This is a genomic window from Massilia sp. Root418, from assembly GCF_001425265.1.
Lineage (GTDB): Bacteria > Pseudomonadota > Gammaproteobacteria > Burkholderiales > Burkholderiaceae_D > Rugamonas.
In genome coordinates this window covers 115344-230686 of the sequence record NZ_LMEC01000001.1, presented here as the reverse complement: position 1 = coordinate 230686, position 115343 = coordinate 115344, and the positions used below count along the sequence as shown (strand labels likewise).

93 protein-coding genes and 1 tRNA gene (2 of these 94 cut by a window edge) are annotated in these 115343 nt (G+C 66.2%); 39 read left to right on the top strand and 55 right to left on the bottom strand.

Annotated elements, in window-relative coordinates; translation table 11 throughout:
- Both ASC94_RS00920 and ASC94_RS00915 read left to right on the top strand, forming a co-directional pair.
- Nucleotides 1–697 carry the 3' portion of an HAF repeat-containing PEP-CTERM protein gene (locus ASC94_RS00920; RefSeq protein ID WP_162251378.1) on the top strand. Its footprint begins 377 nt before the window's first position, so 697 of the gene's 1074 nt are visible here — the last part of the coding sequence; its start codon lies off the left edge, out of view; the stop codon is at nucleotides 695–697.
- 108 nt (nucleotides 698–805) lie between these two features.
- Nucleotides 806–1483, top strand: a complete 678-nt coding sequence (locus ASC94_RS00915; RefSeq protein ID WP_056389402.1) for a PEP-CTERM sorting domain-containing protein — start codon at nucleotides 806–808, stop codon at nucleotides 1481–1483.
- Between the two features lie 105 nt (nucleotides 1484–1588).
- On the opposite strand, the gene ASC94_RS00910 is transcribed toward ASC94_RS00915, so the two are convergent.
- From ASC94_RS00910 to ASC94_RS00895, 4 genes are all read right to left on the bottom strand, one after another.
- Nucleotides 1589–1663: transfer RNA gene (locus ASC94_RS00910), tRNA-Val, on the bottom strand.
- Nucleotides 1664–1723: 60 nt separating this feature from the next.
- A complete protein-coding gene (gene dnaQ / locus ASC94_RS00905; RefSeq protein ID WP_056389400.1) occupies nucleotides 1724–2437 on the bottom strand; it encodes a DNA polymerase III subunit epsilon in 714 nt (237 codons plus the stop codon).
- A 79-nt stretch (nucleotides 2438–2516) separates the two neighbouring features.
- Nucleotides 2517–2954 (bottom strand): ribonuclease HI, encoded by a 438-nt coding sequence (gene rnhA / locus ASC94_RS00900; RefSeq protein ID WP_056389394.1) that lies wholly within the window; start codon nucleotides 2952–2954, stop codon nucleotides 2517–2519.
- Nucleotides 2947–3735 carry a class I SAM-dependent methyltransferase gene (locus tag ASC94_RS00895; RefSeq protein WP_056389390.1) on the bottom strand — a complete coding sequence of 263 codons (789 nt, stop codon included), beginning with the start codon at nucleotides 3733–3735 and terminating at the stop codon, nucleotides 2947–2949. Before ASC94_RS00895 ends, rnhA begins: the two co-directional genes overlap by 8 nt.
- Before the next feature lie 14 nt (nucleotides 3736–3749).
- On the opposite strand from ASC94_RS00895, the gene gloB reads away from it, so the two are divergent.
- Together gloB and ASC94_RS00885 are read left to right on the top strand one after the other, a co-directional pair.
- Nucleotides 3750–4541 (top strand): hydroxyacylglutathione hydrolase, encoded by a 792-nt coding sequence (gloB, locus tag ASC94_RS00890; RefSeq protein ID WP_056389387.1) that lies wholly within the window; start codon nucleotides 3750–3752, stop codon nucleotides 4539–4541.
- A 10-nt stretch (nucleotides 4542–4551) separates the two neighbouring features.
- A complete protein-coding gene (locus ASC94_RS00885; protein ID WP_056389384.1) occupies nucleotides 4552–5202 on the top strand; it encodes a 2-hydroxychromene-2-carboxylate isomerase in 651 nt (216 codons plus the stop codon).
- Nucleotides 5203–5360: 158 nt separating this feature from the next.
- Here ASC94_RS00885 and aceB read toward each other — a convergent pair whose 3' ends face one another.
- Nucleotides 5361–6959, bottom strand: coding sequence for a malate synthase A (aceB, locus tag ASC94_RS00880; RefSeq protein ID WP_056389380.1), 1599 nt, complete (start codon nucleotides 6957–6959; stop codon nucleotides 5361–5363).
- A 149-nt stretch (nucleotides 6960–7108) separates the two neighbouring features.
- Between aceB and ASC94_RS00875 the strand changes: the two genes are divergently transcribed.
- Nucleotides 7109–8026, top strand: a complete 918-nt coding sequence (locus tag ASC94_RS00875; protein WP_056389377.1) for a LysR family transcriptional regulator — start codon at nucleotides 7109–7111, stop codon at nucleotides 8024–8026.
- Nucleotides 8027–8322: 296 nt separating this feature from the next.
- Here the strand turns inward: ASC94_RS00875 and ASC94_RS00870 are convergent, their stop codons facing one another.
- From ASC94_RS00870 to upp, 3 genes are all read right to left on the bottom strand, one after another.
- Nucleotides 8323–8526 (bottom strand): cold-shock protein, encoded by a 204-nt coding sequence (locus ASC94_RS00870; protein ID WP_008448165.1) that lies wholly within the window; start codon nucleotides 8524–8526, stop codon nucleotides 8323–8325.
- Nucleotides 8527–8814: 288 nt separating this feature from the next.
- Nucleotides 8815–9177, bottom strand: coding sequence for an Hpt domain-containing protein (locus ASC94_RS00865; RefSeq protein WP_082615989.1), 363 nt, complete (start codon nucleotides 9175–9177; stop codon nucleotides 8815–8817).
- A 13-nt stretch (nucleotides 9178–9190) separates the two neighbouring features.
- Nucleotides 9191–9841, bottom strand: a complete 651-nt coding sequence (upp, locus tag ASC94_RS00860) for a uracil phosphoribosyltransferase (protein ID WP_056389371.1) — start codon at nucleotides 9839–9841, stop codon at nucleotides 9191–9193.
- Nucleotides 9842–10116: 275 nt separating this feature from the next.
- On the opposite strand from upp, the gene ASC94_RS00855 reads away from it, so the two are divergent.
- A complete protein-coding gene (locus ASC94_RS00855; RefSeq protein ID WP_056389368.1) occupies nucleotides 10117–11865 on the top strand; it encodes a bifunctional diguanylate cyclase/phosphodiesterase in 1749 nt (582 codons plus the stop codon).
- A 20-nt stretch (nucleotides 11866–11885) separates the two neighbouring features.
- The gene (locus ASC94_RS00850; protein WP_056391965.1) at nucleotides 11886–13400 is read left to right on the top strand and encodes an HDOD domain-containing protein; all 1515 of its coding nucleotides are present in this window, start codon (nucleotides 11886–11888) and stop codon (nucleotides 13398–13400) included.
- Here the strand turns inward: ASC94_RS00850 and ASC94_RS00845 are convergent.
- Both ASC94_RS00845 and aroC read right to left on the bottom strand, forming a co-directional pair.
- Entirely contained in the window at nucleotides 13397–14572 is a 1176-nt protein-coding gene (locus ASC94_RS00845) for an MFS transporter (RefSeq protein ID WP_056389365.1), read from the bottom strand. The two genes, ASC94_RS00850 and ASC94_RS00845, sit on opposite strands and share 4 nt — an antisense overlap.
- 45 nt (nucleotides 14573–14617) lie before the next feature.
- Nucleotides 14618–15721 (bottom strand): chorismate synthase, encoded by a 1104-nt coding sequence (gene aroC, locus ASC94_RS00840; RefSeq protein WP_056389362.1) that lies wholly within the window; start codon nucleotides 15719–15721, stop codon nucleotides 14618–14620.
- Between the two features lie 235 nt (nucleotides 15722–15956).
- Between aroC and ASC94_RS00835 the strand changes: the two genes are divergently transcribed.
- Nucleotides 15957–18218: an EAL domain-containing protein gene (locus ASC94_RS00835; protein ID WP_056389359.1), complete on the top strand. Its 2262-nt coding sequence runs from the start codon at nucleotides 15957–15959 to the stop codon at nucleotides 18216–18218.
- A gap of 315 nt (nucleotides 18219–18533) precedes the next feature.
- On the opposite strand, the gene ASC94_RS00830 is transcribed toward ASC94_RS00835, so the two are convergent.
- Entirely contained in the window at nucleotides 18534–18989 is a 456-nt protein-coding gene (locus ASC94_RS00830; RefSeq protein WP_056389356.1) for a CBS domain-containing protein, read from the bottom strand.
- Between the two features lie 185 nt (nucleotides 18990–19174).
- On the opposite strand from ASC94_RS00830, the gene ASC94_RS00825 reads away from it, so the two are divergent.
- Together ASC94_RS00825 and ASC94_RS00820 are read left to right on the top strand one after the other, a co-directional pair.
- Nucleotides 19175–20485, top strand: coding sequence for an O-acetylhomoserine aminocarboxypropyltransferase (locus ASC94_RS00825; RefSeq protein ID WP_056389353.1), 1311 nt, complete (start codon nucleotides 19175–19177; stop codon nucleotides 20483–20485).
- Nucleotide 20486: 1 nt separating this feature from the next.
- Nucleotides 20487–21287 carry an alpha/beta fold hydrolase gene (locus ASC94_RS00820; RefSeq protein ID WP_056389351.1) on the top strand — a complete coding sequence of 267 codons (801 nt, stop codon included), beginning with the start codon at nucleotides 20487–20489 and terminating at the stop codon, nucleotides 21285–21287.
- Here ASC94_RS00820 and ASC94_RS00815 read toward each other — a convergent pair whose 3' ends face one another.
- Together ASC94_RS00815 and ASC94_RS00810 are read right to left on the bottom strand one after the other, a co-directional pair.
- On the bottom strand, nucleotides 21288–22337 hold the full coding sequence (locus tag ASC94_RS00815; protein ID WP_200955521.1) for an alpha/beta hydrolase: 1050 nt from the start codon (nucleotides 22335–22337) through the stop codon (nucleotides 21288–21290).
- A gap of 16 nt (nucleotides 22338–22353) precedes the next feature.
- A complete protein-coding gene (locus ASC94_RS00810; RefSeq protein WP_056389347.1) occupies nucleotides 22354–24414 on the bottom strand; it encodes a bifunctional 2',3'-cyclic-nucleotide 2'-phosphodiesterase/3'-nucleotidase in 2061 nt (686 codons plus the stop codon).
- 262 nt (nucleotides 24415–24676) lie between these two features.
- Here ASC94_RS00810 and prfB point away from each other — a divergent pair.
- The 4 genes from prfB to ASC94_RS00785 all read left to right on the top strand — a co-directional run bounded on the left by prfB (nucleotide 24677) and on the right by ASC94_RS00785 (nucleotide 28684).
- A protein-coding gene (prfB, locus tag ASC94_RS00800; protein ID WP_157201230.1) for a peptide chain release factor 2 occupies nucleotides 24677–25781 on the top strand; the annotation gives its coding sequence in 2 pieces (ribosomal slippage) (nucleotides 24677–24757 and nucleotides 24759–25781; 1104 coding nt in all).
- On the top strand, nucleotides 25781–26476 hold the full coding sequence (locus ASC94_RS00795; RefSeq protein ID WP_056389345.1) for an HAD family phosphatase: 696 nt from the start codon (nucleotides 25781–25783) through the stop codon (nucleotides 26474–26476). The genes prfB and ASC94_RS00795 overlap by 1 nt, the downstream gene beginning before the upstream one ends.
- An 18-nt stretch (nucleotides 26477–26494) precedes the next feature.
- Entirely contained in the window at nucleotides 26495–28024 is a 1530-nt protein-coding gene (gene lysS, locus ASC94_RS00790; protein WP_056389342.1) for a lysine--tRNA ligase, read from the top strand.
- Between the two features lie 138 nt (nucleotides 28025–28162).
- Nucleotides 28163–28684, top strand: a complete 522-nt coding sequence (locus tag ASC94_RS00785; RefSeq protein ID WP_157201229.1) for a hypothetical protein — start codon at nucleotides 28163–28165, stop codon at nucleotides 28682–28684.
- Between the two features lies 1 nt (nucleotide 28685).
- Here ASC94_RS00785 and ppnN read toward each other — a convergent pair whose 3' ends face one another.
- Nucleotides 28686–30056, bottom strand: a complete 1371-nt coding sequence (gene ppnN / locus ASC94_RS00780) for a nucleotide 5'-monophosphate nucleosidase PpnN (protein WP_056391955.1) — start codon at nucleotides 30054–30056, stop codon at nucleotides 28686–28688.
- A 299-nt stretch (nucleotides 30057–30355) separates the two neighbouring features.
- Here ppnN and ASC94_RS00775 point away from each other — a divergent pair, with 299 nt between their 5' ends.
- Nucleotides 30356–31861, top strand: coding sequence for a peptide MFS transporter (locus ASC94_RS00775; RefSeq protein ID WP_056389336.1), 1506 nt, complete (start codon nucleotides 30356–30358; stop codon nucleotides 31859–31861).
- 152 nt (nucleotides 31862–32013) lie between these two features.
- Here the strand turns inward: ASC94_RS00775 and glpD are convergent, their stop codons facing one another.
- Together glpD and ASC94_RS00765 are read right to left on the bottom strand one after the other, a co-directional pair.
- Entirely contained in the window at nucleotides 32014–33558 is a 1545-nt protein-coding gene (gene glpD, locus ASC94_RS00770; protein WP_056389333.1) for a glycerol-3-phosphate dehydrogenase, read from the bottom strand.
- 67 nt (nucleotides 33559–33625) lie between these two features.
- The gene (locus ASC94_RS00765) at nucleotides 33626–34552 is read right to left on the bottom strand and encodes a LysR substrate-binding domain-containing protein (RefSeq protein ID WP_056389330.1); all 927 of its coding nucleotides are present in this window, start codon (nucleotides 34550–34552) and stop codon (nucleotides 33626–33628) included.
- Nucleotides 34553–34657: 105 nt separating this feature from the next.
- Here ASC94_RS00765 and ASC94_RS00760 point away from each other — a divergent pair, with 105 nt between their 5' ends.
- Nucleotides 34658–35683 carry an NAD-dependent epimerase/dehydratase family protein gene (locus ASC94_RS00760; protein ID WP_082615987.1) on the top strand — a complete coding sequence of 342 codons (1026 nt, stop codon included), beginning with the start codon at nucleotides 34658–34660 and terminating at the stop codon, nucleotides 35681–35683.
- A gap of 22 nt (nucleotides 35684–35705) precedes the next feature.
- Here ASC94_RS00760 and ASC94_RS00755 read toward each other — a convergent pair whose 3' ends face one another.
- Nucleotides 35706–36992 (bottom strand): amidohydrolase family protein, encoded by a 1287-nt coding sequence (locus tag ASC94_RS00755; RefSeq protein ID WP_056389327.1) that lies wholly within the window; start codon nucleotides 36990–36992, stop codon nucleotides 35706–35708.
- A 130-nt stretch (nucleotides 36993–37122) separates the two neighbouring features.
- Here ASC94_RS00755 and ASC94_RS00750 point away from each other — a divergent pair, with 130 nt between their 5' ends.
- The 7 genes from ASC94_RS00750 (at nucleotide 37123) to ASC94_RS00720 (ending at nucleotide 46096) form a co-directional block, all read left to right on the top strand.
- Complete coding sequence (locus ASC94_RS00750; RefSeq protein WP_056389324.1) at nucleotides 37123–39462, top strand: penicillin-binding protein 1A; 2340 nt, start codon at nucleotides 37123–37125, stop codon at nucleotides 39460–39462.
- A gap of 208 nt (nucleotides 39463–39670) precedes the next feature.
- Nucleotides 39671–40585, top strand: a complete 915-nt coding sequence (locus ASC94_RS00745) for a triacylglycerol lipase (RefSeq protein WP_056389321.1) — start codon at nucleotides 39671–39673, stop codon at nucleotides 40583–40585.
- 9 nt (nucleotides 40586–40594) lie between these two features.
- On the top strand, nucleotides 40595–41509 hold the full coding sequence (locus ASC94_RS00740) for a lipase secretion chaperone (RefSeq protein WP_056389318.1): 915 nt from the start codon (nucleotides 40595–40597) through the stop codon (nucleotides 41507–41509).
- 99 nt (nucleotides 41510–41608) lie between these two features.
- Nucleotides 41609–42292: a hypothetical protein gene (locus tag ASC94_RS00735; RefSeq protein ID WP_056389315.1), complete on the top strand. Its 684-nt coding sequence runs from the start codon at nucleotides 41609–41611 to the stop codon at nucleotides 42290–42292.
- A complete protein-coding gene (locus ASC94_RS00730; RefSeq protein WP_056389313.1) occupies nucleotides 42289–44379 on the top strand; it encodes an MFS transporter in 2091 nt (696 codons plus the stop codon). The genes ASC94_RS00735 and ASC94_RS00730 overlap by 4 nt, the downstream gene beginning before the upstream one ends.
- The gene (locus ASC94_RS00725) at nucleotides 44376–45404 is read left to right on the top strand and encodes an ABC transporter substrate-binding protein (protein ID WP_056389310.1); all 1029 of its coding nucleotides are present in this window, start codon (nucleotides 44376–44378) and stop codon (nucleotides 45402–45404) included. The genes ASC94_RS00730 and ASC94_RS00725 overlap by 4 nt, the downstream gene beginning before the upstream one ends.
- Entirely contained in the window at nucleotides 45401–46096 is a 696-nt protein-coding gene (locus tag ASC94_RS00720) for a hypothetical protein (RefSeq protein ID WP_056389307.1), read from the top strand. The genes ASC94_RS00725 and ASC94_RS00720 overlap by 4 nt, the downstream gene beginning before the upstream one ends.
- 51 nt (nucleotides 46097–46147) lie before the next feature.
- Here the strand turns inward: ASC94_RS00720 and ASC94_RS00715 are convergent, their stop codons facing one another.
- Nucleotides 46148–47674, bottom strand: coding sequence for an FAD-binding oxidoreductase (locus ASC94_RS00715; RefSeq protein ID WP_229417121.1), 1527 nt, complete (start codon nucleotides 47672–47674; stop codon nucleotides 46148–46150).
- Nucleotides 47664–50396 (bottom strand): cache domain-containing protein, encoded by a 2733-nt coding sequence (locus ASC94_RS00710; RefSeq protein WP_056389301.1) that lies wholly within the window; start codon nucleotides 50394–50396, stop codon nucleotides 47664–47666. Before ASC94_RS00710 ends, ASC94_RS00715 begins: the two co-directional genes overlap by 11 nt.
- Nucleotides 50397–50524: 128 nt before the next feature.
- Here ASC94_RS00710 and ASC94_RS00705 point away from each other — a divergent pair, with 128 nt between their 5' ends.
- Nucleotides 50525–51406 (top strand): PP2C family serine/threonine-protein phosphatase, encoded by an 882-nt coding sequence (locus ASC94_RS00705; protein ID WP_056389298.1) that lies wholly within the window; start codon nucleotides 50525–50527, stop codon nucleotides 51404–51406.
- A gap of 61 nt (nucleotides 51407–51467) precedes the next feature.
- On the opposite strand, the gene tagF is transcribed toward ASC94_RS00705, so the two are convergent.
- From tagF to ASC94_RS00670, 7 genes are all read right to left on the bottom strand, one after another.
- Nucleotides 51468–52151 (bottom strand): type VI secretion system-associated protein TagF, encoded by a 684-nt coding sequence (gene tagF / locus ASC94_RS00700; RefSeq protein ID WP_056389295.1) that lies wholly within the window; start codon nucleotides 52149–52151, stop codon nucleotides 51468–51470.
- Nucleotides 52151–55747, bottom strand: a complete 3597-nt coding sequence (gene tssM, locus ASC94_RS00695; protein ID WP_056389292.1) for a type VI secretion system membrane subunit TssM — start codon at nucleotides 55745–55747, stop codon at nucleotides 52151–52153. The genes tagF and tssM overlap by 1 nt, the downstream gene beginning before the upstream one ends.
- Entirely contained in the window at nucleotides 55744–57210 is a 1467-nt protein-coding gene (gene icmH / locus ASC94_RS00690; RefSeq protein WP_056389289.1) for a type IVB secretion system protein IcmH/DotU, read from the bottom strand. The genes tssM and icmH overlap by 4 nt, the downstream gene beginning before the upstream one ends.
- 6 nt (nucleotides 57211–57216) lie before the next feature.
- Nucleotides 57217–58548 (bottom strand): type VI secretion system baseplate subunit TssK, encoded by a 1332-nt coding sequence (gene tssK, locus ASC94_RS00685; protein WP_056389286.1) that lies wholly within the window; start codon nucleotides 58546–58548, stop codon nucleotides 57217–57219.
- Between the two features lie 20 nt (nucleotides 58549–58568).
- Entirely contained in the window at nucleotides 58569–60125 is a 1557-nt protein-coding gene (gene tagH, locus ASC94_RS00680; protein ID WP_162251377.1) for a type VI secretion system-associated FHA domain protein TagH, read from the bottom strand.
- Nucleotides 60126–60265: 140 nt separating this feature from the next.
- Nucleotides 60266–62284, bottom strand: coding sequence for a type VI secretion system Vgr family protein (locus ASC94_RS00675; RefSeq protein ID WP_056389276.1), 2019 nt, complete (start codon nucleotides 62282–62284; stop codon nucleotides 60266–60268).
- A 12-nt stretch (nucleotides 62285–62296) separates the two neighbouring features.
- On the bottom strand, nucleotides 62297–62686 hold the full coding sequence (locus ASC94_RS00670) for a DUF4280 domain-containing protein (protein WP_056389274.1): 390 nt from the start codon (nucleotides 62684–62686) through the stop codon (nucleotides 62297–62299).
- Between the two features lie 119 nt (nucleotides 62687–62805).
- Between ASC94_RS00670 and ASC94_RS00665 the strand changes: the two genes are divergently transcribed.
- Both ASC94_RS00665 and ASC94_RS00660 read left to right on the top strand, forming a co-directional pair.
- A complete protein-coding gene (locus ASC94_RS00665; RefSeq protein WP_056389271.1) occupies nucleotides 62806–64323 on the top strand; it encodes a type VI secretion system contractile sheath domain-containing protein in 1518 nt (505 codons plus the stop codon).
- A 6-nt stretch (nucleotides 64324–64329) separates the two neighbouring features.
- Nucleotides 64330–65670: a tetratricopeptide repeat protein gene (locus ASC94_RS00660; RefSeq protein WP_056389268.1), complete on the top strand. Its 1341-nt coding sequence runs from the start codon at nucleotides 64330–64332 to the stop codon at nucleotides 65668–65670.
- A gap of 7 nt (nucleotides 65671–65677) precedes the next feature.
- Here the strand turns inward: ASC94_RS00660 and ASC94_RS00655 are convergent, their stop codons facing one another.
- The 12 genes from ASC94_RS00655 to ASC94_RS00600 form a co-directional block, all read right to left on the bottom strand.
- Nucleotides 65678–66511, bottom strand: a complete 834-nt coding sequence (locus ASC94_RS00655) for a hypothetical protein (RefSeq protein ID WP_056389265.1) — start codon at nucleotides 66509–66511, stop codon at nucleotides 65678–65680.
- 7 nt (nucleotides 66512–66518) lie between these two features.
- Complete coding sequence (locus tag ASC94_RS00650) at nucleotides 66519–67388, bottom strand: hypothetical protein (RefSeq protein WP_157201228.1); 870 nt, start codon at nucleotides 67386–67388, stop codon at nucleotides 66519–66521.
- A 15-nt stretch (nucleotides 67389–67403) separates the two neighbouring features.
- Nucleotides 67404–70151 carry a type VI secretion system ATPase TssH gene (gene tssH / locus ASC94_RS00645; RefSeq protein WP_056389259.1) on the bottom strand — a complete coding sequence of 916 codons (2748 nt, stop codon included), beginning with the start codon at nucleotides 70149–70151 and terminating at the stop codon, nucleotides 67404–67406.
- Between the two features lie 11 nt (nucleotides 70152–70162).
- Entirely contained in the window at nucleotides 70163–71209 is a 1047-nt protein-coding gene (gene tssG / locus ASC94_RS00640; protein WP_082615980.1) for a type VI secretion system baseplate subunit TssG, read from the bottom strand.
- Complete coding sequence (gene tssF, locus ASC94_RS00635) at nucleotides 71194–73080, bottom strand: type VI secretion system baseplate subunit TssF (RefSeq protein ID WP_056389256.1); 1887 nt, start codon at nucleotides 73078–73080, stop codon at nucleotides 71194–71196. Before tssF ends, tssG begins: the two co-directional genes overlap by 16 nt.
- Nucleotides 73077–73592 (bottom strand): type VI secretion system baseplate subunit TssE, encoded by a 516-nt coding sequence (tssE, locus tag ASC94_RS00630; RefSeq protein WP_056389252.1) that lies wholly within the window; start codon nucleotides 73590–73592, stop codon nucleotides 73077–73079. The genes tssF and tssE overlap by 4 nt, the downstream gene beginning before the upstream one ends.
- Nucleotides 73585–74400, bottom strand: coding sequence for a type VI secretion system accessory protein TagJ (locus ASC94_RS00625; RefSeq protein ID WP_056389250.1), 816 nt, complete (start codon nucleotides 74398–74400; stop codon nucleotides 73585–73587). The genes tssE and ASC94_RS00625 overlap by 8 nt, the downstream gene beginning before the upstream one ends.
- A 71-nt stretch (nucleotides 74401–74471) precedes the next feature.
- A complete protein-coding gene (locus ASC94_RS00620) occupies nucleotides 74472–74963 on the bottom strand; it encodes a type VI secretion system tube protein Hcp (RefSeq protein ID WP_056389246.1) in 492 nt (163 codons plus the stop codon).
- Nucleotides 74964–75018: 55 nt separating this feature from the next.
- Complete coding sequence (gene tssC / locus ASC94_RS00615) at nucleotides 75019–76509, bottom strand: type VI secretion system contractile sheath large subunit (protein WP_056389242.1); 1491 nt, start codon at nucleotides 76507–76509, stop codon at nucleotides 75019–75021.
- Between the two features lie 15 nt (nucleotides 76510–76524).
- Nucleotides 76525–77025: a type VI secretion system contractile sheath small subunit gene (gene tssB, locus ASC94_RS00610; protein ID WP_056389239.1), complete on the bottom strand. Its 501-nt coding sequence runs from the start codon at nucleotides 77023–77025 to the stop codon at nucleotides 76525–76527.
- A 57-nt stretch (nucleotides 77026–77082) separates the two neighbouring features.
- A complete protein-coding gene (gene tssA / locus ASC94_RS00605; RefSeq protein WP_200955520.1) occupies nucleotides 77083–78168 on the bottom strand; it encodes a type VI secretion system protein TssA in 1086 nt (361 codons plus the stop codon).
- A gap of 128 nt (nucleotides 78169–78296) precedes the next feature.
- On the bottom strand, nucleotides 78297–79037 hold the full coding sequence (locus ASC94_RS00600) for a serine/threonine-protein kinase (protein ID WP_056389232.1): 741 nt from the start codon (nucleotides 79035–79037) through the stop codon (nucleotides 78297–78299).
- A 106-nt stretch (nucleotides 79038–79143) separates the two neighbouring features.
- Here ASC94_RS00600 and ASC94_RS00595 point away from each other — a divergent pair, with 106 nt between their 5' ends.
- The 7 genes from ASC94_RS00595 to serB all read left to right on the top strand — a co-directional run bounded on the left by ASC94_RS00595 (nucleotide 79144) and on the right by serB (nucleotide 89844).
- On the top strand, nucleotides 79144–80250 hold the full coding sequence (locus ASC94_RS00595; RefSeq protein ID WP_082615976.1) for a serine/threonine-protein kinase: 1107 nt from the start codon (nucleotides 79144–79146) through the stop codon (nucleotides 80248–80250).
- An 11-nt stretch (nucleotides 80251–80261) separates the two neighbouring features.
- Nucleotides 80262–81560: a GAF domain-containing protein gene (locus ASC94_RS00590; RefSeq protein ID WP_056389226.1), complete on the top strand. Its 1299-nt coding sequence runs from the start codon at nucleotides 80262–80264 to the stop codon at nucleotides 81558–81560.
- Nucleotides 81560–82504, top strand: coding sequence for a 5'-nucleotidase (locus ASC94_RS00585; RefSeq protein WP_056389222.1), 945 nt, complete (start codon nucleotides 81560–81562; stop codon nucleotides 82502–82504). The genes ASC94_RS00590 and ASC94_RS00585 overlap by 1 nt, the downstream gene beginning before the upstream one ends.
- Nucleotides 82505–82598: 94 nt before the next feature.
- Nucleotides 82599–83330 (top strand): carbonic anhydrase, encoded by a 732-nt coding sequence (locus tag ASC94_RS00580; RefSeq protein WP_056389219.1) that lies wholly within the window; start codon nucleotides 82599–82601, stop codon nucleotides 83328–83330.
- Between the two features lie 77 nt (nucleotides 83331–83407).
- Nucleotides 83408–85363, top strand: a complete 1956-nt coding sequence (locus tag ASC94_RS00575) for a phosphatase PAP2 family protein (RefSeq protein ID WP_056389216.1) — start codon at nucleotides 83408–83410, stop codon at nucleotides 85361–85363.
- Between the two features lie 162 nt (nucleotides 85364–85525).
- Entirely contained in the window at nucleotides 85526–88978 is a 3453-nt protein-coding gene (mfd, locus tag ASC94_RS00570; protein WP_056389213.1) for a transcription-repair coupling factor, read from the top strand.
- On the top strand, nucleotides 88978–89844 hold the full coding sequence (gene serB, locus ASC94_RS00565; RefSeq protein ID WP_373888088.1) for a phosphoserine phosphatase SerB: 867 nt from the start codon (nucleotides 88978–88980) through the stop codon (nucleotides 89842–89844). The genes mfd and serB overlap by 1 nt, the downstream gene beginning before the upstream one ends.
- 249 nt (nucleotides 89845–90093) lie before the next feature.
- On the opposite strand, the gene ASC94_RS00560 is transcribed toward serB, so the two are convergent.
- The 5 genes from ASC94_RS00560 to ASC94_RS00540 all read right to left on the bottom strand — a co-directional run bounded on the left by ASC94_RS00560 (nucleotide 90094) and on the right by ASC94_RS00540 (nucleotide 97920).
- Nucleotides 90094–93231, bottom strand: a complete 3138-nt coding sequence (locus tag ASC94_RS00560) for a TonB-dependent receptor (RefSeq protein ID WP_056389209.1) — start codon at nucleotides 93229–93231, stop codon at nucleotides 90094–90096.
- A 127-nt stretch (nucleotides 93232–93358) separates the two neighbouring features.
- Entirely contained in the window at nucleotides 93359–94663 is a 1305-nt protein-coding gene (locus tag ASC94_RS00555) for an MFS transporter (RefSeq protein WP_056391947.1), read from the bottom strand.
- Between the two features lie 93 nt (nucleotides 94664–94756).
- On the bottom strand, nucleotides 94757–95695 hold the full coding sequence (locus tag ASC94_RS00550; protein ID WP_056389206.1) for a hydroxymethylglutaryl-CoA lyase: 939 nt from the start codon (nucleotides 95693–95695) through the stop codon (nucleotides 94757–94759).
- Nucleotides 95692–96885, bottom strand: coding sequence for a CaiB/BaiF CoA-transferase family protein (locus ASC94_RS00545; RefSeq protein WP_056389203.1), 1194 nt, complete (start codon nucleotides 96883–96885; stop codon nucleotides 95692–95694). The genes ASC94_RS00550 and ASC94_RS00545 overlap by 4 nt, the downstream gene beginning before the upstream one ends.
- Nucleotides 96886–96996: 111 nt before the next feature.
- On the bottom strand, nucleotides 96997–97920 hold the full coding sequence (locus ASC94_RS00540; protein WP_056389200.1) for a LysR substrate-binding domain-containing protein: 924 nt from the start codon (nucleotides 97918–97920) through the stop codon (nucleotides 96997–96999).
- 76 nt (nucleotides 97921–97996) lie between these two features.
- On the opposite strand from ASC94_RS00540, the gene ASC94_RS00535 reads away from it, so the two are divergent.
- From ASC94_RS00535 to ASC94_RS00525, 3 genes are all read left to right on the top strand, one after another.
- Nucleotides 97997–98359 carry a hypothetical protein gene (locus tag ASC94_RS00535; RefSeq protein WP_056389198.1) on the top strand — a complete coding sequence of 121 codons (363 nt, stop codon included), beginning with the start codon at nucleotides 97997–97999 and terminating at the stop codon, nucleotides 98357–98359.
- A gap of 1 nt (nucleotide 98360) precedes the next feature.
- Nucleotides 98361–99599, top strand: coding sequence for a DUF2252 domain-containing protein (locus ASC94_RS00530; RefSeq protein ID WP_056389194.1), 1239 nt, complete (start codon nucleotides 98361–98363; stop codon nucleotides 99597–99599).
- 78 nt (nucleotides 99600–99677) lie between these two features.
- Nucleotides 99678–100097 carry an STY0301 family protein gene (locus tag ASC94_RS00525; RefSeq protein ID WP_056389190.1) on the top strand — a complete coding sequence of 140 codons (420 nt, stop codon included), beginning with the start codon at nucleotides 99678–99680 and terminating at the stop codon, nucleotides 100095–100097.
- Between the two features lie 47 nt (nucleotides 100098–100144).
- Here ASC94_RS00525 and arr read toward each other — a convergent pair whose 3' ends face one another.
- From arr to ASC94_RS00500, 5 genes are all read right to left on the bottom strand, one after another.
- Complete coding sequence (arr, locus tag ASC94_RS00520; protein WP_056389185.1) at nucleotides 100145–100600, bottom strand: NAD(+)--rifampin ADP-ribosyltransferase; 456 nt, start codon at nucleotides 100598–100600, stop codon at nucleotides 100145–100147.
- A 17-nt stretch (nucleotides 100601–100617) separates the two neighbouring features.
- The gene (locus tag ASC94_RS00515) at nucleotides 100618–101271 is read right to left on the bottom strand and encodes a GNAT family N-acetyltransferase (RefSeq protein ID WP_056389182.1); all 654 of its coding nucleotides are present in this window, start codon (nucleotides 101269–101271) and stop codon (nucleotides 100618–100620) included.
- A 146-nt stretch (nucleotides 101272–101417) separates the two neighbouring features.
- Complete coding sequence (locus ASC94_RS00510; RefSeq protein ID WP_056389179.1) at nucleotides 101418–102185, bottom strand: APH(3') family aminoglycoside O-phosphotransferase; 768 nt, start codon at nucleotides 102183–102185, stop codon at nucleotides 101418–101420.
- 4 nt (nucleotides 102186–102189) lie between these two features.
- Nucleotides 102190–103356 (bottom strand): cystathionine beta-lyase, encoded by a 1167-nt coding sequence (locus tag ASC94_RS00505; RefSeq protein ID WP_056389177.1) that lies wholly within the window; start codon nucleotides 103354–103356, stop codon nucleotides 102190–102192.
- Nucleotides 103357–103413: 57 nt separating this feature from the next.
- Nucleotides 103414–104658 (bottom strand): hypothetical protein, encoded by a 1245-nt coding sequence (locus ASC94_RS00500; protein WP_157201227.1) that lies wholly within the window; start codon nucleotides 104656–104658, stop codon nucleotides 103414–103416.
- A gap of 362 nt (nucleotides 104659–105020) precedes the next feature.
- Between ASC94_RS00500 and ASC94_RS00495 the strand changes: the two genes are divergently transcribed.
- Complete coding sequence (locus ASC94_RS00495) at nucleotides 105021–105698, top strand: hypothetical protein (RefSeq protein WP_056389171.1); 678 nt, start codon at nucleotides 105021–105023, stop codon at nucleotides 105696–105698.
- A 68-nt stretch (nucleotides 105699–105766) separates the two neighbouring features.
- On the opposite strand, the gene rimO is transcribed toward ASC94_RS00495, so the two are convergent.
- From rimO to phaC, 5 genes are all read right to left on the bottom strand, one after another.
- Nucleotides 105767–107164, bottom strand: coding sequence for a 30S ribosomal protein S12 methylthiotransferase RimO (gene rimO, locus ASC94_RS00490; protein ID WP_056389167.1), 1398 nt, complete (start codon nucleotides 107162–107164; stop codon nucleotides 105767–105769).
- A 46-nt stretch (nucleotides 107165–107210) separates the two neighbouring features.
- Nucleotides 107211–109754 (bottom strand): bifunctional diguanylate cyclase/phosphodiesterase, encoded by a 2544-nt coding sequence (locus ASC94_RS00485; protein ID WP_229417120.1) that lies wholly within the window; start codon nucleotides 109752–109754, stop codon nucleotides 107211–107213.
- Nucleotides 109751–110140, bottom strand: a complete 390-nt coding sequence (locus ASC94_RS00480) for a PAS domain-containing protein (RefSeq protein ID WP_056389163.1) — start codon at nucleotides 110138–110140, stop codon at nucleotides 109751–109753. Before ASC94_RS00480 ends, ASC94_RS00485 begins: the two co-directional genes overlap by 4 nt.
- Before the next feature lie 95 nt (nucleotides 110141–110235).
- Complete coding sequence (gene phaR / locus ASC94_RS00475; protein WP_056389160.1) at nucleotides 110236–110790, bottom strand: polyhydroxyalkanoate synthesis repressor PhaR; 555 nt, start codon at nucleotides 110788–110790, stop codon at nucleotides 110236–110238.
- Nucleotides 110791–110958: 168 nt separating this feature from the next.
- Nucleotides 110959–112701 (bottom strand): class I poly(R)-hydroxyalkanoic acid synthase, encoded by a 1743-nt coding sequence (gene phaC / locus ASC94_RS00470; protein WP_056389157.1) that lies wholly within the window; start codon nucleotides 112699–112701, stop codon nucleotides 110959–110961.
- 37 nt (nucleotides 112702–112738) lie between these two features.
- Here phaC and ASC94_RS00465 point away from each other — a divergent pair, with 37 nt between their 5' ends.
- Entirely contained in the window at nucleotides 112739–112957 is a 219-nt protein-coding gene (locus tag ASC94_RS00465; RefSeq protein WP_056389154.1) for a hypothetical protein, read from the top strand.
- 17 nt (nucleotides 112958–112974) lie between these two features.
- Here ASC94_RS00465 and pgeF read toward each other — a convergent pair whose 3' ends face one another.
- Complete coding sequence (pgeF, locus tag ASC94_RS00460) at nucleotides 112975–113784, bottom strand: peptidoglycan editing factor PgeF (RefSeq protein WP_056389152.1); 810 nt, start codon at nucleotides 113782–113784, stop codon at nucleotides 112975–112977.
- Nucleotides 113784–114857: an RluA family pseudouridine synthase gene (locus ASC94_RS00455; protein ID WP_229417119.1), complete on the bottom strand. Its 1074-nt coding sequence runs from the start codon at nucleotides 114855–114857 to the stop codon at nucleotides 113784–113786. The genes pgeF and ASC94_RS00455 overlap by 1 nt, the downstream gene beginning before the upstream one ends.
- Nucleotides 114858–114921: 64 nt before the next feature.
- Here ASC94_RS00455 and ASC94_RS00450 point away from each other — a divergent pair, with 64 nt between their 5' ends.
- Nucleotides 114922–115343: the 5' portion of an outer membrane protein assembly factor BamD gene (locus tag ASC94_RS00450; protein ID WP_082615974.1), read on the top strand. 412 nt of this gene lie beyond the right edge of the window; the window shows 422 of its 834 coding nt (coding positions 1–422); the start codon lies at nucleotides 114922–114924; its stop codon lies beyond the right edge, outside the window.

Genomic DNA, 115343 nt, shown 5'->3' with positions numbered 1-115343 from the left:
GCTTGCCATCAACAACCACGGCGTGGCCGTGGGCTACGCCATGAATACCGACGTGTTCAGCTACCGTGCCATGGTGTACAGCAATGGCGCAGCAACCGAACTGGGCACCCTGGGCGGCCGCGACTCGTTTGCCACCGACATCAACGACGCGGGCGTGATTGTCGGGAATTCACACGTGGGCGAGAACTATTTCGCCACGCATGCCTTCATTTATCAGGACGGTGTCATGACCGATCTCGGCGTGCCCGAGGGCGCAACGTCCAGCGCCGCTTTGAGCGTCAGCGCGGACGGTTCGGTGCTCGGCACGGCGTACCTCCCCAATGGGACGACCAAGAGCTTTCTTTACCACGACGGAGTGACAACCGACCTGAGCGGGATTTTCACACGCTCCGTGGCCGACATGAACAGTACCGGCACCATACTCGGCGAGTCGAATGACGGCTTCCTGCTGTACAACAAGCTGGGCCAGGTAGTGGACCTTAGCCTCGAAGTGGCGCAATCAACCGGCGCCACGCTCACCCAGGTTTTCGCCATCGGCGACAACGGCACGGTCGGGACGGAAATCTGCGGCGATCTCGGTTGCTCGCTCGCCCTGATGATTCCGTCACCCGTGCCGGAACCCGCAACCTACGGCATGCTGCTGGCGGGCCTGGGCCTGGTGGGCTGGGTGGGCCGCCGCCGATATGGCGTTAGATGAACTGGCCACGTTCACTTCCGGACAAACTCCCTAAACCTTACCATAGGGCGTCATATGAAAAGCCTTCATGCCTTACCCGCGTTAACCGCACTGTCGCTGCTATTGTGCATGCCTTCGGCCCACGCCGATCCGCACAACGCGCGCGCCACCGCCAGCCTGAACAACCTCTCTATCACGTGGGACGACCTTAACGCCGAGGACGGCGCCGTGGCGGGTGTCTGGCTCAATCCAGGCCCATCGAGCACATCCACTGCCGCCGCCTGGCGCGACGCTACGTGGCACTGGCAATCGCAGTATGACCAGCTGGGCTCGCACGGCATGGTGCTCGACTTCGGTGAAATCCACAACACGGTGGAGCCGTTCGCGCTGGCCAGTTCCGCCAGCGCGACGCTGCCGGACAGTGCGCTGTTCGGCATAACGCGCCTGAGCTACTCCTACTTTGCATCGCAGTACACCATGGTGAACGTCCAGGGCGTCACCTTCAGCGACGTCGCGCATGCCGGCGTAGGCAGCGCCCGCACCGAGATCGTGATGAACCTGTATATGGGTGGCGAGTTGCGCTCGACCAGCACCGTGGTGAACGATGGCGGCTTGGCGAGCCTGCCGCTCGGCGGTTACTTCGCCACGTCGAACGAAGGCTTCGGCGAGCTGGAAATTCTGATCAAGACCACCGCCGCGACCGCGCTCTTGCCGGTGCCTGAACCGCACAGCTACGCAATGATGTTGGCCGGCGTTGCGGTGCTTGCCGGCGCGGTGCGGCGCCGCAAGCCTGGACCCGCCGCATAAAGAGAGACTGGATGAGATTACACCCGCACATGACACCGGCGAAAAAAAAAGCCGACTTCGCAATGAGCCGGCTTTTTTTAACTGCCTGATTTCGCAGTGTAATCCTGGTGGGAAGTGCAAGTTTCGAACTTGCGACCCCTGCAGTGTGAATGCAGTGCTCTACCCCTGAGCTAACCTCCCGTTGAGTGCGAGCATTATAGCGCACCGATCGCGTTTGTAAAAGGGCAAACGCGAAAATTCTTACGCTGCGGGAACCGCCAGCGCGGCGCGCCAGATGCAGGCGCCTTTGACGGCCTTGTCCAGGCCGTTCAAGGTGTCCTCGTGCGCAGCCAGCTCCTCGTCGTCGGCCGCCAGCACGATGATGTCGGCCAGCGGCACCGGCTCCAGCAGCACGCCCCCAACCTGCACTTCTTCTTCCTCGTCCATGCCCAGGCTGTTCTGGCCGCGCGTCATTGACAGGTAGACGTCCGCCAGCAGCTCGGCATCGAGCAGCGCGCCGTGCAGCTTGCGGTGCGCGTTGGAGATGCCGAAGAAGTCGCACAGCGCGTCCAGCGAGTTGCGCTTGCCGGGCCGCATTTCCTTGGCGACCGCCAGCGTATCGATCACGCCGTTAATGTGGTCGTCCACCGGCGGCATGTTGAGCATGCGGAACTCGTGGTTCAGGAAGCCCATGTCGAACGGCGCATTGTGGATGATCAGCTCGGCGCCCTGGATGTAGTCGCGGAACTTGTCGGCGATCTCGAAGAAACGCGGCTTGTCACGCAGAAACTCGGTGGTCAGGCCGTGGACGTTCAGCGCGCCCTCTTCCGACTCCCGCTCCGGATTGATGTAGACATGGAAGTTATTCCCCGTCAGCATGCGGTTGACCAGCTCGACGCAGCCGATTTCAATGACGCGGTTGCCCAGTTTGGGGTTGATGCCGGTGGTTTCAGTATCGAGAACGATTTGACGCATGGATTTCTTCAGGAAAGACTAGGAGCAAGCCGGGCAGTATAACAAAGCCCGGCCGGGCGGAGCGGATTGGCAAGCCGGCTTATCGGCGGACCGAGTCCACGCCTTTGTTGGCCAGCTGGTCGGCCCGTTCGTTGCCGGGGTGGCCGTTGTGGCCGCGCACCCAGCGCCAGTCCACCTTATGCACCGATTGCGCCTGGTCCAGCGCCTGCCACAGGTCGGCGTTCTTCACCGGCTCCTTGGCCGACGTCATCCAGCCGCGCTTCTTCCAGCCGTGTATCCACTCGCTGATGCCCTTCTGCACGTACTGGCTGTCCGTGTGCAGCACCACTTCGCACGGCCGCTTGAGCGCATTCAGCGACTCAATCACGGCGCGCAATTCCATGCGGTTGTTGGTCGTATTCAGTTCGCCGCCAAACATTTCCTTCTCGGCGCCGTCGGCGCGCAGCCATGCACCCCAGCCACCCGTACCGGGATTGCCCTTGCATGCGCCGTCGGTAAAAATCTCAACCTTATCCATCCTGCTGTTCCCGCCTTTTGTTCGTTGCCGGCACGCCCGCCGGGGCAGGGGCCGATTTTTTGGTCCATGCCGGACCGATCAGGTGCATGCCTTTGACGCGCTTGACCGCCTGCACCATGTATACCGCGCCGAAATACGGCCACGAGCGCTTCCCCACCTTGTCCATGAAGGCGTAGCGCTGCAGCCATTTGTCGGTGCGGCAAGCGGGCGCGTAGCAGCCGAAATGGCTTTGCGTTGCGCCCAGATTCAATAATTTTAACCAGTCTTTCAGGCGCGGCATAGAGATGAATTCACCGTCGCGCGGCAGGAAATGGTTGCCCGTGATGCGCGCGGTCACGTGCCGCAAGCCCCACAGGCTGGCCGGATTGAAGCCGCAGATGATCAGCTGGGCCTCCGGCCGCAGCACGCGCTCCACTTCGCGCAGTACCTGGTGCGGCTCGGCGGCGTACTCCAGCACGTGCGGCAGCACCACCAGGTCCAGGCTTTGGGAGGCGAACGGCAGCTCGGCGTAATCGAGCGTGACGGCCACCTGGCGCAGCTCGCTGCCGTTGGCCATGCGCAGCGGACGCGGCCGCGTGTCGGCCAGCCATTTGCGCGGCATGCGGTTGGCCGCCAGGGTGTCGATCTGGGGCAAGCCGATCTGCACAGCGTTGAAGCCGAAGATGTCGGCGGTGAGCTCGTCCAGGCGCGCCTGCTCCCAGGCGCGCACGTAGGCGCCCGGTGGCGTTTGCAGCCAGCCGTCCAGCGCTATAATGGATTTTTCGGATGCTGCGCTATCCATGCCGCTCTTTCTCTATGACCACTGACCGCACGCTTGCCGTCCTGACCGTTCCCGCATTCAATGACAATTACCTCTGGCTCATTCATGACGGTGCCAACGCCGCCGTGGTCGACCCCGGCGATGCGCAACCCATCCTGGCCGCACTGAAGGCCCATGGGCTGACCCTGACCACCATTCTACTCACCCACCACCACGCTGACCATACAGGCGGTGTCCCAGCATTATTACAGCATTACGCGGTGCCCGTGTACGGCCCGCGCAATGACGGCATCGCCACGGTCACCAGGCCGCTGTCCGAGGGCGACACGGTGGACGTGCCTGGGCTGGACCTGCGGCTGTCGGTACTGGAGGTGCCGGGGCACACGCTGGGCCACATCGCTTACGTACGCCCGGACGGCGAGCCCTGGCTGTTCTGCGGCGACACCTTGTTTGCCGGCGGCTGCGGGCGCCTGTTCGAGGGGACGCCGGCGCAGATGGCAAATTCGCTGGACAAGCTGGCCGCCCTGCCCGCGGACACCAAGGTGTTCTGCGCGCACGAGTACACGCTGTCCAACCTGCGCTTCGCCAGCGCGGTCGATCCGGGCAACGCGGCGCTGCAGGCGCGCGTGGCGGCGGACACGGCCAAGCGCGCGCGCGGCGTGCCCACCGTGCCGAGCACCGTCGGCGTGGAGCGCGAAACCAATCCCTTCCTGCGGTATGCCGAACCGCAGATCGCCGCGCAACTGGTGGCGGCGGGCAAACTGCAAGGCGGCGAAGCGCCGGTGGCCGTGTTCGCGGCCCTGCGGCAATGGAAAAACACTTTCTAAGCGAGGCCAGATGAAGCGCGTCACATGCTATTTCGATCCGATCAGCCCGTTCGCGTGGCTGGCCACCAAGGAAATTGGCCGCATTGAGGCGGCGGACTGCACGGTGGAGTTCGTGCCGGTGCTGTTTGCGGCCATGCTCAATGCGCACGGCCAGAAAGGCCCGGCCGAGATTCCGGCCAAGCGCGTGCACACCTTCCGCGATGTGATGCGGCTGGCGGCGGCAAAGGGACTGCGCTTCATCGGGCCGCCCGGCCATCCCTTCAACCCCCTGCCCGCCCTGCGCATGAGTACGGCGATCGTCGACGCGGCGGCGCGCAAGCGTTTTGTGGTGGCGATGTACGCGGCTTGCTGGGAGCGCGGCGCGGACGTGTCGGACATGGCTGTGCTGGCTGGGCTGGCGGATGAATGCGGGCTGGACGGCAAGGCGCTGGTGGGCGCTGCCACGACGCCGGAAGTGAAACAGGCACTGGCGGGCGCGACCGAGCAGGCCATCGCGGCAGGCGTGTTCGGCGTGCCGACGTTTGAATATGAGAGGGAGTTCTTCTGGGGCGCGGACCGGGTCGATTCGCTGCTGTGGCGCCTGGAGGGAAACCGCATCGACGAGGCGGCGTTGCAGGCCTTCCTGGATCGGCCTGCGCTGGCGCAGCGCAAGGCGCCGTGACGCTGGCGGGTTACGCGGGGCATGCCCCGCTAACCCGCCCTACGCCAGACACGCCAGACACGCCAGACACGCCGGGACACGCCGGAATATGCCCGAATATGCCGGAATATGCCGCAATCGTAGGGCGGGTTAGCCGGAACGGCGTAACCCGCCGGCCTTTAGATTTCCTCGTACAGCGGCAAAGTCAGGAACTCTGCAAACGCGGTCGCGGTCGACATCTCTTCGAAGATCTCGGCGGCGCGTTCGTAGTTCATGCTGCTGCCATCCGGCGCCGAGGCTTTCACCTTCGGCAATTCCTCGGTGATCATGGCGCGTACCATCTCCGCGGTCACTTTGCGGCCGTCTTCCAGGTTCCCCTTGGTCGAGCGGATCCACTGCCACACTTGCGAACGGCTGATCTCGGCGGTGGCCGCGTCTTCCATCAGGTTGTGGATCGGCACGCAGCCGTTACCGCCCAGCCAGCTGCCCAGGTAGTGGATGCCGACGTTGATGTTGTAGCGCAAGCCCGCTTCGGTGATCGGCGCTTCCGGCTGGAAGTTCAGCAAATCGGCGGCGCTCACTTCCACGTCCGGACGCTGCTTGCTGATCTGGTTGGGCGCGTCGCCCAGCACCTTGGTGAACTCGCCCATGGCCAAGTCTACCAGGCCCGGGTGCGCAACCCAGCCGCCGTCGTAGCCGTCGGTGGCATCGCGCGCCTTGTCGTTGCGCACGCCGCCCATGGCCACTTCGTTCTTTTCCGGATCGTTCTTAATCGGGATCAGCGCGGCCATGCCGCCGATGGCAGGCGCGTTGCGCTTGTGGCAGGTCTTCAGCAGCAGCAGCGCGTAAGCACGCATGAACGGCGCGGTCATGGTCACCTTGGCGCGGTCGGCCAGGCAGAAGTCCTTGTCCAGCTTGAACTTCTTGATGCAGGAGAAGATGTAGTCCCAGCGGCCGGCGTTCAGGCCCGAGCTATGCTCGCGCAGTTCGTACAGGATTTCATCCATCTCGAAGGCAGCCAGGATGGTTTCGATCAGTACGGTGGCCTTGATGGTGCCCTGCGGAATGCCCAAAGCGTCCTGGGTCATCACGAAGATGTCGTTCCACAGGCGCGCCTCCAGGTGCGATTCCATCTTCGGCAGGTAGAAGTATGGGCCGGCGCCGCGCGCCAGCTGCTCTTTCGCGTTGTGGATCATGAACAGCGCGAAATCGAAGATGCCGCCCGAGATGCGCTTGCCGTCTACCAGCACGTGCTTTTCGTCCAGGTGCCAGCCGCGCGGACGCACCACCAGGGTGGCGGTCTTGTCGTTCAGCTTGTACGATTTGCCGTTCTGTTCCAGCGAGATGGTCTTGCGCACGGCGTCCATCATGTTGACCTGGCCGCTGATCTGGTTGTCCCAGTTCGGCGTGTTCGAGTCTTCGAAGTCGGTCATGTAGCTGTCGGCGCCCGAGTTCAGCGCGTTGATGACCATCTTGCGGTCCACCGGGCCGGTAATTTCCACGCGGCGGCACTCCAGCGCTTTCGGAATCGGAGCGATGGTCCAGTCGCCGGCGCGGATGTGGGCAGTCTCTTTCAGGAAGTCAGGACGCTCGCCTTCATCCAGGCGCTTGGCGCGGGCCACGCGGGCCGCCAGCAGCTCCTGGCGGCGCGGCTCGAAGGCGCGCGACAGCTTGGCAACCAGGGCCAGCGCATCCGGCGTCAGTACGGTTTCGTAGCCGGGCTTGATGGCGCCGGTAATTTCCATGCCTGCTGGCAGAGTGATGGTGGCTTGCGTCATGAGATCTCCGATGGTGGGTAGTGTGAATCCTCAGTATAGGCGCTGGGCGTCTACATGTTTTTTGCAGTATATTCACTAAATAGTTATGCAAACAAGACTAAAAATCACTTCATCTATGCGTTTTTTGCACAAGTGAGCTTAAGGAAGCGATGGGACAATTCAGACAGATCTCCACTTTCGTGGACGTGGTGGCGAAGGGCAGCCTCTCGGCGGCGGCGCGCGCGGAAGGCATAGCGCCCGCCGTTATTGGGCGCAGGCTGGATGCGCTGGAGCAGCGGCTCGGCGTGAAGCTGCTGCAGCGCACCACGCGCAAGCTGGCGCTGACCAATGAAGGCGCCGCCTTCCTGGAGGATTGCCAGCGCATCCTGACCGAGCTGGAAGATGCCGAAGCGGCGGTGGCGGAGCGCAGCGCGCGCGCAACAGGCCACCTGCTGGTGTCGGCGCCGGCCGGTTTCGGACGGCAGCACGTGGCGCCGCTACTGCCCTCTTTCCTGACCGAACACCGCGACGTACGCGCCACGCTGAACCTGAACGACCGCGTGGTGGACATTATCGGGGAAGGCGTGGACGTGGCGATCCGCATCGCCTCGCTGTCCGATTCCAGCCTGGTAGGGGTGAAGCTGGCGGACAACCAGCGCGTATTGGTGGCGACGCCGGCCTATTTGAAGCGCTACGGCACGCCGCGTACGCTGGACGAGCTGCACAAGCACAACTGCCTGGCCATCAGCAGCGACGGTTCCCAGCGCGGCTGGACCTTCCGGCACGAGGGCAAGATCGTGACGCTGAAGGTGGGCGGGAATATGGGCTGCAATGACGGGGCGGTGCTGCACGACTGGGTGCTGGCGGGCAAAGGGCTGGCATGGCGCTCTATGTGGGAGGTGGGGGGCGATATCGAGGCGGGACGGCTGCGCACCGTGCTCGATGAGTATGCGGCGCCGGGCAACGACATTTACGCGGTGTTCGCGCAGCGCAATCACTTGCCGCTGCGGATACGGGCCTTCGTGGACTTCCTGCGCCGCACGTACGCGCAGCCGGGGTACTGGCGCCAGGAGAAGACGGCCGCGTGACCGCCCGGCGGGTCACGTCGCTACGCTCCTGACCCGCCCTACGGAAGCACCGGTTGTGCGATCGTAGGGCGGGTTAGGCGAAGCCGTAACCCGCCATGCACGGAACAAAGCGCCGGTTTTGCGGATCGTAGGGCGGGTTAGGCGAAGCCGTAACCCGCCATGCACGAAACGAAGCACCGGTTCTGCGAATCGTAGGGCGGGTTAGGCGAAGCCGTGAACCCGCCATGCACGGAACGTACAGACGAAAAAAAATCCTCGGAAACCGAGGATTTCTTCATCTCGTAAGATTCAGCGTATTACAGTGGCTGAATGTTCGAAGCTTGCTTGCCCTTAGGGCCAGCGGTTACTTCAAACGAAACGCGCTGGTTCTCTTGCAGCGATTTGAAGCCAGCCGATTGGATAGCCGAGAAGTGAGCGAACAGATCTTCGCCGCCTTCGTCAGGGGTAATGAAGCCAAAACCCTTCGAATCATTGAACCATTTTACGATACCAGTTGCCATTACAATTCCTATTTCAGTTAAGTTGGGCTTGCGCCCGTGATATCGTTTGAAGCAAGTAAGAAATGACAGACAAACTGCACTACTCTTGAATCTAACGATCCCGCATTATACCGAATAAAACGGAAAAGTCCCGTTTTCACGAAAATAAATGCAAGGATGTGACTTTGGTGGTGTAGCCATCTAGCCAGATCTCCCCGAGCACAAATTCGCGCGGCATGTGTGTCACTATAGACAAGATCCGGCGATCGCGCTTGAGGAATATCAAAGGTGCGCAAATAAACTTCGGTTTCAACCTTCGTAAACCTGCGCTTTCGGGTCGCGCGCTGCCCAGGACAGGTAGCGCTCCACCTGCCCCGCCAGCGCGTCCCACGCACCCACCTCGGCGGGCCGTTTCCCCAATAACGGCAGGAGTTCCTGCTCGATGCGGCGCGCTTCGGCGCCGTATGCGGCGAAGCCGAAAGTGGCTGCCGAACCGGCCACGCCGTGCAGCAGGCTGTGCAGTTTTTCGAGCGATTCGGCATCGGAATCGGCGTTGCGGCAATGAGACAAGGCAGCCGAAATCGCTTGCAGCGTAGCGGGTATACCCGCCGCATACTTGTCTCCCAGCGCAGAGAGGCGCGCGCGGAAGTTGGGATCAACCGGGGTCGCCATGCGCTGCGCCCCCTTATTTAGTGCCGAAGATGCGGTCGCCGGCATCGCCCAGGCCGGGCACGATGTAGGCGTGCTCGTTCAGGTGGCTGTCCAGTGAAGCGCAATAGAGCTTCACGCCCGGATGGGCCTTCTGGAACACTTCCACGCCTTCCGGCGCCGCCACGAGGGCGAGGAAGATGATCTGCTCGTCGGTGACGCCACGGTTTTTCAGCACATCCACCGCGTGCACCGCCGAGTTGCCGGTGGCAACCATGGGGTCGCACAGGATAAAGGTCCGCTCCGCCAGGTCCGGCAGGCGCACCAGGTATTCCACCGGCTGGTGCGTCTCCGGGTCGCGGAACACGCCAATGTGGCCGACGCGCGCCGAGGGCACCAGGCTCAGCAGTCCATCGCTCATACCGATCCCGGCGCGCAGGATGGGCACAATGGCCAGCTTGCGCCCGGCGATGACGGGCGCGTCTATCGTCATCAGCGGGGTTTCGATTTCGCGCGTTCCCAGCGGCAGGTCACGGGTGATCTCATAGCCCATCAGCAGCGTGATTTCCTTCAGGAGCTCACGGAAGGTGCGGGTCGAGGTCGCCTTGTCGCGCATGTGGCTCAGCTTGTGCTGGATCAGCGGATGGTCGGTGATGAACAGGTTGGGGAAGCGCGGGTCTTGTTTCATGAGTTACTCATATCAAATCGGTTATAGCCCGCATTATCCCAGTCATCCGGCGCCGGTGGAACGGTTTCGCTGAAATATTGTGGGTCCGTCGCGCCCGGCCGCCGGACCAAAATTTTGTCCTTCTGCTACTCTAAACAGAGCCGTTTTTGATGCGCATCAACCGTTTTTTGCAAAACATGCATAGATGTTGTCGTTTTTCATGTTTTTCAGCCTCCAACAGTGATACATTTCGTTCTGGTTTTGCAACAATAGTTCTGAAAGAGTAGACCGACACAATGCTATCCAGTGCCCCTACAGTGCCCCTGCGCGCCGCCCATAGCGAGATCGACAGCCTTCTGGAAGAGGCTGGCGATGTGGTGTTCCGGCTTGATTTGCAAGGCGAGGTGCTGTTCGCCAGCCAGCATGCGGTCGCCCTGTCCGGCCTGGACAGCCTGCGCGGTGCCAACCTGGTGGCGCTGTGCGCCGAAGCCGACCAGCCTGCACTGAAGTCCGCGCTGGCCGAACTGGTGCAGTCCGGCACGGCCAGCCGCGTGGAACTGCGCCTGCGCTGCGAGCAAGGCGAAACCTGGTTCGAGTTGCGCCTCTCCGTGTATGGCCGCAACGGCGCCATCCCGGCAGCCGGCATCCTGGCGGTGGGCCGCGACCTGAGCGCGCAGCACGCCACCGAAGAACGGCTGCGCCACATGGCCACCCACGACGCGCTGACCGAACTGCCCAACCGCCTGCTGCTGTCCGACCGCATCCGCATGACCATCGCCCAGGCGCGCCGCTCCGGCCAGGGCTTCTCGGTGGCCACGGTAGGCATTGACGGTTTCAAGAAAGTCAACGACGGCCTCGGCCATCCGGTGGGCGACGCCGTGCTGCGCATGGCCGCCGCGCGCCTGCGCAAGACGCTGCGCGACTCGGACACCCTGGCCCGCGTGGGCGGCGACGAGTTCGTGGCCGTCCTGCCCGGCACCGCCACGGAAGCGCAGATCAAGCTGGTCACCGGCCGCCTGCTGGCCACGCTGCAGGCCCCGTTCGAGATCGACACGCACACCATCTACCTGGGCGCCTCGGTCGGCGTGTCCGTCTACCCGCAGCACGCCGAGGACGAAGTGCGCCTGGTGGCGCTCGCGGATGCAGCCATGTCGCGCGCCAAGGAAACCGGCAAGGCGCGCTGCGTGGTCTACAGCCCGCGCCACAGCGGGCCGCCCGAGCATGACATTTCGCTGGAAGCGGCCATGTTCCAGGCCGTGCGCGAAGGCGAGTTCATGCTGTACTACCAACCCATCGTCGACGCCCGCACGCGCGAGATCGAAGGCTTCGAAACGCTGATGCGCTGGAAGCACCCTACCCTCGGCATGGTGCCGCCGGTGCGTTTCATCCCGATAGCCGAAACCAACGGCCTGATCAACCTGCTCGGCGCCTGGGCGCTGAAGGCTGCCTGCGTGCAGCTCAAGCAGTTTGAGGAGGTTGCCAAGCGGCCACTGTACATTTCTGTTAACATTAGCCCTCGGCAATTCCGCAACGACAAATTCCTTGACGTGCTGGACGACGCAATGGCGTTCTCCGGCCTCCCGGGTGAGCAATTGGTACTAGAAATTACAGAAGGCACGCTGATGATCGACCCGGCCCACGCGGAAACCATCCTGACCCGGATGGCAGACCGCAAGGCGCGTATCGCCATTGACGACTTCGGCACCGGCTATTCCTCGCTGGCCTACCTGAAACGCTTCCCCATCTCCGTACTGAAGATAGACCGCGCCTTCATCCGCGACCTGCCCGGGTCGCAAAAGGATGGCGCCATCTGCAACGCCGTGCTGGACCTGGCCAAGCACCTGGACCTGTCGGTGGTGGCCGAAGGCGTGGAAACCGAAGAGCAACTGGCGCACCTGCAGGAGCGCGGCTGCCAGTACATCCAGGGCTACCTGACCGGCAAGCCCATGGCCGCGCACGTCGCCATGGCGGCGCTGCGCGAGCGCACCTATGCCAACCTGGTGCCGCCGGAGTCCCGCCCCGACGTCAGGCAGGTGCAGGCATGACCCCGGCGCTGGATCCGGCAATGGCGTCGGCGCAGGCACCGGAACAGGTGCCGCGCGTGGACGGCAACAAGACTTTGTCCCAGCTCTGGGACCGTACCCGCATGCAGGGCGATATGCCCGGGTTCGCCAAGGCCATTTCCTCCATCCTTGGCGCCATGCGCGGCGAGGACGAGAGCGATTTCAACATGACGCAAACCGTGCTGTCGGACCCTGTGCTCACGCAAAAGGTGCTGCGCCTGGCCAACAGCGGCATGTATTCCGCCTTCGGCCAGCACGTCAACACCGTCAGCAAGGCCGTGCTGGTGCTGGGCACGGAGGCTATCGGCCACCTGGCGCTGGGCCTGAAGCTGATCGAAGAGTTATCCGTGGCCGGCGCCAGTGCCGGCGCGGCGTCCTCCAGCGCCCACGTTGAAATGGAAAAGGCCGTGCTGGCCGGAATGGTGGCGCAGCAGGTGGCCACCAGCGCCAACAGCCGCCACGCCGAGGAAGCCGTGGTCTGCTCGCTGCTGCACACGCTGGGCCGCATGATGATCACCTTTTACATGCCGGAACGCTGGAGCCGGATGCAGGAGGTGGCAGGCGCCGGCAAGGAGGACGAGGCCGCCCTGCAGGTGCTGGGGCTGACCATGGAAGAAGTGGGCAGCGCCGCCGCCGTGCACTGGGGCTTGCCGAAGAACCTGATCAGCGGCATGCGCACCGTAGCGCCGGCCGAGGCAGGCGCCGAAGTGAGCCACGCGGACTGGATCGCGGGCCTGTCCACCATGTCCGCCCGCTGCGCCGAATCGCTGTGGCACGACGACGAAGCCGGTGCGCAAGAAGTCAAACGCATCACCGAAAGCTATTCGGGCATGCTGGGCGTGTCGCCCGAACTGATGAGCGAGGCCATCGACAAAGCCAGGGAAGTGGCGGCCAACGACCTGTCGATCGCGCCGCTGTCCAAACCCGCCGAGCGGCGCGCCAAGGCGCTCGCCAAGACGCGCCAGCGCGCCGAAGGCAACAAGATCCTGCTCAGCGGCCTGGCCGACATGCGCGACCTGGTCGATTCGGCCAGCCCGGGCCAGATGGTGTCCATCGCGCTGGAGACCGTGTTCCAGGGACTGGATTTCTCGCGTGCCGTGGCGTTTGTGCGCAACCGCCGCGAAGGCCGCTACGCGGCCAAGATGTGCTTTGGCGAAGGCCTCAAGGAAAAGCTGGGCGACATGGCGTTCGACGAGGCATACGAGCCGAATGTGTTCCACGCCGCCCTCAATAGCGACCGCGTGATCTTCATTGAAAACGCGCGCGACCCGAAATTCGCTGCCAAGCTGCCGGCCTGGTGGAAAGCCAGCCTGTCGGAGGCGCGCAGCTTTGTCATCCTGCCGCTGCTGTCGAACCTGCAGCCGGCTGGCTTCATCTACGGCGACTGGGACGAATCCTTCCCGCCCATCCAGCTCAGCCAGACCGAGTTCGGCCTGCTCAACGACATGCGCGCGCTGGTGGTCAAGGCTGTCGAACGGCGCCACCAGCTGGAAGCGGTCAGCAACCGCGTCGCCTAGGGCGCCGGGCCGCCAGCGCCAGGCAGCCCATCCTGCCGCTGCCAGCGGAACGACAGCGCCGCGGCGCCAGCGGCGCACGCCGCCAGCCCGGCCGCCACGTAGTACACCGATTCCGCCCCCAGCCTCTCCCAGCACTGCGATAGTCCCAGCCCGCCCAGCGTGCCGCCCACGCCGTAGGAGATGCTGATGTAGAGCGCCTGGCCCCGCGCCTGCAGCGGGCCGGCAAACCAGCGCTGCATCGCCAGCACCGACGATGAGTGGTGCAGCGCGAACGTGGCCGCGTGCAGCAGCTGGGCCAGCACCAGCAGCGCCAGCCAGTGCGCGCCGGCGCCGATCATGATGAAGCGCAGCACGGCTGCCGAGCAGGCCAGCATCAGCATGGTGCGCGGGCCCCAGCGCTTGAGCAGCGGCGCCTGGAAGTAGAACAGCATCACTTCCGCCACCACGCCCAGCGACCACATGGCGCCGATCACGGTCTTGCTGTAGCCGGCGCGCTCCAGGTACAGCGAGTAAAAGGTGTACAGCGAGGTGTGGGCCGACACCATCAGCGCGGTGGAGCCGAAGAACGCCAGCACTTCGCGCCGCCGAAGAACGGCCAGCAGGGCCGGCGGCGGGCCCGCGTGCTGCTGGCGCGGGACGTCGCGCATGCGCAATGCGGCGCCGATCACGCACACCAGCAGCGCGCCCGCCGTCCACGGCAAGGCGCGCGTGCCCCAGTAATCCAGCGCATAGGCGGTCAGCATGGTGGCGATGATGAAGCCGACCGAGCCCCAGAGGCGGATGCGCCCGTAATGGGTCAGATCGCCGCGCATTTCGGAGAGCATCAGCGCCTCGCAGATCGGTCCCTGCGCGCTGGTGAACAGGTTGAGCAGCACCATGGCCGCGAAGAAGTGAGCGAAGCTGCTGCCGATGAAGAAGCCGGAAAAGGCCGTCAGCGCGGCCAGGCCCGTCATGCGCAGCACGACCACGCGGCGCTCCGTATGGTCGGCCACCCAGCCCCACAGGTTGGGGCCGAAGATGCGCAGCACCTGGATCAGCGACATCAGCACGCCGATCTGCGCCACCGTCATCCCCTTGTCGGCGAAGAACAGGCTGGCGTAGGTGGAGAACGTCCCCGCGTGCGCGTAGTAAAAGAAAAGGAAGGAGCCGTAGCTGAAGAACTGGGTGGGCATGGCGTTGGCCTTCCCGCCGCGCGGAAAGGCCGGGTGGGTTCAGCGTTACTTGCTGCGTGCGATATCCGGGGTGGACACGCGCACGTCGCCGCACTGGGCGCGGTGCATCAGCGCATGGTCCATCAGCACCAGGGCCAGCATGGCTTCGGCGATCGGCGTGGCGCGGATGCCCACGCACGGGTCGTGGCGGCCGAAGGTCTCCACCATCACCGGGTTGCCGTCCTTGTCGATGGAGCGGCGCGGCGTGCGGATCGACGAGGTCGGCTTGATGGCGATCGACACCGTGATGTCCTGGCCGGTCGAAATGCCGCCCAGTACGCCGCCGGCGTTGTTGCCGACGAAGCCCTGCGGCGTCAACTCGTCGCCGTGCTCGGAACCCTTCTGCGCAACGGCTTTGAAGCCGGCGCCGATTTCCACGCCCTTCACCGCGTTAATGCCCATCATCGCGTAGGCGATGTCGGCGTCCAGCTTGTCGTAGATCGGCTGGCCCAGGCCCACCGGCACGTTCTGCGCCACCACGTCGATGCGCGCACCGATCGAATCGCCTTCCTTGCGCAGCGCGTCCATCGCGTCTTCCATGCGCGCGATCAGCGCGGCATCGCCGCTGGCGGCGAAGAAGGGATTGTTGGGCACGTGCTCCCAGCCTTCGAACGGCACCGCGATGTCGCCCAACTGGCTCATGCAGCCCTTGAACACGGTGCCGTACTGCTGCTGCAGCCACTTCTTGGCCACTGCCGCCGCGCCCACGATGGGCGCGGTCAGGCGCGCCGAGGACCGGCCGCCGCCGCGCGGGTCGCGCACGCCGTACTTGTGCCAATAGGTGTAGTCCGCGTGGCCGGGGCGGAAGCTTTCCGAGATGTTGCCGTAATCCTTGCTGCGCTGGTCTTCGTTGCGGATCAGCAGCGCAATCGGGGTGCCGGTGGTCACGCCCTGGTAGACGCCGGACAGGATCTCCACGCGGTCGGGCTCCTGGCGCTGGGTGACGTGGCGCGAGGTGCCGGGCTTGCGGCGGTCCAGCTCGGGCTGGATATCGGCCTCGCTCAGCGGCAGGCCCGGAGGGCAGCCATCGATGACGCAACCGATCGCAATACCGTGCGATTCGCCGAAAGTGCTTACAGAAAACAGCTTGCCAAAGGAATTACCGGACATAGGGAGCAAAATATGAGTGGACTGAGGGAATCTCTCAATTCTACCAGTCCGCCGCCCCGGCCGTGGCGGGCATGTCGAAATAGTACGCACCAGTACTAATAAGCCGAACAAATTACGATTGCAGTAACCATAAACTGTCGTTATTGGTGACAGGAAAGCACTGAAATGGTCGTTCTGACTAACAATTCGCTATATACTTGGACCAAGAACACCGAGATATCTGGAGAAGCGACACATGCCCCCATCGATCACGCCCCTTGACCAAAACAAGGACGATCAGGACGATCTGGTATTCTTGGAGGAGCACCCGGCCGAACCGGCCGCGCACGCTTCCCGCGAGGTATGGCGGGTGATGATCATCGATGACGACGAAGACGTCCACTCGACCACCACCTTTGCGCTCGGCAATCTGGACATGCAGCAGCGTCCGCTCGAATTCGTGCACGCCTACTCGGCCAGCCAGGCCCGCGAAATGCTCAAGCACGAGCAGGACATTGCCGTCATCCTGCTGGACGTGGTGATGGAGCAGGACGACGCCGGCCTGCACCTGGTGCGCTACATCCGCGAAACGCTCAAGCTGGCCGACGTGCGCATCATCCTGCGCACCGGGCAGCCCGGCTATGCGCCGGAAATCGACGCCATCCGCGACTACGACATCAACGACTACAAGACCAAGTCCGAGCTGACCCGCATCAAGCTGTTCACCACGGTGACCGCGGCGATCCGCTCGTACGAACAGATCCGCAAGATCAGCAACAGCCGGCGCGGCCTGGACCAGATCGTCCACGCCAGCACCGAGCTGATGTCGCTGCACGGCGTGCACAATTTTGCCGCCGGCGTGCTGACCCAGATTGCCTCGCTGCTGCGCCAGCCGGCCAACGGCGTGCTGTGCGTGCAGGAATGCCCGGACAGCGGCTGCCACGAGCTGATGGCCATGGCCGCCGCCGGCAGCTACGCCCACCTGGACGGCCAGCAGCTGAACGCGCGCAGCGAGCCGCGCGTGACCGAGGCCATGGAGCGCTCCCTCGACGAGCGCCGCAACCACTACGGCAACGGCAGCATCACGCTGTACTTCGCCGGCAAGGCCAGCCGCGCCTTCGTGGCCTTCCTGCTGGTGGAGCGCCCCGTCACGGAACTGGAAGAACGGCTGCTGGAAGTCTTCTGCAGCAACGTCGCGGTGGGCCTGGACAATGTCGAGCTGGTGTCGCACCTGCACAACGCCGCCTTCTACGACCAGCTCTCCAAGCTGCCCAACCGCACCCGCCTGGTCGAGATCCTGGACGCGGCGCTGGCCGGCCCCGCCAAGCAGGACGCCAGCCTGGCGCTGGTGGACCTGGACCACTTCGCCGAAACCAACGACGCCCTCGGCCACCAGTTCGGCGACATGCTGCTGCTGGCCGTGGCCGAGCGCCTGCAGACCAGCCTGGGCCAGCAGCTCACGGTGGCGCGCATCGGCGGCGACATCTTCTGCGTGCTGGGCGACGCGGCGCAGGTCAATCCGGCCATGATACTGGCGCTGTTCCAGGTGCCGTTCAGCATAGACGGCCAGGACGTGCAGCTGTCGGCCACGCTGGGCCTGGTGCGCCTGGCGGAACACGACGGCAGCGGCGCGGACGCGCTGAAGGACGCCGACATCGCGCTCAAGCGCGCCAAGACCCAGCAGCGGGCCGGTCACTTCTACTTCTCGCGCAGCATGGGCGTGGAAATCCGCGAGCGGGTGCGCATGATGCACGCGCTGCGCACCGCCTTTGGCCAGAACCAGCTGTTCGTGGTGTACCAGCCGCAGATCGACCTCGCCACGCGCCGCCCGGTGGGCTGCGAAGCGCTGCTGCGCTGGCAGACGCCGGACGGCAAGTTCATTTCGCCGGACCGCTTCATCCCGATTGCCGAGTACTCAGGCCTGATCATCGACCTGGGCGAGTGGGTGATGCGCACCGCCTGCCGCGAACTGGTGACCTTGCGCGCCGCCGGCCACGACAACTTCACCATGTCGATCAACGTGTCGCAGGTGCAGTTCCGCCACCCCTACTTCCTCGAAATGCTGCGCCGCGCGCTGGCCGACACCGGCGCACCGCCCGAGTTCGTGGAACTGGAGATCACCGAGTCGATGGCCATGGAAGAGCCGGACCTGCTGATCAAGATGCTGGGCCAGATCAAGCAGACCGGCGTCAGCATCGCGATCGACGATTTCGGCACCGGCTTCTCGTCGCTGTCCTACTTGCAGCGCCTGCAGATCGACCGCCTGAAGATAGACCGCGCCTTCGTCACCGAGATCACCGGCTCGGCGCGCGGCAGCAGCATTGCCGAGATGGTGATCCAGCTGGGCCGCAACCTGGGCCTGGCGGTGATCGCCGAAGGCGTCGAGGACGAGCGCCAGGCGCAGATCCTGCAGTCGCTGGGCTGCCCGCTGGCGCAAGGCTTCCTGTTCGCCCGCCCCATGACGGCCGACGCCCTGAACGGCTGGCTCAATAACGACGCGCTGGAAGGCGTCGCGTGAACGCTGGCGGGTTACGGCGTACCGCCTAACCCGCCCTACATGTGCCGCGCTTCCGTACGCCGGTTCGGCGCCCGCCATGCGCCGCCGATCGTTAATGTGCCGCGCTTCCGTACGGCCGGTTCGGCGCGCGCCATGCGCCGCCGATCGTTAAAGTGCCGCGGTACCGTACGGCCGGTTTGGCGCCCGCCATGAGCCGCCGGTCGCCAAATGCCGCGCTTCCGTAGGGCGGGTTAGGCGCGTGCGCCGTAACCCGCCGATCGCCGGCGCAAAAAAAAACGCTATCCGGAGATAGCGTTTTCGTTCGCGGAGCCGGTATTAATCGGCCGGCTGCTCTTCCTCTGCCGGCCAGTCGCGGATATAGGCCTTGAGCATGCGGTTCTCGAAGCTTTGCGCTTCCAGCACGGCGCGCGCCACGTCGTAGAACGAGATCACGCCCAGCAGGGTTTTCGCGTTCATCACCGGCAGGTAGCGGGCGTGCTTTTCCAGCATGATGCGGCGCACTTCGTTCACTTCGGTGTCCGGCGTAACCGTGATCGGGTGGTCTTCCATATGCTTGCGCACCGTGCCGCCGCCGACCGAGCCGTCGTTTTCGTGCAAGGCCTTCAGCACTTCGCGGAAGGTCAGCATGCCGACCAGGTCGCCGAACTCCATCACCACCAGCGAACCGATGTCCTTCTCGGCCATGGTTTTCGCCGCTTCCGACAAAGGCTGGTCGGGCTTGATGGTGTAGAGGATGTTGCCTTTAACTTGAAGAATTTCGGAGACTTTCATTTTGGGCCGTCCTGTCCGTGTGAATGGGGTTTTGTAGTTATTGTAAGCCTTACAGCGAATGTAGCGTATGCCCGCAGAAAAATCCAGTATTGCGCAATCTCAAATATTGCCTGTTGTGCCGCGGTTGTGCCAGACCGCAGCGCGCGGTAGGATCTTGCCACCTCAATAACCAAAACGAGACACCCATGAGCGGTCCCCATTACCCTGGCTTCGATACGCTTGCCTTGCACGCAGGCGCCGCGCCCGACCCGGCCACCGGCGCACGCGCCACACCCATCCATTTCACCTCGTCCTTCGCCTTCCGCGACTCCGACCACGCCGCCGCGCTGTTCAATATGGAGCGCGCGGGGCACGTCTATTCGCGCATCTCCAACCCCACCAACGCGGTGCTGGAAGAACGCATCGCCGCACTGGAAGGCGGCGTGGCCGGCATTGCCACCGCCAGCGGCCAGGCCGCCATGCACCTGGGCCTGGCCACCATTGCCGGCGCCGGTTCGCACATCGTGGCCTCGCGCGCGCTGTACGGCGGCTCGCACAACCTGCTGGGCTACACGCTCAAGCGCTTCGGCATCGCCACCACCTTTGTGGACCCGCGCGACCTCGACGCCTGGCGGGCCGCCATCCGCCCCGAAACCAAGGTGCTGTTTGCCGAAACGCTGGGCAATCCCGGCCTGGACGTACTGAACGTGCCGGCCGTGGCGGCGCTGGCGCACGAGCACCACCTGCCACTGATGCTGGATTCCACCTTCACCACCCCCTACCTGCTGAAGCCTTTCGACCACGGTGCGGACCTGGTCTTCCATTCCGCCACCAAGTTCCTGTGCGGCCACGGGACCGCCATCGGCGGCCTGCTGGTGGACGGCGGCACCTTCGACTGGCAGGCCGCCTATGACAAGACCGGCCGCTTCGCCGAGCTGTGCGAGCCATACGAGGGCTTCCACGGCATGGTGTTCGCCGAAGAGTCCACCGTGGCCCCGTTCGCGCTGCGCGCGCGGCGCGAAGGCTTGCGCGACTTCGGCGCCGTCATGAGCCCGCACAACGCCTTCGCCGTACTGCAGGGCATAGAAACGCTGGGCATGCGGATGGAGCGCCACGTGGCCAACACGCGCAAGGTGGTCGAGTTCCTGGTTGCGCACGATGCGGTGGCGTCGGTCTCCTATCCCGAACTGGCGTCCCATCCGGACTACGCGCTGGCCAAGACACTGCTGCCCAAAGGTTGCGGCGCCGTGTTCTCCTTCACCGTCAAGGGCGACCGCGCTGCTGGCCGGCGCTTTGTGGACAGCCTGAAGGTGTTCTCGCACCTGGCCAATGTCGGCGACGCCAAGTCGCTGGTGATCCATCCGGCGTCCACCACGCACTTCCGCGTGCCTGCGGAGCAGCTGGCGGCGTCCGGCATTGCCGAGGGCACCATGCGATTGTCGGTGGGCCTGGAGGACGTGGACGACCTGATCGAAGACCTGGCGCGCGGCCTGAAACTGTCGCAGAAAAGAGGCTGACATGCTGTTTGAAATTGACGGCGCTCCAGCCTATTGCTACACCGGAGGCAAAGCCTTCGACGCGGCCCTGCCCACGGTGGTCTTCATCCACGGCGCGCAGAACGACCATTCAGTGTGGGCGTTGCAAAGCCGCTACCTGGCGCACCACGGCTACGGCGTGCTGGCGGTCGACCTGCCCGGCCACGGCCGCAGCAAGGGCGCGGCGAGGCACAGCGTGGAAGAGATGGCGGCCTGGCTGCTGGCGGTGCTGGACGCGGCCGGCGTGGCGCAGGCCACGCTGGTGGGACACAGCATGGGATCGCTGATTGCACTGGAACTGTCGCACCGCGCGCCGCAGCGCGTGGCCAGGCTGGCCATGCTGGGGACAACCTATCCGATGAAGGTGTCGGACGCGCTGCTGAACATCTCGCGGGACAACGAGCAGACAGCCATCGACATGGTCAACATTTTCTCGCATTCGGGCATGGCGCAGAAGCCGTCCTGTCCCGGGCCAGGCTTTTCGGTGATGGGCGGCGCGCAGCGGCTGATGCAGCGCATGTCGGCGCTGAACCCGGCGCAGCTGTTCTATACGGACTTTGCCGCCTGCAATGCCTACGCCAATGGCGAGGCGGCTGCGCAGGCGGTGCGCTGCCCTGCCCTGTTCATCTTCGGCAGCAAGGACATGATGACGCCGCCGAAGTCCACCAAACTGCTCACCGGCGCCATCCCGCACGCCAAGGTGGTACAGGTGGATGCGGGCCATTCGCTGATGTCCGAGCAGCCGGACGCCGTGCTGGACGCGCTGGCGGGCTTTCTGGGCTAGCTAGCGGCAGGGCCGGCGCGGCAAGGCGTGGATGAAGTCCGTCACCGCGCCTGCCAGCGCGGGCGCCAGCGGCAGCGTCGGATTGGAGTAGGACGCCAGCTGCTGGTGCGGGTCCGCAGGCACCGCTTTGAGCACATGGTTCATGCCGTCCACCAGCAGCAGCCGCGCCGCCGGATTGCCCTGCTTGAGCAACGCAGCCTGGTTCGTATCCACCTGGATGTCAGTGGTTCCCTGCGCGACCAGCAGGGGCATCTTCAGGCGGGCAAACTCTTGCGAGGGCAGATATTTGAACCAGGAAGCCATGTAGGGCTGCACGCTGGGGCGATAGATAGCCTGTAGCTGGGGCGGGAGCTTGCCGGGCGTCCTGCCCCGCTCCAGCGCGGCCAGTATCCTGTCGTTTGCTTGCGCGAGCTCGGGCGGCAGCTTGGTGTCGAGCTGGCGGCGCAGCAGCACCGAGGCCCGTTCAGCAGGGCCGGCCACGGATACAAAACCGTCCGCCCCCGCTGCGCGCGCGGCCAGCATGCCGATCAGCGAACCTTCGCTGTGGCCGATCACCGTCACGGACGAGTAACGCCCTTCACGCTTCAGTTGCCGGACCCATGCGGCGGCATCGCCAGCGTAAGTCTCGAAGCGCAGCTGCGCCTCGCTGGCGCCTGCACGCGCGCTGCCGGCGATGCCGCGCTTGTCGTAGCGCACGCTGGCGATGCCCGCCTCTGCCAGCACCTGGGCCAGCATCTTCAGGCTGTTGTTCGCGCCGGGCAGCAATTTGCTGTTGCCGTCGCGGTCAGTCGGACCGGAGCCGGCGATGATGAGCGCCGCCGGGGTGCAGCCCAGCGGCAACGGCACCAGCAATGTGCCCTGGATGTCGCCCGACGGCGTGGACAAGGTGGCCGCGCGCGGCAGTACCGCGTGCTGCCGCTCGTCGCCCTGCGCGGCGGCCGACTGTGCGGCCACCAGCTCCGGCGCCAGCATCAGCATCAGCGTCAGCATCAGCGCCAACACGCCCGTTCCCCGGGCGGCGCCTGCCAACTGCCTTGGCGCGAATCGCATGCGCAGCCTCCGCATCTTATGGCCGGGACAGATCGATGCCATACAGAGCCAGCCCCTTGCCGGCGCCGTCGTCGGCCTGCAGCTGGCTCACATTGTCCAGGCCCGCCGCGCGCGCGAGTTCCAGCTTGCCGGGCGCCGAGTGGAACACCACGGGTCCTTGCGTCTTCACGGCTGCAAAACGCCAGCTGCGGGCCGCGCCGTGGCTGGCGCGCTTGAGCGCCCGGGTGCGCTGGATGTAGGCGATCAGTACGTCCCGGTTGGCGTCCGGCGATGCGAAGATGGTGCTGGCGCCGTCCACGCCCGGGAAGGCGCCACCACCCGACGCGCGATAATTATTGGTCGCCACCAGGAATTCCTGCGTGTCACCCACCGGCTGGCCGTTGTAACTCAGCGCCTGGATGCGGCGGCCCTGCGGCTGGGTCACGTCGATCCGGTAGCTGACGTCGGGGCTGGTCAGCATGTCGAAGTTATAGCCCGCAAAGCCGGCGTTCACCAGTTCCTGCGGCGCCGTCTTTGAAGGATCGATGGTGTTGAAGCGGCTGGCCGCCTTCTCCAGCCACGCTTTCAACCCGGCGCCGCTCACCTTCACGGCGGACAGCGTGTTCGGATACAAATACAGGTCGGCAGCGTTGTTCAGGGCGATGGGGCCCAGCTTCACGTCCGTGTAGTCGCCGGGGCCGGCGGCGCCGGACTTGAACGGCGCCGACACCGACAGCACCGGCAACTGCGCATACTGCGGCAGACTGGCGCGCACGTAGCCGGCGAGGTAGGCGGCTTGCGCCTCGTTGACGGCCTGCACCGCGCTCACGTCGCCCACGTCGGCAAAATAGGAGGTCATGGGAAAGTCTGTGGTGCCGAGCGGGGTCTGGACGTAGCGGATGGTGGCCGCGTGCTCGGCAGCCACCAGCGGCGCGATGGCCGGGTCGGCCTCCACGTAGCGCTTCGCCCCCGCGCCGCCCCCCGGCCCGCCGGCTGCCGATGCCGATGTCGATGCCGACTGCGCCGGCACCAGCGTGCTGCGCGCCTCGACCGTCGTCTGCCCCTTGTCCACCACCCAGCGCTGCCTCTCGCACTTCAAGCGCAATCCGATCACGCCCAGGTGCTTGCCCCACAAACTAGCCATCACGGCCGGCACGCCGTGCACCGTGCCTTTCACCTTGTCCACGCCGGGCAGGTTGAAGGCTGGCGCGGCGCTGGCCGGGTTCGGAAACGCCTCGTGCGCGTGCCCCAGCAGCATGGCGTCTATTCCCGGCACCTGCGCCAGGTACAGGCCGGCATTCTCCATCTGCGGCGTGTACGGCGCACCATCCAGCCCGCCATGCAGGATCGCCACCACGATATCGGCGCCCTGCGCGCGCAGCTGCGGCACGTACTTCTGGGCCGACTCGCGCACGCCCTCGGCATACACGCGGCCTTCCAGCCAGCGCTTGTCCCAGCCCAGGATGCCGGGCGGCGTGAAACCGATGATGCCTACCCTCACCGTACCCTGCACCGGCTTGCCGTCCGCACCGGTGGCGCTGACGCGCTTGTCGATGATGGTGAACGGCGGGAACAGCGGCTGCCTGGTCTTCGCGCTGTAGATATTGGCCAGCACCAGCGGGAACGCCGCACGGCCGCAGCGCGGCGCGGCCGGGTCCACGCCGTCCACGTCGAAACGTGTCCCCGTCACCTGGCTCAGGTAAGGCAGGCCGTAATTGAAGTCGTGATTGCCCAGCCCGCCGCCCTCCACGCCCAGCTGGTTCATGGCCTTGTAGATGGCAAGCGTATCGTCGCAGCGCAACGGGGCCGCCACCGCCTGGTAGTCGGCCAGCGCCGTTCCCTGGATGGTATCGCCGTTATCGAGCAGCAACGTGTTGGGGAACTCCGCGCGCGCCTCGCGGATCAGCGTGGCGGTGCGCTCCAAGCCCAGCGACGGGTCCGGCGACAGCTTGTAGTAGTCATAGCTCAGCACGTTGGCGTGCAGGTCCGACGTTTCCAGCAGCGCCAGCGTGGCCCGCGCCCCGTCCGGCGCATTCGCCGGCAATGTGCTGCAGGCAGCGAGTTGGGCGAGGACGAGTAAAGGCAGGAATCGGCGCATGAGGGCTGGCAGGCAAAGCAACAGTTCGAAAGCGACCGATGATACGCCCCGCCCAGTTCGCTCGCAATGGTTCACGCGACTTTCACCGGCGGCCTCGGTGAGCGACGCCACATGAGCCGGCAGACACCGGAGTTATTACCAAATTATCACTGCCCGGGCATCGGAATCGGTGCCCGTCGCGCGCAGTGAATTTGCGCTATAAGGGCGTGCGTCCTCTAGGGTATAATCCAAGGTTTGATTACACCACTAGAAGACCAAGATCATGGAAGCCGAACGCATCAACGCCCTCTCCGCCCTGCTCGCCGATCTGACGACCCGCGAAGCCGAACTTCGGAGGTATCTTTGACTTCACTGTCAAGTCAGAGAAACTGGAACAGGTAAACGAAGAGCTGGAAGACCCCACCGTCTGGAATGACCCGAAACGCGCCCAGGACCTGGGCCGCGAAAAGAAGGCGCTGGAAGCCATTGTCAACACACTGACCAAGGCCGACGCCGACCTGAAGGACATGGCAGACCTGTTCGCCATGGCCAAGGAAGAAGGCGACGACGACACGCTGGAAGCTGTCATCGCCGACACCGAAGAGATCAAGGCCGTCATCGAAGGCATGGAGTTCCGCCGGATGTTTAACAATCCGATGGACCCGAACAACTGCTTCATCGACATCCAGGCCGGCGCCGGCGGCACCGAAGCCCAGGACTGGGCCTCCATGCTGCTGCGCCAGTACCTGCGCTATTGCGAGCGCAAGGGCTTCAAGGTCGAAGTGATGGAGCAGTCCGACGGCGAGGTGGCCGGCATCAAGACCGCCACCCTGAAGGTCGAGGGCGACCACGCCTACGGCTACCTGCGCACGGAAACCGGCGTGCACCGCCTGGTGCGCAAGTCCCCGTTCGACTCGGCCAACGGCCGCCATACGTCGTTTACCTCGCTGTTCGTGTATCCGGAAGTGGATGATTCGATCGATATCGAGATCAACCCGGCCGACCTGCGCATCGACACCTACCGCGCATCCGGCGCCGGCGGCCAGCACATCAACAAGACCGACTCCGCAGTGCGCCTGACGCACGGCCCGTCCGGCATTGTGGTGCAGTGCCAGAACGACCGCTCGCAGCACCGCAACAAGGCCGAGGCGATGGACATGCTGAAGGCCAAGCTGTACGAACTGGAACTGCGCAAGCGCATGAGCGAGCAGCAAAAACTGGAAGACTCCAAGACCGACGTGGGCTGGGGCCACCAGATCCGTTCCTACGTGCTGGACCAGTCCCGCATCAAGGACTTGCGCACCGGCTTCGAAACGGGCAACACCAAGGGCGTGCTGGACGGCGACCTGGACGAGTTCATCTCCGCATCCCTCAAGCAAGGCGTCTAATGACTCAAGCGGCACAAGCGCCCCGCGCGTTCATCTTCGACATGGACGGCACCATCGTCGACAACATGGCCTTCCACACCAAGTCGTGGCTGGCCTTCTTTGAGCGCCGCGGCCACGCGCTGGACGCGGACGAATTCTTCCGCGCCACGGCCGGCCGCCAAGGCCATGAAATCATGCGCACCTACCTGGGCGAGCACCTGACCAGGGAGGCCAGCGCGGAACTGGACGCGGAAAAAGAGTCGCTGTACCGCGAGCTGTACGGCCCGCACCTGGAAACGGTGCCGGGTTTCGACCAGCTGATCGCAGCCGCCAAGGCGGACGGCGTGGCGCTGGCCGTGGCCACCGCCGCCCCGAACGACAACATCGTCTTCACGCTGGACGGCCTGGATCTGCGCAAGCACTTCAACGCGGTGGTGGGCGCGGCCGACGTGGCGCGCGGCAAGCCCAATCCTGACGTGTTCCTGCTGGCGGCCGAACGCTGTGGCGTGGCGCCCGCGCACTGCATCGTATTCGAGGACGCGCCGCTGGGCGTGGAAGCGGCGCGCCGCGCCGGTATGCGCGCGGTGGTGCTGACCACCACCCTGCCGGCCGCAGCCTTCGCCGAGTTCGACAACGTGATCTGCGTGGCGCGCGACTTCAGCGACCTGAATGTCGCCGCGCTGTTCGCCTCCGAGCCCGCCTCGGCAACCAATTAATCTATCAATACAAAAACCATGACTACGGATATCCAAGAACAAGCAGCAGCGCCGGACGAGAACAAGATCATCGCCGAGCGCCGCGCCAAGCTGGCCGCCATCCGCGAACAGGGCGTCGCCTTCCCCAACGACTTCAAGCCGCAGCACAAAGCCGCCGACCTGCACATCCAGTACGGCGAAAAGACGCGCGAAGAACTGGAAGCCAATCCGGTGGAAGTGGTGCTGGCCGGCCGCATGATGCTCAAGCGCGAAGCCGGCAAGAAGGCCGCCTTCGCCACGCTGCAGGACTCCTCCGGCGTGAAAGCCGACGGCCGCATCCAGATCTACGCCACGCTGGACCTGACCGGCGAAGCCGCCATGGCCGCGCTGCACCACTACGACCTGGGCGACATCCTGGGCGTGACCGGCACGCTGTTCAAGACCAAGACCGACGAGCTGACCATCAAGGTCACCGAGCTGCGCCTGATCACCAAGTCGCTGCGTCCGCTCCCGGACAAGTTCCACGGCCTGGCCGACCAGGAGACCAAGTATCGCCAGCGCTACGTGGACCTGATCATGAGCGAAGAGACGCGCCGCACCTTCAAGGCCCGTACCGCCGCTATGTCCTCGATCCGCCGCTTCATGGAGAAGAACGACTTCATGGAAGTGGAAACGCCGATGCTGCACACTATTCCCGGCGGCGCCGCGGCCAAGCCTTTCATCACCCACCACAACGCGCTGGACATGCAGATGTTCCTGCGCATCGCGCCCGAGCTGTACCTGAAGCGCCTGGTGGTAGGCGGTTTCGACCGCGTGTTCGAGATCAACCGCAACTTCCGCAACGAAGGCGTGTCGATCCGTCACAACCCGGAATTCACGATGATGGAATTCTATGCGGCCTACACCGACTACAAGTGGCTGATGGACTTCACCGAGGCGGTGATCCGCCAGGCCGCCATCGACGCGCACGGCACCGCCACCCTGACCTACGGCGGCCGCGAGCTGGACCTGGCCAAGCCATTCCACCGCCTGACCATCGTGGAAGCCATCAACAAGTACGCGCCGGGCTACACCGACGCGCAGCTGAACGATGCGGAATTCATCAAGGCGGAACTGAAGAAGTTCGGCGTGAAGCCGCACGCGCACTCGGGCCTGGGCGCGCTGCAGCTGGCGCTGTTCGAAGAAACCGCCGAAGCACAGCTGTGGGAACCGACCTATATCATCGACTACCCGGTTGAAGTGTCGCCGCTGGCGCGCGCTTCGGACACGCGCGAAGGCATTACCGAGCGCTTCGAGCTGTTCATGGTGGGCCGCGAGATCGCCAACGGCTTCTCCGAGCTGAACGACGCGGAAGACCAGTCGGCGCGCTTCCTGGCGCAGGTTGCGGCCAAAGAAGCAGGCGACGATGAAGCCATGTTCTACGACGCGGACTACATCCGCGCGCTGGAATACGGCATGCCGCCGGCCGGCGGCTGCGGCATCGGCATCGACCGCCTGATGATGATCATCACCGACTCGCCGAACATCCGCGACGTGCTGCTGTTCCCGCACCTGCGCAAGGAAGACTGATCTTCCGAAGCGCACAAGAAGCCGCCCGGCAAGCAAGCCCGGCGGCTTTTTTTGCGCACGCTTGTGCTACCTCAGCAGGCGGTCCCGTTTGCCTGCCGCTTGCTTGACGCCCAACCGCGCGCGGCGCAGCATAAGAAGATGAACGGGCCACCCACACGAGAAGAAGTCGATGCCAAACTGGACAATATTCGCATGTCCAGCGAGGTCTTTCTCGGCCGCTTGGACGCTCGGCACGCCCAGGCGGAAAGACGCTTCGCCGAGCTTCGAGCCGAGATGAGCGCGTTCAAGGCGGAATTTGCTGCGCTCCTGGATGCGCGTCTTGCGGAGATGCGGACGGAATTCAACGCGAAATTCGCAGCCCTGTACAAGGCCATGGTCATCACAGCCATCACGTCAACCCTCACCATCATCTTGGGCGTCGGGGCCATTAACGCAACGGTGTACACCGGCATGCTGGGCGCGTTCGGCAAAGGCGAAGAGCTGGGCGCCATGTACACCAAGCTCGGCCAGCGCATGCTGGAGCACGATGCGCAATTCAACCGGATGATGCTGAAGCAGCGTGAGGACTTCGCGCGCGTCGAAGCCAGCCTGGACGCGCGTTTTGCGGAGGAAAAAGCCGAGCGGGCGCGCCAGCGGAACCGGCGCGCGCCCCGGCAGTAGCTTACTGGACGATACGGTAGCAAGGCGTGTATGCCTTGCCCGCCAGTTTCATCCGGCTCTGCGCCACGAAGGACGCCAGCAGCGCGTCCATCGGGCCCATGATGGACGGGTCGCCGTGGATCTCGAAGTGGCCGTACTTCTCGATCGCGCGGATGCCCTCGTCCTTCACGTTACCCGCCACTACGCCCGAAAACGCGCGGCGCAGATTCGCCGCCAGCAAATGCGTCGGCTGGTTCTTGTGCAGGCTCAGGTTGCGCATGTTCTCGTGCGTGGGCGCGAACGGCCGCTGGAACTCGTGGTCGATCTTCAGCGCCCAGTTGAAGTAGTAGGCGTCGCTGCGGGCCTTGCGGAACTCGCGCACTTCCTTGATACCGGCCTGCATTTCTCGCGCCACCAGTTCCGGATCGTCCACGATGATCTTGTAGCGCTTCTGCGCTTCCGGACCCAGCGTGTCCGCGATGAACTGGTTGATCTGCACGAAGTACTCGCGCGACGTTTCCGGCCCCGTGAACACCAGCGGGAACGGGATGTCCGCATTCTCGGGATGCAGCAGGATGCCGAGGATGTAGAGGATCTCTTCCGCCGTGCCGGCGCCGCCGGGGAACACCACGATGCCGTGGCCGGCGCGCACGAACGCTTCCAGCCGCTTCTCGATGTCCGGCATGATCACCAGGTCGTTCACGATGGGGTTGGGCGACTCGGCCGCGATGATGCCCGGCTCCGAAATGCCCAGGTAGCGCCCCTGGTGGGTGCGCTGCTTGGCGTGGCCGATGGTGGCGCCCTTCATCGGGCCCTTCATCGCGCCCGGCCCGCAGCCGGTGCAGATGTCCAGGCCGCGCAAGCCCATCTGGTAGCCCACTTCCTTCGAATAATTGTATTCCGCGCGGTTGATCGAGTGGCCGCCCCAGCACACCACCAGGTTGGGGTTCAGGTGCGGCTTCAGCACGTTGGCGTTGCGCAGGATGTGGAACACCGCATCCGTGATGCCATCCGTGCGGCTCAGGTCGAACTTGGGATTGTCCGTCACTTCATTGCTGACGAAGACGATATCGCGCAGCACCGCAAACAGGTGCTCGTGGATGCCCTTGATCATTTTGCCGTCGACAAACGCAATCGCCGGCGCGCCCTTGATGTCGAGCTTGATGCCGCGCTCGCGCTGCATGATGTTGATGTCGAACGACTTGTAACGCTCCAGCAGTTCCTTTCCATCGTCGATAGTGCTACCGCAGTTCAGCACCGCCAGGGCGCAGTTGCGGAAGATGTTATACAGCCCGCCCTTGCCGGAATCGAGCAACTTTATTACTTCCGCCTTGGAAAGCACCTCCAGCATGCCTTCAGGGGAAATCAGGGTATCGACAACGTCATGTTCCATGATGCGTAATTCCTTATTCAGATCCATACGACAACTCTTGAGCCTGCGACACCAATATACGACAACTCCGCCGGTTTGGGGCCGGAGTTTGATAGGGAACGGCTATCGGTTTCACCAGGCGAGTTGCCAGTTTAGTCACATTGCTGCGGCGCAGCAAGCTAATTGCTGGACATAAGTGCGCGGTAGATTAAAATGGCGCCCTGTTGGGATACGGACCACCGGCAACCACGCTACAAGCGCGCTTGCTTAGTCCGGTCCCATATTTTTTTATCTAATCAGAAAATTTTTCAGGAGAAGCCGTGAGCGGTGCAACTACGCAAAGCCCGGAAGTCAAAATCCCGGAGTTCAAACAGATCCTGGGCCATCCGGCCCCGCTGTGGATGCTATTCATGACCGAGTTCTGGGAGCGCTTTGCGTTCTACGGCATCCGTTGGGCGTTAGTGCTCTACATCGTCGCGCAGTTCTTCGGCGGCGACGCGGCTGGCCAGGCCAGCGCCAACCTCACTTACGGTTCCTACCTGGCCCTGGTCTACGCGGCAGCGCTGTTCGGCGGCTACGTGGCCGACCGGGTGCTGGGCTACCAGCGCTCGATCCTGGTGGGCGCCGTGTTCATGGCCGCCGGCCTGTTCGCCATCGCCATTCCGGACGACACCGTGTTCAAGGTCGGCCTGGCCACCATCATCGTGGGTAACGGCCTGTTCAAACCGAACATCTCCACCATGGTCGGCAAGCTCTACAGCGTTGCCGATCCGCGCCGCGACTCCGGCTTCACCATCTTCTACATGGGCATCAACACCGGCGCGCTGATCGCCCCGGTACTGACCCAGATCCTGGCCGAAAAAGTGTTCGGCGTGGACGGCATGCCCTCCTATAAGGTGGTGTTCATGGCCGCCGGCGTGGGCATGATCATCAGCCTGATCTGGTTCTTCATCGGCCGCGCGCAGCTGAAAGGCATCGGCGCCCCCGATCCTGCCGCCATGAGCATGAATCGCGTGATCTACGTGGTGCTGGGCGCTTTCGCCGTCATCCCCGTGGTCTACCTGCTGCTGGCCGTCGGCGCCAACAAGCTGCAACTGGTGCTCACCGTGCTGTTCCTGATCCTGGCGGCCATGCTGCTGATCGAAGGCTTCCGCAACGGCGCCGTGGCGCGCGACAAGGTCATCGCCATGATGGTGATCTTCACCTTCAACATCATGTTCTGGATGTTCTTCGAGCAGGCAGGCAGCTCCTTCACCTTCCTGGCCGATAACATCGTGCGCCGCGACTTCGGTGGCTGGACCTTCCCGACCGCCTGGTTCCAGACCGTAAACTCGATCGCCATCATCGCCTGCGCGCCTATCGTTGCAGCGACCTGGGTGTTCCTGGCCAAGCGCAACAGCAATCCTTCCATTCCGCGCAAGTTCGGCCTGGGCATCCTGTTCAACGCAGCCGCCTTCGGCCTGCTGTGGTTCTCGCTGTCCTCGCTGGTCGGCGCCGACAGCAAGATCCCGTTCTGGACCCTGTTCATGGTGTACGTGATCCAGTCGGTCGGCGAGCTGTGCCTGTCGCCGATCGGCCTGTCCATGGTCACCAAGCTGGCCCCTACCCGCCTGGTCGGCCTGGGCATGGGCGGCTGGTTCCTGTCCACCGGCATCGGCAACAACCTGTCGGGCATCTTCGCTTCCCACGCTTCGGGTGAGAGCGGCATGTCGGTGACCACCGCGCTGTCGGCCTACACCCAGGGCTTCTGGATCCTGATGGCTGGCGGCGTGCTGCTGTTCCTGGTGGCGCCGCTGATCCAGAAACTGATGCATGGCGTGAAGTAAGCTTGCATGATTCATGAGAAACGGCAGCCTCGGCTGCCGTTTTTTTTTGCGCCGCGTGGCGGCGGGTTACGCGCGCCGCGCCCGGCGCGCCCCGCTAACCCGCCCTACGCCCTTCGCTCCCGTAGGGCGGGTTAGCGGAACGCGTAACCCGCCTATGCCTGCGCTGGATGCAACGCCAGCCATTCGGCCAGGCGTGCGCCGGCGCCGGGCGGCAGGTGCAGGCCGAGCTTGGAGCGCCGCCACAGGATGTCGTCGGCGGTCACCGCCCACTCGTAGCGGCGCAGGTAATCCACCTCCGCCGCGTACAGCCCCGGCTCCAGCTGCGCGCCCATATCCTCCAGCTTCACCCGTCCCGCCAGCAAGGTGTGGATACGCGTGCCGTAGGCCCGCGCGTAGCGCGCCACCAGCTCGCGCGGCAGCCAGCGGTACTGCTGCAGCAGCTCGTCGCGCCATTCGCCGTAGCGCAGCACGGCGCAGTTCTGCGGCGTGTCGCCGTACAGGTCGCCCCCCGGCAGGCAGGCTTTCGCCGTCCACGCCGGATGGCGGTTGCCGAGCGCCTTGCACAGCAGGTCCACCGCCTCCTCCGCCAGCTTGCGGTAGGTGGTGATCTTGCCACCGAAAATACTGAGCAGCGGCGCGCCGCCGTCGCCGTTGCTGTCCAGCTCCAGCCGGTAGTCGCGGGTGACGGCCTTGGCGTCCTGCGCCTCGTCTTCCACCAGCGGGCGCACGCCGGAATAGGTCCACACCACGTCCTCAGGCCGCACCGGCGCCGTGAAGTACTGGCTCACCAGTTCGCACAGATAGGACACTTCTTCCGCATCGATGGCCACCTGGTTCGGGTCGCCCTTGTAATCGAGGTCGGTGGTGCCGATCAGCGTATAGTCCTGCTCGTAGGGGATGGCGAACACGATGCGGCCATCGCGGTTCTGGAAGATGTAGGCGTAGTCGTGCTCGAAAATGCGCTTGACGACAATGTGGCTGCCCTTGATCAGCCGCAGGTGCTGGCTGCGCCGCTGCGGCAGCGCCTGGCCCAGCAGGCTCGCGGTCCACGGACCGGCCGCGTTGACCACGCTGCGCGCGCGCACCACGCTTTGCTTGCCGTCCGCGCCGAGCAGCGTGGCGTACCAGCGGTCGCCCTCGCGCCGCAGGGCGGTGCAGGCGGTGCGGGTCTTGACGGCGGCGCCGTGCATGCAGGCGTCCATTGCGTTCAGCACCACCAGGCGAGCGTCGTCCACCCAGCCGTCGGAGTACACGAAGCCGCGCGAGAACTCCGGCTTGAGCGGACGTCCTGCCACGTGGCAGCCCAGGCGCACGCCGCTGGAGCCGGGCAGCAGCTCGCGCTTGGCGAGAAAATCATACAGGAACAGGCCGGCGCGTATCAGCAGCGCGGGCCGCTGTCCCGGCGCATGCGGCATCACGAAACGCAGCGGGCGCATGATGTGCGGTGCGGCGCGCAGCAGCACTTCGCGTTCGATCAGCGCCTTGCGCACCAGCGAGAATTCATAGTATTCAAGGTAGCGCAGGCCGCCGTGTATCAGCTTGGTGGAGGCGGACGAGGTGTGCGAGGCCAGGTCGTCCTTCTCGCACAGCACCACGCACAGGCCGCGTCCCGCAGCGTCGCGCGCTATCCCGGCGCCGTTGATGCCGCCGCCGACCACCAGCAAATCGCATTCGATATCGTATCCCGCTGCCGTCATTCCCAGTCATCCGATGTGTTGCCGTGGGATAAAGATACGCCATTTATGAAGAATCTGGCAACCCTTGTTACACCGATTCGTCTGTACCGTAGGAGCAGGCCGTCAGCGCGCGCTGCATTTCCGCCATCTCATCGGCCAGCCAGGCCCGGAAGCGCTCGATCTTCGGCATGCGTTCCTTGTTGATGTTGACCAGGAAGCGGTAGCCCGAGTGGTAGGGGATGGAGCGCCCGGCGATCATGTGCAGGTCGCCCTTGCGCAGGTCCTCGTACACGATGCTGAACGCAGCCAGCGCCACGCCCTGCCCGGCCACCGCCGCCTGCGCCAGCACGCCCCAGTGGCTGTAGCCGCGCGAGACGTTGTAGCCGCCGCGCGGCAGGCCGTTGGCCGCCACGTAGCGGTTCCAGTGCACATTGCTGCCCTCGTCCAGCAGCGGCAGGGTGCGCAGGTCGGCCAGCCTGAAGTCGCTGCGGCCGGGCGGCAGGATGTCCGGGCTGTACACCGCCACCAGGCGCTCGTCGAACAGGATGGTCGGGTCGCCGGCCTCGTAGGCGCCGTAGCGGATGGCCACGTCCACGCTGTCGTCCTGCAGGCTCACATAGCGGTCGTTCGCATCGAGCCGGATGTCCAGGTCCGGGTGCAGCCGCGTGAAGTGGGTCAGGCGCGGCGCCAGCCATTTCAGCGCGAACGAGTGCGTGCTGGAGATGCGCAGCACGCACTCCTCGCCGCTCTTCTGGAGCGCCGCGGCCTTGGTGCGCAGTTCGCCCAGCACGCGCGCCACGGTGGCGGAAAAATCCCGCCCCTTTTCCGTCAGCGCCACGTGGCGCGGATGGCGCAGGAACAGCGCGAAACCCAGCTCCTCTTCCAGGTTCTTGATCTGCTGGCTGACGGCTGCCGGCGTCTTGTGCAGCTCCTCGGCAGCCAGCTTGAAGCTGCCCAGGCGGGCGGCGGTTTCCAGGTCGATCAGCCCCGACAGGCTGCGCAGGGGCTTGGCCATGCATACTCCATGAATTAGTTTAACTTGTTCTCAGACAGGCAATTTTCTCGTTTGATCGCCGATCGTCGCGGCGCGACAATGATTCCACACTTACGGGAGATTGTCATGCACAAGAATATCTTGGTGATCGGCGGTACGCGCTATGTCGGTAAATTGCTGGTCCAGAAGCTGCTGGACGCAGGCCACCGCGTGACCCTGGCGAACCGCGGCCGCACTGCGGACAGCTTCGGCGCACGCGTCCAGCGCATCCGCGTCGACCGCCGGGACCACGCCGCCATGCGCGCCGCCTTCGCCGGCAGCCAGGGCTACGATATCGTGTATGACCAGGTGTGCTACACGCCACTGGACGCGGCGGTGGCCTGCGAAGTCTTCGCCGGCAAGGCAGGCCGCTACGTGATGACGTCCACCATCGAGGTATACCGCAATCTGCTGGGCCGCCAGGCGGATGCCTTCAGCGAACTGGATCTGGATTTGCGCACCGTGCGCATCGACAAGGACTGCCCGTGGAACGACCCGCTGGTGGCGGACGAAAACTACGCCGAGGGCAAGCGGCAGGCCGAAGCGCTGCTGTACCGCGACGGCAGGCTGCCGCTGGTGACGGTGCGGCTGGGCCACGTGCTGGGCGGCGATGACTTCACCGGCCGCCTGGCGTATTACGTGGCATTGGCGCAGTCGGGCCAGGCGCTGCTGTACACCAGCGCGGCGGCGGCCACTTCCTTCATCAGTGCGGACGCGGCCAGCGACTTCCTGCTCTGGACCGGCATGCAGGACTTCGTCGGCCCGGTGAACGCGGCCGACAGCGGCGCCTTGTCCGCGCTGGAGCTGCACCGCCGCGTGGGCGCGGTGCTGGGGGAGAAAGTGCGCGCACTGCCGCTCACCACGCAGGCCGGGCTGAGTCCATTCGACTATCCCTTCCCCTACGTGATGGACACCGACCGCGCCGCCTGCCTGGGCTACCGCCTGGGCACCACGGCGGACTGGCTGGACCTGGCCATCCACCAGCTGCAGCCGGAACTGGTGTGCGGCGTGCCGGGCAGCCCGGCGGCGCTGGGGGGCACGGCGGGAGCCGCAGGCACGGCCGGCGTGCGGCTGTCGCCGTCGGCCAGGCCGCAGGATGCCTGCATGGCATGAGCAATGACTGATCGGCGTTTGATCAGCGTTTGAAGACGACGCCCTCCTTCATCACGAACTGCACCTGCTGCAGCAGCGTGATGTCCTTCAGCGGGTCGCCGCTGACAGCCACGATGTCGGCGGCGTAGCCCGGCTCCACGGAGCCGAGGCGGCTGCCCTGGTTCAGCAGCTCGGCCGCGTTCAGCGTGGCCGAGCGTATCGCTTCCAGTGCCGGCATGCCCGCCTCCACCATGTAGGCGAATTCTTTGGCGTTCTCGCCGTGCGGGAACACACCCGCGTCGGTGCCGAACGCAATCTTCACGCCGGCCTTGTAGGCCCTGCCGAAGGTGGACTGGATCAGCGGGCCGATGGCCGCCGCCTTGGGGCGCACCATGGGCGAAAAGAATTCCGGATCCTTCGCCTTCTCGGCCACGTAGCGCCCCGCGCTGATGGTCGGCACATAGAACGCGCCGTGCTTCTTGAACAGCGCCATGGCTTCGTCGTCCATATACGTGCCGTGCTCGATCGAGTCCAGCCCGGCGCGCAGCGCGCGCTTGATGCCCTCCACACCGTGCGCGTGCACCGCCACGCGGAAGCCGTAGTCCCTGGCGGTGGCCGCGATGGCCTTCAGCTCCTCGTCGGTGAACTGCGAGTTCTGGCCGCTGGCGGCCTGGCTCAGCACCCCGCCGGTGGCCGTGATCTTGATCAGGTCCGCGCCTTCCTTGTAGCGCGCCCGCACCGCTTCGCGCGCCTGGTCCGGGCCGTTGATTACGCCGTCATACGGCGTCGGGTGCCCTACCGCCTTGCCCAGCTCGCGCGACAGGCCGTTGGTGCCGTCCGCATGGCCGCCGGTGGTGGCGATGGCGGTGCCCGAGGTGTACATGCGCGGTCCGATGATGGCGCCGGTGGCGATGGCACGCTTGAGCGACACGTTCAGACCGTCGCCCGCGCCCAGGTCGCGCACCGTGGTGAAGCCGGCCTTCAGCGTACGCTCGGCGTAGGCCACGGAGCGGTAGGCATCGTCCGCCACGTCCTGGCTTAATTTGATGCGCAGGGTCTCCACTTCCTTGTGCGACTCGCCCGTCAGGTGCACGTGCATGTCGATCAGGCCGGGCAGGCAGGACTGGCCGCTCAAGTCGATATCGCCCTTGGCAGCGCCGGTGGGCGCCACCGATTTGATCACGCCGTTGTCCACCACCACGCTCACGCGCTCGCGCCAGACGCCGGCCTTCACGTCCAGCAAACGGCCGCAATCCACGGTTTGCGTGGCGGCGGCGGCAGCGGCGCCGTTCAGTAACAGCAGCAGACCCAGGGCAGACTTGGCAGGCATGGCGGCATTCCCTCGAAGTTTAACAAGCGGCAAGAGTAGCATAAGTACAATCCAGTGCACACGGGGCGGCTTGTCTGTTGGACTATAATTGCCCGCATCCGCAGACCCTGCGCCACCATGAGTATCTGTTTTGACTGCTAATTCTCCTGCCTTGCCGAAGTGGCTGAATCGCCGTAACGCCATCCGCGCCGTGACCATAGGCGGCATCAGCGCCGCCGTGGGCGCCGCCCTGCTGGCGGGCTACATGCTGGTGGTGGTCGCGCCCAACCTGCCGCCGCTGGACGCCATCACCGACTACCGCCCCAAGATCCCGCTGCGCATCTACACGGCGGACAACGCGCTGATCGGCGAATTCGGCGAAGAACACCGGGACTTCGTCGCCATCAAGGATGTGCCGGAGCTGATGAAGAAAGCCATCCTCGCCATCGAGGACAAGCGCTTCTACAACCACGGCGGCATCGACTGGATACGCGCGCTGGGCGCGGTCAAGTCCAACCTGCGCGGCAGCTTCCGCCAGGGCGGCTCCACCATCACCATGCAGGTGGCGCGCAACTTCTACCTCACGCGCGACAAGACGCCAGCCCGCAAGATGACGGAGGTGATGCTCGCCTATAAGATCGAAGCAGCGCTCAGCAAGGACCAGATCCTGGAGCTGTACCTGAACCAGATCTACCTGGGCCAGCGCTCCTACGGCTTCGCCAGCGCCGCGCAGGCCTACTTCAGCAAGCCGCTGAAGGAGCTGTCGATTGCGGAAATGGCCATGCTGGCCGGCTTGCCGCAAAATCCCGCGCGCCACAACCCGGTGACCAATCCCAAGCGCGCGCGCCTGCGCCAGCACCTGGTGCTGAAGAGCATGCGCGACCTGGACTACATCACCGAAGCCCAGTACCAGCAGGCGTTGAAGGAGAATCTGCACGTCAGCACCAAGGGCCAGGAATTCGACGTGCACGCCGAATACGTGGCCGAACTGGCGCGGCAGGCGGTGTTCGAGCAGTACAAGGAGGAATCGTACTCGCGCGGCATCAGCGTCTACACCACCATCCTGAAAGCGGACCAGGAAACGGCCTATGAATCGGTGCGCCGCAATGTGCTGAACTACGACCAGCGCCACGGCTACCGCGGCCCGGAAGCCTTCATCGACCTGCCGTCCGATGCGGAAGAGCGCGAGGACGCCATCGATGAAGCGCTGCAGAAGCGCCGCAGCAGCGACCGGCTGATTCCCGCCGTGGTGCTGTCGGCATCGCCAAAGAGCGTCAGCGTGGAAACCATCGACGGCGAAGAAATCGAGATCACCGGCGAAGGCCTGAAACTGGCCGCGCCCGGGCTGGCGGAGAGCGCCAAGTCCGGCCTCAAGCTGCGCCCCGGCGCCATCATCCGCGTCTCCCAGGGCGACAAGAAGCGCTGGTCCATCACCCAGGTGCCGCAGGTGGCGGCGGCGTTCGTGTCGATGGATTCCGCCACCGGCGCCTACCACGCCATGGTGGGCGGCTTCGACTTCAACCTGCACCAGTTCAACCACGTCACGCAGGCATGGCGCCAGCCCGGCTCCTCGATCAAGCCCTTCGTGTATTCGGCCGCGCTGGAAAAGGGCTATTACCCCGGCACCCTGATCAACGACGTGAAGCTGTCCGAAACCGGCGGCGACAGCGGCGGCTGGGATCCGCAGAACGACGACAACGTCTACGATGGCCCGATCTCCATGCACGTGTCCCTGGCCAAATCGAAGAACGTGACTTCGGTGCGCCTGCTGCGCGCGGTAGGCGTGCCGTACGCGCACGGCTTCCTGGAGAAATTCGGCTTCACCCCGGCCAGGCATCCGCAGAATCTCACCATGACCCTGGGCACCGGCGCGGTTACGCCGCAGCAGCTGGCGGGCGCCTACTCGGTGTTCGCCAACGGCGGGTACCAGGTGCAGCCCTACCTGATCGCCCGCATCGTGGACGGCAACGGCAAGGTGCTTTCCGAGACCAAGCCGCAGCCAGCGGCGCAGGAAGGCAACCGGGTGCTCGACCCGCGCAACGTCTTTATCACCGACTCCATGCTGCGCGAGGTGGTACGCAGCGGCACCGGCGCGCAGGCCGGCGCACGCCTGGGCCGCGCCGATTTGGCCGGCAAGACCGGCACCACCAGCGACGCGGTGGACGGCTGGTTCGCCGGCTACGGCGGCGGCGTGGTCGGCGTGGCCTGGATGGGCTACGACGATCCGAAATCGCTGGGCGGGCGCGAATTCGGCGCCACCCTCGCGATGCCGATCTGGATCGACTACATGCGCGTGGCGCTGCAGAAGGCGCCGCCACGTGAACGTCCGGTGCCGGAAGGCGTGGTGCAGGCCGAAGACGGTTCCTGGATGTACGCCGAATACGCCAGCGATCCCCGGGTCCGCACCATCGACCTGGACACACCGCCGGCCGCGCCGCCCTCGGAGCCGGGCGCCACCAACGTCCAGCCCACGCTGCAGCAGGGCCAGTAGGGCCAGTAGGGCCAGTGGGTCAGCCGGGCCGGCAGCGCTGATAACGCAGCCGCTGGCGCAAAATACAACATTGCGCCAGTCCCGCAAGCCAAGCGCATGGCCTGGCGAGCCACGCGGCGCGCGCGCGCCGCTCCGATGCTACATTTTGAACCGGGCCCAGGCCCGGTTTTACATTTCCGGCCACATAAAACAACGCATCGGAGACACAATGAAAAAACGCATCTGGCAATCGCTCGCCCTGTTCCTGGTTACCCTCATGGCCCTGCCCGCCCCCTCCTGGGCGCAAGGCTACACCCAGACCAAATACCCCATCGTGCTGGTGCACGGCCTGTTCGGCTTCGACAGCCTGGGGCCGGTCGACTACTTCTACGGTATCGCCTCCGGCTTGAGCAGCGGCGGCGCCAAGGTCTACGTCACGTCCGTGTCGGCCGCCAACAGCACCGAGGTGCGCGGCGAGCAGCTGCTGCTGCAGGTGAAGCAGATCCTGGCGGCCACCGGCGCCGCCAAGGTGAACCTGATCGGCCATAGCCACGGGGGCCCCACCTCGCGCTACGTGGCCTCCGTGCGTCCCGACCTGGTGGCCTCGGTCTCCAGCGTGGGCGGCGTGAACAAGGGCTCCAAGGTGGCCGATGTGCTGATCGGCGCCGTGCCCGATGTGACCTACGACCTGGCGAACGCGCTATCCGGCCTGATCAGCCTCCTGTCCGGCAGCCCCACCCTGCCGCAAAGCGCACGCGCCGCCGCCGATTCGCTCAGCACTGCCGGCACGCTGGCCTTCAACGCGCGCCATCCACAGGGCGTGCCCACCACGGCCTGCGGTGAAGGCGCCTACCAGGTGAACGGGGTGCAGTACTTTTCGTGGAGCGGCGCCCAGCCCTGGACCAACGCCTTCGACGCGGCCGATCCCTTCCTGGCCGTCACAGGCCTGGTGTTCAACGGCGCCAAGAACGATGGTCTGGTCAGCAGCTGCTCCAGCCGCCTGGGCCGGGTTATCCGGGACGACTACGCGCTCAACCACCTGGACGAGGTGAACCAGCTGATCGGCATCACCAACCTGTTTGAAACCAACCCGGTGACCCTGTTCCGGCAGCACGCCAACCGGCTGCAAGGCCTGGGCCTGTAAGGAGCCGCCATGAACGCCAAATTGCCACGACTGGGGACCGCAGCAGCGGCGATCGCGGTGGCGCTGGGCGCGCTGCACCTGGCCCTGCCCCCGCGCGAAAATGCGGAGCCGGCACCGCCGCGCCGGCCCGACTATTTTGCGTTCGTGCGCTCCATGGAGGGCACCACGCCGGACGGCGCGGTCAAGGCCGACAGCGCCGAACGGCTGCAGGTGGATGAAGAGCTGGGCTACCTGTTCGATTACTACCTGGCCAGCCTGGGCGAGAAAGACCTGCCTGCGGTACGCAGCGAGATCGAACGGGAACTGGAGCGCCGCCTGCGGCCCGCTCCGGCCGCCGAGGCCAAGCGCCTGCTGGCCAGCTATCTGGCCTACAAGCGCGCGCTGGCCGACGTGGAAAGCCGGCTGCCGAAAAGCGCGGACATGGCGGGCGGCGCGCGCGCCCGCCTGGCCGCCATGCAGCAGCTGCGGCCGCAGTACTTCACGCCCGCGCAGAGCGCGGGCCTGTTCGGCAGCGCCGATGCGCAGGCTGCCGACACCATCGCCCGCCTGGAACTGGCGGCCGACCGCAGCCTGAGCGCGGCCGAGCGCGAGGCGCGCATGGCGGCACTGGACGGCCGCCTGCCGCCTGCCATGCGCGAACAGCGCGCCGCGCCCACGCGGGTGCTGCGGCTGGAGGAATCGGTGCAGCAGCTGCGCGCGCAAGGCGTCGGCGACAATGAGGTCTACCGCCTGCGCGCGGCCGCGCTGTCGCCGGAGGCGGCTTCGCGCCTGGCCGAGGTGGACCGCGAGGAAGCGGACTGGAAGCGCCGCATCGCGCAGTACCAGGCCGCCTCGCGCAAGCCGGGCGCGGAGCCGGCCAGCCAAGCCCTGCGCGATGCCTATTTCACGCCCGAGGAACAGCGCCGCCTGGGCGCCTACGAGTAGCCAAAAAGCCATATTGAGCCAGCTCAACAGTGCTACACTCTTGCCAGTTCATTAGCAAGGCTATCCGGGTGTTTACGCATGGCGATGTCTCGACTCAGCATGACCATTACCGCGCCCATCGTGCTGATTTCGGCGCTCGCCATCGGGCTGACGGTGTTCCTCAATGTGGGCAAGCTTGACCGCACACTGGGCGAGCTGGAACAGTCCCGCCTGCGCTTCACCGTCAACGTGCTGCGCCAGAACCTGGAAACAGGGCTGGACCTGGGGCTGCCGGTGCGCGGCCTTGGCAACGCGCAGGCCGCCATCGACTTCGAGGCGCGGCAAGACCCGGACATTGTCGCCATCGTCATCAAGGACGCGCAGGGCCGCCCCGCCTTCAGCACCGGCCGCCCGGCGGAGCGCAACAGCGTCGCCGTCGGCGCGCCGCTGTCCAACAACCTCGGGGTCACGGTCGGCGCCATCGAACTGCACTACTCGCGGCACGGGCACGAACAATTCGTCGCCGGCTTCGCGCGCCAGCTGCTGCTGGCGGGGCTGGCCGCTGCCGCCCTGTCCACGCTGCTGGCGGTGCTCGGCACGCGGCTATGGGTGCGCCGTATCGGCCGCACGCTGGGCAGCATGGAACATGCGCTGGACGCCAGCGCGCCGCCCGTGGCCCGGCCCGACCGCCACGCTGCGGCCCTGGCCGAACAGGCCGCGCACAGCGCGCACCGCGCCCTGCGCGAACTGGAGCAGGCGCAGCGCGCCATCACCTGCAAGGACGTGGCGGGAGAAAAGCTGTGACCCTGGAGGACCGCCTGTACACGCGGCCGGTGCGGCGCCTGTTCGTGTTCGTGCTGGCGCTGCTGCTAACGGTGCAGCTGGCGCTGTCGCTGTATGCCTGGTCGCTGTCCGAGCGCGCCCTGCTGCCGGAATTCGGCCGCAAGGCGCAGACCACCGGCATGGCGCTGTCGGCGCAGCTGGCGCGGGCCTTGGAGCATGGCATACCGCTGCAACGCCTGGAAGGCGTGGCCGAATACTTTGGCGACGTGCTGAAACAAAACCGGGACCTGGCGTATCTGCGCATTACCGACAACAGCGGCGCAGTGTTGTACGGCAGCGCCCAGGCCGAAGGCGGCGCGCCGGAGCACTTCCTCGACACGGCCCTGCCGCTGCTGCACCAGGGCCGGGCAGTAGGCCAGCTGCACGTCGGCGTTGACCGGAGCTACATCGCCGCGCGCGTGCGCGAGCTGCGCTACGACATCGCCATTGTGCTCATTACCAGCCTGCTGATCGCCTTTGAAATCCTGTGGTTCGTGGTGACGCTGACCTTCACCGCGCCGATGCGCCAGATCCTCGCGCTCATGACCAGCATGGCGGCGGGCGACTTCCGCCAGCGCGCCGCGCCACAGGAAGGCGCCGGCATCGCAGCGCGCCTGCATGCCCTCAGCGAGCGTATCAACCAGGTGTTCGCGGAGCTGGTGCACGGCGCCGCAGCCCTGCGCATAGCGAGCCCGCGCAAAGCGGCGCTCGCAGAACCGCTGCTCCAGCGCCTGCGCCACAGCTACCGCTTCGGCAGTGCGGATGGCGCAGATGCTGCGCAGCAGCCGCGCATCGTGCTGGTGCGCGTGCTCAGTTTTCTGTTCATGTTCGCCGAAATGCTGTCCCGCCCTTTCCTGCCCGTGTATGCCGCGTCGCTGCCGTCCGGCGCCGTGGCCCGCGCGCTGCAAGCCAGCCTGCCGGTGACCTCCTTCCTGCTGGGCGTGGCGCTGGCGATGCCCTTCGCGGGACGCTGGTCGGACCGGCTGGGCAGGCGCAGCAGCTACGTCGCAGGCGCGCTCACGGTCATGGCGGGCCTGGCGCTCACCGGACTGGTGCCGCAGTATTACGCGCTGGTGGCCGCGCGCGCCTTTACCGGCATAGGCTACGCAATTATGTTCATGGCCTGCCAGGGCTATGTGTTCGACAACACCGACAGCAGCAACCGCGGCAAGGGCATGGCGCTGTTTGTCGGCGCCATCATGGTGGCGGAAATTTGCGCCCCGGCCGTGGGCGGCATCCTGGCCGACCGCGTGGGCTACCGGGCGGTGTTCCTGGTGGGCGCCGGCGTCGCCCTTCTGGCGGCCGTCATCGCGACGGCGGTGTTGCGCAAAGGCCCGCCCAGCGGAAGCGTGCCGGCCGCCGCGCAACCCGTGCCGCCGGCCGGCCCAACAGCAGCAGGAACAGGAGCAGCGGCAGCGGCCGTTCCCCGCGAACCGCTGCTGGCGCGGCTGGCGCGTAACAAGCGCTTCCTGGCGCTGTCCATCCTGTCCGGCGTGCCCGCCAAATTCCTGTATTCCGGCTTCCTGATTTTCCTGGTGCCGTTGCTGCTGTCCGGCCTGGGCTTGTCCAAGTCCGAGATCGGCCGCTACACCATGCTGTACGGCCTGAGCTGCCTGGCGCTGGCACCGCTGTTCGCGCACCTGGCGGACCGCTACCACGCCTATGCCCCGCTGGTTGCGGCGGGCGGCCTGCTGACCGGCCTGGGCCTGCTGCCGGCGGGCTGGGGCGCCAGCGGCGAATTGGTCTTGCTGGGCATCGGTGCGCTGGGCGTGGGGCAGTCGATGAGCATTTCTGCCCAGCTGGTGCTGGTGGCGCGGGTCACGCGCGAGGAAGCGCGCGACGCGGGCACCGGTCCCATCGTCGGCCTGTTCCGCTTGCTGGAGCGCCTGGGCGCGGCGGCCGGTCCGATCGCCGCCGGCATGCTGGCGGCCCGCTACGGTGCTGCACAGGCCATGGCCATGCTGGGCGGGTTCGCGCTGGCGGCCTCGCTGCTGTTCGCCGTAGTGTTCGCGGCGGCCGGAACACGGACCGGCGGACCGAATCCGGACGCGCCGAAGGCGGTGGCATGAAGCGGCGCACCATCTGCCGCGCAGCAGCCGCCCTGGCCCTGGGCGGCGCCCTGACAAACGCGCTGGCGGAAAAGTCCGCGCCAGCTGCTGCGGGTCCCGCACGGCCGCCGCGCATCTACATGATCCTGTTCCGCGGCGAGACCGCCGTCGAAAAAGGCTTCCGCGACTACTTCGCCGTCAACGGCATGCCGGTGGAGCTCATCGTGCGCGACGTGGCGCTGGACGTCGGCAAGGTGCCGCAGCTGATTGCCGAAGCGCGCGCACTGAAGGCGGACCTGATCTACACCTGGGGCACGCCGGTAACGCTGGCGGTGGCCGGCAAGGAAGGCGCAGTGGACCCGGCCCGCCACGTGACCGATATCCCGGTGGTGTTCACCATGGTGGCCTCGCCGCAGGGTTCGGGCCTGGTCAAGTCGCTGGCGTCCTCCGGCCGTAACCTCACCGGTGCCTGCCACGTGGTGCCGCCGGCCCAGCAGCTCAGCGCCATCCGCGCCTACCGCCGCTTCGAGCGCCTGGCCATCATCTACAATCCGGCCGAGCCCAACTCTGTACAAAACGTAAAAGACCTGCGCGCCGTGGCGGCCAGCGAGCGCTTCCAGCTGCTGGAGCGCCCGGTACCGCTGGATGCCAAGGGCCAGCCGCTGGCGGCCGCGCTGCCGGCCATGGTGGCCGAACTGGCGCAGCAGCAGGCGCAGTTGCTGTACATCGGCCCGGACAGTTTCCTGGCCGCCAACCGCAAGGCACTCACCGCAGCCGCGCTGGCGGTGCGCCTGCCCGCCTTCTCAGCCACCGAGATCGCCTTGCGCGAGGGCCAAGCCTTGTTCGGCCTGGTGTCCGGCTACGAAAGCGTGGGCCGGCTCACCGCGCATAAAGCGCAGCAGATCCTGCGCCAGCATCTGGCGCCGGCCGCCATCCCGATTGAAACGCTGGCGCGCTTTTCCTACCTCGTCAACATGCCGGTAGCGGCGGAACTCGGCCTGTACCCGCCGCTCAAGGTACTCAACTACGCGGAGCTGTTGAAATGATCGAAGCCTCACCCAGCCACTGCCTGGCGGAACCGGCATTCAGCTGGCGCCTGATGCGCGCGGCCGAAGCGGCGCAGGTGCACCGGTTGCACCGCGAGGTGCTGGCCCACGCGCCGCAGGGTATGGTGCGCCCCGACGAACTAGGCCACTTCGAGCGCCACGCAGCGGCGCAGGGCCGCATCCTGTGCTGCCACGCGGACGGCGAGCTGGTGGCATACGGCGTGCTGGGCATGGACTCGCCCGCGGTGGACCACATGGCACAGCTGCTGGGCGCCGGCGCGGACGGGCGTGCCCGCCTGTGCGTGCTGGATGGCGCGGCCTCACTGCCGGAATGGCGCGGGCGGCGCCTGCATTGCGCCGCCATCGCGGAACGGGTGGCGCTGGGGCGCGAGCTGGGACGCACGCTGGCGGCAGCCACGGTGGCGCCGGAAAACATGCGCAGCCTGCGCGGCCTGCTGCTGGAAGGTTTTAGCGTATGCGGCTACGCCATCGTCTATGGCGGCTTGCCGCGCCTGCTGGTGCAGCGCGATTTGCTGCTGCCAACCCAGGAATGGCGCACCGCGCGCCGCGTGGCGCACGGCGACCATGAGGGCCACCGGCGCGCTCTGGCCGATGGCCTGCAAGGCTTCCACTGCTGGCAGGACCAGCACGAGCAATGGTACGTGGAGTACGGCCTGGCGCCAGGGGCTTAAGGCTCGACGCGTAAGGCTCGGGGCATAAGGCTCAGGGCTTAAGGCTCGGGCTTAACGCTTGGGAGCCAGCGGAATACTCTGCTCGAAGCGGAACAGGTTGCCCGGGTCCACATGGCGCTTGACAGCCGACAGCTGCTCCAGGTTCTTGCCATAATAGGCCTGGGCCCAGTTCTTCAGGTCCCGGTTCGGGAAATTGACGTAGGACTCGGGCTGCAGGTAGCGCTGCATGTCGTTGTAGTAGTCCTTCAGCCAGGCGCGCTGCCTTTGCACCGTCTCCGGGGTGTCGATCGGGCCCCACGACGCCTCCATCTCGAAGATGAAATTGGAATCGCGGTGCACGTAAGCGGTGGCGTCGCTGCGCACCGCCTTCACCTGGCCGCCGATCGCGAACAGGATGCCCATGTTCTCCTGCAGCACCGAGCCGCCCGGCCATTGCGTCATCCAGTTCAGCATATTGTCCAGCGCCGCCTCGCTCAGCTCCTTGTGCACAAAGCTGCAGCGGATGTCGTACAGGCCGTTCGGATCGTCGGTCAGCAGGTAGTCGCGGCCGCGCCAGTAGTCCACCTCGTAGATGTCGGCCGTCTGCGGCACGGCGATCGCGTACAGCGGCGCCAGCATCTCGCGCAATTCCTTTTCGCCGCCCCAGAACTGTCCCAGCGTCTGCACGTACAGCGTGTCGCGCGCAGGCCTCGGACCGGCTGCCGACGGCAGCGCCTTGCTGCGCGTTGAGATCATGGTCGGGTAGGCCAACTGCAGCGCCTGCAGTGCGCGCAGCAGCTCGATCTGCTTGCCCGGCGCCCAGCTCAGATTGAAGGTGGTCACCTTGCCCACCTTGTGCAGCTGGAAGGTGAAGCCGGTATGCACGCCGAAATTGCCGCCGCCGCCGCCGCGCACGGCCCAGAACAGTTCCTTGTGGCTGTTCGCATTGATGCTGCGCGCCTCGCTGCTGGCCAGCACCAGTTCAGTGCCCAGCAGGCTGTCGCAGGTCAGGCCGTCGTGCGTGGCGGCGAAGCCCCAGCCGCCGCCCAGTACCAGGCCGCTGGTGCCCACGGTCGGGCAGCGCCCGGAGGGAATCGCGAAGGGGTAGTTGCGCAGCACGGCTGCCACGTCGTTATTGTTGGCGCCGCCCTGCACCCAGGCAGTCTCGTTCTTCAGGTCCACCGTCACGCTGTTCATGGCCTTCACGTCGATCAGCAAGCCCGGGGTGGTGGAGAAACCGGCGTAGTTATGGCCGCCGGAGCGGATCGCGAACGGCATGCCGCTGTCGCCGGCCCAGCGGATGCAGCGCTGCACATCCTTCTGGTTGGCGCACATGGCAACGGCCTGCGGCAGCACGCCGGCGTAGCGCGCGTTGTTCGGCCAGGCCGCCAGCGCGTAGCCTTCCTGGCCAGGCAGGATCAGGCGGCCATCGAAATCGCGCGCCAGCGCGCGCAGGTTGTGCGGCCCCAGCTTCAACGCAGGCTTGGCCAGTACGGCCGAAGGCGCCAGCGCCAGCGCCGCAGCGCCGGCCGCGCCGGCGGCGCCCACCTGCAAGAAGCGGCGCCGGCCGCTTACCATGTCATCGCGATTACTCGTCATCCTGTTGTGCTCCTTTTGGTTGATGTCCTAATTTTCCCCGCTGCTTTTCCCGCTCGCGCTGGCGCAGCACGTCTATCATCACGTTGAAGGTACGCGCCAGGCGGCCGATCTCATCGGTGCTGGTCACCTTGATGCTGGCGCGGTCGTAGTCGCCGTCCTTGAGCGCATTGGCGGCCTCGGTCAGCCGCACCACGGGGCGCGTGATGGTGCGCGCGAACAGCACCGCCAGGACCAAGAACACCAGGCCCACCGCAGCCACGCTGTACAGCACATTGACGAACAGGCGATGCAGCGGCTCCTCGAAGCGCGCGCGCGACTCGGTCACGCCCACCACCCAGTTGTGGCCTTTCACCGGCGCGTAGCCGGCATGTTCATCCAGCCCGGACAGCGTCGAGTGAAAGCTGATATTGCCGGCGGCCGTGGCGCCGATCAGCACCTTGGCCAGTTCCGGCATGTCCACGCTTTCAATGCGGTGGCGGCGGAAACGCTGGTCCGCGATGATGCGGCCCAGCGTGGCCTTGGGCAGCGGGGCCAGGCTGCGGTACAGCTGGTTCTGGTCCGGATGGTGCACAAGGATGCCGTCGCCGTCTATCATGAAGGGCACGCGCTTACCGCCCGCGCCGGCATCGTCCAGGATGGCCGAGATGGTGCCGCCCTTGATGCGCATGACCACCACGCCGATGACCTTCTTCGCCTCGTCGAACACCGGGTTGGCGTAGTACACGCCGGGCTTGCCGGCGGTGGAGCCGATGATCACGCCGGTCATGAAGGGATGGCCTTTCATCGCCTCCTGGAAGTATTCGCGGAACTTGAAGTTCACGCCGGCCACGCCGGGCTCGCTGGACACCAGCGCCGTGCCTTCGCGGTCCATCAGGAAGATCAGGTGCGCATCCGGGTTGGTCTTGATCAGGTTGGCCAGCTTGGCGCTCACCACTTCCCGCTTCGCCTCGCTGGGCGCGCGCAGGTAGTCGATGAAGGCCGTGTCGGTGGCCAGGTAGCCGGCCTGGTAGCGGCTGTCCAGTATCAGCTGCGAGATGCGGCCTGCGGTGGCTTGCGCCAGGCTCTCCAGGTTGCGCAGCTCGCTGGCCGAGACGGCGGCCACCGAGCCGTTCAGGTTATAGTAGGCGGTGATCGTCATCGGCAGCAGCGCGGCCAGCATCATGGCGATGGTCATCTTCACCACCAGCGGCCACGATGCCGGGCGCCAGATCACCTTGCCCAGCTTGCGCACGCCCTTCTTCAGGCGGCGCTGGCCTTCCTGCTCGCCCACGCGCAGCGCTTCCTGCAGGCCCAGGCTGCCGGCGTGCGAAGCGAACAGGCTTTGCGAGAATTCCTGGATGCCTTGCGGCCGCTGTTTCGGGTCCACCGCCAGCGCCCAGTCCACCGCAGCCAGGAATTCCTCGCTGTAGCGGCCTTGCCCGGCCTGCAGCGCCGGAATGAACTCGGCCACGCCGCTCTGGCGCTCCGGCGCAGGCGCCGGCTTGGCCCCCGCGATCATCCAGTACAGCGTGGCGCCGATGGCATAGATGTCGGTCCACGGTCCCTGCTCGCCGCCCTGGTACTGCTCCAGCGGCGCGTAGCCCGGCGTGACCACGTCCGCCATGGCCTGCATGCCGCCCACGGTCTGGCGCGCTGCGCCGAAGTCCAGCAGCACCCAGCTGCCGTCTTCCTTGCGCACGTAGATGTTGTCCGGCTTGATGTCGCGGTGCAGATAGCCCGCTTCGTGCACCAGCGACAGGCCATCCAGCAGCGGCTGCACCAGCGACAGCAACTGCTGCTCGCCCATGTCCTGGTGCTTTTCCCACCACTGCTTGAGCGGCTGGCCGCGCTCGTATTCCAGCACCATGTAGGCGGTGCGGTGCGCTTCGAAGAAGCGCGCCACGCGCACGATGTTGGAATGCCGGAAGGTCGCCAGCGTGCGCGCCTCGATCAGGAAGCATTCCAGGCCGTTCAGATAGAACTCGTTGTCCTCCGGCCAGCGCGGCGAGACCGAGCGGTCGCTGGCGCGGGTGGCGAAATCGGCGGGCAGGTACTCCTTGATGGCCACGCGCACGTTCAGGTTCACGTCCGTGGCCAGGTAGGTGATGCCGAAGCCGCCCTGGCCCAGCACCGCGTCGATGCGGTACTCGAACAGCTCGAAGCCAGGCGCCAGCGCCAGCGGCGTGGAGATGCCGGGGCCAATGGAGCGGTTCGGCGTGGCGGGCAAGGCAGGCAGCTGCGAGCGCACCGGCTGCGAGCGCGGCTCCGAACGGCCCAGCGTGAGCGTGGCCGGTGCGGTGGGCGTGGTCGGCGCGGTGTGCGCGCTATGCTGTGCAGGCTGGCCTGGCTGCGCGGGCTGCATGGTCTGCGCATGCTGGGCATGCGTGGCGTCGCGGCGCGACGGCTCGCGCGTGCCGTCCGGGCGGTAATGCGGCACCGGGATGGTGGCATCGTCATCGTAGGCGTGATGGGCGCCGTGCGGACGCGGCACGGTGATGTCGGCCTGGCCGTCGCGCGCGGCCAGCTGGTCGCTCGCAGCGCGGGCAGTCATCTCATGCACGTCGCGCATGCGCCGCTCGACTGCGACCACCGCCTCCAGCGCCGCCACGCGGCGCGCCAGGATGGCGGCGCGCGCTTCAGCGGCGGCGTTGCGGCCAGGGTCTGCCGCGCTCACGGTATTGCCGGCTTCCGCCGGCGCATCCCCTGCTCCGTCGCGCTGACCGCGCTGTTCGCTTTCGTCCATGCCTCATCCCGCCATTCATTTTTTATATGCTCGCGCCATAGAGCGCATTGCGCATGCTAGCATGCGCCTGTAGGCTTTGTGGGCTTTGTGGCAAAGCCCCCGCGACAATTTCAAACACAGGAGACATCTTGGGCAACTGGAAGCAATTATCACCGTCGGCGCTGCACCGCCTGGACCTGGGGCTGGCTTATGGCCTGACCGATGTCGGTACAGTGCGCGAGTCCAACCAGGATAATTTCTTCATCGCCCCGGACATCGGCCTGGTGGCCGTGGCCGACGGCATGGGCGGCCACGAGGCGGGCGAAATCGCCAGCGCCGACGCCATCAACCTGCTGCACAGCTTTATCCGCGCCGCGCACGGCAACCAGCAAGCCGCGCCGGGCGAGGCCAGCGACGCCACCATCCCCGCCTTCCATCCAAGCGCCTTCGATCCGGTGCAGGCCGACCCCGATGCCACCTGGACCGACGCCACCATGCGCGCCATGATCACGCTGCACGACGCGGTGGAATTCGCCAACGAGCGCATGTACCAGACCAACATCGCCAACGACCAGGCCGACGGCGCCGGCATGGGTACTACGCTGACCGGCATGTGGCAGGTGGCGCAGGACGGGCCGGTGTTCATCTTCCACATCGGCGACAGCCGCCTGTACTGCTTCCGGCAGGGCCGCCTGACGCAGCTCACGCGCGACCAGACCCTGTACCAGCAGGCGCTGGAAGCGGGCATGCCGGAACCACTCCCGGCACGCAACCTGCTGCTGCAGGCGCTCGGACCGGCGCCGCTGATCAAACCGGACCTGCAAACGCAGGCCGTCTCGCCGGGCGACGTCTATCTGCTGTGCAGCGACGGCATGTACGGCAACTCGCCGCCGGAAGCCATCGCCGCTGTGCTGGCGCGGGTGCGCGACGACAACCTGGGCGAGTGCTGCGCCGAGCTGGTGGCCATGGCAAAACGCGACGGCAGCCGGGACAACATCACCGCCGTCATCGTCCGCTGCAAGGACGCCTGACCACCCAGCAGTATTCGAGGTCCGTAGCGCGGGTTAGCGCCCGCGCGTAACCCGCCGCGGTTCACGCGCCCCAGCCAGTCTGCCCCCACGTCCCGGCCAGCATTCCCGCGAACGCCGCAGGCGCCGGCAAGCCCCTGCACAACAGCAGGCTAGGCTCCACTTCCGCCGAACCATCGGTCCACCAGACGCTCTGGCCGCGCAGCGCCGCTGCCGCCAGCGCCGGCACTTGCGTCCCCACTGCCTCCAGCGACGCCAGCGGCAGCCGGCAGCCCGCGCCGCCCAGCCGCCCGGCCAGTGGCGCATCGCTCAGCGGCGGCATGGCCTGCAGCACCCCGTCGAAAGGATCAAGCTGGAAACGCTCGTCCAGCGACGACAGGGCCAGCGCCTCCAGCTGGTCGAACCAGGGCTTGCCGTTCGCCACCCAGTCCAGCAGGCCGCCGCCGCCCGGCGCGCCGGCCGCCAGCGTAAGGGGGAAATGCCGTCCCACGCGGTCCACGCTGGGCATCAGCACGCCGGCCCAGGCATTGCCATCACATACGCCGGGCGCCAGCGCAAAGCGCCAGATCGGACTGGTGAGGTAGGTCTGCAGCCAGCGCGGCCCGAGCGCCTCGCGGCTGCCTTGCATGGATGCCTGCAGCCACGCATCCCACACGCCCAGCATGGGCGGCGGCAAGCGGCGCGCCACGAAATCGCCGTGGGTGCTCACCTTGCCGAAGAAGCCGGGCGCCAGTTCCGGTTCGTCCATCAGAGCGACTCCAGGCAGCGGAACTGCTCCATGCCATCCCGCTTGAACGGATTGTTCACGCTGTTGGCGGTCAGTTCGTACATGATCTTGCGGCCTTCCAGGTCGAACGTGAGCTTATAGCGTTCGCCTTGCGCGGAAGGCTCCAGCATGCCTTTGTCCAGCATGCGGAACCAGGCCCACGCGCCCTCGGTGCGCAGCTCCACCGTGCCGGCGGGCGCCACGTCGAAGCGGACCGCATTCACACCTTTGCCGCTCGGGAGCTGGAAGCTGGCGGCGCCCTGCGCTGTCTTGGGAGCGAAAGCCAGCTGCTGGCCGTCCACGTCCAGCACCACCCTGGTCAGTGCCGCGTCGGCCGCCAGCGGCTTCAGGTCGAAGCGCACGGAGGCCTGCTTGCCGCCGTTGGCGAAGAACTTGTCGCGGATCTGCGCGGCGCGCTGGAACTGGTTCAGCACCTCCTGCTCCATGCCGAGGTCCATATTGTTCACCACGCGCCAGCGCCAGTGGGCGCCGCTGGTGTCCACGTAATTGGCAAGGTGCTTCTGGAAGAATTCGTCGGCCAGGCCGCCGGGACCGAAGAAGCGGCCGAAGTCGTCCGGCGTGGCTTCCTGCGCCGCCTTGCGCACCACCGGATAGCGGCCGGCAATGGCGGCGCGGCAGAACAGCGCGGGGCCGGTTTTCCACAGCGCGTCCAGCCGGTCCCGCTCGGTGCCCAGCGTAAGGCCGGAACCGGCGGTGTCCACATTGCGCACCAGGGCGCCCAGCGGGGCGGGCAGGCTGTCGGCTTCGCGTTTCAGCTTGGCCAGCGCATCGGCAGGCGGTGCGGGCTGGCCGGCCGCGCGCGCGGCGCTGGCCGCGTCCAGGTAGAGCGCAACGTCCCTGAGCTTGAGCAGCACGCCATCCAGCCCGGAAGGACCCGACGGTGCGCCAGACGGTGCGCCAGACGGTGCGCCCGGCAGTGCGCCGGCGTCCACCATCTTGTGCAGCGGCGCGAAATGGACATCGACCGGATTCACGGGCCGCACGTCGGCCGGCAGCACGTCCTGCGTGCCGTCGCCAAGGGCGGACTCCAGGCGCCGCTTGGCCGCGTCGCTGAGCTGCTTGACGGTGTCGCTGGCCGCATCCACGCCGGACCTGGCGGTCTTCAGCTTATCGAGCCGGGTCTGCCTGGCGGCCGCCTGCAGGAATTTGCGCAGCGGCGACTCCTGGCTGGACACGATGTTGATCACGCGCGCCGCCTGGTCCAGGGTGGTGAAAGGCACCAGCGTCACATCGGCCAGCAGGCCGTCCCACAGGCGGATGTACTCGTCGAAATACATCTGCTGCACGGCCGCCTTCATCTGCGCAGCGCTTTCCACGCTGTCCACCGCCTCGCGCTGGTCCAGCACCCAGCTGTCCTTCACCACGTCGGCGATCGCGCCGTCTATCTGTTCGGTGAACTTCTTGTAGCCGGCCAGCGTGAATGGGCCGGCGATGCCGCGCGTGAGCGGCAGGCCGCTCTGGCGCGCCAGCACCACGGCCGCGTCGCGCCCCGCTGCCGCCGTTACGTCGAATTCCGGCACGCCGGCGCTGGCCAGGCTGCGCTTCAAGCGGGTGTAGACCCGCTCGCCCATCGGCATCCGGGCCAGGCTGAGACGCACTTTCGCTATCAGCGCACGGTCCAGCTGCGGCGGCGCCTCGGCCTGGCTGGATGGCGCCAGCATGGCCGCCACATGCTGCGACAGGTCCTGCCGCTGAAGCTCGTTGGCGTCCTGCAGATTGCGGCTCCAGTCGTAGTCCAGCCAGGCGCGCACCGCTTCCGGGTCCAGGTGCTTGCGCTCGCCCAGCATGATGTAGACGCGCAGCAGTTCATACAGGTATTCGGGATTGTTGGCGGTGCCGCGCCGCAGCTGGGTTTCCATCTGCTCCAGGATGCGCGGCAGCAGCGCCTCGCGCAGCACGCGCTGGTAAGCGCCCTGCGCGCCCTCGCCCAGCTTGCCGCCCTGGTACAGGCCAAGCCCCATCAGGAACGGCACTTCCTGCCCCTGGCTGCGGTAGCCGCCGGGGATGTCGCGCAGCGCGTTCAGCAACGGCAGCGCGGCCACCGGCGACGGGTCTTTCGGCAAGGCGCGCGCCAGCCTGTCGATTTCCGCGGTGCGCGCGGCCACGTCGTTCACATAGCTCTGGTTGCGCACATAGCTGGCCAGCAGGCCCGCCGTCACCAGCACCAGCACGGCGGCGGTCAGCGCGTAGGCCCCCCACTGCAGCCAGCGCCGGTTGCGCTCCAGGCGCAGGTTGGCGCCGGCCAGTTCGCTTTCCCGGAACACCACCTCGCGCAGCAGCCGGGTGATGAAATAGCTGCGGCCGCCGAACGCGTTCGCCGGCAACACTTTGCGGTCCAGGCCGAAGCTGGCGGCCAAGGTCGACATCACGCGGTCGATCGGACTGCCTTCCTGGGTGCCGCTGGTGAAATACACGCCGCGCACCAGCGCCGCCTCTTCATAGGAGGTCGCTTCGAAGACGTCGGTGAGGAAGGACTCCAGCACGTCGCCGATGGCGGCGAATTGCTGCGGGAAGTTGTACATCAGCGCGCGGCGCTGGATATCGCGCTCCTGCTGCATGCGCTCGAACAGGCGCGCCTGCAATTGCGTCTGCAAGGCGTCGAATTCGGCCGGGAAGGCCTTCAGGCCAGCGTCGGCCTGCTCCGCCGAGGCCAGCGGGAAGGTCACGCCCCAGACCTGGGTGCGCTCCTCGCGGCCCAGGTTGTCGAAGAACTCGACGAAGCCGGCCAGCAGGTCGCACTTGGTGACGATGACATACACCGGGAAGCGGATGCCCAGCTCCTCGTGCAGTTCCTTGATGCGCGCGCGGATCGCCAGTGCCTGCACGCGGCGCTGGCCCTCGCCCTGCTGCAGCAGGTCCGCCACGCTGAGCGCGACAATGACGCCGTTGATGGGGCGGCGGCGGCGGTGCCTGCGCAGCAGCTGCAAAAAGCCCTTCCACGCGGCCTGGTCCACCTCGGTATAGCTGTCCTGCGTGGTGTAGCGGCCCGCCGTATCAAGCAGCACCGCTTCGTCGGTGAACCACCAGTCGCAGTTGCGGGTGCCGCCCACGCCGCCGATGGCGCCCTTGCCATGCGTGTCGGACAGGGGGAATTTCAAGCCCGAGTGCACCAGGGCGGTGGTCTTGCCGCTGCCGGGCGCGCCCACGAACATATACCACGGCAGCTGGTACAGGCCAGCGCCGAAAGCGCCGCCGGTCTTCGATTTGCGCAGCACCGCCATGGCGTCCTGCAGGCGCTTGGCCAGCACCGCCATCTCGGCGGCACTCTCCTTCTGGCCCGGCGCCAAGGCCGGCGCGGCGGCCGGGTCGCCCGCCACGCTTTTCATCAGGCGCCGCTCCGCCAGCCGGGCGCGCAGCAGTTTGCCGCCGAAGTAAGCGGCCCAGGCCAGGAACAGCAGCCCGATAAAGAACCAGCGCACCGCGCTGGAGGCGAACGGCTCCTTGCCGTCGAAGGCCAGCAGCGGCGCCTCGAACCAGAAGATCAGCGACAGCAGCAGCACGCCGAAGAATGCCAGCACGGGCGGCTTGATGAGCCAGTTGAAGAAGCGTTTGATCATGGGGTCAACACGATAATCACCACGCGGCGGTTGCGCGCGCGGTTGGCGGCGCTGTCGTTCGGCACCAGTGGCTCGGTCTCGCCGCGCCCTTCCACGCTGTAGCGCGCGGCGGGGCCGGCCTGCTTCGCCAGCAGGTCCACCACGGTGGCGGCGCGTCCCTTCGACAGCGCCCAGTTGGACGGGTAGCGCGCCGAGCCGCCGGGCACGTCGTCCGTATGGCCGACGACGATGACCTTGCCCGGCACCGGCTTGAGCGCCTCGCCGATGCGCTGCAGCAGGCCGTCGTAGGACGGCTGCACCTCGGCGCTGCCGGACTTGAACACCCCGTCGCCGTGCAGCACGATGGTAGAACGGTCCGGCGTTTCCGTCACGCTCACCAGGCCGCGTTCAATTTCAGGCGCCAGGAACCGCGCCACCCGCACCGGCGGATTGGCCATGGGCGGCGCGGGCGGTGCCGGTGCCACCAGGCGGATGCGCTGCAAGGCCGCGTACACAGGGTCCGATCCGCGGTTGAGCAGGAAGCTGAAGCCCAGGTGGATGCACAGCAGGACCAGCCCGGCGACGGCTGCGATCACCCACACGGGGATCAGGCGCAGCAGGCCGGGGCGCTTTTCATTCGAGCCTTTCCAGCGCAGCGACAAGTCCGGCTCGAAGGGGCCGCGTTCCTTCTGGATCAGCTGCTGCAGCCGTTCGCGCAGCAGGTCGAGCTGGACGCGGCCGCCGTCCATCACGCGGTAGCGGCCTTCCAGGCCCAGCGCCAGGCACAGATACATCAGCTCCAGCACGTGCAGGTTGGCGCGCGGCTGCTGGCTGAGCTTTTGCAGGATGAGGAAGAACTTCTCGCCGCCGAAGGCTTCGTTGTGGAAGGCCACCAGCAGGCTGCGGCTGGCCCACACGCCGCTGCCGCCCCATGGGGTGCTGGAGATGGTCTCGTCGAGGAAGGTGCACAGCGAGTAGCGCGCCACGGCAATGGCTTCCTGCGCGCAGCCTGCGGCCTTGGCATCCTGCTCGAACTTCTTGATGGCGGCGACCAGCTGGCTGCGCAGCCCTTCCACACTGGGGTGGGTGGCCATGATGCGCAGCGGGACCACCAGGTCGAGCAAGGCATTGGCGGCGCCCACCAGGGGATTGACGCCGTTCAGGTGCGCGCGCGGACCGGCCGTCAGCGGCGCCAGCGTGGCGTCGTAATTGGTATGGCCGGTGGCGGCGCGCGCAAACGCGGCGGCGCCGGCGGTATCGCCAGCGACGGCCGCGCCAGCCGCGCTGCCCAGGCCCGGGAACGTAGCGCCGGCCACGCCCGCAGCGACACCGGCACCGGCACCGGCACCAGCGGCCGCCTCCGGTGCCGCGCCGTCTGCAGCAGCGCCGCCCAGGCCCGGCACAGGCGCGGGCGCGCCGCGCCGTCCACCGGGCTTGGGGACCAGGATGGTACGGTCCGAGTCGGGCAAATCTTCCAGGCTCATCTTGGCTTACTTCCGGATGGCCCAGAACTCCATTTGCAGGCCGGGAAATTCGCCCGCCACGTGCATCGCGAATCCGGCCGAGGTGGCCAGCTGCTGCCAGTATTCGCTGCCCTTGTCGAGCTCAAAATAGGTGTAGCCGGCGTGGAAGGGCAACTGGCGCGGCGCTACCGGCAGCGGCCGCAGCGCAATGCCGGGCAGCTGCAGGTTCACCAGGTCGCGGATCTTTTCGACCGAGCCGATTTTCACCTGGCGCGGGAAGCTGTTGCGCACCGTCTCGGGCGGCATGTGCGCGTTCACCACCAGCACAAAGGTCGCCGACTTGACCAGTTCCGGATCGCGCATCACTGCCACGCGGATGCCGAACTGGCGCTCCTCCAGCGGAATCGGCACGGCGTGCGTGTCCATTACCATGGACAGCGACTGGCGCAAGTCCTCCATCACGGGCAGGAATGTTTCCCGCAGCTGCTCGTGGCGGTACACCGGGTACTGGATGGCGCGCTTGTTGTTCGGGCTGAAGGTGGCCAGCTCGCCGGCCAGCTGCACGGCCTCGCGGTAGTACGCTTCCGGGTGCAAGCCGGTCATGTTGGCCAGGTGCGCGAACAGCGGCTCAGCGCGGTTCACCAGCTGCAGCAGCAGGAAGTCCGCAATCTCGGCCGCGCCGGCCGCGCCAGGCTGGGACAGGCGGTTGCCCAGTGCGTCGCCGCGCTGGTGCAGCAGGCCCACCACTTCGTCGGCAAAGCCGCCGAGGCGCTGCGCAACGCGGAAGTCCAGGCATGGCGGGCAGTATTCCGGGTCCAGCACCACGCGGTTGTCCGGCCGCCGCTCGATCACGCGCGCCACGCCGATGCAGGCGTAGGCATTGGCCACGTCCGATTCCAGCGCCAGGCGCAGGCGCAAACGCCCCACCTGCATCAGCGCGCTGTTGTCGATGCCGTTGCTGTCCCAGGCTTCATGGTCAACGGTGCCGTGGCGCGCAAAATTGTCGGGCGCCGGGCTGTCGCCGGTTTCCGCAATGCCGGGGCGGCGCAGCGGCAGCGCGAGCACGATCAGCACATTGCGGGCGTCTTCCGGAATGTCCAGCGGCAGCGGCAGGTCGTCGTCCGCCGGCAGGTTGAACGGCGTGCCGTCTGGCAGCACGGCGCTGCACGACATGATGGCCAGCTTGCCCAGCGCGAGCTGCTGCTCGTCGATCTTCAGCGAGGAAAAGCCCCACGAATAAGGCCGCAGCTTGGCAACGCGGCTCTCCAGCTGGGTTTGCAGATAACGGTCGTGCTGCTGCAGGTGCTGCGGTTGCAGCAGCATGCCTTCAGACCAGATGACTTTACGGTTCCACGCCATGGTGTCTCACTTGATAGGGATTATTTGCGGTGCAGCCGGCCGATCTGGTCTTCATAGGCGGCGGAGAATTTTTCACCGAACAGGTGCTGGAAATCGTCGTCGGCTTCGCGCAGGATATCGTCGTACAGCTCCACCATGCGGTCCCACATGCGGGCCTTGCGGGCGGTGGCCATCATCTTGTCCATCACCCCTTCCGGTTCTTTGGCCTCGATCAGCGCCGGGTTGAAGCGCGCCAGCACGCCGTCCAGCGCGGCGCGCATGCCGGCGATCACGGCCAGCTCGTGGGCTTTCAAGTCCTCGAAGGCGCTGCCGATGGACTTCACCGGCGGCATGTAGCCGGACATGGCGTTGGTCAGCATCTGCGACAGCGCGCTTTCAGCGTCCGGGAAGAACTTCAGCGGATTGTTGGCTTGCGCGCCGAGCACCGTCATTTCAAGGCGGCTTTCGCGCTTGGTCATGGCGCGCGCCATCAGCACGGCCATGGTGCCGGAAGTCGCCTCGCGCAGCATGGCGCCGACCAGTTCGGCCGTCTCGGCGGGCGGCCTGCTGGTGCGCAGGCCGGACAGGCCCAGGCCGCGCAGCAGCGCCTGCATCACTTCCTCGCCGCCCTGGCCAGAGCCCGCCGCGCCGGCATAGGCTTGCTGCGGCGGCGGGTAGGCGGCGGCGCCAGCTGCGGGCTGCAAGGCGGGCTGCAGGATCGGCTGCACCGCAGGCGGCATGGGTGGCGGCACGGCGCGCGGCGGCAGAAAATCAGCCAGCGGGTCGTAGTCATCCGGGATCAGCATGGCCGGCGGGGATGGCGCGGGCGCGGAAACAGGAGAAGGCGCGGCGCGCGCCGTCAGCACGGTCGGCTCGGGCGCATACGGCGACGGCGAGCCCTGCGCGCCGTATCCTGCGCCGTTTCCTGCGCCGTATCCCGCGTCGTATCGCGCATCGTCTCCCGCGGCGGGCCACGGCTGCGCAGCATGCTGCGGCTTGGCCAGGTAGGCATCCCCGCCGCGCTGCGGCTGCGGCTGCATTGGCATCCACTGCGGCGGCGCGTGGTCCGGTTCCGAGCCACGGAAGGCCACCGGCGGCGCAGCGTGGGCCGCGTTGGCGTCGTTGAGCATGTTCAGGCCGAGCGGGTCGTTGACCGACGGCGCGGCCAGCGGGTCATGCCCGCCGCTCAGCTCCAGTATCTTCACGCCGGCCAGCGTGTCGCGCATCTCGTCGAAGGACTTGCCCTCATACGGTGAGGGCGCCGCCGCAGGCTGCGCCTGGAACGGCAAGGCGTCCGAGGTCTCCGGCTGGAACACGGGGACCGGCGCCGACGCGCCCTCGCCCACCACCACCTCCAGCACATAGTCGCCGATGAGCAGCCGGTCGCCATCCTCCAGCACCGCGCTCTTGCCCGCGCCTACCGGCCGGTCGTTGATCCAGCTCGGGTTCGCGCCCAGGTCCATCAGCGTGAACTGGCCGCCGGCGAAATCGATCTTGCTGTGGTTGCGCGAGATGTACTTGCCCGGATCGGGCAGCTCCAGGTCGTTGCCGGCGGCGCGGCCGATGGTGCCGCCCAATTGGTCGAAGCGGCGCTCCACGGGCACAGCCGGAGCTTGTTTTCTGTATGACTGGATCCGCAGAGTTAAAAACATCGGCTCGCTATGGCTGCTAGTTGGTCTATCGAAGGGCGTGGCGGGTCATTATAAGGTCCCGCTTGCGTAAAGCACAATCGGCCGCCTCAGTTGATTTTCACCAGGGAGCCGCCTATCGTCATGATGCCACCGGCCTTCAGGGTGGCCATGCCGTCGGCCTCCACCTTCACCTCCGGCGACTTGATGGTGATCTTGGCCGGTTCCATCTTGATACTGGTGCCGCCCACTTTCAGCTCGATCGACGTGGTGGCCTCGATGACGATGGTCTTGGACACGGTCACTTTCTGGTCGCCCTTGATGGCCGTGGCCTGGTTGCCGCCCACGTCCAGCTTCTGGTCGACCGCAATCTTGACGGTCTGGTTATTGTCCACCTTCAGGCTCTGGTCGTTGGTCACGGTGATGATCTGGTCATGGTCGACCGTCACCGTGTGGTCGTTCACCACGTGCTCCTTGTGGTCGTGGCCCACGTCCAGGCTGCGGTCGTTCTTGATCTGGATGGTCTGGTCGCCCTTGTCCTTCTTCTCGAAGCCGACTTTCAGCGTGTCGTTGTTCTTCACCACGCGGTTGTAGTCCTTCTCCGCCTGCACGTAGATCTCCTCCGCGTCCTTCTTGTCCTCGAAGCGGATCTCGTTGTAGCCGCCGCCTCCCTTGGAGGTGTTGGTCTTGACGGTGGACTTGGTCTGTTCGGCCGGCAGCGCATACGGCGGCATCGCGTCGCTGTTGTAGACGCAGCCGGTCACCAGCGGCCGGTCCGGGTCGCCCTCCAGGAAGCTCACCACCACTTCCATGCCGATGCGCGGAATGAAGATGCTGCCCCAGCCCGCGCCGGCCCAGCTCTGCTGCACCCGCACCCAGCAGGAACTGAGTTCGTCTTCCTTGCCGTCGCGGTCCCAGTGGAACTGCACCTTGATGCGGCCATACTTGTCGGTCCAGATTTCCTCGCCCGCCTTGCCCACCACCATGGCCGTCTGCGGCCCCTGCACCACCGGCTTGAGCGCCGTGCGCGGCGCGCGGTAGCTGTGCTCCTTGCCGGTGGCGTGGAACACGCAGCGGAAGTCCAGCGGCGTTTCGCCGCCGCTGGCGTAGTCGTCGCCGACGATCTCGTACTGCGCGCCGGTCACAAGGTATTCGCGGTTCTGGTCTTCGCGCGGATGGTTCTTCAGTTTGAACAGGCCGCCGGGGAACAGGCCGCGCGCGTTGGTATCCGCCGCAATCTCTTCGCACTGCCCATGCAGGCCTTCCATGCGGCCCCGCGCCAGCGCGGTGCCGGTGGCGGCCACCGTGTACAGGCCGGGATAGTCGTACATTTCGTAGGCCTGCTGGCCGAAGGCCGCCGCCACGGTGGACTTCACGACCAGCCCGCCGGCCGTGCTGGAGGCGGTCTTTTCAAAGTCGAAGTCGTTCAGCGAATAGCTGCTGGCCTGGATGGTACCGGCCGCAGCCCAGCCATACACGGCTTCCTGGTCCACGATGCGGCGCCCCTCCTCGCCGGAAAACTCCACGCTGGCATAACCCGGCAGCGCTTCGTGCGCGCCGTAGGAATCGGCCAGCACCATGGTGTGCTTGCCGGCCGCGTGCGTGAAGTAGAAGTAGATCCCGGCGTTCTCCAGCAGGCGGCAGACGAAGTTGAAATCGGTCTCGCGGTACTGCACGCAATACGGCAGCGCCTCGTAGGTGCCGCTCAGCGCACCCACGTTCAGGTCGATGGCGCCGCCATAGGACGCGTCCTGGCACACCGCCTTGACGATGTCGATCACGCTCTTGTCCTGGAAAATGCGGCAGTTCGAGGCCCGCGTGAGCAGCCACAGCCCCGGATGCACGGTCGCTTCATAGCGCGCCAGGCTGCCCTGCCAGCCGGTGCTGGCAAAACGCGTGACGATGCCGTGAAAATGGCGCACCGCCCCGCCAGGCAGGTTCAGGTGCACGCCCATGGGCTGGCCCAGCACGTCGGCGATCTTCAGATCCGGCTTGGTGCTCAGCAGCTGCACCCGGAATTCCGACAACTGCCCCAGGCGCTCGCTGCCGCTCATGCGGTCGAACAGCAGGACGTCGTCGGCCAGGGCACTGGTAACATTCACTTCACGGTTGGCTTGCGTAACTGGCATAACGGCTTGGAATCAGGGAATCATGGTTTTGGTGGTGCCGGCGTTGCTGAAGGCGATCACGCCGCCCCAGTTGCACAGGCACTTGGAGACGTTGTCCAGCGCCGGCATGTTCGCGATCAGCACCGTCGGCGCGCCGGGCACCCAGGGCGCGGACGTCATCGGGATGCAGGGCATGGGCGTGAGCACGCCCAGCGCGGCGGCCGTGGCGGCGGCCACCGTGGGGTTGGCCATCGAATTGCACACGCCGAAAGGCATGATGTTCACCATGGGTTTGTGGTCCATGATATTGGCCGCGGGCGGTCCTTCGGCAAGCACCTTGTTCGACGGGAGCACGACCAGCGACGACGGCGCAGCGCCGAACGTGCACGTCATCATCGCTCCCATCACAACCTGATTTGGCATATGCCCTCCTACAGCTATTATGACTGAAAAAACTGTCTTAAAGGTAAGGTTTTAGGATAAGCTGCGCATCACCACCGCACACCACACCGCATACCATTGCATATCGACGAGGGACAGTCATGGCCACATCGCTGACATTTGAATTCGGCTTTGCCGCCGCCGAGCCACGCCAGGCGGGCGAAGACGGCCGGCCCATGCGCATCCTGGTGATGGGCGATTTCAGCGGCCGCACGGCCGGCGGTGCCGGCGCCGCGCCGGGCGCGCCGCGCCGGGTGGATATCGACAATATCGAGCAAGTGCTTGCGCAACTTGCACCCAGCGTACAAGTCGCACTGGACGGCACCGCATACAGCTTCAATTTCCGCCAACTGGATGACTTCCATCCGGACCAGCTGTATCTAAAATCCGACGCCTTCGCGGCGTTGCGCAGCCAGCGGCAGCGCCTGCGCGATCCCGCCACCTTCGCCGATGCTGCCGCCGCGCTGCAATCGGGCGCACCGCACGGCGCTGCCGGCCCATCCGGCACGGATGCCGGGCCCGGTGCGGCGCCCGCAGGCGCGTCTGCGACCACCCCGGCCGGCGATTTCGCCAGCCTGCTCGGCGGGCCGGTGCGACAGGCCGCCGCTCCGGCCGGGGTGCCCGCCATCGACCAGCTGATCCGCCAGATCGTGGGCGCCATGCCGCCCGGCCCGGACCCGCGCCAGCCCGAGTACGTGGCCGCCGTGGACGCAGTGATCGGCCAGCGCATGCGCGCGGTGCTGCACGCGCCCGGCTTCCAGGCACTGGAAGCGCTGTGGCGCGGCCTGCACCAGCTGGTGACCGGGCTGGAACTGGGCGAGGATCTGCAGCTCTACATCCTCGACGCCGGCAAAGCCGCCTTGCAAGCCGATATCGACGCGGCCGCAGGCGATCCGGAAGCCGGCGCGCTGTACCGGCTGCTGGTCGAGCAGCCGCGCCGCGGCGCCGACGCCGCGCCCTGGTCGGTGCTGTGCGGCGCCTACACCTTCGGCCCCGGCGAGGACGACACCGGCCTGCTGGCCGCACTGGGGGCGCTGGCCGCCCGCGCGCAAGCGCCCTTCATCGCCAACGCCGCCGACGCGCTGGCCGGCGCCGCCTCCCTGGCCGCCACGCCGGACGCCTCCGGATGGCAGGCGCCGGAGCCGGCCGCCGCCGCGCGCTGGCAAGCGCTGCGCGCCAGTCCGCAGGCCGCCTGGCTGGGACTGGCGCTGCCGCGCGTGCTGCTGCGCCTGCCCTACGGCAAGGCCACCGACAGCATCGAACAATTCGCGTTCGAGGAAGCCGGCAGCGGCCACGCGCACGAAGACTACCTGTGGGGCCACGCCAGCCTGGCCGTGGCCCTGCTGCTGGGCCGCGCCTTCGAAGACAGCGCCTGGGACATGGTCCCCGGCGACGTGCAGGACCTGGACGACCTGCCCGCCCATACCGTGCGGCGCGACGGCGAAGCCCACATGCAAGCCTGCGCCGAAGCCTACCTGTCCGAGCGCGCCGGCACGGCGCTGCTGGACCTCGGGCTGATGCCGCTGCTCAGCTTCAAGAACCGCAACGCCGCGCGCCTGCTGCGCTGCCAGTCCCTCTCGCACCCCGCGCGGGCATTGTCCGGCGCCTGGAATTCCTGATCACGCATGAAGAAAAAGAACAGTCAAAAAATCTCCCTGGACGACGCGCTGCAGCTGGCCGTGGCGGTACACCGCGAAGGCAAGCCGCGCCTGGCCGCGCAGCACTACGAAGCCATCCTGCAGGTCGCCCCCACGCACCCGGACGCGCTCCACTACATGGGTGTGGCGCAGCACCAGATGGGCAACCACGAAGGGGCCGTCAATCTGATCGAGCGCGCGCTGCAGGCGGCCCCCGGCTACGTGGACGCGCGCAACAACCTGGGCAACGTGCAGAAGGAAATGGGCCGCCACGCGGACGCCGAGCATTCCTACCGCGCAGTGATCGCGGCGCGGCCGGACTTCGTGCTGGCCCACAACAACCTGGGGGTGGTGCTGCGCGCGCAGGACAGGCTGGACGAGGCGGCGGCCGCCTACCGCCGCGCCATCGAACTCTCGCCCCAGTTCGCGCAAGGCTGGATCAACCTGGGCAATGTGCTCAAGAAAACCGGCGATTTCAACGAAGCGCTGAGCGCTTACCGCAACGCGGTGCTGCTGTCGCCGGATAATCCGGACATCTACCGCAGCCTGGCGCGCGCGCTGGTGTCGCAGCAGCGCCACGAAGAGGCGCTGGAGGTCTACCGCCAGTGGGAGAAGATCGATCCCGACAATCCCGTGGTCCAGCACCACATCGCGGCCTGCCAGGGTGCGGCCGCGCCCGGGCGCGCCTCGGACTCCTACGTCCAGACCGTATTTGACCGCTTTGCCGACAGTTTCGACGAAGTGCTGGCCCGGCTGGGCTACTGCGCGCCAGCCATGTGCGGCGAGCTGGTGGCGGCCCTGCTGGGGGACGCCCGCCATGCCGGCGCCGCCCCCGCGCTAGACGTGCTGGACGCCGGCTGCGGCACCGGCCTGTGCGGCCCGCTGCTAAGGCCTTACGCACGCTTGCTGGAAGGCGTGGACCTGTCGGCCGGCATGCTGGCCAAGGCCGGCCGGCGCGGCGGCTACGACAAGCTGCATGAAGCGGAGCTGACCGCCTGGCTGTCCGGCCACCCGGCCGCGTACGACCTGGTGGTGTCGGCCGACACGCTGTGCTATTTCGGCGCGCTGGACGCCGTGATCCCGGCGGCGGGCGCCTCGCTGCGGGCAGGTGGCCACCTGGTGTTCACGCTGGAAGAAACGGTGGAGGGCGCAGCCGCGCCGCAGTTCCTGCTGCATCCGCATGGACGCTACAGCCACACGGAAGCCTATGTGCGCGCCATGCTGGCAGCGGCCGGGCTGGAGGTGCGCGGGCTGCGCCGCGTCACCCTGCGCCAGGAAGCCAGCAAGCCGGTCGCCGGCTTGCTGGTCGGCGCGCGCAAGGCCGGCTAGCGGCGGCCTATTTTCCTGCGCGGACGCCGCTGCCCGCAGGGCGCGCCGGGCCTGCGGCGGCGGCCGGCGATGCGCCCCTGGCCATCAGCCGCTTGACAGCCAGCTGCACCGCCAGCGCGCACGCGAAGGCGGCGCCGAATGCGGCCGCTACCGCCCCCTCGCGCAGCTGCAGGGCCAGCACCAGGCAGAACGTGGCGAAAGCAAAATAGCCGAACACCATGCCGCGCAGCAGCGCCACCGCAAACGCGCGGCCGGAACGGACATGCGAGAACCCCACCAGCACGGTGCTCATCAACGGAAACATGGCAAAGAAACCGCTCAGGCGCGCGCCCATGGCGGCGGCGCCGTAGCTCACGGCCAGCACCAGCAGCGCGCCGGCCAGCATGCGCCACGGCAGGTCGTTCGCGGGCGCGGGGGCGGCGGCGGGAGATCCGCCGGCCCGCAACGCGGGAAACAGCTTCGGCGACACCAGCAAAGCCGCCACCACCAAGGCGAAGCACGCGGCCAGCGGCAGATGCAGCGCCTGCAGGCCGGCCACGGCGAGCCCCCAGGCCAGCAGCGCGAACAGCATGGACAACACCACGCCGCAGCGCTCCGCCGCCCAGGCGTAGGCGATGCTGAATACCAGGATGGCCACCACCGCCAGCAGCGTGCCCTCGGCGGCGCGGGCTGCAAATCCGGCGCCCTGCTCCAGCGTCACCGTCAGCAGGATGGGGCCGGACACGATGGGAAACGCCGACATCCATCCCGCCACGCCAGCCCCCCACCTGCGCCCCACCAGGGTGACGGCGTAGATCAGGGCGGGAACCAGGAACAGCTTGAGCAGCAGGATAAGCGGCATCAGCGCCCTACCAGACGTAGCCGTTGCGCGGGCGCGGCGCGCGCGCGGGCGGCGGCGCAAAGTCGGCCAGCGGCTTCCAGTTCTTGGGCGCGGTGCGGAAATCCGCGTTGGCGAAATTGTCGTGGCTTTCCATGATCTCCAGCAGCGCTGGCGCCACTCCGTCCTTGATCTTGATCGCGCCACCGTCGGCCAGGTCTTCCAGCCACGCCACCGTATCGAGCTTTACGCGCAGCACCACCAGCGGATTGCTTGCGCCCAGGTGCGCCTTGTATTTCTGATACATCGACACCGCGTCCTGCGGCTTCGAAAAGTATACATGGGTCGAGGTCTGCAGCTCCTCGATGCGGTAATAGTAGTGCACAAACTGCACGGACAAGCGTGTCAGGTAATGGCTCTTCACGCCCTGCAGCTTCTCTACCAGCTGAAGCGTCTCCTTGGCCCGCGTCAAACCGAAGAAAGTCCCCGCGCGCTCCTTGGCCGGCGCCAGCCGGATCGAAGGCAGCGCCTCCTTAAAGCGCAGCAGCGCCTTTTCGGCAGCCGCGTCCAGCGCCAGCCGGTCGGCGGACGGGTCGATGCCGCCCGGCGCATAGCCGACCAGCGGCTGGTCGTTCAACGCGCCCGACAGGATCTCTTCCGGCTTCGCACCCAGGAAGAGCAGATAGGCGACATCCACCTTGAGGCGGCTGAAGCGCTCCCTGGGTTCGTTCTTGGTGCGGTCCTTTACAAAGGCGCCGTACGGGCTGGCGACCGCCAGGCCGACGCGCACCTTCATGGATACCAGGCCCTTCTCCTTGATCTTCTGCGCGTACATGCGCGGTGTCAGGTGATACGCCCACTTCTCTTCGGAGCCGCCCCCTACGGGTGTGTTTTCCATCATGGCTGTTGTCCTTCTTTATGCAAAGCTGTACGCAAACTCGCCGTCCTTGACGGCTACCTGTACACCGGCGATCGGATCGCCCTGCATCATCCGGTTCAGGAACTCGCGGCTGATATCGGGCAGCATGGTGTTGGTCAGGATGGCGTCGATCATGCGGCCGCCGGACTCGCCCTCGGTGCAGCGCGACACCACCAGCTTGACCACTTCCCCGGTGTAGTCGAACGGGATCTTGTAGCGCGCCTCGACGCGCTTCTTGATACGGTTCAGCTGCAGCTTGACGATCTGGCCCAGCATCTGGTCCGACAGCGGGTAATACGGGATGGTGACGATGCGGCCCAGCAGCGCCGGCGGGAACACCTTCAGCATCGGCGCGCGCAGCGCCTTGGCCATGCCGTCCGGATCGGGCATCAGGTCCGGATCCTTGCACAGGCCCGCGATCAGATCGGTGCCGGCGTTGGTGGTGAGGATGATCAGGGTGTTCTTGAAGTCGATGAAGCGGCCCTCGCCGTCCTCCATGAAGCCCTTGTCGAACACCTGGAAGAACATCTCGTGCACGTCCGGGTGGGCCTTCTCCACTTCGTCCAGCAGCACCACCGAGTACGGCTTGCGGCGCACCGCTTCGGTCAGCACGCCGCCTTCGCCGTAGCCCACGTAGCCGGGCGGCGCGCCTTTCAGCGTGGAGACGGTGTGCGCCTCCTGGTACTCGCTCATGTTGATGGTGATCAGATTCTGCTCGCCGCCATACAGCGCTTCGGCCAGGGCCAGCGCGGTTTCGGTCTTGCCCACGCCCGACGTACCGGCCAGCATGAACACGCCGATCGGCTTGCTCGGGTTGTCCAGCCCCGCGCGCGAGGTCTGGATGCGCTTGGCGATCATCTCCATCGCGTGGTCCTGGCCGATCACGCGCTGGCTCAGCAGCGACGCCACCTTGAGGATGGTTTCCATCTCGTTCTTGGCCATGCGGCCGACCGGGATGCCGGTCCAGTCGCCCACCACCGCCGCCACCGCCTGGTAGTCCACGGTCGGCAGGATCAGCGGGGACTCGCCCTGCAGCTCGGTCAGCTTGGCCTGCACGGCGCGCAGCTGCTCCATCAGCGCGGCACGCTCCTCGGCGGAAATGGCGGACGGCTGCACCGCAGCGCCGGCGGCGACTTCGGCTTCCGCGCCGGCCTCCAGGCGGCTGCCGGTGCCTTCCACCGGATGCACGCCGTCGCGCAGCCTGGCGCGCAAAGCCAGCAGTTCATCCACCAGCGCGCGCTCGGCGTTCCAGCGCGACTCCAGGCCGGCCAGCCGTTCGCGCTCCACGCCCAGCAGGTCGTCCGCTTCGGTCTTGCGCTTGCCGATGTCGATGCCGATGGCGCTTTCGCGGCCGATGATGCCCAGTTCAGTCTCCAGCGCTTCGATGCGCTTGCGGCTGTCGTCCACTTCCGCCGGCGTGGCGTGCAGGCTCACCGCCACGCGCGCGCAGGCCGTGTCCAGCAGGCTCACCGACTTGTCCGGCAACTGGCGCGCCGGAATGTAGCGGTGCGACAGCTTGACGGCGGCTTCCAGCGCCTCGTCCAGGATCTGTACCTTGTGGTGCTTTTCCATGGTGGAGGCCACGCCGCGCATCATCAGGATGGCGCGTTCCTCGCTCGGCTCGTCCACCTGCACGGTCTGGAAGCGGCGGGTCAGCGCCGGGTCTTTCTCGATATGCTTCTTGTATTCGGCAAACGTGGTGGCGCCGATGGTGCGCAAGGTCCCGCGCGCCAGCGCAGGCTTGAGCAGGTTGGCCGCGTCGCCTGTGCCGGCCGCGCCGCCCGCGCCCACCAGGGTATGCGTTTCGTCGATGAACAGGATGATGGGTTTCGGGCTGCCCTGCACTTCATCGATCACCGAGCGCAGGCGCTGCTCGAATTCGCCCTTCATGCTGGCGCCGGCCTGCAGCAGGCCCACGTCCAGGGTCAGCAGCTGCACGTCCTTCAGGCTGGGCGGCACGTCGCCGCGCGCGATGCGCTGCGCGAAGCCTTCCACCACGGCGGTCTTGCCGACGCCGGCCTCGCCCACCAGGATGGGATTGTTCTGGCGGCGGCGCATCAGGATGTCGACCACCTGGCGGATCTCGTCGTCGCGGCCCACGATGGGATCCATCTTGCCGCTGCGGGCCTGTTCGGTCAGGTCCACGGTGAATTTTTTCAGCGCTTCCTGCTTGCCCATGGCGGCGGGCGCGATGGCGCCCGAGGCCTCGCCCGGCGCGGCGCCGGCCGCACCGGTGGCCTGGAAGCCGTCGGTGGCCGCCATCTGCGCTTCCGGGGATTCCTTCAGCAGGCTGGCGAATTTTTCGCTCAGGTCGTCGCCCTTGATTTTCTGGAACTGGGCGGACATGCCGTACAGCGCGTTGCGCAGGCTGGAGGTCTTCAGCATGCCCACCACGATGTGGCCGGAACGGATCTGCGATTCCCCAAACATCAGGGTGCCGTACACCCAGGCTCGCTCCACCGCTTCCTCCAGCTGCGAGGACAGGTCGATGCCGGAGGTGGAACCGCGCGGCAGGCGGTCCAGCGCCGCCGTCAGGTCGCGCGCCAGGCCGGCCGCGTCCAGTTCATAGTGCTTGACGAGGCGCAGCAGGTCGGAGTCCTGCAGCTGCAGGATCTGGTGCATCCAGTGCACCAGTTCCACGTAGGGATTGCCCCGCAGCTTGCAGAACACGGTGCTGCTTTCGATGGCGCGGTAGCACAGCGAGTTCAATTTCCCGAACAGGGCGACGCGACTGATTTCTGCCATGGTGATTTTCCTTAGCCCGCATGGGCGCTTGGGTTGATGAGCAATTGGTCCGGGTTGCGGTCGGGCGCGGCGCCGGCGGGCCAGGTGTTCCAGCCCAGCCGCAAGCCGCTGCCGGCCACGGCGCCCAGCCGCAACGGCGGGGTTTCTTCTTTTTTCAATATCAGGCGCACATCCCAGTCCAGGGCCGTGCCGGCGTAGTTGCGCACCCAGGCCAGCAGGCGCTTCATGCTGTCGCCGCCGGGCAGCATGCGTTCATAATCGGCAAAGCCCATGGGGCCGATGACAATGCGGAATTTGTTCTGGCAGTCCCACACTTTGCAGCCTAGCACCGTGGACACGCCCAGCCGGTTGCCGTCCTCGTTGCGGCCGATGCGCGACTGGATTTCCACCGGCAGCCGCATCCAGTGCCCGGTGAACTGCTCCACCGCCACCGGCAGCCTGAAGTACTCGCGCAGGATGGACACCAGGCCGGACGCGGGCCGCGCATTGTTGGCCAGCAGGCCGGCGAAGTGCAGCTTGGCGAAGTCGCCGATCTCGTCGCGCTGGCGCAGGCCGGGCGCGCCGATACCGAACAGGCTGCCGACGAATTCCGCAAAGCGGTCGCTCTCCTCGCGGTCCAGGTTGATGGCCGGTTCCGCCTGCGCGCGGGCGCGGTAGAACAGCGACAGCATGCGGTGGTGGAACACGTCGAAAAAGGCCAGCAGGGTGCCATCCCCGCCGCTGCGCAGGCGGTCGCGCGTGTACTCGGTGAAATGGGTGGGCAGCGGGCCGTTGGCGCCCAGCAGGCCGAAGAAGTTCACCGCCAGCCGCGCGCGCCGCTGCGAGCGTTCCCCGGCTTCGCCGCCCGAGCCGGCGCGCAGGAACTGGCCCAGCGCGCCTGGATGGAAGCTCAGCGACGGGTCCTGGCCGAAGCGCACCGCGTCGTCGCGCGGGCGCAGCGAGGCGCCGATGCGCGGCAGCTCCGGGTGCGCGTTCTCTATCAGCCGCAGCACCTGGAAGAAGTCCATGCGCGCAGCCTGGCGCTCCAGTTCCAGCTCGGTTGCTACAGGATCGCGCATGCGCCTCCCTTGGCCGGCCAGCGCATGATTTCGCCGCGGCCCACGGTGCGCACCACGGTCTCGGTGAAGGAATTGATGGACACGTACTGCGCGAAGAACTGCGCCAGCACGCCGCCCAGCAGGAAGGCGCCGGTGCCTTCGAAGGCCGCGTCGTCCAGCGTTACCGTCACCTGCAGGCCGCGCCCGAAGGTGATGGGGCCGGGCGACGGCATGCGGCGCGTGATGCTGGAGGTGCTGATCGATTGCACGCCCTCGATCTGGCGCTGGCCGTTCAAGTCCCCCGGATGGCAGTACAGCGACAGCATTTCGCGCAGCGCCACGGCGCCCTGGCGCGGATCGCTGTCGGTCAGCGAGAGATAGTTCAGCGACAGATGGTTCAGCAGCCGCCAGGCCACCGCGCCCTCGGCAAAGGAGGCATGCGGCTGGCTGGGGCCGGCCAGGCAGCGCACCGCCGTGACGGGCGCGCCGGAATCGAGGATGAAGTCGGTCTTGCCCACGCCCAGCGGCATGGACAGCGGCAGGTCGCGGTTGGTGCACCACACGGTCAGGCCAAGCTGGCGCAGGTCGCTGCGGTACGGCGCTTCGGCCGCGTCCACGATGGAGATGAAGGTCTCGCTGCCGATATAGCTGGAGCGCGGCCCCACCTTGCGCTGGCGCTGCGAGATCATGCGCGGTTCGCGCCGCACGTGATAGAAGGCCTTCTCCTGGTGCAGGCCGCCGATGTCCTTGGCGGTATAGAACGGGCGGAAGGCCTGCTCGGCGTTCGGGCCGCTGCCGTAGCCGGTCACCTCGTCCACCTGGAACACCTCGAAATCCATCGGCCGCGTGCGGTCCACCAGCACGTGGTACTCGAACTCGTCGCCGCTGACGTTGATGCGGTCGGCGCGGCGCTGGAACAGGTTGATGGCTGGCGTGCAGTTGAGCGCGAAGTTCGACGCGTCCAGCATCTGCTCCAGCTGCGCGTCGCCCTTGTTGAGCAGGATCACCAGCTCGACCTCGGTCTCGGCGCAGCGGCCCAGCGCCTGCTGCAGGGCGCGCAGTTCCACGAACTGGAAGCGCTGCGGGAAGGCGAAATACTCCTGCAGCAGCCGGTAGCCCTGGAAGGTGCGGCGCCCGCTCGGCAGCAGTGCCTCGTCCTCGCTGTAGCCGAGCGGCGCGACTGCGCTTTTCGGCAGCAGCGTACTGGCGCCGGCCGACGCCACCAGCACGCCTTCCACGCTGCCCAGGATGCGCTCGTAGATCTTCACCGGCATTTCGTCGCTGCCGCGCAGGTTCAGCGCCAGCCGGTCCAGCGGCAAGGCGCGGAACGGCACGCCGCCCGCCGTGCGCAGTTTCAGCCGGATGCCGGCTTTCACGCCGGGCGGCAGCGTGACTGCGCCCGCGCCCGCGCCCGCACCGGCGCCGGCCAGCGCGCCGCTGTGCGTGAAGAATTTCGCTTCCACCAGTTCCACCGGCCACATGGTCACATCGTGCGCGGTGCGGTATTCGCATGCGGTGGTGTCGCCCTTGCCCAGCACGCTGCGCATGGCGGTCCCGCGCGGCACCAGGTAGCCCTGCTTCAGCGAGGGATTGCCCAGGTCCGGCTGCAGCTGCACCACCGCCATGGACGGCGTGGGCGCCAGGAAGTGCGGATACACCAGCTCGGACATGTGCTGCGTGAAGCGCGGGAATTCCCCGTCGATCTTCATCTGCACGCGCGCGGCCAGGAAGCTGAAGCCTTCCAGCAGCCGCTCCACATAGGGGTCGGCGCAGTCGAAGCCTTCCAGCCCGAGCCGGCCGGCGATCTTGGGATATTCCTGGGCGAACTCGCCGCCCACTTCGCGCAGGTGTTGCAGCTCCTGGCTGTAATAACGCAGCAGGCGCGGGTTCATGCGGCGGGCCCCTTGCCGCCGGCGTGTTCGGTGACGCGGATGCTGGCGCGGTCCACGTCCAGCTCCGTTTTCAGGTACAGCCGCTCAGGATAAGGCTGGGCCCACATATCGCCTTCTATTTCAAACATGATGGTGTTGCGGTCCGATTCCGCCGGCACGGCCTTCACGCTGACCGAGGCGCGTATCAGGCGCGGCTCGAAGTCCCAGATGGCCTGGCGGATGCCGCGTTCCAGGTCGGTCAGGTTCATGCCCGCCACGGAGATGCCGGAAATATCCGGCATGCCGTAGTTCAGCACCGAGTTGGCCACGTAGGGCAGCCGGGGATGGTCGGTGACGGACAGCAGATTGGTGGTGTTGAGCAGCCAGGCCAGGTCGCGCAGCACGCTCTCGCGCAGGGTGCGCAGCGACAGCACGCGCCGTTCGCGCGATTCCACGCTGCTTTCGGGCTCGTCGTCGGTCAGGCGGTCCAGCAGGGATGGCTGGAGCCGCTCGCGTGGCGCCAGTTCAGCCATTGCCGCCGTTGAATTCGATGCTGCGCACGTCCATCAGCGCGTAGTCGGCCGTGTCGGTGGCGAACATGCGCTGTCCCAGGCCCACGCCCTGTTCGCCCCATTCGGTGCGGCGTGCCAGCAGCAGCCCGGCCTGAAGATCAGGCTGCAGGCCCGCGTCCGCGGCGGCGGCCTGCACGGTGCCTGCGTAGCGGGTGGGGATCAGGCCAACGGTGCTGGCGCCGTTGGTCCAGGTGAAGGTGGCCGGCATCCACACCTTGTCGCGCAGGTCGGCCGGCGCTTCGATGTCGATGCGGCTCACGTGCTGCACCGGCACCCAGATGTAGCGCCCGTTCATGATCACCTCCAGTACCGGCCCGATGCGCGCGTCGGCATCGGCCAGCCACTCGAAGGCTTCGCCGTTGATGCGGCCGGCCGTGGCGGGCGCATCCTCGAAGGCGCGCGCGCGGGCCAGGGCGCCGGCGGCGGCATTGCCCTCGCCTTCCAGCTTGAGCGCCTCGGCCACCAGCGCGATCCACGCCACCGGTTCGCCGAACACCACCGGCAGGCGTTTGCCGGCAAAGATTTCATCGCGCAGCGCCTCGCACTGGATCGCTTCGCGGTAGGTTTGCGCCATCGGCAAGGTGGCCGCATCCAGCTCGGCGGCCACGTTCAGTTGCGTCAGTGCGCGGTTCCACTGGCCCTGCACGCAGAGCAGCTGGAACAGAAAGGTGCGGTATTTCGCGTTCGACGGGTCTTTACGGATCTGGTCCTGCAGCGCGCTGAGCGCGGCGCCAAGCTGGCCTTGAGAAATAAGCTGTTGCGCGTCCATAAGGAACCCCGGGGATAAGACAGAAAGGAACAATGAAAATGCCGGGGCCCGGAGGCCCCGGCAGCTTGCCATTACTTCGAAGCGTTGGCTGCGATGTCCCAGTTGAACACGCCGCCCGAAGCGGTGACGCCTTTTTCGTTCTGCAGGAAGTACTCGAACTTCACTTCGGCGAAGTTCAGGCTGACGTTCTCGGTCAGGCGGTCTTCACCGCCGCTGCCGCCGGTCGACACCGAGGTGACCAGCACCTTGGTCATGGTCAGTTCCAGGTACTTCTGCTGTCCCTCGCCGGCTTTGCGCACCAGCAGCTTGGCCACCGGGATGTGCGAGCCTTTGGCCAGCGCGATCAGCAGCGCCGGCGAAGCCTTGTCCAGGTACTTGGTGATCGAGATGTCCTGGAAGTTGGCCTTGCCCGCGCCGCCGCCGCCGCCGGCGTGGAAGGAACCGGAGTTCGAAGCACCCCAGCTCCATGCCAGCACGTCGATATCGCCAGCTGCTTTCTGGGCTTTGTCCTGGGTTTCGCCCTTGATGGTGTCGCCCAGATTGAGGAACATGTCTACTGCCATTTTATTCTCCTAGTGTGTGTGGACAGAATGAATCTATTTTTTACTATGCTTGAACTTAGCCGCCCTTGGCCGACGGCAGCTTGGACACCAGCCGCAGCGACACGGTCAGGCCTTCCAGCTGGTAGTGCGGACGCAGGAAGAACTTGGAGGTGTAGTAGCCCGGATTGCCTTCGACTTCCTCAAGGATCACCTCGGCCGCCGACAGCGGCTTCATCGCCTTGGTCCCTTCGCTGGAGTTGGCCGGATCGCCGTCGACGTAACGGTTGATCCAGTTGCTCAGCCAGCGTTCCATCTCATCGCGCCCTTTGAAGGAACCGATCTTGTCACGCACGATGCATTTCAGGTAGTGCGCAAAGCGGCAGGTGGCGAACAGGTACGGCAGGCGCGCGCCCAGGTTGGCGTTGGCGGTGGCGTCCGGGTCGTCGTATTCGGCCGGCTTGTGCAGCGACTGCGCGCCGATGAAGGCGGCGAAGTCGGTGTTCTTCTTGTGCACCAGCGGCATGAAGCCGTTGGCTGCCAGCTCCGCCTCGCGGCGGTCCGAGATGGCGATCTCGGTCGGGCACTGCATGGCCACGCCGCCGTCGTCGGTCGGGAAGCTGTGCACCGGCAGGCCTTCCACCGCGCCGCCGGACTCGATGCCGCGGATGCGCGAGCACCAGCCGTATTCCTTGAAGGAGCGGTTGATGTTGACCGCCATGGCGTAGGCCGCGTTGGCCCAGGTGTAGTTCTTGCTGCCGGCGGCCGAGGTATCTTCCTCGAAGTCGAACGCTTCCACCGGATCGGTCTTGGCGCCGTAGGGCTGGCGCGCCAGGAAGCGCGGCATGGCCAGGCCCACGTAGCGCGCGTCTTCGGACTCGCGGAACGAGCGCCAGGCGGCGTGCTCCGGGGTCTGGAAGATCTTGGTCAGGTCGCGCGGGTTGGACAGTTCCTGCCACGATTCCATCAGCATGACGGACGGCGCGGCGGCGGCGATCAGCGGCGCGTGCGCGGCGGCGGCGATCTTCGCCATGCCGGCCAGCAGCTCAACGTCCGGTGCGCTGTTGTCGAAGTAGTAGTCGGCCACGATGGAGCCGAACGGCTCGCCGCCGAACTGGCCGAATTCTTCTTCGTACATCTTCTTGAAGATCGGGCTCTGGTCCCACGCCGTGCCCTTGTACTTCTTCAGGGTCTTGCCCAGGTCGTTCTTCGAGATGTTCATCACGCGGATCTTCAGCGTTTCATCGGTCTCGGTGTTGTTGACCAGGTGGTGCAGGCCGCGCCAGGCGCCTTCCAGCTTCTGGAACTCGTCGGTGTGCATGATCAGGTTGATCTGCTCGGTGAGCTTCTTGTCCAGCGCGGCGATCAGGCCCTCGATGGTGCCCAGCACGTCGTTCGACACCAGGTTCGTGCCCGACAGCGCCTGCTCGGCCAGGGTCTTGACCGCGTTCTCGACCGCCTCCTTGGCCTTGTCCGATTGCGGCTTGAATTCCTTCTGCAGCAAGCTGCCGAAGTCGCTCATTTCCAGGGTGCCGGTGGCGCCTTGTTGTGCTTCAGTGGTTTGTGCCATCAATTCCTCCGTCGATTATTCTTGTGGCTTCGGTGCCGATGTCAGCGCCTGCATCAGGGCCGGCTCGTTGAGCAGCTTGCCGATCAGTTCCTCGGCGCCGGTCTTGCCGTCCATATAGGTCAGCAGGTTGGACAGCTGGCCGCGCGCTTCGAGCAGCTTGTTGAGCGATTCCACCTTGCGCGCCACGGCGGCCGGGGTGAAGTCCTCCATGCTTTCGAAGGTCATGTCGACCGCCATGTTGCCCTCGCCGGTCAGCGTGTTCGGCACTTGCACGGCCACGCGCGGCTTCATCGACTTGAGGCGCTCGTCGAAGTTGTCGACGTCGATCTCCAGGAATTTGCGGTCCGCCACCGGTGCCAGCGGATCGGCAGGCTGGCCGGACAAATCGGCCAGTACGCCCATCACGAAAGGCAGCTGCACGCTTTTTTCCGCGCCGTAGACTTCCACGTCGTACTCGATCTGCACGCGCGGCGCGCGGTTGCGCGCGATGAACTTCTGGCTACTCTCTTTGCCCACGATTTACTCCTCCTAGTGATAGAAACGACCCGGTTTGATACCTTGGTACTCTCGAATTTAATATTCGCTCGGTTGCTGTTCTTCTTCGCGCGGACCGCTGACCACCAGCAGCTGCGTCATGCCGTCCGGCGCCAGGTCTTCCATGATCTCGAAGAAGTTCTTCGGCACCAGGCGCTTGGCGCGCTCCAGCAGCAGGGGCACGGGACTGGACGGCTCGTACTGCTGGTAATACTTGTTGATCTTGTCGAGCATGCGGATCACGTCGGCCCGGCTGGTGACCTCGCCGCTGATGGCGGCGCGTGCGCCCTTGCCGCTGCCGCTGCCGCTGCCGCCCTCCTCGCCCTTCTCGCCCTTCTCGCCCGCCTCGCCCGCCTCGCCGTCGCCGCTGCCGTCAGCGGCCGCGCCGTCGGCGCCGCCGCCGGCCTGCTCGGCAAAGAAGTCGCGGCCGCGCCGCAGCAATCGCACCAGCGCATCCAGGTTCAGTGCCTGCGAACTGCCCACCTGGCGCACCAGGATCAGCTCGATCTGGGTGGCGCTCTCGCAGGCCGCGGCCAGGCCGGCGCTGCTGGCGGCCACCCGTTCCGGGTCGGCGTCCTGCAGTGCGGCGGCGATCGAATGCAGCTCCACCTTGCTCTCGCCCTCGGCCGGCGGCAGTTCGCCGTTCGCCACCTCCAGCGTGCGCAGCGACAGCGGGCCCAGGCCGGGCAGCATCAGCAGCGTCGCTTCTTTGATTTCGCGCAGGAAGCCGTTGTCGGCCAGGGTGGCCAGGGAATTGATGCGCAACATGGGATCCATGCCGTCATCGGGGTCGAGCTGGGGATGGACGCTGTCCCAGCGCTGCTCCAGCAGGCGCTCGATCAGCGCCAGGCCGCTGGCCAGGCCGGGCATGCCTTCCAGCGCGAGCAGCGCGCGCGACAGCGATACGGCCAGCCGCAGGTCGCGGCTGCGCTGCAGCAGGCCGCCGGCCAGGCGCTTGACTACCTTCCATTCCGGCGGCACGGCCGGCGTGATGGTGTCGCCATACTGCACTTCCGGCTTGCCCAGGATAGCCTGCTCCAACTCCAGGAAATCCGGGTCGTACTCAAGATTGGGGCCGCAGTGCGCATCGGCCTCCACGTCTACCAGCAAAGAATCTATATCCACTCCACCACCCTTGGCGATCAGTCCACTTTTGGAGCACGACTATACTTGAAAACCGCCAAAATATTGCAGAAAATAATTCTTTTTTGATACGCAATTGTTGGCCAAAATGCATTGCCAGATGCGCCGGCTTATGCATAAGTCGTTGCCAGCAGGGCGTCCCGAAATTCGCTCGCATGCTGATAGCGTCCGGACGGCGTTTTCGCCAGGCCGCGCGCGATCAGCGGCTCGAACGCAGCCAGCGGCGGCGGCAGCGGCGGCGGCGGCTCCAGCAGCACCTGCTGCATCAGCTGGAAGGGCGTGCCCTGGTATGGCCGGCGCCCCGCCAGCATCTGGTACAGCACCACGGTGGCGGCAAACAGGTCGCTGCGGCAGTCGGCCTGGCCGCGCATCTGCTCCGGCGCCATGTAGCCGGGAGTGCCATGCGCGCTGGCCAGGCCGGGCCGGCTGGCCAGGCCGAAGTCGGACAGTTTCAGGCTGCCGCCGGCGTCGATCAGCAGGTTGGACGGCTTGACGTCGCGGTGCACCACGCCCTGCGCATGCGCGCAGGCCAGCCCCTCCAGCAACTGTGCGATCCACGCCACGCTGCGCGCCGGCGGCAGCGGCCCGGCTCCCAGCAGCGCCGGCAGCGCGGGGCCGCCGACGTACTCCATGACGAAACAGGGAACGCTGCCGGCGGCCGCCACGTCCAGCACCGCCACGATGCGCGGATGCAGCAGGCCGGCCGGCGGGAAGGCCGGCGGCGGCGCCAGCTTCAGGGCCACGGCGCCGCCGCAGGGGGCGTCGGCCAGCCACACGCCGGGCGCCAGCATGCGCCGCAGCAGGTAGCCGCCGGCCCGGCCGTGCAGCACGCTGCCGATATTTATTTGCATAGGCGCTGGATTACAAGGTTGTCATTCGCTTATCATACGGCGAGACGTTTCTGCTATAAACTGAATCTTTCGTTTTTAATACCTCGTCACTTCACACCACAGCCACATGAATGAATTGAAGCAGCTGGGCCGGTATCAATTGTTGCGCGTGCTGGGACGCGGCGCGATGGGCCTGGTCTATGAAGGTGTCGACCCCAAGCTGAACCGCCGGGTCGCCATCAAGGTCATCCACATGGGCCGGATCGACGATCCGGCCATGCGGGCCGAGTATTCCGCGCGCTTCACGCAGGAAGCGCAGGCGGTCGCGCGCCTGAACCACCCCAACATCGTCACCGTGTACGACTTCGGCGAAGAGAACGGCGAGGCCTACCTGGTGATGGAGCTGATCGCCGGCGAGGAACTGGGCAGCTACTTCGACGACAGCCAGGTGTTCTCGCTCGATTTCACGCTGGAAGATTCGGTGCGCATGACCTGCGAACTGCTGGACGCGGTGGACTACGCCCACCAGCAAGGCATCATCCACCGCGACATCAAGCCCGCCAACATCATGCTCAGCGGCCAGCTGCGCGTGAAACTGACCGACTTCGGCGTGGCCCGCATGCAGGACGTCAATGCCAAGCACACCGAGGCCGGCACCATGGTGGGCACGCCCAGCTATATGTCGCCGGAACAGATCACCGGCCAGGCGGTGGGCCCGCGCTCGGACATTTTCGCCGCCGGCATCGTGCTGTACCAGTTCCTCACCGGCGAGAAGCCCTTTGTGGGCCAGGGCCTGTTCGCCGTGCAGCAGAAGATCGTCTACGAGCAGCCGGCGCTGCCGAGCACCCTCAATCCCCTGATCAGCCCCATGTTCGACCGGGTGGTGCTGCGCGCGCTGGCCAAGCGCCCGGAAGACCGCTATCCGAGCGCGCGCAGCTTCAAGGAAGACCTGAAGCGCGCCCTCAACGGCGACGAAGTGGGCCTGGACGACACCATGCCGCCGCAGGCGCGGGTGCCCAATGCCTTCCTGGCCGGCGCTGGCGCCGGGGCGTCCGCGCACGCCACCATGCCGCTGCCGGCGCGCACGCTGCCGCCCTTCCCGGCCGGCGCCGATCCCGACGCCACCCAGGTCTCCGGCGTGGGCCTGCCGCTGCCGACGGCGGCGCCGCAAGTGGACCAGGACGCCACCGTGGTCACCACGCCGCCCGGCGTGCGCACCGACGGCAGGCGCTGAGAAAGGCCGGCATGACCTCCGCCGAAGACCGGCTGCATTTCTTCAAGCGCCTGCAGCAGCTGACCAACAAGATCCACGCCACCCAGGACATCGACGACATCATGCTGGAGATGTCGGCCGAGCTGTGCGAGCTGTTCAGCGGCGACCGGCTCACCATCTACGCCCTGTCCGAGGACGGGGCCAGCATGGTGTCCAAGGTGAAGACCGGCCTGGCCTCGTTCAAGCAGCTCAAGCTGCCCATCTCGGCGCAAAGCATCGCCGGCTACGCCGCGCTGTCGAAGAAGACGCTCAACCTGCTGGACGTGTACGACGAGGCCGAACTGCGCCGCCACGACGCGGCGCTGTGCTTCCAGCAGGGCGTGGACCGGCGCACCGGCTACCGCACGCAGCAGATGCTGGTGGCGCCCATCCTGGCCGAGGACGGCGCGGTGCTGGGCGTGCTCCAGCTGATCAACAACCACAAGGGCGGCGCCTTCGACGCCATGGTGGAGGAAGGCGTGCAGCACCTGTGCGACTCGATCGCCATCGCCTTCGCGCAGCGCCACAAGGCGCCCGCGCGCGAACGCAGCCGTTTCGCGGCCATGCTGTCGGAGGCGGTGCTGCCGCGCGCGCAGCTGGAGCTGGCCCTGCGCAGCGCGGCCGCGCGCAACGCCGATATCGAGGACGTGCTGCTGGACGAACTGGCCATCAAGCCGGCGCTGGTGGGCCGCGCGCTGGCCGACTTCTTCGGCGTGCCCTACTTCATGTTCCAGGTGGACCGGCGGCGCCCGCAAGGCCTGCTGGACAGCTTCAACCGCGAATACGTGGTGCAGAACCAATGGATGCCGATCGAGGAAGGCCGCCACGGCCTGTTCATCCTGGCGGTGGATCCGGACCAGCTGAAAGCCAGCGGCGCGGTGCAGCGCGTGTTCCCGAATGCCACGCCGATCTACTGCGTGACCACGCGGCGCGAGTTCGGCTGGATGGTGAACCAGTTCTTCGGCGCCGCCGACGCGTCCCCGGCCGACACGCTGCCGCCCCCGGCACGCCCTGCGCCGCCTGCCCGCGCCATCCCGCAGGTCGCTCCCGGCGCTGATGCCCGCGCCGATGCCAGCGCCGACGCCGACGCCGACGCCACCATCGTCGCCGCCGCCGCGCGCCCGCCCATCCCTGCCCTGCCGGGCGTGGAGCAGGCGCTGATCGCCAACGCCGTCAGCCCGCTGCTGCTGGTGGCCGCGCAGCACGGCATCAGCGAACTGCACATCACCACCACGCCCGGCGCGGATGGCGAAATCCGCTTCCAGGTCAGCGGCGTGCTGCGGAAGGCCTGATGTCCTACCCCATCCACAACAAGCTGGTGATCGGCATCGCCTCCAGCGCCCTGTTCGACCTGAGCGCCTCGCACAAGGTGTACGAAGAAAGCGGCGAAGAGGAATACCGCAAATACCAGGAAGCCAATATCGGCACGATACTGGGCAAGGGCGTGGCCTTCCCCTTCATCCGCCGCTTCCTCAACATCAACAAGCACTTCCCCGGCCAGATGCCGGTGGAGGTGGTGCTCCTGTCGCGCAATTCGCCCGAGACCGGCCTGCGCGTGATGAAGTCCATCGCCCACTACGGCCTGGACATCTCGCGCGCAGCCTTCGTCACCGGCAAGTCGCCCTACACCTATCTGCCGGCGTTCAACACCTCGCTGTTCCTCAGCGCGAACGCGGCCGACGTGCGCAGCGCGCTGGCCAACAACTACCCGGCCGGCCTGGTGCTGCCCTCGCTGATCGAGGACGACGAGGACGACATGGAGCTGCGCGTGGCCTTCGACTTCGACGGCGTGATCGCCGACGACGAATCCGAGACCGTCTACAAGCGCAACAACGACGTGCTGGAATTCCATGCCCACGAAACCGCGCGCGTGGCCATCCCGCACCGTCCCGGCCCGCTGGCGGACCTGTTCCGCAAGCTGCACGTGATGCAGCGCTACGAGTCCGCGCTGCTGCGGCGCGACCCGGGCTACAAGCGCGTGCTGAGCATCGCCATCGTCACCGCCCGCAGCGCGCCTTCGCATGAACGCGTGGTCACCACGCTGAAGGACTGGGGCGTGTCCGCCAACGAGACCTTCTTCCTGGGCGGGATGGACAAGGCGCGCGTGCTGTCCATTCTCAAGCCCCACATCTTCTTCGACGACCAGCTCAGCCACCTGAAGTCCGAAGGCGGCACCATCCCCATGGTGCACGTGCCCTTCGGCGTTGCGAATCCAACACAGCCGGCCGACTCTTAAGTTTCCTGTAATCAACGACCGCCACGTTTCCGCGTATATTAGCCGGGACGCCTCTCCCCAGAAGAAGGCGCACTCAACCATGGAGCTTTTAACAATGAAACGATACGCACTCGCGGCCATCATGGCTTGCCTTAGCCACGCCGCCTTCGCTGCAGACGCCAGCCACTGGGGCTACGCCGGCGCAGAAGGCCCGGACCAGTGGGCCAAGCTCACGCCGGACAACTACGCCTGCAACGGCAAGAACCAGTCGCCCGTCGACGTCAAAGGCACCATCCACGCCGCGCTCAAGCCGCTGAAGATGGAATACCAGGCAGGCGGCAACGAAGTGCTCAACAACGGCCACACGCTGCAGGTGGGCTTCACCCCGGGCAGCGCCCTGTGGCTGGACGGCGAACGTTTTGAACTGAAGCAGTACCACTTCCACGCGCCCAGCGAAAACCTGATCGCCGGCGTGTCCTACCCGCTGGAAGTGCACCTGGTCCATGCGGACAAGGACGGCAACCTGGCCGTGGTGGCCGTGATGTTCAAGGAAGGCGCCGAAAACAAGGCCCTGGCCGCGCTCTGGCCGCAACTGCCGAAAGAAGCCAACGTGAAGACCGCGCTGTCGTCCCCGCTGAGCGCCGCCGCCCTGCTGCCGGCCAAGCGCGGCTACTACCGCTTTAGCGGCTCGCTGACCACGCCGCCGTGCTCGGAAGGCGTGCGCTGGCTGGTGATGAAGAGCCCCGTCACGGTCTCCAAAGCCCAGGTGGCCGAGTTCTCCGAACTGATCCACCATCCCAACAACCGCCCGGTGCAGGCACTGAACGGCCGCCCCGTACTGGACTGATGTTAGCGGTCACAAGGCCGTAACATTGCATGGGTAGCATGCGGGTAGTTTTTTTGCCACTACCTTCAAGGAACCCCATGCAAGACCTGAATCTGTTGCGCCGCCTGCCGCTGGCACTCGCGGTCAGTGCCGCCCTGGCGCTGGCCGCCTGCGGCGGCTCGGACAACAACGCGCCGCAGCTGCTGGCCATTCCCGCCGCACCAGCCGACGCCGGCGCCGCCGACACGGCGCCCGCGCCGGCCAACGTGCCCGCCTTCGTCGACAACGCCGCCACCAACCAGCGCGGCGATGCCCGCTACGCCACCGCCGCCACCAATGCCGGCGTGCGCGTGCTGATCGGCATGCTCGACATCTGGAGGCCGCTCACCGAAATCGTCGACGCCGGGCAAACCGCGCCGGCCGTTGCAGGCTTCCCGGCCGTCACGGCCTCCGTATGGACCGGCGTGCCGAACGACGGCACGGCCGGCGGCACCATCGTCAACGCTGCTGTCCACAACGCCAATATCGACTACGTGGTGAAAGCCACTGCCGCCCGAACCAAGGAGCAGGAGCTGGCCGCCTACCTGGACGACCGCCGCGCCAAGGGCTACAGCCTGAGCGACGGCATGGGTCCGCTCACCGAAGCCTGGCGCAGCGCCGCGCGCCAGACCACCAGCATTACCGGCATTGCCGCCGACGCCACCACGGTGCTGTACAACGACAGCGGCAACAACACCGGCGTGGCCGGCAGCGCCAACCCGGAATTCGGCAACGTGGTCGCACTGGTGAACGCCATGGGCAACAACGGCTCCACCGAGCCGGCCAAGCGCTTCTACAAGTACGCCCGCCCCTACCGCTGGAGCAGCAGCGTGGTGGTGGTGCCGGCCCTGAACCCGGCCAAGAGCAGCACGCCCGCCACCGACGGCGGCTACACCAGCGGCCACGCGGCCGAAGCGGTACGCGGCGCGCTGGGCATGGCCTATGCGGTGCCGGAACGCTACCAGGAAATCATCACGCGCGGCCTGGAGCTGGGCGAGAACCGCATCCTGGCCGGCATGCACTCGCCGCTGGACGTGATCAGCGGCCGCGTGCAGGCCCAGGCCGTGGTGGCGGCCAACCTGCTGGACCCGGCCACGGCGGCCACCAAGGGCGCCGCCGTGTCGCAAGCCCGCGCCACGCTGATGCTCAAGACCGGCACCACCGCCGACACGTTCTACGACTACGCGCACTCCGGCACGCCCGCCAACGACCGCTTCTCGGACTACGCCACCATCAAGGCCGCCTACATCCGCCGCCTGACCTACGGCTTCGCGCCGGTCGGCCCGACCACCGCCCCGGCCGTGGTGCCGAAAGGCGCCGAAGTACTGCTGGAAACCCGCTTGCCCTACCTGAGCGAGGCGCAGCGCCGCGTGGTGCTGAAAACCACCGCGCTGCCGTCCGGCTATCCCATCCTGGACGACGCCGAGGGCTGGGGGCGCTTGAACCTGTTCGCCGCAGCCGATGGCTACGGCGTTTTCACCGGCAATGTGGTGGTGTCCATGGACGCTGCGAAGGGCGGCTTCAACGCCAATGACCGCTGGCGCAACGACATCTCCGGCAGCGGCAAGCTGACCAAGCAAGGCAGCGGCACGCTGAAACTGGACGGCAACAACAGCTGGACCGGCGGCACCGTGCTGGAAGGCGGCCGCCTGGAAGGCACGTCGGCCAACGCCTTCGGCAAGGGCGACGTCTACGTCAGCGGCGGCACGCTGGCATGCAACGCACCGGCCGCCCTGGCGCTGGCGGCAGGCTACACCCAGCTGGCCACCGGCGCCCTGGAGCTGAAACTGGGCAGCGGCCAGCAAGGCCGCCTGTCGGTGGGCGGCACCATGACGGTGGCGGGCGGCAGCCTGACCGTGAGCTTCCAGAACGGCTACAAGCCGGCCGCCGGCGACACCCTGAACGTGATCTCGGCCGCCAGCCTGAAAGGCAAGTTCGACACCATCACGGTAGCCGGTTTCAAGGTGGAAGCTGTCTATACAGATAACGGGCTGCAGCTCAAGCTGAGCGTCTGACGGCCGGCGGGTTACGCTGCTGCGCAGCTAACCCGCCCTACGCCCCCCGACAACCGTAGGGCGGGTTAGCGTAGCGTAACCCGCCGAAGAGTACCATCGTCTATAATGTGCGGAGCGCGCGGGGACCTTTCCCGCGCGCTCAACAATTCATAGATGTCATCGATGTCCTTTGACTTAAAAAAAGCACTCCCGAAGCCTGGCAACCGCTTTGCGCTCCCCACCCTGCATGGTTCCGCCGACGCCTACGCGCTGGCGCAAGCCGCGCTTGAACTGAAGGCGCGCGGCCAGATGCTGGCCGTGATCGTCGCCAACGCGAGCGACGGCCAGCGCCTGCTCGACGAAATTCCCTGGTTCGCCGGCGGCGGAGACGCCAGCCTGCGCTGCCATTTGCTGCCGGACTGGGAAACCCTGCCCTACGACGCCTTCTCGCCGCACCAGGACCTGGTGTCCGAGCGCCTGGCCACGCTGCACGAGATCCAGACCGGCCAGTGCGACGTGATGATCGTGCCGGCCACCACGGCGCTGGTGCGCATGGCGCCGCCGTCCTTCCTGGCGGCCTACACCTTCTTCTTCAAGAAGGGCGAGTCGCTGGACGAGGCCAGGCTCAAGTCCCAGCTCACGCTGGCCGGCTACACCCACGTCACGCAAGTAATGTCTCCCGGCGAATACTCGGTGCGCGGCGGCCTGATCGACCTGTTCCCCATGGGTTCCGCGCTGCCCTACCGCCTGGACCTGTTCGGCGACACCATTGAAACCATCCGTACCTTCGACGCCGATACCCAGCGCTCGCTGTATCCGGTGAGCGAGGTGCGCCTGCTGCCGGGCCGCGAATTCCCCATGGACGAAGCGGCCCGCACCACGTTCCGCAGCCGCTGGCGCGAACAGTTCGAGGGCGATCCCTCGCGCTCCGTGGTCTATAAGGACATCAGCAGCGGCATCGCGTCGGCCGGTATCGAATACTACCTGCCGCTGTTCTTCGACGAGACGGCCACGCTGTTCGACTACCTGCCGCAAGGCTCCACCCTGGCCATGGTGGGCGACATCGACGCCGCCATCAAGCGCTTCTGGCTGGATACGCAGTCGCGCTACCGCTTCCTGAGGTCGGACCGCGAGCGCCCCATCCTGGCGCCGGAAGCCATCTTCCTGGGCGACGAACAGTTCTTCACGCTGGCCAAGCCGCACGCGCGCATCAGCATCAGCCGCGAAGACCTGGGGCAGGCTTCCGAGATCTCGGCGCCGGTGCCCAACATCGCCGTCAACCGCCACCTGGACGACCCGCTCACCAACCTGCGCGCCTACCTGCTGCAGTCCGGCCGCCGCGTGATGGTGTGCGCCGAATCGAACGGCCGCCGCGAAACGCTGCAGCAATACTTCGCCGAATTCGACCTGGCCCTGGCGCCGGTGGAAGGCTTCGAGGGCTTCGTGCAGTCGGACGCGAAGCTGATGCTGGGCGTGGCGCCGCTGCACGCGGGCTTCGAATGGTCCGCGGGCAAAGGGCAAATTGTCTTCATCACCGAGACCGAGCTGTATGCCGGTTCCGGCCGCCGCGCCGGCAAGAAGAAGCAGGAAGCCGTCACCCAGGTCGAATCCATGGTGCGCGACCTGTCCGAACTGAAGATCGGCGACCCCGTGGTGCACATCAACCACGGCATCGGGCGCTACATGGGCCTGACCAGCATGGACCTGGGCGAAGGCGAAACCGAATTCCTGCACCTGGAATACGCCAAGGACACCAAGCTGTACGTGCCGGTATCGCAGCTGCACGTGATCTCGCGCTACTCCGGCGCTTCGCCGGACGACGCGCCGCTGCATTCCCTTGGTTCCGGCCAGTGGGAGAAAGCCAAGCGCAAGGCCGCCGAACAGGTGCGCGACACCGCCGCCGAGCTGCTCAATCTCTACGCCCGCCGCGCGCTGCGCCAGGGCCACGCCTTCGAATACTCGGCGCACGACTACGAGCGCTTCGCCGACAGCTTCGGCTTCGACGAGACGCCGGACCAGGCCGCGGCGATCGGCAACGTGCTCAAGGATATGACGTCCGGTAAGCCGATGGACCGCCTGGTGTGCGGCGACGTCGGCTTCGGCAAGACCGAGGTGGCGCTGCGCGCCGCCTTCATCGCCGTCATGGGCGGCAAGCAGGTGGCCATCCTGGCGCCCACCACGCTGCTGGCCGAACAGCACGCGCAGACCTTCGCCGACCGCTTTGCGGACTGGCCGGTGCGCATTGCCGAAATGTCGCGCTTCCGCACCGGCAAGGAGATCGCGCAGGCCATCAAAGGCATGTCGGACGGCACGCTGGACATCGTGATCGGCACCCACAAGCTGCTGTCGGACGACGTGAAGTTCGAGCGCCTGGGCCTGGTCATCATCGACGAGGAGCACCGCTTCGGCGTGCGCCAGAAGGAAGCGCTGAAGTCCCTGCGCGCCGAAGTGGACGTGCTGACGCTGACCGCCACGCCGATCCCGCGCACGCTGGGCATGGCGCTGGAAGGCCTGCGCGACTTCTCCGTGATCGCCACTGCGCCGCAGAAGCGCCTGGCCATCAAGACCTTCGTGCGCAGCGAGAACGAAGGCATCATCCGCGAGGCCTGCCTGCGCGAGCTGAAACGCGGCGGCCAGGTGTACTTCCTGCACAACGAGGTGGAAACCATCCAGAACCGCCTGGCCGCGCTCACCGAGCTGCTGCCGGAGGCGCGCATCGCCGTGGCGCACGGCCAGATGCACGAGCGCGACCTGGAGAAAGTGATGCGCGACTTCGTGGCGCAGCGCTACAACATCCTGCTGTGCACCACGATTATCGAAACCGGCATCGACGTACCGACCGCGAACACCATCATCATGCACCGCGCCGACAAATTCGGCCTGGCGCAGCTGCACCAGCTGCGTGGCCGCGTGGGCCGTTCGCACCACCAGGCCTACGCCTACCTGCTGGTAAACGACGTACAAAGCCTGAGCAAGCAGGCGCAGCGCCGCCTGGACGCGATCCAGCAGATGGAAGAACTGGGCAGCGGCTTCTACCTTGCCATGCACGACCTGGAGATCCGCGGCGCCGGCGAAGTGCTGGGCGAGAACCAGTCCGGCGAAATGCTGGAAGTGGGCTTCCAGCTCTACACCGACATGCTGAACGAGGCGGTGCGCTCGCTCAAGGCCGGCAAGGAGCCGGACCTGGCCGCCCCGCTGTCGACCACCACCGAGATCAACCTGCACGTACCGGCCCTGCTGCCGGCCGATTTCTGCGGCGACGTGCACGAGCGCCTGTCGATCTACAAGCGCCTGGCCAACTGCTCGGCGCAGGACAAGATCGACGATCTGCAGGAAGAGATGATCGACCGCTTCGGCAAGCTGCCGGAAGCCGCCAAGGCGCTGATTGAAACGCACCGCCTGCGCATCGCGGCGGCCACCGTGGGCATCGTCAAGATCGACGCGCACGGCGAAGCGGCCACGCTGCAGTTCATGCCCAAGCCGCCGATCGATCCGATGCGCATCATCACGCTGATACAAAAAAACAAGCAGATCAAGCTCAACGGGCAGGATAAACTGAAGATCACCGCGAACATGCCCGACCTGACAGCGCGGGTGACGCAAATCAAGACCGCAATCAAACAACTGGTAGCCTGATGAAGAACGCAAACGACCACACGATGAACCTGGTGCTGCAAGGCCTGGGCAACTGCATGGCGCGCCTGGAGCGCATCGCCGCGCTGACCGCGCCTCAGCGCATCGTCCGCATTTCCGACAACGCCATCCGCTGCGAAGGCATCACCTATTCCGTGGCGCTGCGCCAGACCATCGAAGTGGCTGCCCACGCGGCCCAGCTGGACGCCACCTATATGATGGGCGTGCACAAGCTGGATGAATACAAGCTGGTGGCCATGGACATGGACTCCACGCTCATCACCATCGAGTGCATCGACGAAATCGCCGACATGCAGGGCCTGAAGCCGCAAGTGTCCGAGATCACCGAAGCGGCCATGCGCGGCGAACTCGATTTTGCCGCCAGCCTGCGCAAGCGCGTCGCGCTGCTGAAGGGCCTGGACGCCTCGGCGCTGGAGCGCGTGTACGACGAGCGCCTGCAGCTCTCGCCCGGCGCCGAGAACATGCTGGCCGCCGTCAAGCGCGCCGGGCTGAAAACGCTGCTGGTCTCGGGCGGCTTCACCTTCTTCACCGCGCGCCTGAAAGAGCGCCTGGGCCTGGACTACACGCTGGCCAACGAGCTGGAAATCGTGGACGGCAAGCTGACCGGCGATGTGCTGGGCGAGATCGTGGACGCCGAAGTGAAAAAGCGCACCGTGGAGCACTGCTGCGCCTCGCTGGGCATCAGCACCGCCGAAGCCATCGTGATGGGCGACGGCGCCAACGACCTGAAAATGATGAGCGTGGCCGGCATGTCGGTCGCCTTCCGCGCCAAGCCCGTGGTGCGCGAACAGGCCAGCGTGGCCCTGAACTTCGTCGGCCTGGACGGCATCCTGAACCTGCTGGCCTGAGCGGCGCCGCTGAATTGCCGCCACTAAGCAGCGGCAACCGGCTTTGGCCAGGCACAATACGGCTACCGGGTGGGCAGACCACCATGGCGGTGGAACACTAACGGCGCGATGGCAACTGCCCGCCGAAGGACAGCGGGATTACTGGATAAGCTGCAGCTATAGCGATGCGGCGCTAACGATGGTTCACAAACTGCACTTGATAGCATGCGCCCGGGCGGCAAGTTTGCCCGCCCGGCGCAGTGCCACGCATCAGAACTTGTAGGTCGCGCCCACGAAGTAGCGGCGGCCGGACCAGGCCATCTCGTTGCGGCGCGAGGTTGAGCCGGAGTTCAGGTATTGCGCTTCATCCGAGAGGTTCTTCCCTTCAAACGAAATGGTCAGGTTGTCGTTCACGCGGTACTGGATCTTCGCGTCCAGGAAACCCACCGCCTCGCCGTACACCGGCAGCGACGCGTTGGCGTCCACCGAACCGGTGTAGTAGGCGTCGCGGTAGTTGTAGGCCAGGCGCGCGTTCCACTGGCCCAGGTCGTACCAGATGCCCACGTTGTAGCTGTTGCGCGACATGCCGGGATACGGCAGCACCGTGTTGTCCAGCGGGTTGAGCAGCTCCTTGCCGGGCGCGTAGGCGAACGACATGCGGGTGTAGTTGGCGTCCAGTCCCAGGCCGCCGAGCAGCCCCGGCAGCATGGTCAGCGCGGTGCGGCCGGCCAGCTCCCAGCCCTTGGTCACCGCGCCTTCGCTGTTGATGGAGGTCTTCAGGTCCCACAGCCGGCCGTCGCCGAACACGTCCTGGCCGGGCAGGATCACGTCGTTCTGGATGTAGCTGGCGATATCCTTGCGGAAGAAGGCCAGCGACAGCTGCGAATCGCGCGATGGATACCATTCCACGCTCAGGTCCTTGTTGGTGGCGCGGAAGGGCTTCAGGTTGACATTGCCGCCGGTGCAGTCGTCGGCGCTGCCGTCGCCGCCGAATTTCGACTGGCCGCTGTTGGCAATGCAGTTGACGGTCGGCGTCAGGCGGTCGATGAAGGGCCGCGACATCACCTTGCCCCAGCCCAGGCGCGCCACCAGCGTGTTGGGCACCAGCCAGCCCGCCAGGTTGAAGCTCGGCAGCGTGTCGCTGTACTTGTTCTTCACCGTGACGATCTCGTTGGCCAGCACGGTTTCCACGCGCGCGCCGGTGGTCGGGTTCGCCGAATAGGCGCGGTAGGAGCGCAAGCCGGTGGCCTGCGTTTCCGTGCCCGCGTAGCGCAGGCCGATATTGCCGTCGAAGGCCACGCCGAACAGTTCATGCTCGAAGTCCGCCCGCACATAAAAGGCCTTGATGCGTTCCTCCACCGCGAACTGCGGCGGCATCGGGTAGGTCTTGCCGTCGTTGCCGATGGACTCGCGCAGCAGGTCGTGGTTGTAGCGGCTCAGGTCGAAGAACTGGGCGGAGTTGGCGAAGCTGGGCGCCATCCAGCTGGACGGATAGCCGCTCAAGCCGTCGTAGCCGTTGAGGAAGCTGCCGGGCGTGTTGACCCGGATGGCGTCCACCAGGTTGGCCATCTGCGGCGCGGTCACGTAGCGCGTGGTGTTGTTGGCCGTGAGCCCGGCGCCCGGGATGGTGGCGCCGCCGCTGCGCAGCACGCCGCTGGTGTTGAGCGGATCGAAGATAATCTCGTGCACCACTTCCGGGCTGCGCACGATGATGTCGTCGGCCGTGCTGTCCGGATTGGCGCCGCCGCTGGCCAGGTAGCCGGTCCAGCGGTACTGCGCGGAGGTCGACTTGCGCCCCTGGCCGCCGAAGTGCAGCGTGGTCAGGAAGGGCATGTCGGGACGGTATTTCAGGTCCAGCTTGGCCTGGTCTTCGGTATTGTCCGTGAACGACGGCTGGTACTGCGAGCGGATGCGCGTGTAGCTGCTGCTCTTGCTCGGATCGAAGTTGGCCGGGAAGACGAATTTCGGCAAGCCCTGCTCGTCGAATTTCACCTGCAGGCCGGGGATGTTTGCGTCCAGCACGATGTTATTGGTGTGCAGTTCATAGAAGGACTTGGTCTTGGCCACCAGGCCTTCGGCCGACCAGGCGCCGCTCTTGTAGTTGAAGCCTCCGGAGCGGTAGTCGGAATTGATATTGAGCGCGAAGTCGCGCGCGGCCGTGTTGAAGTTGTAGGAAGCGCCCTCGCCCGGCACGTTGATGCAGTTGCCCGCGCTGAAGGACGTCATCACGTGGTTGGTGAAGGACATGCCCGGCGGCGTGACGCCGGTCGGCGGCTCGGCGCAGGACGCGGCCGGCGTGCTCAATGGCGCGCCGTTGGCGCCGTACACCGGCGCCACGCCGGACGTGGAGAAGCGCTTCACGGCGCCGAAATCGGTAACGTAGTTGCGGTCGTTGAGCTGCTGCTTCTGGTCGTTCTTGTTGTAGCGCGCCCACACGTTCAGCGCATTGCTCACCTTGTACTGCGCGGTCAGTTCGGCGCTGGAGCGCTCGTGGTCGCGGGTCCAGATGCCGTAGCGCGGCACGCCGGGCGAATAGTCGAACCACTGGCTGTCGCAGGCAGTCTTGTCTGCGCCGCTCAGGGCGGCACAGCCGTCCTTGGAACCGACTGCGGCGGCGCGCGGATTCAGGCTGGCGTTGGTCTTCTCCGGCGACTGGTCCCAGTCCCGGAAGTAGCGCCAGTTGCTGTTGCGGACGTAGTCGTTCTGGGTGTAGACCTTGTCGTACACCAGGTTGGCCATCAGCCCAAGGCGGCCGTCGAGGAATTTGTCGGCGAACAGCAGGCTGCCGCGCGGCTGCGCGCCGCCGCGGTTGGTGCTGTGCTCCCCTTCCAGCTTCAGCACCAGCGCGCGGGTCTTGAAGTCCAGCGGCATATTGGTCTTGATGCTGACGGTGCCGCCGATGCCGCCCTCGGTCTGGTCGGCGGTCACGCCCTTGAACACGTCAATGGACTTGATCAGCTCCGCCGGCAGCTCGCGCAGTTCCGCCCCCCGGCCGGCGGTGCCGTTGGTGCTCAGTACCGACAGCCCGTTGATCTCGATGCGGTTCAGGTTGGCCTCCACGCCACGGATGTTGACCTGCGAGCCTTCGCCGAAATCGCGCGAGAGCTGCACGCCGGTCACGCGCGACAGCGCCTCGCCCACGTTCTTGTCCGGGAATTCGCCGATATCTTCCGCGACGATGGAGTCGACCACCGTGCTGGCGTTCTTCTTGCGGTCGATGGCGCTGGCCACCGACTGGCGGGTGCCCGATACCACCACCACGCTGGTGCCGGCCGCCGGGGCGTCCTGCGCCCGGGCGGCCGGCGAAGCCGCCATGGCCAGTGCGGCAAATGAGGCCAGCGCGCCCGCGACGGCGGCGGCGCAGGCTGTGGGCTGGACGGAGTGACAGGAGTTGTTGACTAATGGCATGCGTAGGTCCCCTAATATTTTTTGTGGTGAGCTAGCAAGGTGAAATGCGCCTTGTGCGATCAATAATAGGCGCAAACATTTCACAGAATTCGTCAACAATTTGACTGTTTCCTGCCGACGGGCGCGCTTACTCCTTATTGCGCAGCGCCTGCGGCAATCCAATCATCACGATGAGCGCGCACAGCAGCGTCAGGCCCGCGATCGCGTACAGCGCCGGGGTGGTGCTGCCGCTGAGGTCCTTGATGCGCCCCACCATCACCGGGCTGACGATGCCGCCAAGTTGCCCCAGCGTATTGATCAGGGCAATGCCGCCGGCGGCGCCCGCGCCGGTCACCAGTTTCGGCGGCAGCGCCCAGAAGGCCGGGATGGCCGCCACCACGCCGGCGCCCATCACGCCCAGGGCCACGATCAGCAGCGCGGTGTTCTTGTCGAACCAGCCGGCGCTGACGAAGCCCAGCGCCGCCAGCACCAGCAAGCCCGCCACGAATTTGCGGCGCTCGCCGCTGGCGTCCGACATGCGGCCCACCAGCACCATGGTGACGGCGCCGCACACATACGGCACCGCCGTCAGCCAGCCGATGATGGCGGGGTTTTGCGTACCCGCACTGCGGATCAGGTGCGGGGCCCAGAAATTCAGGCCGTAGGAAGCGATCTGGATCAGGAAATAGACCAGGCCGAGTGTGAGGAAGCCCGGCGTCCTGATGGCGCCCAGCAGCGAGTGGCCGCCGTCCCTGGGCGACGTTTGCGCCACGCTGCCGCGCAGCAGCGCCTGTTCGTCGCGCGTCAGCCACTGCGCGTCCTCGATGCGGTCCTTGAGCTGGTTCAGCACCACCAGGCCCAGCGCCACGCACGGCACGCCGCCCAGCAGGAACAGCCAGTGCCAGCCGCGCATGCCCGCCATGCCTTCCATGTGCGCCAGGATCTGCCCGGAGACCGGGGCGCCGATCAGCCCTGCCAAGGCGGAGGCCAGGAACAGCAGCGAGGTGATGCGGCCCCGGAACGCGGCCGGAAACCACAGCGTGAGGTAGTACAGCACGCCGGGCGCGAAGCCGGCCTCCATGGCGCCGATCAGGAAGCGCAGCGCGTAGAACTGCCAGTCGCTGCGGACGAAGACCATGGCTGCCGTCGCCAGGCCCCAGGAGATCATGATGCGCGCGATCCAGCGCCGCGCGCCTACCTTGTACAGGAACATATTGCTGGGCACTTCAAACAGCACGTAGCCCACCACGAACAGGCTGGCGCCCAGGCCGTAGGCAGTATCGCTCAGCCCCAGGTCGCCCTGCAGCTGGAACTTCGCGAAGCTGATGTTGATGCGGTCGAAAAAGGCGAACAGGTAGCAGATCATAATCAGCGGCATGATGCGCCACGCCACCTTGCGCACGACGGCGTCCACACCGGGATTGGCGCTGGCGGCCGCCTGGGCAGCGGCCATTGCAGATTGATTGGCAATGCGATTGGACATGCGGGTCTCCTTGCCGGCCGCCTCGCAGGGGCCGGTCATTGATTTCGGGGCTGGGGGAAAGGGTTAGGCTGCCTGGCGCGCCAGGGCTTCCGGCAGCGGATGCAGGTCGCAGTTGCGGCCCGCCTTGGCCACCTGGCCCGGCACGCCGTGCCCCAGCAAGGCCGGCAGGCCGCGCGACAGGGCAATCAGCCGGGGCAAGTCGATGCCGGTGGCAATGCCCATCTCGGCGCACATATTGACCAGGTCTTCGGTGCAGATATTGCCCGACGCGCCGGGCGCGAACGGGCAGCCGCCCAGGCCGCCCAAGGCGGCGTCGAAGCGCAGCGCGCCCGCCTCATAGGCCGCCAGCACGTTGACCAGGCCCAGGCCGCGCGTGTTATGGAAGTGCAGCGTCAGCACGGACGTTGGCAGCCGCGCGCGCACGCGGCGCACCAGCCGGGCCACCTGGCGCGGCTGCGCCATGCCCGTGGTGTCGGCCAGGGTGATGCCGGCGATGCCCAGCTCAAGGTACTGGTCCACCAGCGCCAGCACGCGGTCCTCTGCTACTGCGCCCTCGAAAGGACAGCCGAACGCGGTGGCCACCGTACCGTTCAGCAGCACGCCGCTGTCGCGCGCGTGGGCGCAGATTTCGGCGAAGCCCGCCAGCGACTGTTCGCAATCCATGCGCATATTGGCCCGGTTGTGCGCCTGGCTGGCGGACATCACCAGGTTGAGCTCATCGGCGCCGACCAGGATGGCGCGCTGCGCGCCCTTCAGGTTGGGCACCAGCGCCGCGTAGATCACGCCGGGCTGGCGCCGCATGCGCCGGAACACCTCGTCGCCGTCGCGCAGCGCGGGTATGGCCTTGGGCGACACGAAGGAGCCCGCCTCGATGCGCGTGAAGCCCGCCTCGGACAGCGCGTCGATCAGCGCTACCTTGTCCTGCGTCGGCACCCAGGCCGGCTCGATCTGCAAGCCGTCGCGCGGGGACACTTCCTGGATCACCATGTATTCGCCCTTCATTGCACCACCCCCTCGTCCTTCATGCGTTGGATGTCCGCCGCCGCCATGCCCAGTTCCGCCAGCACGGCCGCCGTGTGCTCGCCCAGCGCCGGGCCTTGCCAGCGCACTTCGCCCGGCGTGTCCGACAGCTTGGGCACGATGCCCGGCATCTTCACCCGCGTGCCGCCGGGCAGTTCCGCGTTCAGGATCATGCCGCGCGCCCGGTAGTGCGGGTCCGCCACGATGTCCGCCGCCGAGTAGATGCGGCCGGCGGGAACGCCGGTTTCCTCCAGCGCCGCCAGCACGTCGGCGATGTTGTTGGCCGAGGTCCAGCCCGCGATGGCCGCGTCCAGCAGCGCCGATTGCGCGGCGCGCCCGTCGTTGTGCGCGAAGGCCGGATCGCCGGCCAGGTCGGGCCGGCCGATCACCTGCATCAGGCGCTTGAAAATGGGATTGCTGTTGCCGGCGATGACCACGTAGGCGCCGTCGCGCGTCGGGTAGGTGTTGGAAGGCGCGATGCCGGGCAAGGCGCCGCCGCTGCGCTCGCGCACGTGGCCCAGCAGGTCATACTCGGGCACCAGGCTTTCCATCAGATTGAACACGCTCTCCACCAGCGACACGTCCACCACCTGCCCCTCGCCCTGCCCGGTCTTCACGCGCAGCACGGACATCAGCGCGCCCATCACCGCGTGCAGCGAGGCCAGCGAATCACCCAGGCTCACGCCCGCGCGGGCCGGCACGCCATCCGCTTCGCCGGTGGTGTAGCGGATGCCGCCCATGGCTTCGCCGATGGCGCCGAAGCCCGGCCTGTCCTTGTACGGGCCGGTCTGGCCGTAGCCCGAGATGCGTACCATGGTCAACCCGGGATTGAGCGCATGCAGTACATCCCAGCCCAGGCCCAGCTTCTCCAGCGCGCCCGGCTTGAGGTTCTCGATCAGCACGTCCGCCCCGGCGGCCAGGCGCTTGACGATGGCGATGCCCTCTTCCGACTTGAGGTTGATGGAGATGGATTTCTTGTTGCGCGACTGCAGATACCACCAGAGCGACGTGCCCTCATGCAGCTTGCGCCATTTGCGGATAGGATCGCCGTCCCCCGGCGCCTCGATCTTAATCACCTCGGCGCCGAATTCGGCCATCATGCGCGCCGCGAACGGCGCGGCGATCAGGGTGCCGATCTCGATCACCTTGATGCCTGTGAGTGGTCCACTCATATTTGTCTCCTCCTGATGAATGAAGGTCAGGATAGAGAACGGCGGCGGCAGCGTCCAACCGTAAGAATGCAAGCTGCGTTCGCGAAACGCGAACGCTCAGAGGGGAGAGCCTTAGCCGGCGGCGCGCGCCTCCGCGCCGCGCAGGTGGTCGAACAGCGCCTGCGTCACCGGCGACAGCGACAAGGGATCGCGCACGATAATCTTCAGTTCGCGCGGCGCCCACTCGTCCGCCAGCTCCACGGCCACCAGCCCGAGCGGGCGGCCGATGGCCTGGAACACCTCGAACGGGATCACGCCGAGCCCCATGCCCACCTGCGCCATGCGGCATACCGCGTCGAAGCCCGGCACCTGGATGCGCACCTGCAGCGCACGCCCCGCCTCGCGCGCTGCCAGGTGCATGCGCGAGTTGATGGAGCTGTTCACGTGCAGGCCCACGTGGTCGCACGCCAGCGTATCGGCGAAGGCTACCCGGCCGCGCTGCGCCAGCGCATGGTCGGCACGCATCACCAGCACCAGCCGGTCGCGCCGGTACAGCTGCGCGTGCAGCGCGCGCGTGTCCACGTCGCCGGAACAGATGCCGATGTCGGCCCAGCTATCCTCCACGCCGCGCACCACGCCTTCGCTGGGCCGCTCCTCCAGGTCCAGCTTCACCTGTCCGTGCAGCTGCAGGAAGGCCCGCAAGTCCTCCGGCAGGAATTCCACGATGGCCGACAGGTTGGCCACCATGCGCACATAGCCGCGCACCCCCTGGGCATGCTCGGCAAGCTCCACGCCGATCTTCTCCACGCTCAGCAGCATGCGGCGCGCATGGGTCAGCAGGGTATGGCCGGCCGGGGTCAGTTCCATGCCGCGCGCCTTGCGGGCGAACAGCGCCACGCCGATGGCCTGCTCCAGGTCCACCAGCCGCTTGCTGGCCGCCGATACCGCGATCGCCTCGCGTTCGGCGGCGCGCGTGAGCGTGCCCTCCTCCTGCACCGCCAGGAACAGCTGCAAGGTGGTCAGGTCCAGTTTGCGCAGGAGATTATTGATAGCCATGCCGCGCACTTTAACAGGAGTGCCCAAAGCGTCAAAGATTCGCTACACTGTCATATCAACTTAGCAAGGAGCAAGCATGGCAAGCGAAATCGCTTTGGATACCCGGCTGGAATCGGCCAAGAACACCGCCTGGTGGCTCTACCTGCTGCACGGCGTGGCTTTCGTGTTCTCCATGGGCACCCTGTCGCTGTTAGTGCTCATCATCAATTACGTACAGCGCCCCTCCACGGAAGGCACTTTCGTCTACAGCCACCACAGCTGGCAGATCCGCACCTTCTGGTGGTATCTGGTGTGGTTCGTGGTCGGGATCATCTTCGCGGCAACCTTCATCGGCCTGGTGGTCGCCGTGCCGATCTGGGTCGTGGCATGGCTGTGGTCCGCCTACCGCCTGGTGCGCGGCATCAAGGACTTGAACGACAACCGCCCGATGCCGGATTGAGATGACGGTCGCCCGGCAGATTCTGGAGCACAACCGGCAGTTCCGGGAAACCAACAGCACCGACCTGGTGACCAAGATCGCCCGGATGAAGGAAGACGTCTTCCCCTTCTTCCGCGCCACCGCGCACCTGTACTACGCCGATATGGCGGCCCTGCCGCCCTCGCCGTACACCAATGCGCAGACCGGACGCTGCTGGCTGGCCGGGGACGTACACCTGGCAAATTTCGGGGCCATGCGCGATGCCGCGGGGGCCGAAGTCTTCGCCCTCAGCGATTTCGACGAAGCCTACGTCGGCCAGTACCTGTGGGACGTGCAGCGCCTGGCGGCGAGCCTGCTGCTCGCCAGCTACGCCAGCGATATCGAACCGGCGGAACGCCGCCCCGCCATCGCCGCCATGGCCACCGGCTATCTCGACTGCCTGGCCGGATTCGAAGCCGGCGGCGACGGGCCGGCATTCCGCCTCACGGCCGACAACACCAGCGGCCTGGTGCAAAAAGCCATCAAGAAGGCCGCCAAGGCGGACCGCAAGGAGTTCCTGGCCAAGTTCAAAGGTCCGGACACGCGGCCGGTGGCGGACGCCGTCCGCGACGCGGTGACCGCAGCCATGCCGGACTACGTGAGCCGCATCGCCCCCGCCCACCGCAAGGCGGTCGCTTATTACCAGGTGCTGGACGTGCGCCAGCGCCTGGGCGCGGGCATGGGTAGCCTGGGCAAGCTGCGCTACTACGCGCTGCTGCACGGCACGGACGACGGCAAGGTGGTGCTCGAACTGAAGCAGGCGGTTCCGAGCGCAGTGGAGGTTGCCAATCCCGGCGCGCTGCCGTCCGCGTCCTATGGCGGCCACGAAGGCCAGCGCATCGCCCGCGCCCAGCGCGCCATGCAGCATGACGCCGACGTGTTGACCGGCTACGCCACCATCGCCGGCATGCCTTTCCACGTGCACGAAAAAGCGCCCACGGACAAGGACTTCAAGTACGACGGCATTGCCAGCGCTGCGGAGCTCAACAAGGCTGCGGCCATCCTCGGCATGGCGCTCGCGTCCGCCCATGCGTGGGCCGATCGGGACCACGGCGCGCAGCTGGTCAACGTCGGCATCGGCAAGGCGGTGAGCGACGCCGTCACCAGCCGCAGCGGCTTTATCGCCGAGCTGACCCGCTTTGCCGACAGCTACGCCGCCAAAGTGCGGCAGGACTGGCAGGCCTTCAAGGAAGCGCTGGAACGGGGTGAGCCCATGTACTGAACCGTAGATTGATCTCGGTCTACACGCACCCGCCCGGTGCGTTCTACCATGGAAGTTCTCGTGGAACCGGGAGGCGACATGAAACACGCAGCCGCACTGCTCTGCGCCACGCTGGCGGCCGGCGGCGCGCACGCACAACAGGAAGTCATCGTGTGCCCGCCCGCCATACTCGCCTCCACCACGGTGACCACGGCCGACGGCTGGGAACCGGTGGGCGGCGCCGCAGAATACAAGCTGGAACACGCCCAGCTGTTCTCCGGCCATCCCAGCGACGAGGTACAGGTCACCCCCGACGAGAGCGCCAAGGGCAAGAGCCTGATCGCGCAATGGCGCATCAGGCACGAGCAAGCTCCCGAGTTCTGGATCGGCTGCGCGTACCGCCACACCACTGTGGTCCTGGCCCGCAAGCTCGACACCCGCCTGTCCCGCTGCATCGCCCGCTACGACCAGACCGACGGCCCGCCGCCGGGGCATTTGCAGTCGCTCACGTGCTCCTAAGGCCTGCTCCCACTCGTATAGCCTCGAATCGGCTCAGCCGTACAGCGTCAGTCTTCTATCGCCGCCAGGCCTTGGCGCATTTTTTCTTTGAGGCCATTGAGCATTTGCTGGAGCACCTCCGGCGGGTGCCCTGCCCAGTCCTCCACTTTACCGACGATTCTCACGGGGTGGCGTGTGCGGTAGGACTGCGTGGGGTTGCCGGGGAAGCGCTTGTTTGTGAGGTTGGGATCGTCTTCGAAGGGGCCAGTGGGCTCCACGATGTAGATGTAACCGCGGTCTGCGCTTCCGGCGAGTGAAGTGGCCAGTTCCGCGCCCCAGACCGCCGGCTCCATCAAGGCGGAGAAGTAGACATTGTTCGAGATCCGCCCCTCTTCGAAATTGGACGCGAAACCCGGCACCAGCAGGTCGCCGATGTCGAGCCGGTATTTGGTGCCGTGGTAGAACGGCCCTTTTACGTTGCCGCAGCTTTCATGCGTGACCGGGGTCCAGTCTGGATTGCTCATCGTGCGCTCTCCTGCAGTTAAGTTTGCGCCGGTGCCGGCAGCACGGCCGTGGCCCACGGCGCGAGCAGTTGCCAACCCAGCCCGGTGTAAAGGCTGCGGCCTTCTTCCGTGGCCACCAGCAGGCGCTCTGTCACGTTGGCCTGCCTGGCTAGCGCATCCAGCGCCTGCATGACGACCGTTCCCAAGCCCAGGCGCCGATGCGATTCGGAGGTGACGATCTGGTCGAATACCCCGGTGCCCCGATCCAGCGTGATACGGCCGGAAGCAGCCAGCTCGCCGTTCGCGTGTAACACCCGCACGAGCCTGGCGCCATGCTCAGCGGACGTTTCGACGGTATATCCTGCCGGGAGCGCCGCTTGCCTGGACATCGAGGCAGGCCCCTGCATCAAATAGCCCGGCGTTTCCACCGTCCAGCGCGCAGGCAGCGCGGCGCGCAGTACAGCCGGATCGACCGGCGCCTTCAGGTAGATGTGCGGAGCATGAATCCGGTCGGCACACGCCTGCAAGGCCTGGCCGGCGTCCAGAAACACATAACGGCGCAATTGCAGCGGCATGCCGACTTCAACGCGCAAGCCTCCGTTTTCCTTCACTGGCGGCGGCACACCGCGCGACAAGCTCCATCCCGTCAACCAGCGTTCCAGCAGGGGCAAATCCATCTCGGACATTTCCATTGGCGATTCCTCAAAAATGCATGCGTGCAAGCGTAGCATTTTCCACAATTCCGCGCAGGCGCCGTTCCGATCATTCCAGAGCCGCATGCCCGGGTGCAGGACGCTGCTGGCCTGGCCGCGCGCCCCGTAAAAGCGCGCACCGTTCCCTAGAAGAGTTCATCCAGCTGTTCGAAGAACTCCCGTTTCGCGGGGGCGTCCGGGATGCCCAGGCCAAGGAGCAGCTGCGCCGCCGCCTCGTCGGATACGTCTTCCCGCAGGTTGCGGTGCGCGAAGGCGATGTCCATCCAGCGGTCTGCCAGCCCGCCCCGGCCGAAGTCGATGAAGTGCAGCTGGTCGTGCTTGTCGACGAAAACGTTGCTGTCGCCAAGGTCGCCATGGGCGAAGACCAGGTCTTCCTGCGGCACCGTCGCGTGCAGGCGCGCGACCAGATCCTGCGGTGTGGCGAGGCCCGGCCACGGTTCAAGATCATAGTCCTCGTCGATGAGTCCTTTGCCGAGCAGGTAGTCCAGTTCACGCAGGCGCAGGTGGGCGCCGGCGTCGAACGGGCAGTCGGTGGCCGGCACCGACTGGACCTGGCGCAGCGCTTCCCGGAACAGCTCCACCACCGGCTGGCCGGCGTCGATGCGCGCGGACAGCGGCACGCCCGGTACGGCCCGCATGATCATGTATTCGTGGCTGTCGCTGCTGTCGGTGAGCACCACTTCGGGCACGTTCAGGCGCCCTGACAGCCAGCGCAGGATGGCGGCTTCGCGCTGCACGCTATACGTGGTGGGCGCATACACGGCCGGGGAGGCCTTCAGGAAGAACAGCTCATTCCCCCGCTTGAAGCTGTGAACCTGGCAGGGCGATTCGCCTATCTTGTCGCGCCGCAGGACAGCGTTCCCGATGAAACCGGCAATGGCAGGCGGACGCATACGCTTACAACTTACCGAGCGCTTGCGCGATGTCGGCGATCAGATCGTCCGCATCTTCCAGGCCGATGTTGAAGCGCACCAGTATCCCTTTGCCGTGCGTCCAGCCCTGGCGCATGGCCTGGATGCGGTACGGCACGGCGAGGCTGTTGGCGCCGCCCCAGCTGTAGCCGATGCCGAACAGTTTCAGCTCGTCGACGAAGCGGTCGGTCTGCTCTTCGGTGTAGCGCTCGTCGAACAGCACCGAAAACAGGCCGCCCGCACCGGTGAAATCGCGCTTCCAGATGTCGTGGCCGGGGCAGTCATCGAAGGCCGGGTGCAGCACCTTGGTGATTTCCGGCCGGGTCTTGAGCCAGGCGGCCACTTTGCGCGCGCCCTGGTCATGCGCTTCGAAGCGCAGCTTCATGGTCGGCAGCCCGCGCAGCACAAGATAGGTGTCGTCCGCGCCCACGCCCATGCCGAGCCGCATGTGCGCCTGCGAGATGCGGTCGTGCACGGCGCGGTCGCGTGTGATCACGGCGCCCATCAGCACATCCGAGCCGCCGGACTGGTACTTGGTCAGCGCCTGCATCACCACGTCCACGCCCAGTTCGAAGCCGCGCAGCGCCAGCCCTGCGGCCCAGGTGTTATCCAGCGCCACCAGCGCGCCCTTCTCGTGCGCGGCCTTGGAGATGGCCGGCAGGTCCGGCACTTCCATGGAGACCGAACCGGGCGCCTCGGTCCACACCAGCCGGGTGTTCGGCTGGATCAGCGCGGCGATGCCTGCGCCGATCAGCGGATCGTAGTAGCGCGCGCTGACGCCGAAATCGGCCAGCCAGCGCCCCAGCTCGCGGTTCGGGTTGTAGACGTTATCGGGCAGCAGCACATCGTCGCCGCTTTTCAGCAGCGCGAAGTCCACCATGGCGATGGCCGCCAGGCCGCTCGGCGCCAGCAGGCAGTGCAAGCCGCCCTCGATCTCGGCCAGGCGCGCCTCCAGCGTGAAGGTGGTGGGCGTGCCATGCAGGCCGTAGGTATAGGCGTTCTTCTCTTTCCACTCGCCCGAGCGCAGCGCCGCCACGTTCTTGAACAGCACCGTGGAGGCATGGTGGATGGCGGTCGGGAAGGCAGCAAAGCCGGACGGCGCTTCGTAGTCGGTGTGGATCAGGGCAGTCTGTTGGGCTATTTTGGTATTCATCCTGCAATTATAAACACATGCCATGCTAAAAGCCGCAGACCGATACGCGCTGATCTCTCATGTGCGGACGCCATCGAGCAGCGCTTGCAGGCGCACCCGGTCGGACGCCAGGATGCGCCGGACGTCCGCCCCGTCGCGGCGCCCCTGCCGCTGGCCGTAAGCGGTTGCGCCAAACAACGGTTCCAGCGCCGCGCTGCGCTTTTCGCCGACCTGGCCCGACAGCCACGCAGCTGGATCGATATCAAAATACGGATAGACCGCCCGCGACTCCCGATGCAGCGCGACGGCTCGCAGCTCGGTCAGCCGCAGGATATCGGCCACGTCGGCATCGAAGGTGATGATGTGCGGCAGGTAAAAGTCGAGGCCGTCCACCGGGTCAGCGCCGGCGAGCATGTCCAGTGCCCTTGGCAGGAACAGGTCCCAAGCGCAGTTTCGCAACAGAGCGAAAGGATCAGCGCCGTTGCGCACACCCTTCAACTTTTGCGACAGGCGGGATTGGGGGGCCGTGCCGAGTATATCCGCGCACACAATGAGCTCGCGCGTCATGATGGTCGAGAGCTCTTCGTGCATAAACCTGATCAGCTCATTCAATTTGTGCTGCGGCGATTTGCGCGACGAATATTCGAGGAACTTGGCGCGCGTAAGGACTGCTTCAATCAACTCGACAATCTCATTAATTTCGCACCCCAGGCCGCTATCGAGCTGCCGCTGGAAATCGGCCAGGTAGGCATCCGCCACAGCCTCCGCCTCCTGCCGCTGCGCCGCCCGGAACTGCCGGCCCCAAGCCAGGTCGGGCAGCGTCCGCGCCAGTCCCAGCGCGTGGTTGGCCGCAAACGCCTGGCGGCATCGCTCGATGGTTTTACCCGTCCAGTGACGCTGAGATTCCCATAGGTACAGAAAAGGATTGGCCGTGACGCCCAACCCTACGAACTCCCCCAGCATGCGCCCCTTTGCCAGCAGTTCGGGCGCCGGCTGTTCATGGTAAGCAATCGACCGGATCACGCTGGCAGCATTTGAGTCCAGATACGTGCCGGCCCCGCAAAAGAAGGCCGCCGCCTGGCGACGCTGAGCGACATCCGCATCGATCAGCCACAAGGAGGTGCCGCGAAAAAGCGATGACGCGCAGCCTTCAACGGGGAATTTGCATCGCCGGGTCTGCAGCCTGCTTGCGGCGCTGTCGTCCGCATAGACTACGCGCCAGTCACTCAGCCGCGTCAGATGCCGTTTGAATGCCTCGGCGGCCTGTACACGATCGTCAGCCATAGCGACGTCGTGGAGCGCTTGCGCAGTTTCAAAATCCATGGTCATCCCCCAATCAGCCATCGATACAACAGCATACCGGTAAAAAGCCCTTCACCTTTGCGGAAGACCAACATTGGACCTCGACGAAAGGGAGGGCGTGTCGTCCTTTTTTCGGTTTTTACTAAAACCTGCTACCCACTACTAAACCGCGATATTCATCGATATTTCGCAGGTTTTTCCGCTAAGCGGGAACTGAACAGTACTAAACGCGTCTAACGAATATGGGCGGCAAAAATCAAGTGCCGCTTAGTGTTCCGCATCGCAATTTTAGTAAGCAATAGCGCGCTGTAGTAAGGCTTAGCAGGAGTTAGCAGCGCTTAGTAAAACCCATTTTTAGGAGGTCCCCCATGTCCACCCCTACAATGCCGGTCTTCGTCCCTGTCAAGATGCTTGAAGCGCTGGGTAAATTTACCGGCAACTGGTGGTCCGATACGTATGCCATGGAACCCTTCATCCTTGAGGCCATTGACAACTACATCAGTGCGCCGGCAGCCCAGCAGCAACAGCAGCCGGCTGCGCCATCCGAGGCGGGCTATCAATGGAAGCAGGTCTTTCTTCCTGAAGGCACCAGGCTGCGCGCCAGCTTCGGCAAGCAGCCCTACTACGCCACGGTGGAGGGGGCGCAAATCAAGTACGGCGAGCACGCCGTGTCGCCGTCATGCTTTGCGAATCTGCACGGCAGCGGCAATCGCAATGCCTGGAAAGCCATCTGGCTGCGCTTCCCCGGCAGTGACGAATGGCTGCTCGCCGATGTCTGCCGGTCCGCCCGGAAAGCGGCCATCGCGCGTTTGCTCGGCGACCCGGTGCAGGCCGATCGCCCGCTGCAGGAAAAAGAGAATCTGCCGCAGACGCGCCAGCCGGCCACCCGCCCCGCTGACGGCCTGAGTGCCGAAAGCGTGCGACGGCCGCACACCCAGCATGCCGGCAGCCTGCCGCGCAGCGCGGCAGCGAAAAAAGGCACGGATAAGAAGCGCAGCTCGGGACGCGGTAGCCGCCGCAAGCGCCGCGCTGCGAAACAGCATCCCAAAACTCCGCAATGAGCCAAAAAAAATGGGCCGCGTCTGCGGCCCGTCTTCATGTGGCGTTGCGCCGCGACAGCTGGTGACCGTCAGGCGTCGCCCCACAGGTCGTGCGCGTCCGCGCGGGTGATTTCCACGTCGAAGAACTCGCCCACTTTCAGCTTTTTGTGCGGCTCGTACGGCTTTTTCACATAGACCACGCCGTCGATCTCCGGCGCATCCGCTGCGGAACGGCCGACTGCGCCGCTCGGGGTCAACTCGTCGATCAGCACGCGCACGGTCTTGCCGACCTTGGCCTGCAGGCGCTTGCGCGAAATTTCCTCTTGCAGCAGCATCACGCGGCCGCGGCGCTCTTCGCGCACTTCTTCCGGCACCGGGTTGGCGATCTCGTTCGCGGTGGCGCCTTCCACCGGCGAGTAGGCGAAGCAGCCCAGGCGGTCGATCTGCGCTTCCTTCAGGAAGTCCAGCAGGTATTCGAATTCGGCCTCGGTCTCGCCGGGGAAGCCGGCGATGAAGGTGGAGCGGATGGTCAGCTCGGGGTTCATGGCGCGCCAGCCCAGGATGCGGTCCAGGTTCTTTTCGCCGCTGGCCGGACGCTTCATGCGCTTCAGCACTTCAGGGTGCGCGTGCTGCATCGGGATGTCCAGGTAAGGCAGCACGTGGCCGCCGCTCATCAGCGGGATGATCTGGTCGACGTGCGGGTACGGGTACACATAGTGCAGGCGGATCCAGGCGCCGTACGACTTGGCCAGTTCGCCCAGCGCTTCGGTCAGCTGCGTCATGTGGGTCTTGATCGGACGGCCGTTCCAGAAGCCGGAGCGGAACTTCACGTCCACGCCGTAGGCCGAGGTGTCCTGCGAAATGACCAGCAGTTCCTTCACGCCGGACTTGAACAGGTTCTCCGCTTCCAGCATCAGTTCCGCGATGGGACGGGACACCAGGTCGCCGCGCATGGACGGGATGATGCAGAAGCTGCAGCGGTGGTTGCAGCCTTCGGAAATTTTCAGGTAGGCGTAATGCTTCGGCGTGAGCTTGACTCCCTGCGGCGGCAGCAGGTCGATGAAGGGCTCGTGCGGCTTCGGCAGGTGGTGGTGGACCGAGGCCATCACTTCACCCAGCGCGTGCGGACCGGTCACGGCCAGCACCTTGGGGTGGATGGTCTTGATCATGTCGTTGCCGTCGCTGTCCTTCTTGGCGCCCAGGCAGCCGGTGACGATCACCTTGCCGTTTTCGGCCAGCGCTTCGCCGATGGCGTCCAGCGACTCCTGCACGGCCGCGTCGATGAAGCCGCAGGTGTTGACGATCACCAGGTCGGCGCCGTCGTAGGACTTGGCAGTCTCGTAACCCTCGGCGCGCAGCTGGGTCAGGATCTGTTCGGAGTCAACCAGCGCCTTGGGGCAGCCGAGCGAAACGAATCCGACCTTGGGAGCGGTGCCGGTGGGTGCCGCTGCGGTTGCAGCCTTGGGAATACGGGAGATTTCTTGCATGGTAATAGAAGAGCAATCAAAGTTCAGACCAATCGAACATTATACCCTATTGCCATGAATTACCGCCTTCCGCTCCCAGCCATTCTTCGATGGCCGCGCTGGAAATGGGACGGCTGAACAAATAGCCCTGGCCTTTGTCGCAGCCCTGCGCCGACACCACTGCCGCCTGCTGCGGCGTTTCGATCCCTTCCGCCACCGTGTTCATGCCCAGGCTGCGCGCCACCTTCACGGTGGCCTCGATCAGCACTTCGTGGTGCCGGCTGGTGGCCGCCAGCGTAATGAAGGAGCGGTCGATCTTCACCGTGTCCACCGGCAGCAGGTGCAGGCTGGAGAGCGAGGAATAGCCGGTGCCGAAATCGTCCAGCGCCAGTTTGATGCCCATGGCCTTCAGGCCGAGCAGCTGCGCCTGGATGTCCTGGCCCTGCGCGGCCAGGCTCTCGGTAATCTCCAGCTGCAGCTGTTCCGCCGCCATGCCGGTGGCGGTCAGGATCGCGGCCACTTTGCCGCACAGGTCCTGCTGGCTCAGCTGCGCGCGCGACAGGTTCACCGCGAGCAGGCGCGGGGCGCGTTCGCCCAGCAACGCCTGCCAGCGCACGAAGTCGCCGCAGGCCATGGCCAACACCTGCTCGCCGATGGCGTCGATCAGGCCGCAATCCTCGGCAATACCGATGAACTCCACCGGTCCCACCATGCCCCGCACCGGATGGCGCCAGCGCACCAGCGCTTCCACGCCAGCGGAGCGGTCGATCAGGCCGTCGGCCAGCAGCCCTACCACCGGCTGGTACACGGTGAACAATTCGCCGCGCTCGACCGCCAGGCGCAGGTCGGCTTCCAGGCCGCCGCGCAGCACCGCCTCCTCGCGCATGCGGCGCTGGAACAGCACGCAGCGCCCCCCGCCCTGGGCCTTCGCGGCCGCCACGGCGATGGCCGCGTCGCGCAGCAAGCCGTCGGCGTCCTGTCCGCCCTGCTCCAGCATCACGATGCCGATGCTGAAGGTGCAGGCCAGGTCGTGGTCCGCCACCCGGTAAGGCTTGCCCAGCCGGTCCAGCAGGCGGCTGCCGATGCGTTCGGCCGCGGCGGCATCGGGCAGGCCGTCCAGCAGTACCGCGAATTCGTCCCCGCCCACCCGCGCCGCCACCTCCGCCGCGCCTGCCGCCCCGGGAACGCGGCCGCTGCCGCGCACCGTGGCGCGCAAACGCTCGGCCACCAGCACCATCACCTGGTCGCCCACGTCGTTGCCGAAAGTAGCGTTGATGAGCCTGAACCGCTCCAGGCTGATGAACATGACCGCGCCGTGGTCGCCCGCCGTCAGGCGCGCCCGTTGCGCCATATTGCGCAGCAGATCGAGCGCACCTGCGCGGTTGGGCAGCCGGGTCAGCACGTCCACCCGGGCGGCGCTGGCCAGGCGGCTGGCCAGCGTGCGCTGTTCGCGCATCACCTCATGCGTCGCGTCCAGCAGCACCGCCATCAGCCGCCTGCCGTCCACCTTCAGCAGCCCAAGCGACAGCACCTCAGGCCCTTGCTGCGTGCGGCCCGCTTCCGCGCGCAGGCCGATACGCTTGCCTTCGCAGACCACGCCATGCTCGCCCACGAAGCCGGCGCACAGCTGCGGCAAGTCCGGCGCGTAAGGCTGCAGCACCTGGAACAGATTGCCCAGGTCGCCGTCCGGCGCGAGCGGCATCAGCAGCTGCGACGCCATGGGATTGAGCATCTCGATCTCGCCGCTATGCTGCAGCTGTATCAGCGCCACCGGGGCCCGGTACAGGAACTGGATCAGCGTTTCGTAGGCGTCGTCGCTCTCGGTGGCGGCCGCCGCAGGCTCGGTCATGTCGCGAATGATCATGCAATAGGCCGGCTCGCGCTCCCCCTGCCGGCCGCGCCCGGGCAGCGGCGAGATCATCGAGCTGGCCCAGAACTGGCTGCCGTCGGCGCGCCGCCGCAAGCCCTGGTCGAGCGTCCAGCCCTTGGCGTCCGCTTCGCGCAGGCCTTCCTGCTGTTGCCCGGGCGGGATACCGCCGGCGCAGAACAGTGTGTACGGCTGTCCCAGCGCGGCGGCGGCGTCGTAGCCGGTCACCCTGCCGATGCTTTCATTCCAGGACTCGATGCGCCCCAGCTGGTCCAGGCTGACCAGGGCATAGTCCGTGATCGTGTGCATGATGGCGTCCAGCCAGGCGCTGGTCTTGCGCAGCTGGCGCTCGCGCAGCTCGTGCGCGGTCACGTCGCTCAGCACCGCCATCAGGCGCCCGGCATCCAGCTTCAGCATGGTCAGCGACAGCACCTGCGGGCCATCGCCGGCGCCGCCCCCGCGCAGCTGGAGCCGGCTGGCATCGCACACCAGGCCGTGCGCCGGCGCGTAGGCCGCGCACTGCTGGCGCAACCCGGGCGCCACCGGCGCCAGCGCATCGAACAGGTTGGCCAGGGCGCCGTCCGCGCTGAGCGGCATCAGCAGCTGTGCCGAGAGCGGATTGAGCATCAGGATGGTGCCGTCGGCCGCGAGCTGCACCAGGCCCACCGGCGCCATGTACAGAAATTGCAGCAGCGCCTCGTGCTCCTGCTGGTCTTGCGCTGGCCCTTGCCCCTGCGCGCTCACAAGCGCTGTACCAGCACATAGGCCAGTTCGGCCTGCGGCGCGCACAGCAGCCGCAGCCGCACCTTGGTCGGCCGCATGCGCAGCGTCAGCACATACTGGATGATGTCGTCCAACGGCTCGCCGGTGTCGCGCGCGTCGTCGAAGCGCTGCGCCACAAGAAAATTATTCATGCAGGGTGCCACCACGCTGAACAGGTCCTGCTCCAGCACCCGCTCCGGACTCAGGCCGGCCGCCTGCGACTCGAACGTGTTGTAGCGCCGCACCTTGCCGTCCAGGCCGAACGCGATCACGCCGAAGCCGAGCGCGTTCAGCGCCGCATCGTCCATGCCCGCCAGCCGTCCGGCCAGGCCGGGTTCCTCGAAAGCTGCCTCTGCTTGCTTCATCATGCTCTCCAGCGCTTTGACGGATGGACACGGTTGACGGCTGCCCGACAACCGCCCGGCGCGGCGCGAAAAAAAACCCGGCGAGGCCGGGCTGGGTGTCACTTCTTGTCGGTGGGCGGAACAGGCATCACGAAGGGGAAGGCGCCGAACAGGTTTTTGCTCTGGTTCTGCATCTGCTCCTGCATCTGCACGAACAGGCTCTTGCTCTGGTCGATGTAGTTGTTCATCATGCCTTGCATCATCGGCCCCTGCACGTTCATGAACTGGGTCCACATTTCCGGGCTGAAGGGCTTGCCGTCCAGCGAGGCGCTGGTGAACTTGCGCTGGATGTCGGTGAAGGCTTCCACGTTCTTTTCCAGGTAGGAACCCATCATGCCCTGCATGGCGTGGCCGTAGTAGCGGATGATCTGCGCCAACACGCCGGTGGAGAACATCGGCACGCCGCTGGCCTCCTCTTCCAGGATGATCTGCAACAGGATGCTGCGGGTCAGATCTTCATTCGACTTGGCGTCGACCACCGTGAATTCTTCATTGTCCAGCACCAGCTGCTTGACGTCGGTCAGCGTGATGTAGGAGCTGGTCTGCGTGTCATACAGACGGCGATTGGGATATTTCTTGATCAAGCGTTCCGCATTTTTTTTTGCACTACTCATCACAAGTCCACGTATTGCGCCGCAGCGCGTTAATCCGAAAAAAAAGCGAACCAGGTTCGCTTTTTCACAAGCCTTATAGTCCTATTATAGAGTGAAAAAAACTCATCAGCACGTTCAGGTTTGTATCTTTCGTGTTTTATTGCAACGCAACCAGAAAGTTACTCCCGATCAGTCCGCTTTCATTTTCACGTAGCGGCCCGGCGCCGGCTCGATCGGCCGGTAGGTGGCATTGCCGGCCTGGGCTGGCGCGTTGACGTCCTTGCCGCCATGCTCGGCCAGGAATTTGGCCCACTCCGGCCACCAGCTGCCCGGCAGCTCGGTGGCGCCGCTCAGCCACGCTTCAGCGTCCGGACGCTTGGCCTTGGCTGTTTTCGGCGTCGCCTCGTCGTTGAGCCAGTAATTGCGCTTTTTCTTGGACGCCGGGTTGATCACGCCGGCAATGTGGCCGGACGCACCCAGCACGAAGCGGTTGGCCTTGGGCTTTTTCGGGTTCAGGATGCTCAGCGAGCTGTAAGCCGAGGTCCACGGCACGATGTGGTCATCGCGCGAAGCGTACACAAAAGCGGGCGCGTCGATGGCGGACAGGTCGACCTTTTCGCCGGCCACGGTCAGCTTGCCGGGCACCTTCAGGCTGTTTTCCAGGTAGGTGTTGCGCAGATACCAGCAGAACATGGGGCCCGGCAGGTTGGTGCTGTCGGAGTTCCAGTACAGCAGGTCGAACGGCACCGGCTCGTTGCCTTTCAGGTAGTTCGACTGCACGTAGTTCCACACCAGGTCGTTCGGACGCAGGCTGGAGAAGGTGGTGGCCAAATCGCGCCCCGGCATCAGCCCGCCGCTTTTCAGGGCCTGCTCGCGCAGCTGGACCTGGGTTTCGTCCACGAATACGTTCAGCACGCCCGTGTCGGCGAAGTCCAGGAAGGTGGTCAGCAGGGTCAGGCTGGCGGCCGGCTGCTCGCCGCGCGCGGCCAGCACGGCCAGCGCCGTGCTCACCAGGGTGCCGCCGACGCAGAAGCCGAAGGCATTGATCTTGTCCTGGCCGCTGATCTCCTTGACGATGCCGACCGCGTTGATGACGCCGCGTTCGACGTAGTCGTCCCAGCTCACTTTGCTCATGGACTGGTCCGGGTTGCGCCAGGATACCAGGAACACGGTGTTGCCCTGCTCTACCGCGTAGCGCACCACGGAATTTTCCGGCTGCAGGTCCAGGATGTAGAACTTGTTGATGCAAGGCGGCACCATCAGCAGCGGCCGCTCGTGCACCTTCTCGGTGGCGGGCGTGTACTGGATCAGCTGAAACAGCTCGTTTTCGTAGACCACCTGGCCGGGCGTGAGCGCCAGGTTGCGGCCCACTTCAAAGGCCGATTCGTCCGACAGCGAAATGTGGCCCTTCTGCATGTCGGCCAGCATATTGGCCAGGCCCTTGGTCAGGCTCTCGCCCTTGCTTTCCACCAGCTTTTGCTGGGCTTCCGGATTGGTTGCCAGGAAATTGGCGGGCGACATGGCGTCCACCACTTGCTGCACGGCGAAGCGGATTTTCTGCTTCTGGTGCGGCGCCGCCTCGATGGCGTCGGCCATGGCGGTTAAAAACTTGGCGTTAAGCAGGTATGATGCGGCATTGAAAGCGGTCACCGGGTTGCTTTGCCAGGCGGTCGAGGAGAAACGGCGGTCGCTCAGCGATGGCGCCTTGCCCGACAGGACTTCCTGCCAGAGGGCGCCGAATTGCGCGAGGTACTCGTTTTTCAGTTGCTCGATCGTGTCAGGCTTGATGGTGGCGCCCGCGTCGCGCAGGATAGCGCCCACCGGGTTGGACTGGGCGTCCGGCACCATGTTGAACCAGGATTGCCACTGGCCGGGATCGCTGAACTGCGACATCCAGCTGGAGGCAAAGGCTTGAGGATCGGGCAATTTCATGTTTAGTCCATAAAAAGAGTTTTTACCGAGACTGCTTATGCTGATTGTCGCTGTTGCGTGGATCTACGTCGTGCTGCTGATGGCCTTCACCGAACCGACGGTGGTGGCCGGCATCATGACATTCTCGCTGTATTGCGTGTTGCCATTGGGAATACTATTCTATTTAACGGGATCGGGCCGGCGCAAGCGTGCGCGCGCCGCCCGGGAACTCGCCACAAAACAGCAAGCGGGCCCCGAACGGCCACCCGAAGCCTAAGGCCTGCCGGCAGCAGCTCATTTGATCCAGATCAAAGTTGCCTGCCTTCCGGTCACGCCGTCGCGCCGGTAGGAATAGAACCGGCCCGAATTCGACACCGTGCAATATTCCCCGCCGGCCACACGGGTCACCCCGTCACGCCGCAGGATGCCGCGCGCCAGCGCGTACATGTCCGCCAGGTACTTGCCCGGCTTGCCCGCAATCGGCGCAAACGCGGCGCGCACCTGCGCGTCGGCCGCGTCCGCATCCTCGGCCTGGTGCGCCTGCTTCAGGAAGGCTTGCAGCACGTCGTTGCCCACTTCGAAGCGCACCGGCCCGATGGCCACGCCCAGCCAGGCCATGATGTCGCCCGCACCCGCCTCGCGCATGGCGCGCGTGGTTTCCTGCAGCACGCCGTTGGCCAGGCTGCGCCAGCCCGCATGCGCCGCGCCCACCACCGTGCCGGCGGTATCGCAGAACAGGACCGGCAGGCAGTCGGCCGTCAGGATAGCGCACACCGTGTTCGGTACGCGCGCGGTACTGGCGTCCGCCGTCGGTACCTGGCCGGGACGGACTTTGCCGGCGTCCACCACTTCCACGCCGTGCACCTGGTTCAGCCAGACCGGCTCGTCCGGCAATTCGGCCGCCAGCAGCGCGCGGTTCTGCGCCACATTGTGCGGCTGGTCGCCCACGTGGATGCCCAGATTGAGGCCGCCGCCGCCCTGGCCGTCGTCATACGGCGCGGGGCTGACCCCGCCGCGCCGCGTGGTGGCCAGCACGCCGATATTGGGCGGCAGGCCGGGCCAGTCGGGCAGCAGCCATTGGGTGGATTGCCGGGAGATGGCCATCAGTCGTCGTCGCCGTAGTCGAAGTCGTCTTCCTGATAGTCGTCCTCGATGTCGCCGCCCACGTCGTCCAGGCCCGGGTTGTGGATGCCTACCTGGTCCAGCAGCGCGGCAAAGTCATCCGCCAGCGGCACGCGCCATTCGCACGCGTCGCCGGTGGCCGGGTGGATCAGGCCCAGGCGGCGCGCCTGCAGCGCCTGGCGCGGGAAGAAGTGCGTCAGGTGCGGCTTGCCGTACACATAGTCGCCGATCAGCGGGAAGCCGAGATGGGCCATGTGGACACGGATCTGGTGGGTGCGGCCGGTGGACAGGCGGCACTGCACCAGGCTCACCGGACGCCCTTCCAGCACGCCCGATTCAATGCGCTCGTAGTGCGTGATGGCCGGCTTGGCGCCCAGGCCGGTGGACACGGCCATCTTCACGCGGTCCTTCTGGTGGCGGCCCATGGGCGCGTTGATGGTCCCGCCCGACTGCGGCGTGCCCCAGACCAGGCACCAGTATTCGCGCTTCACGGTGCGCGCCTGCAGCTGGCGCACCAGGTCGGTCTGCGCGGCCAGGGTCTTGCCCACCACCATCAGGCCGCTGGTATCCTTGTCCAGGCGGTGCACGATGCCGGCGCGCGGCACGCCGATCAGCTGCGGGCAGTGGTGCAGCAGGCCGTTCAGCAGCGTGCCGCTCCAGTTGCCGTTGCCGGGGTGGACCACCACGCCGGCCGCCTTGTTGACCACGATCAGGTGCTCGTCCTCATAGACGATGTCCAGTTCCATCTGTTCCGGCTTGTAGGCCTCGGTTTCCTGGTCCGGCTGCGGCAGGATGACCACTTTTTCGTCGCCATACACGGTGGCCTTGGTTTTGGAGGGCTTGCCGTCCACGGTAACGAAGCCGTCCTCGATCCACATCTGCAAGCGGCCGCGCGAATACTGCGGCACCAGCTTGGAGATGACTTTGTCGAGGCGTTCGCCGCACGCTTCGGGGCTCAATTCGAGTACGATAGGGGCCAGCGCGTCGGCGGCCTCGTCTTCGCCCAGGAATTCAGCATCAAAGTCGGCGTCTAATTCGTTATTAGTTAAAATCACAGCATTCCCATCGGCTATAATCAGCCAGTTGTACAATCTTGGTTAAACGTTCTTGCAAAACAACATGCAAAAAAAATATTCGGCTATCGCAGCAAAAGCAGCAGCAAAAGTAGCAGCAACCGCAGCAACATTCGCACTGCTTGGCCTTTCCGGCTGCAGCCTGCTGCCGGAAAAGGCAGATGAAACCAAAGGCTGGTCCGCTACGAAATTATACTCGGAGGCCAAGGAGGAATTGGCAGGCGGACACTACGAGCGTGCAATTCAGTTGTTTGAAAAGCTGGAATCGAGCTATCCGTTCGGTACGTACGCGGTGCAAGCCCAGATGGAAATTGCCTACGCCAACTACAAGGCGCAGGACCAGGCCCAGGCGCTGGCCGCCGTGGAGCGCTTCATCAAGCTGCACCCCAACCACGCCAACGTGGACTATATGTACTATCTGCGCGGCCTGATCAGTTTCAATGACCAGATCGGCTTCCTGAACTTCAT

Bases quoted from the DNA above. Each gene is read 5' to 3' on its own strand.
- ASC94_RS00550 (WP_056389206.1), bottom strand. From the start codon at position 95,695: ATGAAGGGCGAATACATGGTGATCCAGGAAGTGTCCCCGCGCGACGGC.
- ASC94_RS00825 (WP_056389353.1), top strand. From the start codon at position 19,175: ATGAGCGGTCCCCATTACCCTGGCTTCGATACGCTTGCCTTGCACGCA.
- ASC94_RS00525 (WP_056389190.1), top strand. From the start codon at position 99,678: ATGAAACACGCAGCCGCACTGCTCTGCGCCACGCTGGCGGCCGGCGGC.
- ASC94_RS00650 (WP_157201228.1), bottom strand. From the start codon at position 67,388: ATGATGGAAAACACACCCGTAGGGGGCGGCTCCGAAGAGAAGTGGGCG.
- ASC94_RS00715 (WP_229417121.1), bottom strand. From the start codon at position 47,674: ATGACGAGTAATCGCGATGACATGGTAAGCGGCCGGCGCCGCTTCTTG.
- mfd (WP_056389213.1), top strand. From the start codon at position 85,526: ATGTCCTTTGACTTAAAAAAAGCACTCCCGAAGCCTGGCAACCGCTTT.
- ASC94_RS00865 (WP_082615989.1), bottom strand. From the start codon at position 9,177: ATGGCGACCCCGGTTGATCCCAACTTCCGCGCGCGCCTCTCTGCGCTG.
- ASC94_RS00515 (WP_056389182.1), bottom strand. From the start codon at position 101,271: ATGGAAATGTCCGAGATGGATTTGCCCCTGCTGGAACGCTGGTTGACG.
- glpD (WP_056389333.1), bottom strand. From the start codon at position 33,558: ATGACGGCAGCGGGATACGATATCGAATGCGATTTGCTGGTGGTCGGC.
- ASC94_RS00785 (WP_157201229.1), top strand. From the start codon at position 28,163: ATGAACGGGCCACCCACACGAGAAGAAGTCGATGCCAAACTGGACAAT.
- ASC94_RS00885 (WP_056389384.1), top strand. From the start codon at position 4,552: ATGAAGCGCGTCACATGCTATTTCGATCCGATCAGCCCGTTCGCGTGG.
- ASC94_RS00665 (WP_056389271.1), top strand. From the start codon at position 62,806: ATGGCCACATCGCTGACATTTGAATTCGGCTTTGCCGCCGCCGAGCCA.
- ASC94_RS00495 (WP_056389171.1), top strand. From the start codon at position 105,021: ATGCCGGTCTTCGTCCCTGTCAAGATGCTTGAAGCGCTGGGTAAATTT.
- arr (WP_056389185.1), bottom strand. From the start codon at position 100,600: ATGAGCAATCCAGACTGGACCCCGGTCACGCATGAAAGCTGCGGCAAC.
- ASC94_RS00835 (WP_056389359.1), top strand. From the start codon at position 15,957: ATGCCCCCATCGATCACGCCCCTTGACCAAAACAAGGACGATCAGGAC.
- ASC94_RS00725 (WP_056389310.1), top strand. From the start codon at position 44,376: ATGAAGCGGCGCACCATCTGCCGCGCAGCAGCCGCCCTGGCCCTGGGC.
- ASC94_RS00600 (WP_056389232.1), bottom strand. From the start codon at position 79,037: ATGCAAATAAATATCGGCAGCGTGCTGCACGGCCGGGCCGGCGGCTAC.
- ASC94_RS00660 (WP_056389268.1), top strand. From the start codon at position 64,330: ATGAAGAAAAAGAACAGTCAAAAAATCTCCCTGGACGACGCGCTGCAG.
- gloB (WP_056389387.1), top strand. From the start codon at position 3,750: ATGACCACTGACCGCACGCTTGCCGTCCTGACCGTTCCCGCATTCAAT.
- ASC94_RS00585 (WP_056389222.1), top strand. From the start codon at position 81,560: ATGTCCTACCCCATCCACAACAAGCTGGTGATCGGCATCGCCTCCAGC.
- ASC94_RS00870 (WP_008448165.1), bottom strand. From the start codon at position 8,526: ATGGCAACTGGTATCGTAAAATGGTTCAATGATTCGAAGGGTTTTGGC.
- rimO (WP_056389167.1), bottom strand. From the start codon at position 107,164: ATGCAAGAAATCTCCCGTATTCCCAAGGCTGCAACCGCAGCGGCACCC.
- aceB (WP_056389380.1), bottom strand. From the start codon at position 6,959: ATGACGCAAGCCACCATCACTCTGCCAGCAGGCATGGAAATTACCGGC.
- ppnN (WP_056391955.1), bottom strand. From the start codon at position 30,056: ATGGAACATGACGTTGTCGATACCCTGATTTCCCCTGAAGGCATGCTG.
- ASC94_RS00765 (WP_056389330.1), bottom strand. From the start codon at position 34,552: ATGGCCAAGCCCCTGCGCAGCCTGTCGGGGCTGATCGACCTGGAAACC.
- ASC94_RS00655 (WP_056389265.1), bottom strand. From the start codon at position 66,511: ATGCCGCTTATCCTGCTGCTCAAGCTGTTCCTGGTTCCCGCCCTGATC.
- tssF (WP_056389256.1), bottom strand. From the start codon at position 73,080: ATGAACCCGCGCCTGCTGCGTTATTACAGCCAGGAGCTGCAACACCTG.
- ASC94_RS00670 (WP_056389274.1), bottom strand. From the start codon at position 62,686: ATGCCAAATCAGGTTGTGATGGGAGCGATGATGACGTGCACGTTCGGC.
- tssM (WP_056389292.1), bottom strand. From the start codon at position 55,747: ATGATCAAACGCTTCTTCAACTGGCTCATCAAGCCGCCCGTGCTGGCA.
- ASC94_RS00505 (WP_056389177.1), bottom strand. From the start codon at position 103,356: ATGAATACCAAAATAGCCCAACAGACTGCCCTGATCCACACCGACTAC.
- ASC94_RS00625 (WP_056389250.1), bottom strand. From the start codon at position 74,400: ATGGACGCGCAACAGCTTATTTCTCAAGGCCAGCTTGGCGCCGCGCTC.
- ASC94_RS00895 (WP_056389390.1), bottom strand. From the start codon at position 3,735: ATGGATAGCGCAGCATCCGAAAAATCCATTATAGCGCTGGACGGCTGG.
- ASC94_RS00820 (WP_056389351.1), top strand. From the start codon at position 20,487: ATGCTGTTTGAAATTGACGGCGCTCCAGCCTATTGCTACACCGGAGGC.
- ASC94_RS00535 (WP_056389198.1), top strand. From the start codon at position 97,997: ATGGCAAGCGAAATCGCTTTGGATACCCGGCTGGAATCGGCCAAGAAC.
- ASC94_RS00760 (WP_082615987.1), top strand. From the start codon at position 34,658: ATGCACAAGAATATCTTGGTGATCGGCGGTACGCGCTATGTCGGTAAA.
- ASC94_RS00540 (WP_056389200.1), bottom strand. From the start codon at position 97,920: ATGGCTATCAATAATCTCCTGCGCAAACTGGACCTGACCACCTTGCAG.
- serB (WP_373888088.1), top strand. From the start codon at position 88,978: ATGAAGAACGCAAACGACCACACGATGAACCTGGTGCTGCAAGGCCTG.
- ASC94_RS00480 (WP_056389163.1), bottom strand. From the start codon at position 110,140: ATGATGAAGCAAGCAGAGGCAGCTTTCGAGGAACCCGGCCTGGCCGGA.
- ASC94_RS00875 (WP_056389377.1), top strand. From the start codon at position 7,109: ATGGGACAATTCAGACAGATCTCCACTTTCGTGGACGTGGTGGCGAAG.
- ASC94_RS00830 (WP_056389356.1), bottom strand. From the start codon at position 18,989: ATGAAAGTCTCCGAAATTCTTCAAGTTAAAGGCAACATCCTCTACACC.
- ASC94_RS00555 (WP_056391947.1), bottom strand. From the start codon at position 94,663: ATGGCCGCTGCCCAGGCGGCCGCCAGCGCCAATCCCGGTGTGGACGCC.
- ASC94_RS00855 (WP_056389368.1), top strand. From the start codon at position 10,117: ATGCTATCCAGTGCCCCTACAGTGCCCCTGCGCGCCGCCCATAGCGAG.
- rnhA (WP_056389394.1), bottom strand. From the start codon at position 2,954: ATGGATAAGGTTGAGATTTTTACCGACGGCGCATGCAAGGGCAATCCC.
- tssK (WP_056389286.1), bottom strand. From the start codon at position 58,548: ATGGCGTGGAACCGTAAAGTCATCTGGTCTGAAGGCATGCTGCTGCAA.
- dnaQ (WP_056389400.1), bottom strand. From the start codon at position 2,437: ATGCGTCAAATCGTTCTCGATACTGAAACCACCGGCATCAACCCCAAA.
- ASC94_RS00575 (WP_056389216.1), top strand. From the start codon at position 83,408: ATGCAAGACCTGAATCTGTTGCGCCGCCTGCCGCTGGCACTCGCGGTC.
- ASC94_RS00595 (WP_082615976.1), top strand. From the start codon at position 79,144: ATGAATGAATTGAAGCAGCTGGGCCGGTATCAATTGTTGCGCGTGCTG.
- icmH (WP_056389289.1), bottom strand. From the start codon at position 57,210: ATGAGCCTGGAAGATTTGCCCGACTCGGACCGTACCATCCTGGTCCCC.
- ASC94_RS00745 (WP_056389321.1), top strand. From the start codon at position 39,671: ATGAAAAAACGCATCTGGCAATCGCTCGCCCTGTTCCTGGTTACCCTC.
- tssH (WP_056389259.1), bottom strand. From the start codon at position 70,151: ATGGCAGAAATCAGTCGCGTCGCCCTGTTCGGGAAATTGAACTCGCTG.
- aroC (WP_056389362.1), bottom strand. From the start codon at position 15,721: ATGTCCGGTAATTCCTTTGGCAAGCTGTTTTCTGTAAGCACTTTCGGC.
- lysS (WP_056389342.1), top strand. From the start codon at position 26,495: ATGACTACGGATATCCAAGAACAAGCAGCAGCGCCGGACGAGAACAAG.
- ASC94_RS00500 (WP_157201227.1), bottom strand. From the start codon at position 104,658: ATGGATTTTGAAACTGCGCAAGCGCTCCACGACGTCGCTATGGCTGAC.
- ASC94_RS00795 (WP_056389345.1), top strand. From the start codon at position 25,781: ATGACTCAAGCGGCACAAGCGCCCCGCGCGTTCATCTTCGACATGGAC.
- ASC94_RS00510 (WP_056389179.1), bottom strand. From the start codon at position 102,185: ATGCGTCCGCCTGCCATTGCCGGTTTCATCGGGAACGCTGTCCTGCGG.
- ASC94_RS00465 (WP_056389154.1), top strand. From the start codon at position 112,739: ATGCTGATTGTCGCTGTTGCGTGGATCTACGTCGTGCTGCTGATGGCC.
- ASC94_RS00545 (WP_056389203.1), bottom strand. From the start codon at position 96,885: ATGAGTGGACCACTCACAGGCATCAAGGTGATCGAGATCGGCACCCTG.
- tssE (WP_056389252.1), bottom strand. From the start codon at position 73,592: ATGGCTGAACTGGCGCCACGCGAGCGGCTCCAGCCATCCCTGCTGGAC.
- ASC94_RS00810 (WP_056389347.1), bottom strand. From the start codon at position 24,414: ATGCGCCGATTCCTGCCTTTACTCGTCCTCGCCCAACTCGCTGCCTGC.
- ASC94_RS00850 (WP_056391965.1), top strand. From the start codon at position 11,886: ATGGCGTCGGCGCAGGCACCGGAACAGGTGCCGCGCGTGGACGGCAAC.
- ASC94_RS00530 (WP_056389194.1), top strand. From the start codon at position 98,361: ATGACGGTCGCCCGGCAGATTCTGGAGCACAACCGGCAGTTCCGGGAA.
- ASC94_RS00735 (WP_056389315.1), top strand. From the start codon at position 41,609: ATGACCATTACCGCGCCCATCGTGCTGATTTCGGCGCTCGCCATCGGG.
- ASC94_RS00740 (WP_056389318.1), top strand. From the start codon at position 40,595: ATGAACGCCAAATTGCCACGACTGGGGACCGCAGCAGCGGCGATCGCG.
- ASC94_RS00620 (WP_056389246.1), bottom strand. From the start codon at position 74,963: ATGGCAGTAGACATGTTCCTCAATCTGGGCGACACCATCAAGGGCGAA.
- ASC94_RS00815 (WP_200955521.1), bottom strand. From the start codon at position 22,337: ATGCGATTCGCGCCAAGGCAGTTGGCAGGCGCCGCCCGGGGAACGGGC.
- ASC94_RS00675 (WP_056389276.1), bottom strand. From the start codon at position 62,284: ATGCCAGTTACGCAAGCCAACCGTGAAGTGAATGTTACCAGTGCCCTG.
- phaR (WP_056389160.1), bottom strand. From the start codon at position 110,790: ATGAGTAGTGCAAAAAAAAATGCGGAACGCTTGATCAAGAAATATCCC.
- ASC94_RS00915 (WP_056389402.1), top strand. From the start codon at position 806: ATGCCTTCGGCCCACGCCGATCCGCACAACGCGCGCGCCACCGCCAGC.
- ASC94_RS00845 (WP_056389365.1), bottom strand. From the start codon at position 14,572: ATGCCCACCCAGTTCTTCAGCTACGGCTCCTTCCTTTTCTTTTACTAC.
- tagF (WP_056389295.1), bottom strand. From the start codon at position 52,151: ATGGACGAACCGGAACTGGCGCCCGGCTTCTTCGGCAAGGTGAGCACC.
- pgeF (WP_056389152.1), bottom strand. From the start codon at position 113,784: ATGGCCATCTCCCGGCAATCCACCCAATGGCTGCTGCCCGACTGGCCC.
- ASC94_RS00755 (WP_056389327.1), bottom strand. From the start codon at position 36,992: ATGCCTGCCAAGTCTGCCCTGGGTCTGCTGCTGTTACTGAACGGCGCC.
- tssG (WP_082615980.1), bottom strand. From the start codon at position 71,209: ATGCGCGATCCTGTAGCAACCGAGCTGGAACTGGAGCGCCAGGCTGCG.
- phaC (WP_056389157.1), bottom strand. From the start codon at position 112,701: ATGAAATTGCCCGATCCTCAAGCCTTTGCCTCCAGCTGGATGTCGCAG.
- ASC94_RS00590 (WP_056389226.1), top strand. From the start codon at position 80,262: ATGACCTCCGCCGAAGACCGGCTGCATTTCTTCAAGCGCCTGCAGCAG.
- ASC94_RS00560 (WP_056389209.1), bottom strand. From the start codon at position 93,231: ATGCCATTAGTCAACAACTCCTGTCACTCCGTCCAGCCCACAGCCTGC.
- ASC94_RS00710 (WP_056389301.1), bottom strand. From the start codon at position 50,396: ATGGACGAAAGCGAACAGCGCGGTCAGCGCGACGGAGCAGGGGATGCG.
- ASC94_RS00580 (WP_056389219.1), top strand. From the start codon at position 82,599: ATGAAACGATACGCACTCGCGGCCATCATGGCTTGCCTTAGCCACGCC.
- upp (WP_056389371.1), bottom strand. From the start codon at position 9,841: ATGAAACAAGACCCGCGCTTCCCCAACCTGTTCATCACCGACCATCCG.
- tssC (WP_056389242.1), bottom strand. From the start codon at position 76,509: ATGGCACAAACCACTGAAGCACAACAAGGCGCCACCGGCACCCTGGAA.
- ASC94_RS00720 (WP_056389307.1), top strand. From the start codon at position 45,401: ATGATCGAAGCCTCACCCAGCCACTGCCTGGCGGAACCGGCATTCAGC.